Raw genomic sequence first — 105,000 nt, 5'->3', positions numbered from 1 at the left:
CATAGGCCTCGTACAGCTCGATCATCGTGAACTCCGGGTTATGGCGCGTGCTCATGCCTTCATTGCGGTAGACGCGGCCGATCTCGTAGACCTTCTCCAGTCCGCCGACGATGAGGCGCTTCAGATGCAGCTCGATCGCGATCCGCATGTACAGCTGCATGTCGAGCGCGTTGTGATGCGTGATGAACGGACGGGCCGCCGCGCCGCCTGCGATGGCATGGAGCGTCGGCGTCTCCACCTCCAGATAGCCGAGCGAGTCGAGATAGCGGCGCATCGACTGGATGATGCGGGAGCGCTGGATGAACGTCTGCTGGACGTCCGGATTCGTAATCAGGTCGACATAGCGCTGGCGATAGCGCTGCTCCACGTCCTTGAGGCCGTGGAACTTGTCCGGCAGAGGAAGCAGCGACTTGCTGAGCACGGTCACTTCCGCGGCCTTGACGGAAATCTCGCCCGTCTTGGTCTTGAACACGGTGCCGCTGACGCCCACGATGTCGCCGATGTCGAGCAGGTCGAACGCCTGGTACTGAGTCGCCTCGACCGTATCCTGGCGCACGTAGATCTGGATGCGTCCGGTCAAGTCCTGGATATGGGCAAATGCCGCCTTGCCCATGCCGCGCTTCTGCATGATGCGGCCCGCCAAGCTCACCTGAATCGCCTTCTCCTCCAGCTCCTCCTTGCTCAGATCGCCGTAGGCGGAGGCGATTCCGCCCGCGGTCGCGCTGCGCTCGAACTTCGCGCCGAACGGATCGACCCCCAGATCGCGCAGCTCGTCGAGCTTCGCGCGCCGAATGCGCAGCAGCTCGCTGAGGTCCTGCTCCTGTGTTTCCACCGTGCCGTTTTCCTGATTCAATTCCATTCATCTCCTTGTCGTTGCCCTTATCCATAAAAAAGCTCCCTAACATTTAGGAAGCTTGTGCTTGCCGATCGGTTGTAGGAGCCGCTTATTTCTTGATGTCTACGATACGGTACTGAATGGCGCCAGCAGGAACGCTTACTTCCACGGTCGTACCCTTCTTCTTGCCGAGAATCGCCCTGCCGAGCGGGCTCTCGTTGGAGATCTTGTTCTGAAGCGGATCGGACTCGGCCGTGCCGACGATCGTGTACTCCATCGTGTCGCCGAGCTCCAGGTCCTCGACCGTCACGATCGAGCCGACGCTCACCGTGTCGACGCCGATATCCTCATTGTTGATGATGCGCGCGTTGCGAAGCATCTTTTCCAGCGTAATAATGCGGCCTTCAATGAAAGCTTGCTCGTTTTTGGCATCTTCATACTCGGAGTTCTCGCTGATATCGCCATATCCAATCGCGACTTTGATCCGCTCGGCCACTTCACGGCGTTTGACCGATTTGAGATTCTCCAGTTCCTCTTCAAGCCTCTTGAGTCCGTCCTGAGTCAGAATCACTTCTTTGTCGCTCATTGCCGATTCTCCTGTCGTGGCGTATTTGCTTGGCACCCTGCTGATGGATCACGCAGATCATGAAAGAGGTAGCCGGGCCGCAAACGCGCGCCGGACGGCCCCAAGAACAGTCGGTGCAGGATTATATTGCAAGATTATATGCAATTGCTCCCGGCGTGTCAATGCGAGCGCATGGCGTCCTTGCCCTGCGCCTGTCCAAGCAAAAAGCACCCGTGGCGCCTCTGAAGCTCGGAGGACTGGCGGATGCCGGAACGGACTCCGAGTCCGAAGCGGCGGCGCTAGACCGCCGCCGACGCTTCTTCCTGACGGAGAGATTCGATATAGCTCTCGAGGATCCGGACCATGACGTCCCGGCTCGTTTCTTCCATGATGTGGTCCTTGATGCGGGCCGCGCCCTTGAGACCCTTGAGGTACCAGGCCAGATGCTTGCGCATCTCGCGGACGGCGACCGCTTCGCCCTTGAGCGCAATGAGCCTGTCCATATGAAGAATGGCGATCTCCATCTTCTCCTGGGCGTTGGGCTCTGGAAGCAGCTCGTCATGCGTGAGGTAATGGATCGTACGATACAGCATCCACGGGTTGCCGAGCGCCGCGCGTCCGATCATGACGCCGTCGCAGCCGGTCTCGGCGATCATGCGCTTGGCATCCTCCGGCGAGTTCACGTCGCCGTTGCCGATGACCGGGATGCCGACCGCTTCCTTGACCTGGCGGATATAGCTCCAGTCCGCATGTCCGGTGTAGAGCTGCTCGCGCGTCCGGCCGTGAACGCTGACCGCCTTGCCGCCTGCACGCTCGACCGCGAGCGCGTTGTCCACGACGAAGATATGCTCGCTGTCCCAGCCGATGCGCATCTTGACCGTGACCGGCTTCTGGACGGCGTCGACGACGGCGCTGACCATGTCGTAGATCTTGTTCGGATCGAGCAGCCAGCGCGCGCCGGCGTCGCATTTGGTCACTTTAGGGACCGGGCAGCCCATGTTGATGTCGATGATGTCGGCGTTGGTCTCCTTGTCGACGACTTTGGCCGCTTGCACGAGCGAGTCGCGGTCGCCTCCGAAAATCTGCAGGCTGAGCGGCTTTTCGCGCTCATCCACGAACAGCATCTCGCGCGTGCGCTTGTTGCCGTGCACGATCGCCTTGTCGCTCACCATCTCCGCGCAGACGAGCCCGGTTCCGAACTCCTTGGCGATCAGGCGGAACGCCGGATTGCAGACGCCGGCCATCGGCGCGAGCACGACATTGTTCTTCATTTGGATATCGCCTATCTTAAGCATGTTGCCTACCTCTTTTCTATCGCAGACCGCCGCTGGCCGCGGCCGTCAACTCTTCATAATCGATGCCGAGCGTGTCGGCGATGCGCGCCAGCAGCTTCGGCTCCGGCCTGCGCGTGCCGCGCTCGAGCGAGCCGAGCACGGCGACCGAGACGTCCAGCTTGTCGGCGAGCTCCTGCTGCGTGTAGCCTTTCAGCTTCCGGAAGGCGCGGACCCGCTGCGCCAGTTGATCGTGTTCCATCGGGCAATGCCTTCCTTTCCTTCCCGTAATGCCGCCTCGGCCATCGCCTCGGCCCGTTCCAGAAGGGGATGATCCTTCTCCAGCACGTCCGCCAGCGGCGTCATCACGAACGCCCGCTCCAGCATCCGCGGATGGGGAAGCTCGAGCTCCGGCGTATCGATGCGGGCATCGGCGTGCAGCAGCAGGTCGAGGTCGATGACGCGCGGGCCGTTGCGGAACTCCCGCACCCGTCCGAGCGCCAGCTCCAGCTCCAGCATCCGCCGCAGCAGCGCCAGCGGATCGAGCGTCGTCGACAGGCGGGCCGCCATGTTGAGAAACGCCGGCTGATCGGCATATCCGACCGGGTCGGTCTCGTAGGCGCAGGAGACGTCGGCGACGGAAATGCCGTCCGAGGCGTCGAGCAGCTGCAGCGCGCGCGCCAGCATCCCGCTGCGGTCTCCGAGATTGGAGCCGAGCGCGATGTAGGCGGAGCAAGCCGCTGCGCGCGGAGCTTCGGCGGCCGGCCCGCTAGGCGGGAACGATTTGTCCATGCTCATCCCGCTTTCGGACCAGTTCGACGACGACTCCGTCGAAGAAGATCTCGAACGGAGGATTAGGCTTGGTGACGCGAACGGTCAATTCGTTAATGCCAGTATAAGTGTCCAGCAGCACCGTTGCAATACGCCCGGCCAGCGCCTCGATCAGCTTGAACGGCGGCCCTTCCACGATCTGCTTGGTCCGCGCATGCAGCTCGGCGTAGTTGATCGAGTGCTCCAGCTCGTCGGTGCGGGCGGCCATTTCCAGGTCCAGCTTGAGGCTGAGATCGACGCGGAACTGCTGGCCGAGCTTGTTCTCCTCCGGGAAAACGCCGTGATAGCCGTAGAAGCGCATGCCAGTAAGTGTCATTGTATCCATTCGATTACCGTCCCATCCTTTCGTAGACCATGGCGTCCATCATTGCGGCCGTGCGCTTGATCGCGCCGACATCATGCACGCGCACGATCTGGCAGCCTTGGGCGATGCCGAGCGCGACCGTCGCCGCCGTGCCTTCGGCAAGCTCGTCCACAGGCAGGCCGAGCGTATCGCGGATGAACCGCTTGCGCGACGTGCCGAGCAGCACCGGATAGCCGAGCTCCGACAGCTCCGACAGCCGGCCCATAAGCTCGAGGTTGTCTTCATGCGTCTTGGCGAAGCCGATGCCCGGATCGAGCCAGATGTCCCGCTCCCGCACGCCTGCGGCCAGCGCGATCTCCACGCTGCGCTGCAGATCGGCGATGACGTCCGGCACCAGGTCGCGGTAGTCGCGCGCCGCGCGGTTGTGGCTGAGGATGACCGGACAGCCGAACTCGGCCGCCACCCGCGCCATTTCGGGATCGTCGCGCAGCCCCCAGATGTCGTTGATGATATGGGCGCCGGCCTCGAGCGCGGCGCGCGCCGTCGCCGGCTTGTACGTATCGATCGAGAGGGGCAGCTCCGGCAGCTCCGTCCGCAGGCGCCGGATGAGCGGCACGACGCGGCGGATCTCCTCCTCAAGCGGCACCGGCGTGAAGCCCGGCCGCGTCGACTCGCCGCCGACGTCGATTAGGTCCGCGCCTTGCTCCGCCATGAGCCGGGCATGCTCCAGCGCCGCGTCTCCCTCGTGATGCCGGCCGCCGTCCGAGAACGAATCCGGCGTCGCGTTGAGGATGCCCATGACGAGCGTCCGCCTCCCGACGGCAAGCTTCGTCCCGTCCGCCCATTCGTAGCTTCGTTCGGGAACGGCATGCTCCGGTTGTCTTCTATACATAGGCTTGCCTCCTCGCCGCCGACGGCGGCTTCATTTGCAGCTCTTTCAGGTGTCCGCAGAGGGCCGCGAGCCGGCGTCCTCCTGATACTGCGCCAGCAGCTCGCGGACGACCGGACCGGCGGCGCGGCCGGCGCGCGGATGTGCGGGCTCTCCGTCCAATCCGGCCAGCGTCGTGACCGGCACGAGCTCCTGCACCGAGTTCGTCGTCCACACCTCGTCGGCTTCCAGCAGCTCCTCCCAGCTCCAGCGTCCCTCGCGGACGGGATGACCGGCGGCTTGCGCCAGCTCGAGCACCCGCTCCCGCGTGATGCCGGACAGGATGCCCGTGTCGAGCGAGGGCGTGCGGACTTCGCCGTCTGCGACAAAAAACAGATTGCTGACGATTCCTTCCGCGAGCCGGCCGTCCGCGGTCAGCATCAGGCCCTCGGCTCCCGGAGCCGCGTCCGTATCCGCCAGCTCCCGCTTGGCGGCGATGCAATTCATATAATGAAGCGACTTCAGCCGCGTGGCGAGCTCCGGCGTATTGCGCGGAGTCCGCAGCAGGCGCAGCTCCCGGCCCCGCTCGTACAAGCCGGGAGCCGCCGCCGGCAGCGGCTTGACCATGACGAGCTCCTGCGGCTCCTCGTAATCTCCCGCCGGCAGGCCGAGGCCGCCGTCTCCGGCGGAGACGGTCAGCCGCACGTACGCGTCGCCTGACAGCCCGTTCGCCTCCGCCGTCCGGCGGATCAGCGCCTCCAGCCGTTCCGCGTCCGGCTCGTACCGGATGCGCAGCTCCCGGCAGCCTTCGGCGAGCCGCCGCAGATGCCGCTCCAGCAAATACGGCCTGCCGCCGTAGGTGCGGAACGTCTCGAACAGGCCCATGCCATACAAAAAGCCGTGGTCGAATGCCGAGATGCGGGCATCTCCGGCGCTCACCACGGCTCCGTTATAGGCGATCTTCATTTCGAAGCCGGGGCCTTTTCCGCCAGGAAGCTGCGCAGCATGGAGAGGCCGTTCTCGGTGATGATCGACTCGGGATGGAACTGCACGCCCTCCACCGGGTAGCGCTTGTGGCGCAGTCCCATGATCTCTCCCTCGGCCGTCTCGGCCGTAATCTCCAGCTCGTCCGGCAGCGTCTCGCGGCGCACGATGAGGGAGTGGTAGCGGGTCGCCGTGAACGGGGACGGCAGGCCTTGGAACACGCCCCGGCCCGTATGGTGGATCGGAGAGGTCTTGCCGTGCATGAGCCGCTCCGCGCGCACGACCTCGCCGCCGAACGCCTGTCCGATCGCCTGATGGCCGAGGCAGACGCCCAGGATCGGAATCTCGCCCTTGAAGCGCTCGATCAGCGCGAGGCTGATGCCCGCCTCGTTGGGAGAGCACGGCCCCGGAGAGATGAGGATGTGGTCCGGAGCGAGCTCGGCGATCTCGTCCAGCGTGATCTCGTCATTGCGCTTGACGAGGATGTCTTGCTTGAGCTCTCCCAGATACTGCACCAGATTGTACGTAAAGGAGTCGTAGTTGTCGATGACCAGGATCATGCGTCCATCCCCCTGTCGATTGATGCCGAGCCGTGCAGCCCGGCGTAGTGGAAGGCGCGCCAGAGCGCCCTTGCCTTGCTGATCGATTCGCGGTATTCCCGCTCGGGATCGGAATCGATCACGATGCCGGCGCCCGCCTGGATGTGCGCGACGCGGTCCTTGACCGCCATCGTGCGGATAATAATATTAAATTCCATATCCCCGCTATAGTCAATCCAGCCCATCGAGCCCGTATACGGCCCCCGGCGCACCGGCTCGAGCTCCTCGATGATCTCCATCGTGCGGATTTTGGGCGCTCCGGTGATCGTGCCCCCGGGGAAGACGGCGCGCATGACGTCGAACGCGTCCCGGCCCGGCATGAGCTCCCCGTTCACCTGCGAGACGAGATGCATCACATGCGAGTAGCGCTCCACGACCATCAGCTCCTCGACCCGCACGGTGCCATAGCGGGACACCCGGCCGAGATCGTTGCGCTCCAGGTCGACCAGCATGATATGCTCGGCCGTTTCCTTTTCGTTCGTGCGCAGCTCGAGCTCCAGCTCGGCGTCCTCCTCCGGCGTGCGGCCGCGGCGGCGGGTGCCGGCGATCGGCCGCGTGTACAGCTTCCCGTCCGCGAGCTCGACGAGCAGCTCCGGCGAGGCGGAGACGAGCTGGAATTCCGGCGTCCGCAGCAGGCCCATGTACGGCGAAGGATTGATGAGGCGCAGCCATTCGTACAGCTCCTCCGGCGAGGCTTCCATGGCTTTTTGCTGCCGCAGCGAAAGGTTCACCTGGAACACGTCGCCTGCCGCGATGTAGCGCTGGATGGCGCGCACGGCGTCCTTGTACCGCTCGCGGGGAAAAGGACTGGTCGCATCCGCGGGAACGTCCGGGAACGGAAGCTCGCCGCCCGCTTCCGTCCGCTCCAGCAGCTCCCGGCGGGAGCCGGCATGATGCAGCGAAGCCGGCGACGAAGCCCAGGCGGCCCATTGCTCCAGCAGCTCGAGCGCGCGGGCGGCAGCCGCGTCGTAGGCTGATCTGAGGGCCGCCTCGCCAGCGGCGGCCTCCGAGCCTTCGCCCGCCAGGGCGGCCAGGGGAGCCTGCACGGCGGCGTAGACGCAGCGCTGCTCGCGGTCATGGATCCACAGCTCGTCCAGCTGCAGGAACAGCGCCTCGGGCAGCTCCAGGTCATCGGCCGCCAGCTCCGGCAGCCGCTCGATGGCGCGCGCCACGTCGTAGCTCCAGTAGCCGGCGATGCCGCCCGCGAACTTCGGACCGCCCGGCAGGCGCGGCGCCTTGCGCCCGTCCATCCAGCGGCGCACCGCCTCGAGCGGATCGGCGGCGATGGCCTGCGACGGCTCGTAGCCGCCGGCAGCGCGGCGCGTCCATACCTGCGCCTCGCCGCCCTTGGCCCGCAGCACGGCCGCCGGTTGCCGGCCCAGATACGTATAGCGGCCCGTCTTGCCGCTTTCGAGCAGGATCGAATACGGCTCCTGCTCGTGCCATGCCGGCTCCCATGAAGCCGGCAGCGCTTCTCCGTACGGCAGGTCCATTCGCGCCAGCACCGGCAGCGACGCGTAGCTCGTTCCGTCTCGCAGCCATTCCTGCCACTGCTCCCATGAGATGCAGATGTTCCCCTTCATTCGTTGCGCCTACCTCGCCTTCCGTGCTCGCTCTCTGTCTATCGCCTGATCGTATCGTGTCGTCGGTGCAAAATCAACCCCTTTGGCTAAAGGCCATGCAGGCCGGAAACCGATTGCCCGAAACCGTTGCCCGCTTCGCAGACGGGAACTCGTTCCGATCTCCCTGGATCATGCCGAAACCGTTGCCCGCTTCGCGGACGGGAACTCGTTCCGATCTCCCTGGAGCCCAGATTCCTGTGAATGTATTCTCCCAGAAAGGAAGGAATCCGGCCTCCAAGGGAACCGCTGCCGCTTCTCCACGAGCCCCCGTCCGCTTCGCTCTTCGGTTTAAACTATTGCCTATGGGCTGGCTTCCAGAAGGATCGGAGAAAGGCTCGGCTTGCGCAGCGAAATGGCTTGTCTGCAGGACGTCTTCTTTTCAATGAAAAAACCGCCGGTCCCCTCCCGAAGGAAAGGCCGGCGGCCGGAAATGAAGGATTAGTTCTCGAAGTTGAACAGCGCGGTGCTCAGGTAGCGCTCGCCGTTGGAAGGAACGACCGCGATGACGCGCTTGCCCGGTCCGAGCTTGGCTGCGACCTGCAGCGCGGCGGAGATGGCGGCGCCGGAGCTGATGCCGACGAGCAGGCCCTCTTCCTTGGCGGCGCGGCGAGCGTAGTCGAACGCTTCTTCATTTTCGACGGTGATGACTTCGTCGTAGATGTCGCGGTTCAGGATATCCGGGATGAAGTTGGCGCCGATGCCCTGGATCTTGTGGCCGCCCGGCTTGCCGCCCGACAGCAGCGGAGATGCCGAAGGCTCGACCGCGACGATCTTGATGTCCGGGAAGCTCTGGCGGAGCACTTCGCCGGTGCCGCTGATCGTGCCGCCCGTGCCGATGCCGGCGACGAACGCATCGAGCTTGCCGTCCAGCGAGTTGATCGCTTCCACGATCTCAGGTCCTGTCGTCTCGCGGTGAATTTTGACGTTCGCCGGGTTTTTGAACTGCTGCGGCAGGAAGTAGTCCTCGTTCTCGGCCGCGAGCTGCTCGGCCTTCTTGACCGCGCCGTTCATGCCCTCGGCTCCCGGCGTCAGCACGAGCTCCGCGCCATAGGCGCGCAGCAGGTTGCGCCGCTCAAGGCTCATCGTCTCCGGCATGACGAGGACGGCGCGATAGCCCTTGGCCGCTGCGACCATGGCCAGGCCGATGCCCGTGTTGCCGCTCGTCGGCTCGACGATCGTCGAGACGCCCGGCTTGATCAGGCCTTGCTCCTCGGCGACGTTGATCATGCTGATTGCGATGCGGTCCTTGACGCTGGATCCCGGATTCTGATACTCAAGCTTCACATATACTTCCGCGCTGCCTTCCGGCACCAAGCGGTTCAAACGGACAAGCGGAGTATCTCCGATCAGTTCGGTCACATTCTGCACAATTCTGGCCATCGTCCAACTGCCTCCTCATCTATATCCCGACTAAAATAGTAGGTTATTAGCTGTTTCTATCTTAACAAGGCCTTTCGGCCCTTGTCAAGCCTGCGATGAAGAGACCTTGGGCCAATGTAAAAGTCTAACGCAAAACCGCTATCCGCTGGCCGATGGGGCCGGCTGCGGGGAGGCGTCGGCGCCCGTCCGAGCGCCGTATTGACGCAGCAGCCGCTGCTCGCCTTCCTTCAGCGAGCCCGCCTCGTCGAGAGCGATGAGGCGCCGCACCTTGGAGCGCAGCACCTGCTCGTCCAGCGCCGGCGGCGACTCGCGCTCCAGCAGCTGCACGAGGGCGAATCCGCCCTCCACCTCCGCCGGCCCGCCGAGCTCGCCCTCCGCCAGCTCCGCCGCCGCGGCCGCCGCGCCCGGATCGAGGAACGGGTCGCCTTCCTCGACGACGCCGAGATCGCCGCCGAGCTCCGCCGTCGCTTCGTCGAGCGAGTGCCGGCGGGCCAGCTCGGCGAAATCCTCGCCGGCCTCCAGCCGGCCGAGCAGCGCCTCGGCTTCCGCGCGGGAAGCGCTGACGATCCAGCGCAGATGGGCGCGCGGAGCCGGCCGCAGCTCCGATTCATGCTCCTGCAAGTACGTGTCGACCCGGTCGTCGCTGACGGCGATGTCCTGGGTCATCCATTTCTCCATCAGGAGGCGGTACATCGCTTCCTCATATACCTCGTCCCGGTCCAGGCCGAACTGGCTCTCCATCTCGCGGTAGAAGCCCTCTTCGTCGCCGTAGCCTTCCATCTGCGCCTGCAGCTCCGCCTCGATCTCGGCTTCCGTCACGGCCAGGCCGGCCTTGGCGCTCTCCTGATCGAGCGCGGAGCGGATCATCATCGTCTGCAGCACGCTCTCCCCGTACTGATCGCGCAGCCGCGCCGCCAGCTCCGACTCCGCGATCACATCGCTGCCGACGACAGCGGCCGTACCGTCGCCTCCGTCCTCTCCGTTCTCCCCGACCTGCGCTCCGACAGGCACGAGGACCGGCTCGCCGCGCAGCTGCCCCGCCAGCACGAACGCGGCCAGCACGATCATGCAGGCCGCCTGAAGGCCGATGATTGTTTTCAACGCCTTGTCTCTGCCCATGCTCCGCTTCCCTCTATTTCCCGCTTTCCGAAGTCGCTTCCTGCAGCAGCCTCTCCAGCTTGGTGCGATCGAACACATACGCTTCATTGCAGAAATGACACTGAACCTCCGCCTCGCCGTCCTCCTCGATCAGCTGGCGCAGCTCGGCCTCGCCGAGGCTGACGAGCGTCTGCTCCACGCGCTCCTCGCTGCACGGGCAGGCAAAGCCGACCGGCAGCGTCTCATGCACCGTCAGCTCGTCGCCGACGACCCAGCGCAAAATCTCTTCCGGCGTCTCGCCCTGGTCCAGCAGCGCCGTCACATGCGGCAGATGGCCGAGCGCATGCTCGAGACGGGTGATCTCCGCGTCGCTGAGGCCCGGCAGCAGCTGGATGATGAAGCCGCCGGCATGCAGCACGCTGCCGTCCACGTCCACGAGCACGCCGACGCCGACCGCCGAGGGCGTCTGCTCCGAGGAGGCGAAGTAATAGGTGAAATCCTCGCCGAGCTCCCCCGAGATGATCGGCACGCTGCCGCGGTACGGCTCCTTGAGCCCGAGATCCTTGGTCACATGCACATAGCCGGTCGTGCCGACGACGCCGGCGACATCCAGCTTGCCCTGCGCGTTCGGAGGCAGATGCGCCTGCGGGTTGTCGACGTAGCCGCGCACTTCGCCGCGGGCGTTGGCGTCGACGACGATCGCGCCGATCGGTCCGTCGCCCTTGACCTGCAGCGTCAGCTTCTCCTCGCCTTTGAGCATGATGCCCATCATCGCGCCGACGGCCGCCGTGCGGCCGAGCGCGGCCGATGCGGTCGGAAGCGTGCCGTGGCGGCGCTGCAGCTCGCGCGTCAGCTCCGTCGTGCGCGCGGCGAAGACGCGAATCTTGCCGCCCCACGCCGTCCCGCGCACCAGATAGTCCTTCGTCGTGTCGCTCATGCGATCCCTCCTGTCCGGATTCGTCCCGGTAAAATGAATCGGCGCCCCGTCCAAGCCGGACAGGGGCGTCGATGGATGAAGTCAGTCCTGATTGCGCTCGTAGATGAGGCGCAGCCCCTCGAGCGTCAGCAAATGGTCGACCCGCTCGATCGTCTCCGACTCCGCGGCGATCAGATCGGCGAGCCCGCCGGTTGCGACGACGCGGGGATGGTTGTCGAACTCCTTGCAGATGCGCCGCACGATGCCGTCGACCTGGCCCGCATAGCCGAAAATGATGCCCGCCTGCATCGAGGTGACCGGATTGCGGCCGATGACGCTGCGCGGCTTGACGAGCTCGATGCGCGGCAGCTTCGCCGCCTTTTGGTACAGCGCCTCGGTCGAGATGCCGATGCCGGGGACGATCGCTCCGCCAAGGTACGCTCCGCTCTCGTCGATGTAGTCGAACGTCGTCGCCGTACCGAAGTCGACGACGATGAGCGGGGCGCCGTACTTCTCGATGCCGGCGACGGAATTGACGATGCGGTCGGCGCCGACCTCGCGCGGATTCTCGTAGCGGATGTTCAGCCCGGTCTTGATGCCGGGGCCGATGACGAGCGGCGCATGCTTGAGATAGGTCGTGGACAGCTGCTCCAGCGTCCGCATGAGCGGCGGCACGACCGACGAGACGACGACGCCGCGGATCTCGTCCAGCGAGATGCCCGCATAGTGGAACAGGTTGTACACCATCATTCCGTATTCGTCGCTCGTCGCCGAGCGGTTCGTGCTCATCCGCCAGTGATGGAGCAGCTCGCTGCCGCGATAGATGCCGAGCACGATGTTCGTGTTGCCTACGTCAATGACGACGATCACCGCTTACGCCCTCCCTTTTTTGCCGCCGAGGTCGAGGCTGATGTCGAGCGAGCGGAACGAGTAGGTGAGCCCGCCGACGGAAATGACGTCCACGCCCGTCTCCGCGATGCCTCGCACCGTCTCCAGCGAGACCCCGCCGGACGCCTCGACGATGACATGAGGGGCGCGGCCGCGAATAAGGGCGACCGCCTCGCGCATGAGCTCCGGCTCCATATTGTCGAGCATGATGATGTCCGCTCCGCTGTCGAGCGCCTGGCCGACCTCGCCCAGCGATTCGGTCTCGACCTCAATCTTCATCGTATGGGGGATGGCCGCGCGCGCGGCCGCTACGGCCGCCCCGATGCCTCCGGCTCCCTTGATATGGTTGTCCTTGATCATGACGGCGTCGTACAGGCCGAACCGGTGGTTCGAGCCGCCCCCGACGCGCACCGCGTACTTCTCCAGGCGGCGATGGCCCGGCGTCGTCTTGCGCGTGTCGACGAGGCGCGCCGGAAGGCCGCCGAGCGCATCGACGAACTGCCTCGTCTTCGTCGCGACGCCGGACAGCCGCTGCATCAGGTTGAGCGCCAGGCGCTCACCCGTCAGGATGCTGTGCGTGCGGCCCGAGACCTCGGCGATGACCGTGCCCTTGGCTACGGCATCGCCGTCGCTTACGAGCGCGGTGAAGACGAGCTCCGGATCGACGACGCCGAACACCGCCTGCGCGACCGGCAGTCCGGCGACGATGCCGTCTTCCTTGACGTGGATGACAGCCTTCATCACGCTGTCCGCCGGAATCGTCGAGCGCGTCGTGATGTCGCCGGTGCCGATGTCCTCGGCCAGCCAGGCGCGGATGCTCTCGCGCAGTCCCGTATCGTATCCTTCCAAGCCGAGTCCGTGCTCAGCGGATCGCTGCATCATCGATCTTCTCCTCCGTCTGGCCCTGCACTCGATGCAGCACCGTATGCTTGCGCCAACGCCCGTCGTCCCGCTGCGGGAAGTCCACGCGGTAGTGCGCGCCGCGGCTTTCCTCGCGCGCCGCGGCGGATTCCGCCGTCAGCAAGGCGTTCGTCAGCAGATTGGCAAATTCGAAATCTTCGCGCTTCGTCATCTCCGTCGTGAAAAACGGCAGCTGCCGCTTCAGCTCGCCCAGTCCTTTGGCGAGACTGTCCGCGCTGCGGCGCAGGCCGATATAGCGGACCATCACCTTCTGCAGCTTGAGCCGCTTCTCGACGACGGCCTGCCGCGACACGGCGTCATGGCCCGCGCGCTCCTCGCGCACGCGAACCTCGCCCTCCAGCGGAGGCAGCTCGTGGATGCGGTGGATGATGCGGCGGCCGAACACGATCGCCTCGGACAGCGAGTTGCTGGCCAGCCGGTTCGCGCCGTGCACGCCGGTCGAAGACACCTCGCCGCAGGCGAACAGGCGGCGGATGTTCGTTTCCCCGTTCAGATCGGTGCGTACGCCGCCCATCGTATAATGCGCGGCCGGAGCGACCGGGATCCAGTCCGTCGTCAGGTCGAGCCCGTACTGCAGGCAGGTCTCGTAGATCGTCGGGAAGCGGTGGCGCACCATCTCCTCGGATTCATGCGTGACGTCGAGATAGACAAATGTCGCGCCGGTCTGCTCCAGCTCGCTGACGATCGCGTTGGCGACGACGTCGCGCGGCGCGAGCTCCAGCTGCGGGTGGTACCGCTCCATGAAGCGCTCTCCGTGGATGTTGCGCAGCACCGCTCCCTCGCCGCGCACCGCCTCGGAGATGAGGAAGCGCGGCGCGCCCGGATAACAGAGCGTCGTCGGGTGGAACTGGATGAACTCCATGTCCCGGATGTAGGCGCCGGCCCGGTAGGCCATCGCCACGCCGTCGCCGGTCGCCACCTCGGGATTGGTCGTATAGCGGTACATCTGCCCGGTGCCGCCGGTGCAAAGGATCGTCGCCTTGCCGCGCACGAACACCCGGCTTCCGTCCGGCTTCTGCACGAGCGCGCCGCAGCATTCGCCGTCCCGCGTGATGAGGTCGATCGCGAAATGGTCGTCCCATACCTCGATGTCCTCGTTCGCCAGCGCGCGCTCGGACAGCGCGCGCACGATCTCGTAGCCGGTCGCGTCGCCGTTGGCGTGCAGGATGCGGCGCTGGCTGTGCGCGCCTTCCTTGGTCAGGGCGAACTCGCCGTTCTCGCGGTCGAACTGCGTGCCCATGTTGATGAGCGTGCGGATGCCCTTCGGCCCTTCATGGACGAGCACCCCGACGGCGTCCTCGTCGCATAGCCCGGCTCCGGCGACGAGCGTATCCTGAAGATGGAACTCCGGCTTGTCCTCGTCGGAGATGACGGCCGCGATGCCGCCCTGGGCGTAGCGGGTATTGCTGTCGAGGAGCGATTTTTTGGTGATCATGAGCACCGAGCCGCGCTCGCTCGCCCGCAGGGCGGTGAAAAGGCCGGCGATGCCGGCCCCGATGACGATGACGTCCTTCTCGACGACAGGCAGGGCGTCCAGGTCGAGCTCCACCAGATATCTAGGAATCATAGGTCGGTTCTCCTCCGAACATGGGAGTAGCGCATGGCTACTTGACCAGCAGCATGCGCTCCAGGGACAGACGGGCTTTGTCGGCAACCTGCGGCGGCACGTAGATCTGCGGAGACATGTTCTCCAGGCAGCGCACGAGCTTCTTCAGGTTGTTGACCTTCATGTTCGGGCAGACGAGATACTTCGTGGCGAAATGGAACGTCTTGTCCGGGCTGTCCAGGCGAAGCTGGTAGCCGGTGCCGTCCTCGGTGCCGACGATGAATTCCTTGTTCGGCGATTCCTTGCAGTATTTGATGATCGCAGTCGTGCTGCCGACAAAATCTCCGAGCGCGACGACTTCCGGACGGCATTCGGGATGGACGACAAACTCCGCGTTCGGATATTTGGCCTTCATCTCCTCGACGTCCTTGACGGTCAGCATGTCATGCGTATTGCAGTAGCCTTCCCAGATGATCATCTTTTTGTCCGTCTTCTGCTGGACGTAGTGGCCGAGGTTTTTGTCCGGCACCCAGATGATCTCGTCGCCTTCGACCGAGTTGACGACCTTGACGGCGTTCGCCGACGTGCAGCAGATGTCGGTCTCCGCCTTGATTTCGGCCGAGGAGTTGATGTACGTGACGACCTTGGCGTTCGGATGCTGGGCCTTCAGCTTGCGGAGCCCGTCGACGTTGACCATGTCGGCCATCGGGCAGCCGGCGCGCTCGTCGGGAATGATGACCGTCTTGTTCGGAGCGAGAATCTTGGCGCTCTCCCCCATGAAGTGCACGCCGCAGAATACGATCGTGTCCGCATCCGTCTCAGCGGCCTTTTGGGCGAGCAAAAAGGAATCTCCCCGGAAATCGGCCACTTCCTGAATTTCGTCCCGCTGGTAATAGTGGGCGAGAATGATCGCGTTGCGCTCCTTCTTGAGCTGCAGCAGCCTCTCCCGCAATTCCCGGTTTTGCTCTGCCTTGCGTTCCAGAGCCAGTGCTTCCACGGCGCTTCCTCTCCTTCGGTCCATCGAGTCGCCAGCCGCTTGTCATGCCGAGCCGACCCGTATAGTATGCGGCATTCGTCCCCGTCTCAATAGGGAACGGAAGCCGTTTCAAGCAAGTGAAATGATTCACATGTTACAAAGAAGTGACGAATCAGTACACCTAATTTACACTTCGCCGGGTACACTGTCAACCGACGGTTCAAGCGATTTCAAGACCATTTCCCAGGAAATTGAAACGGAAAGAAAAAAGCTCCCCGCAAGTGCGGGAAGCCGGGGAAAAGCCTGCTTCACTGGCTCTCCCGCAAGTGCGGGAAGCTGGGGAAAATCAGCGCTTGCTGGGATCGTAAGGCTCGCCGACTGCGGCCGGAGCCCGGCTCTTGCCTGCGGCGATCGCCAGCACGAGCAAAGTCAGCACGTACGGAAGCATGTACAGGAACTCGTTCGGAATCGACTTCGACCAGTCGAACAGGCCCGCCTGGAAGCGGAGCGCTTGCGTGAACCCGAAGAACAGCGCCGCTGCGGCCGCGCCGATCGGATGCCAGCGGCCGAAGATGACCGCCGCGATCGCGATGAAGCCTTGGCCGCTGATCGTCGTGTGCGAGAAGTCGTACGTCGTCGTCAGCGAGATCGTCGCGCCGCCGAGGCCGGAGAGCGCGCCGCTCAGCAGGACGCCGATGTAGCGGTACTTGGTGACGCTGATGCCGACCGTGTCGGCCGCGCCCGGATGCTCGCCGACCGAGCGCAGGCGCAGGCCGAAGCGCGTGCGGTAAAGCGCGTACCAGCTGACGAAAACGAGCAGGTAGCACAGGTACGTCGTCGGGTACGCCTTGAACAGCGCGTCGCCGATCAGCGGGATGTCCGACAGGAACGGCACGTTGTACTTGGTGAACGCGATGCCGGACAGGTTCTCCGTCTGGCCCGAACCATTGAACAAGCTCTTGACGAGGTAAACCGTCAGGCCGAGCGCCAGGATGTTGATGACGACGCCGATGATGACCTGATTGGCCTTGAACGTGATCGTCGCGACCGCATGCAGCAGCGAGAACGCCGCTCCGAGCACGATCGACATCAGCACGCCGAACCAGGCCGACGCGCCGCCGAGGCCCCACTCATGGCCGTAATAGGTGAAGACGGCGGAGCTGAAGGCGCCGATGATCATGAGGCCCTCGAGGCCGATGTTGACGACGCCCGAGCGCTCCGAGAAGATGCCGCCGAGCGCGACCAGAATGAGAGCGGTCGAGAAGACCAGCGTCGTATTGAGCAGAAGACCGATTGTATCCATCTAGGCCGCCTCCTTCCTTTCTTCGCGCCGTTTGCGGAAGAACGGCTTGAGGAACCATTTGACGATGCCGTGGCTGGCGACGAAGAAGATGACCGCCCCGATGACGATGCGGATGATCTCGTTCGGCACGTCGGCCTCGAAGCTCATGCCGGTGGAGCCGTAGCTGAGGAAGCCGAACAGCAAGCCGCCAAAGATGATTCCGAACGGATTGTTGCCGCCGAGCAGCGAGACGGCGATGCCGTCGAAGCCGTAGCCCGGCAAGGCGTTCATGACCGCCATCGACTTGAACACGCCGAGCGATTCGAACGCGCCGCCCAGGCCGGCGAGCGCGCCGGAGATCATCATCGCCTTGACGATGCTGCCCTTGACGTTGATGCCGGCATAGTGGGCCGCGTCCGGATTGAAGCCGGAGGCGCGCAGCTCATAGCCTTGGCGGGTGCGCCACAGGATATAGTAGAAGACGAACGCGCACAGCACCGCGACCAGCGTGCCCCAATGGACGCGGGCGTTGTCGAGGATGCTGACAAGCCAGTCCATCGAGGCCGAGGCCGTCTCCTGGATGTCCTTGGAGCGGTTCTGTCCCGACTCGACCATGACGACGCGCACCATGTAGTTGGCGAGGTAGTAGGCGATCCAGTTGAGCATGATCGTCGAGATGACCTCGTTGACGCCGCGCGAAGCCTTCAGCCAGCCGGCGATGCCGGCCCAGAGCGCGCCAGCGATGCCGCCGACGATGACGGCGAGCGGCATGTGGATGAACCACGGCAGGTCGAGGTTGATGCCGATCCACGTGGCGGCCGTCATGCCGGTGATGAACTGGCCCTCGGCGCCGATGTTGAACAGGCCGGCACGAAACGCGAAGGCGACCGCGAGACCGGTGAAGATGAGCGGCGTGACTTGGCGGATCGCTTCGCCGAAATCGTATTTCGAGCCGAAGATCTTGTTGAGCATCGCTCCGTACGCTTCCCACGGGTTGTAGCCGCCGAGCCACATGACGATGGCGCCGACGAGCAGGCCGAGCACGATCGCGACGAACGGCACATAGGTCTCCTGCTTGGTGAAGATCTTGTTGAACGCTTGCACTTAGCTTTCCCCCTGTCTAAGGGCGGTATCGGACGCGGCGCTGCCGAGAGCGTTGCCCGCCATCATGAGGCCGATCTGCTCTTCGTTCTTCTCGTCGGCATCCATCTGGCCCATGATGCGGCCCTCGTAGATGACGGCGAGACGGTCGGAGAGGCCGTACAGCTCCTCGAGCTCGAACGAGACAAGCAGCACCGCCTTGCCGGCGTTGCGGGCTTCGATCAGCTGCTTGTGCACAAACTCGATCGCGCCGACATCAAGGCCGCGGGTCGGCTGCACGGCGATGATCAGCTCCGGATCGCGCGTCAGCTCGCGGGCGATGATCGCCTTCTGCTGATTGCCGCCGGACAGCGACCGCGCCTCCGTATGGATGCTCGACATGCGCACGTCGAATTCAGCCGCGAGCTTCGTCGCGTTTTCGTCCATCGCCTTGTAGTTCAAAATGCCGCTGCGCGTGTAGGGAGCCCGGTAATAATTACCCAGGACCATGTTCTCGCTCACGGAGAAATCGAGCACGAGGCCGTGCTTGTGGCGATCCTCCGGGATATGCGAGACGCCTGCCTCGGTCACCTGACGCACCGACGAGCCGAGCAGCTCCTGCCCGTGGATGCGAACCGAGCCGCCGCTAGCTTTGCGCATGCCGGTGATCGCCTCGACAAGCTGCGTCTGGCCGCTGCCGTCGACGCCTGCGATGCCATAGATCTCGCCGGCGCGGATCTGGAAGCTGACGTTATCGACGACTGCCTTGCCGTGCTCGCCTTGGACCGTAAGGCCGCTCACCTCGAGAATCGCCTTGCCCGGCTTGGACTTCTCTTTGTTCACTTGGAAGTTGACCGAGCGTCCGACCATCATTTCGGCCAGCTGGCGCTCGCTCGAGTCCTTGACCGCGACCGAGCCGACGACCTTGCCGCGGCGAATGACCGTGCAGGTGTCGGCGATCGCCATGATCTCCTTGAGCTTATGGGTAATAAGGATGATTGACTTGCCCTCGCGAGCGAGGGCGCGCAGAATCTCGATCAGTTCCTCGATCTCCTGCACGGTCAGCACCGCCGTCGGCTCGTCGAAGATCAGGATGTCGGCGCCCCGGTACAGCGTCTTGAGAATCTCGACGCGCTGCTGCATGCCGACGGTGATGTCCTCGATGCGTACGTGCGGATCGACCTTCAGGCCGTACTGGTCCGACAGCTGACGCACGCGTTCGCCCGCGCCCTTGATGTCGACCTTGATGCCCTTGGTCGGCTCGTTGCCGAGGATGATGTTCTCCGCGACCGTGAACGGCTTGACCAGCTTGAAGTGCTGATGGACCATCCCGATGCGCAGCTCGATGGCCTTGCCGGCGCCGTCAATGACGACCGGCTTGCCGTCGATCTCGATATGGCCCTCGTCCGGCTGGTACAGGCCGAACAGGATATTCATCAGCGTCGACTTGCCCGCTCCGTTCTCGCCGAGCAGCGCATGGATTTCCCCTTTGCGCAGCTGGAGGCTGATGTTGTCATTCGCGACGATGCCCGGGAACCGCTTTGTAATCCCTTTCAACTCTGCCACGATAGGCTGCTGTCCCATGCCTCTCTCTCCTTTCCTTGCCCTCAAGCCCTTTACGCGAAAAAGAACAAGGCCGGCTCTGGGGCTGGCCTTGTCTGATTCCATTTGAAGCGTGTCTTATTTCGCAGGAACGGTGATTTCTCCGTTCACGATTTTCGTCTCGTATTCCTTGACTTTAGCCATGATGTCTTCGGATACGTTCGGGTTGTTCTCCGGCAGGCCGACAGCGCCGTCCTTCAGCGTCAGCGTACGGGTCGTGCCGCCTTTGAAGTTGCCGTCGATCAGTTCCTGGGATACGATTTGCACCGCTTGGTCGACGCGCTTGACCATCGACGTCAGCGTGATGTCGTTGCCGAACTCGATCGATTGGTCTTTGTCGACGCCGATGACCCATACTTTTTCGCCTTTGGAGACGCGGTCTTTGGCTTCCGTGAAGACGCCGTTGCCGCTGCCGCCTGCAGCATGGTAGATGATGTCGTTGCCGTCGTTGTAGAGCGTCGCAGCGGATGCTTTGCCAAGGTCAGGCTTGGTGAAGTCGCCGACGTATTGGACCGTTACTTTGGCATCCGGGTTGACGGCTGCGACGCCTGCCACGAAGCCCGCTTCGAACTTCTTGATCAGATCGCCTTCTACGCCGCCGACGAAGCCGACTTTGTTCGTCTTGGTCGTCAGGCCTGCGACGACGCCGACGAGGAAGGAGCCTTCGTTCTCAGCGAACATGACGGACTCGACGTTAGGAGCGCTCACTTCGCTGTCGATGCTCGCCAGCTTTGCTTCCGGGTTTTGCGTCGCGACCGTCGTGATCGCTTTGTTCATCATGAAGCCGATGCCCCACGTCAGGTTATAGCCCGCTTTGACCATCTGGTTCAGGTTCGGTTCGAAATCGCTCTCGCCCTTGCTCTCCAGATACTTGATCTCGGCGCCGGTGTCCTTTTCGAGCTGCTGCAGGCCTTCCCATGCGGATTGGTTGAACGATTTGTCGTTCACGCCGCCGCCGTCGGTAACCATGCCGATCTTGAAGTCCTTGCCGGCATCGCTGCCTGCGCCTGCATTTTCGGTGTTCGCTGCCGCGCCGCCATTGTTTGTCTCGGAGTTGTTGCTCTTCGAGCCGCAGCCGCTAACGACGAGCATCAGTGCCAGAGCGGAAACGCTGAGTACATGGAACGGTTTGCTTGTCCATTTCATCTTTGTCTTTCTCCCCTGTTCTTCACCATAGGTTATTGGTTGGATATAGATAGTATAGCCTATATTCATCAAGAGTCAACGAGAAAATGTAACTAATCCTGACATAATGAAAGCCATTACAAAATAAAATTCCGAATATAATGTCGGTTCATGACAACATTTCGGATGAACATGCATATTGCAGCATAAATATCTAACATCAACGTTACATATTCGTGCGCAATGCATGGTTTGGCTTCCATCAAGTTGATCTCATTATTCCCTGACCCTCGCTTATTATACCCGAACGCCTTGAACAGAAGCAACAGCCCCCATGCACAAATGTGCATGGGGGCTGCGCCGAATAGTTCGATTGTCACGCCTTGTCTGTCGGGCCCGGCTCGCCGCCGGCGGCCGAATCGGCAGGCGCGGCATCGGAGCCTTCGCGGATGCCTTCACCGCCTGGGGCATCGCCCGGCTCGCGGCCTTGAATGCGGACCTTGACGCCGCCGATGGAGTCGATCGTCGGCTCGCCGCCTGGCTCGGAGCCTTCGCCGCCCTCGCCGCCTACGCCGTTGCCTTCGACCGATCCGGTCTCCAGCAGGTTGCGGATCTGCTCGAGATCGAGCGTCTCTTGCTGCAGCAGCGTCTGTGCGATGAGGTGGACTTCCTTGCTCCGCTCGGTGAGCAGGTTTTTGGCGCGCTCGTAGCATTCGTTGATGAACGTCTGCATCTCCTGGTCGATCTCATAGGCGATCTTGTCGGAGTAGTTCTGCTCGTGGCCGATGTCGCGGCCGAGGAACACCTGTCCCTGCGAGCTGCCGAACTGCATCGGGCCGAGCTTGTCGCTCATGCCGTATTCCATGACCATGCTGCGCACGATGCTCGTCGCCTGCTTGAAGTCGCTGTAGGCGCCGGTGCCGATCTCGCCGATGAACAGCTCCTCGGCGACGCGGCCGCCGAGCAGGCCGGTAATCTTGTCGAGCATCTCTTGCTTGGTGATCAGCATGCGGTCTTCCTTCGGCAGCATGATGACGTAGCCGCCGGCGCGTCCGCGCGGGATGATCGTCACTTTATGCACCATGTCGGCGTTCTCGAGGAAGTAGCCGATGATCGTATGGCCCGCCTCGTGGTAAGCGACGATCCGCTTCTCGCGGTCGCTGATGACGCGGCTTTTCTTCTCGGTGCCGACGATGACGCGGTCGACTGCCTCGTCGATCTCGATCATGGCGATGTCCTTCTTGTTGCGGCGCGCCGCAAGCAGCGCGGCCTCGTTGAGCAGGTTCTCCAGATCGGCGCCGGTGAAGCCGGTCGTCCGCTTGGCGACGACGTCGAGCTTGACGTCCTTGTTGAGCGGCTTGTTGCGGGCATGCACCTTGAGCACGGCCTCGCGGCCCTTGACGTCGGGACGGTCGACCGTGATTTGGCGGTCGAAGCGGCCCGGACGGAGCAGCGCCGGATCGAGGATGTCGGGACGGTTCGTCGCGGCGACGATAATGATGCCCTCGTTGGCGCCGAAGCCGTCCATCTCGACGAGCAGCTGGTTGAGCGTCTGCTCGCGCTCGTCGTGGCCGCCGCCAAGGCCGGCGCCGCGCTGGCGTCCGACGGCGTCGATCTCATCGATGAAGATGATGCACGGCGCGTTTTTCTTGGCGTTCTCGAACAGGTCGCGGACACGGGAAGCGCCGACGCCGACGAACATCTCGACGAAGTCGGAGCCCGAGATGCTGAAGAACGGCACGCCTGCTTCGCCGGCGACCGCGCGGGCAAGCAGCGTCTTGCCTGTGCCCGGAGGTCCGTTCAGCAGGACGCCCTTCGGAATGCGGGCGCCTACGGCGGCGAACTTGCGCGGATCCTTGAGGAACTCGACGACCTCGACGAGCTCCTGCTTCTCCTCGTCGGCGCCGGCGACGTCCTCGAACGTCACGCGCTTTTTCTCTTCATTATACAAACGAGCCTTGCTCTTGCCGAAGTTCATGACTTTTCCGCCGCCGCCTTGAGCCTGATTGATCAGGAAGAAGAACAGGATGAAGATGATCACGAACGGAATGATGGAGGTCAGGAACGTGAGCCAGATGCTTTGACCTTTCATCGGCTTGTAATCGTAGTCGAATCCGTTCTGCTTCGCGGCGTCGTCGATCTCTTTGGCCGCGAACTCCTCGGCACTCGTGTAGGTGTAGAACTTCAGTGATTCGCTTTCAGCCCCCGCTGGCGCTTTTCTGTATTCACCGGTCACCAGATACGTGTAACTGTCGAATTGCACGGTCAGCTTGCTGATGTTGTCCGCCTGGAGCTCCTGGCGGAATTCGCTGTAGAAGATCTTTTCGGTGTTATCGTCCTGACCGCTGATGAACTGCACAATTCCGACGGTTACCAGGAAAATAAGCAGGTAAAATCCAGTGTTCCGGATGATTCGATTCATCCCCTACCTCCTCTCAAGACGCTTCAAATATTTTACCATAGCCGCTCCGGCGATCTCAACAGAACCCAAGCGGGCTCCGAGCCTCGCGGACTCTAGCTTATTTGCGGTAGACTTCCGGCTTGAGGATGCCGATGTACGGCAGGTTGCGGTAGTACTCGGCATAGTCCAGTCCATAGCCTACGACAAAAGCATGAGGAAGGGTGAATCCGGTATAGTCGGCGTTGAGGTCGACCGAGCGTCCGGACGGCTTGTCGAACAGCGTGACGACCGTCACCGACTTCGCGTTGCGGCGCTCCAGCACGTCGATCAGATAGCTGAGCGTCAGGCCGCTGTCGATGATGTCCTCGACGATGAGCACGTCCCGGCCTTCGACGGAGACGTCGAGATCCTTGATGATCTTGACGACGCCGGAGGATTTGGTGGAGGCTCCGTAGCTGGAGACGGCCATGAAGTCCATTTCCAGCGGCACGCGTATTTCTTTAACCAGATCGGCCATGAAAATAAACGCGCCCTTGAGGACGCAGATGACGAGCGGATTGCGGCCCTCGAAGTCCCGGGTCAGAATCTCTCCGAGCTCCTTGACCTTGTCGCGGATCTCCTCTTCGCTGTGCAGAATTTCTTGAATGTCATTATGCAATGATGGTTCCTCCCGAATCGTCTAATCCTATTCTTATGAGCGGAATAAGTCCGGTTATTCGCCGGCGGGCTCACTCGAGCCGCCGGCCGGCCGAACCTCGGCGCGCAGCAGCAGCCGCGTGCCCTCGTCCGCGAGCGCATGGCTCGAGCGGCGGAGGCCCGGAATCCAAAGGATGCGTCCGCCGCCGTCGCACAGCAGCGGAAGGAAGGGCCTCCTGGAAGGAGGCAGCTTCCCGTCAACGAACATATCTTGCACCTTTTTGGTGCCGTTTAGTCCCAGCGGACGCATCCGGTCGCCGCTGCGCCGAGGACGGAGAAGCAGCGGGAGCTCCAGCTTGTCCCAATCAAAAAAAGCGGTCCGCGCGTCCGCGTCCGAAGCCGCGAAGCGCGCCGTACCGTCCCTCGTGTGGCGATGGGCGCTGAACCGGATCTCCAGCCCCGCCTCCGCGATCGTCCAGACGCCATCCGGCTCCGGGATCTCGACCGCGTAGGGCAGCGGCTTCTCGTCCGCGCGGCGGGTCCAGGCAAGCCGGCCGTATTCCCGTCGGAACCGCAGTCCTCTCGACAGGTCGACCCGCCAGCTCGCAGGCGTGCCGGACAGCGCGCCGACACGGATCCGCTCCACTTCGTCAAAGCTGGAGGGCGCCATTTCCAGAGCAAGATAATCTAATATTAGTTTAATCAATCTTCTTTGTAAAGCGACGTGGAGGGCCGCAAAAGCCGCGCCGGACATCGTCAAACCGCCTCTTTCGGACACGACGCTCGAGGCGAAAACCTCCTTGGTCCTGGCATCGAGGTAGTCCGACTCGGCCGACGCCGATTCGGCCGTCCGGCAGAGCGATTCGGCGAGCCGTCCGTTGAACGTCTCCAGATAAGGCATCGCCTCCAGCCGAATCGCATTGCGCGTGTAGTCGGCCGAGCGATTGCTGGCGTCCTCCTCGTACGGAACGCCATGCCGCTCGCAGTAGGCCAGCAGGTCCGGCTTATGTATACGCAGCAGGGGGCGGATCAGTTCCGCCTTTCCTTCCTGCCGCCGCAGCGGAATGCCGGACAGCCCTGCCGACGAGCTGCCGCGCAGCAGCCGCATGAGCACCGTCTCCGCCTGATCGTCCGCATGATGGGCGAGCGCGATGCGCGGCGCCCCCGCCCGCTCGGCGGCCTCCAGCAGGAAGCGGTAGCGCAGCCTCCGGGCCTCCGCCTGCTTGTTGCCTCCATGCTCCGCCAGATGCGCGGGCACGTCCAGCTCGGCCGTATCGCAGGGCACGCCGAGCCGGGCGCAGAAGCCGCGCACCGTCTCGGCCTCGCGCGCGGAGGCTTGCGGGCGGAACCCGTGATCGGCATGCGCCGCGGCCACGGACACGCCGAGCTGCGGCGCCGCGGCATGCAGCGCATGCAGCAGCGCCATCGAGTCGGGCCCGCCGCTCACGGCGACGAGCACCGTGTCGCCCGGCTCCCAGAGCCGCTCGTCCGCTCCCATCCGCAGCAGCTCCCGACGCACGCGGTCCGGATCGCCGGCGCTTGCCGGCGGCCTCAGCGGCTCCGGGCGCGTACGATCCGGCTGGCCGGAATCGGTTGATGCCATGACGCTTCCTCCTTGTCGTCGAATCCTCTCGTTCTAGCCGAGCCCGCCGCCCAGCCAGAACGCCGAAGCCGCCAGCCCTGCGGCGGCGGCAAGAAACAGCGCTTTGGTCCACCAAGGCACCGGCTTCGCGGGACGGGAGACGCGGTGCATGACGGCTTTCCAGGCATGGGACGCCTCCGCCGCGTCGGCGAAGCCGCCCGCGAGCGCGCGCGCCAGCCAGCCGGAGAACGGCCGCAGCTGCGGCGCGTCCTGGGCGAGCTTCAGCACGTCGCCCGCGCTGCGGTTTTGCGGGAGCGTGCCGGAGGCGGCCCGATGAAGCTCCTTTTCGGCGAACAGCTGCACGCACAGCACCGCGAACGAGAACAGGTCGTATCCGGCATCCGAAGCGCGGGTGCCGGCGTTCCAATAGCCGCGATCGTAGATCTCGGTGAACTGGCGGATGCCCTTGCCGAAGGCGGTCACGCCGCCGTAATCGATCAGCTCGACGCGCCCGTACTCGGCCGCGAGCACGTTGTCGATCTTGAGATCGCCGAATGCCCAGCCGGAGGCATGAAGCTCGGCGAGCCGCAGCAGCAGGTTGTATCCGGCCAGCGGAAACCATTCGTCGCCGCTCGCGGCCAGAAAAGCCGGCAGCTTGGCCCCGCGCACGTAGCGCATGACGTAGAACGGGTACTCCTTGCCGGAGACGAGCTTCAGGTCGTCCACGTCCAGCAGGTACGGACTCGCCCCGCCGCCGCGCGGCTGCTGCTTCTCCAGCGCCTTGAGCACGTTGATCTCCGACTGCAGGTCCGCCGTGTCCATCCCGACCTTGAGCGCGAGCAGCCGGCCCTCTTGCTGGACCAGGTACACCTTGCCGTTGGCGCCTTCTCCGAGCATCCGCTCGACGCGGTACCGGCGGCGGCGCCACTTGCCCGTAATGACCATGCCCCGGTCCAGATCAAGCTTAGCCGACGTAGCCACTCCTCATCTCGTCCTCCTCGCCGCCCCTTCGCCGGTCGCCGGCGCTGTCGCGATAATACTGGATCACCTGGCGAAGCGCCGGTCCCGTCGGCGTCGTGCCCCGCATCTGCAGCTTGGGAAACAGCGCCTGCACGCCGCTCAGATCGCTCGTCCACTCGCGGTCGAGCGCCGCGTCGTCGCCGTGCCGGTCGCCCGGGAAATGGAATACCGCCAGCTCGCTTTCGCCCTGACGCGACTGCAGGCTCAGCATGAGGTCGCGGATCGCTTCCTCGACGGCGGCGATTTTGGGCTTCATGCTGGCGCTGGCGTCGATCAGCAGGGCGACGCGCAGCCGGCTCGTCTCGCCGAGCTCGTCGATGACGCGCACGACTTCCCCGCGCCGCTCCGGCGGCAGGTCCTCGAGCGCGCCGGTGCCGCCGAGCACCGACTTGAGCTCCTTCTGCACCGCCTGCTGGATCGTCTGCACGACCGTCTTGCGCGTCATCATCTGCACCGTCTGCGACAGCTGCCGCGTGCTGACCATGCGGCTCATGCCGCCGCCCGCATGGGCGATCTCCTGGATCTCCTTGGCCCCGTACTCGCCGAGGTCGCCTCCGTCGAGCACGCCGACCACGTTCACCGTTATTCCTTCCGCAAAGGCTTCCGCCGACGCCACGACCGGATTCAGGCCGACGTTCGAGCAGCCGTCCGTAATGAGCAGAATCTGCTTCATCGCAATCCCTCCCGCTGATAGATTGAACTCTATCATTCAGTGTTGCCCCATCGGGAGAGATCTAGACCTGCGGCTCGGCGGATCGGGGCCAGCGGGAGCGCCCGTGCGGCCGTCCGGCGGGGCGCTACTTCAGCGGGTAGCCGCGCTTGTAGGCCGGCTGCTCCGTGCGCAGCCCCTCGGTCTTGAGAAGCGCGTCGACCGCCCAGTACGGATTCCGCAGCAGCGCGCGCCCGATCCCGGCGAGATCGGCGTCGCCGCTTTGCACGACCGATTGCGCGAGCTCCGGCTCGTCCAGCATGCCGACCGCGATGACCGGGATGCCGGCCGCCTCGCGCACGGCGCGGGCCATCGGCACCTGGTAGCCCGGATAGTTGCCGGGCTGGCGCTTGCCGTTTGGCGGCGCCTCGCCGCCGCTCGACACATGCAGGATGTCGACGCCGGCTTCCTTGTAGCGGCGGGCGATTTCCAGGCCGTAGTCGAGCTCGTAGCCGCCTTCGATGTATTCGGTCGCCGAGAAGCGCAGGATGAGCGGCATGTCCGCCGGCATGACCTCGCGCACGGCCGCGATCACCTCGCAGCCGAAGCGGAGCTTGTCCTGGCCGTACTCGTCCGTACGGCGGTTCAGCGACGGCGAATGGAACTGATGGATGAGGTAGCCGTGCGCTCCGTGCAGCTCGATCGTGTCGAAGCCGGCCTCGACCGCGCGCCGGGCCGCCTCGCGGAACAGGCCGACCTGACCGCGCACCTCCGCGGTCGTCAGCTCGCGCGGCGTCTTCCAGCCGGTCGGCTCGACCGGGATCGGCGAGCTGCTGACCGGCTGCTCGGCGTCGGTCGCCTTGCGCCCGGCATGGGCGATCTGCACGCCGACGCGCGCGCCGTAGCGCTGGCATTCCCGCACGATGCGGGCATAGGCCGGAATCTGCGCGTCGTCCCACAGGCCGAGGCAACGGCTGGTGATGCGGCCGTCCGGCTCGACGTTGGTCATTTCCATGATGATGAGGCCGGTGCCGCCGACCGCGCGCGAGACATAATGGACGAAGTGCCAGTCGTTCGGCGTGCCGTCCTGCTCCTCGACGGAATATTGGCACATCGGCGCCATGACGATCCGGTTTTTCAGCTCCAGCCCTTTCAGGCGGAACGGTTCCGACAGCTTGGCCATGCTCTTTCGCGCTCCTTCCGGCGGGAGCCTGCGGGCTCCTCGTCGTTTCTTTTCCTCTATTATAAGCGAACCCGGTCGAGAAAAGAAAAAACCGCTCCCCGAAGGAAGCGGCAAAGGGAGGTCAGGCTCTCGCCGACGAGCGGCGCAGCATGAGCCAGGACAGCGTCGCGAACAGGACGGCCAGCGCGAGCAGCAGCAGGCAGACTCCCTGCAGGCTGATCTGGAGGCCGGAGATCCAGTCGAAGATCGGAACCCACCAGCCGCGCAGCGAGGCGATCGTGGTGAACGCGCCGCCGAGGATGAACGTGCCGCCGTACAAGAGGAAGTTGCCCCGCTTGCCATAGCGCCGGCTCAAGCTGCCGGACACGAAGCCGCCGTAGCCCGCGAAGAGCAGCACCGTGAAATAGACCGCGAACGTCTGCCAGAACGGACCGTCCGTCGTGTAGGGAATGACGAAGAAGTGCATGCCGAACCAGCCGCCGATCGCCTGCTCGATCGAGGTCGCGACCGTCAGAAGCGCGCCGTGGAACGCCGACATCGCGAGGAAGGCGATACCGCTCCCCGTAAAGTAGTCGCGCCGGCTGATGCATAGGCTGAGCGCGAAGTTGAAGGTCCAGTAGACGGATATCATGCCGACGATAAACATGTAGATGATGATCGACAGCAGTCCTCCGGTCGTGAACGACTCCTCCCCGCCGCCGCGGTTCATGGAGAAGGCGACGACCAGATTCACCGTGAAGCTGGAGAGCAGGATGAGCCAAGGCAGCAGCAGCCAGTTGAATTTGTCTCTCCGATACATCGTAAGGATGCTCTTCAGTCCTCGATTCATGCCGATTCCTCCTTGCCGCGGGCCGCATGGGCCGTCAGGTCGACGATCAGCTGCTGCAGCGGCAGCGGCTCCGCCTCCAGCCCAGCCTCAAGCGCCAGGGCGATGCCGTTCTCGCCCGGCTCGCCGGCCAGCACCGAGGCGACAGCCGAGCCGCCGATCGTCTCGCGGCGCAGCACTCTCCGGCCCGCCGTGACGGCGTCGACCTTGGCGGCCGAGCCGCTCACCCGGTAGGCGCGGGAGCGCAGCGACTCCGCATCCTCGCTCAGCAGCAGCCGGCCGCCGTCGATGACATGGATCGCCTCCAGCAGCCGGCTCACCTCGTCGATCAGATGAGTCGACAGCACGACCGTGCGCGGATGCTCGGCGTAATCCTCGATCAGGCGGTCATAGAACAGCGAGCGCGCGACGGCGTCGAGGCCGAGGTACGGCTCGTCGAACAGCGTCAGCTCCGCCCGGCTCGACAGCCCGACGACGATGCCGACCGAGGAGAGCATGCCGCGCGAGAAGCCTTTGATCTTCTTGCGGCGGGGAAGGCGGAACGACTCCACGAGCTCGCCGGCGAGCGCCTCGTCCCAGTTCGGATACAGCGCGCGGGCCGTCGCCAGCACGTCCTCGACATGGAACATATCCGGGTATCTCTGGCTTTCCTTGATGAAGCAGATCTTGCTGAGCGCCTCGCGGTTCTCGTACGGCTGCTGCCCGAAGATGCGGACCTCGCCGGACGTGGCGAACAGCTGCGCGGTCGCGATGCTCATGAGCGTCGTCTTGCCCGCGCCGTTGCGCCCGAGCAGGCCGTGGATGAGGCCGGCCTCCAGCTTCAGGCTCACGCCGTCCAGCGCCTTTTGGGCGCCGTAGCTCTTGGTCAGCCGGTCGGCCTCCAGCGCGTAGGCGGCCTGCGTCCGGTCCTTGACGGTCATCATATGCTCAGCCCCTCCCTTTCTCCTGAATGATGGCCGCCAGCCGGCCGCTGTCGATGCCGAGCTTCTCCGCCTCGCGCAGCAGCGGCACGACGTACTGCTCGTAGAACTGCTCCCTGCGTCTTTCCATCAAGCGCTCCCGCGCCCCTTCCGCCACGAACATGCCGATCCCTCTCTTCTTGTAGAGAATGCCTTGATCCACCAAAAGATTGACGCCCTTGGCCGCAGTCGCCGGATTGATGCCGTAGAACTGGGCGAAATGCGTCGTCGAAGGCGCCTGCCCTTCCTCCGGGAGCGATCCGTCTACGATGTCATCCTCGATCTTCTCCGCGATCTGCTGAAAGATCGGCCTCCCGTCATCCTTGAGAAAGCTCAACTTGCCTCACCACCACATTGGTTAATTACTCATGTAACTAACCATATAACCTATGCGGGAGAATGTCAAGGGATGCGGGCGTAACATTCATACAAGGAAATTAGATTAGTTTGTAATATTTGGATCTGCATGATATTTTCAATTCACATGCATAGAGGAGGTAAGAGATGACGATTTTAAAGGAAGACGCTCATTGGCATAGCATTTTAAAGGAGAGAATCGCTGATTTAGAACGTACCATTGAAAATATGGGACTAAAACGAGGAAAAATATTTTTGGAATGGATGGAAACTCAAAACAAGTACCTAAAGTGGGAAACAGGTTTTGAACCATCGAAGCTCCGAAAATATAATCGTGGAGAGATCATCTTTGTCAATTTTGGGTTTAATCCAGGATCGGAAATCGGGGGACTTCATTATGCAGTCGTAGTGGATGAAAATGAGAAATCAAATCCGGTCGTAAATGTCGTGCCTCTCGGATCTCTTGAGAATAGCCAACCTAGGAGTATCTTACATAAGCATGAAATATATATAGGAGTTTTGGAAGATCTTAATGGAAAAGAGGCTTTTGCTATTCCAAACCAATTACAACCGATTAGCAAACTACGGATCTACAAGCCAAGAAGAGCTGCTGATAAAGTGTTTAAATTGCCCGCACCATTTTTAGATTTAATCGATAATAAAATTTTGGAACTGTTTACACCCAGATATTCGTCGGCTATCAAACTAATGGAGCAGGCAACTAATACAGCAGCTGCAAGCCGAGAAAATGACTCACAATAAACTATTGCATTTATCTAAAGATATATGCTATACTGTCTGGAGCGCCTTAAACAATGCCCTTTGGACTTTGTCCACTGCGGTCCTAAAAAGATTAAACGTACTTTAAAAGAGAAGACCGTCCCCTTAGGGGACGGTCTTCTTCGTCCTAAATTCCGAAAAGTAGTTCTCATTAACTGTTAATAATTTTACCTGTTGGATAATGGAGTCATCGGGAAGTCCCTTCCTCTAGATTGTCTTCCATCACCTAAAAGATGCAGCTGCCTCCATTTCAGCACATGTGGATCAAAGGAAACTCTCATTGAACGCAATAAAACGAACCGCTCTTCGGAAAAATCCCGAGGAGCGGTTCGTTTTTACAGGGATGTCTATTCGAACGAAGCTTGGGCCAGCAGGCGCTGCAGGAGCGCGGCGCTCTCGGCGCGAGTCGCGCCGGCGAGCGGCTGGAAGCGGCCCTGGTCGTCGCCTTGGATGAGGCCGTAGCGGCTAAGCTCCGCCGCTGCTGCCTGGGCCCACGAGGCGATGCGGCCGCTGTCGGCGAAGGCGACGGCTTCCGCTTGCGGAGCGGAGGCCTGGCGCCCGGCCAGCTGCACGGCGCGCAGCGTCATGACCGCCATCTCTTGGCGGGTGATGCGCTGCTGCGGACGGAAGCTGCCGTCCTCGTAGCCGCCGATCAGGCCCGCCTCGGCAGCGGCGGCGATGCCGTCCGCGTACCAGGCTCCCGCCGCGATGTCGGTGAACGATGCGGCGGAGCCGGCGGTCAGGCCGAGCGTGCGGGCCAGCAGCACCGCAAACTCGGCGCGCGTCACGGCATCGCCCGGAGCGAACGCCGAAGCGGTCTTGCCAGCGACGATGCGCTTGCCGGCCAGCTCTTGCACCGCCGCGGCGGCCCAGTGGCCGTGCATGTCGGCGAAGGCGGCGGCTGCACCGCCCAGGGCGACATAGCTGCTGTTGCCGCGGCTGAAGAAGACGATCTGGCCGTCCTGCACGATGAACGGTACCGGCACGTAGGCCAGCTGGCCGGAGGCGTCGGAACTGAGGCGCACGATCGCCGTCACGGCTGCAGTGTCAGCGAGGCGGAGCGAGCGCGGAACGTAGGAGCCGAAGCGGTTCGGCTCGGACGTCTTGCCGTCGACCGTCAGCGCAAGCTCGTACTCGGCAGCGCCGATTGCCGGCAATCCCGCAGCCTTGGCGAGGTCGAGGCCTGCCTGGGCGCTGCCGATCTTGACGGTCAGCGCGGCGTTGGCGGCACCTTTAGCCAGCGACTCCAGCAGCGCGCGGGTAAGGACGTAGCTGCCCTGCGGCGAGGATACAGCTGCCTCGCGGAAGCTCGGCGCGCCCAGCAGGGCGGCGACCGTGCCGGAAGCGAGCGTCACCTCGGTCCGGTCGAAGGAACCGGCTGCGGATGCAGCGATGGTCAGCTTGCCGTCGGCTGCGGCTTGCAGCGCGGCAAGCGCCTGCTCCGCTCCGACGGTCGCGGTTCCGACGGTCAGGCCCGCCTGTTCGCTCAGCTGCAGCGGAGCGGTGATCGCCCCTGGCTTGGCCGTAGGCGCAGGCGTTGTCGAAGCCGTCGGCTGCGGCGTCGCCGTACCTGTCGGCGTTGCCGTCGATGTTGGCGCCGGCGTCGGCGTTGTTGTCGACGTTGGCGTTGGCGTCGGCGTTGTTGTCGACGTTGGCGTTGGCGTCGGCGTTGTTGTCGACGTCGGCGTTGGCGTCGGATCGACCGGCAGCGGGCTGCCTTTCAGGTCGATGATGCGGCCCGCCGGAGCCGTGCTCTCATCGATCGTTTTCTTTTCCTTCAGATAAGCTTCCATCACTTCATAGTCCGGCAGATAGAGCGGCACGACTCGGCCTTCATTGTAGGCCTTGGCCAGAGAGTCGTAGAAGTCGCCGCCGCGCGCGGTGAAGGCGTTGGTCGCGAGCTCGTAGGTCGCGTCCTCCTTCATGGCGACGTAGCTGCCGTCCGGCTGCAGCGTCTCGATCTTGACGACGCGCGAGCCGGCAGGCTTGAGCGAGTCGTAGTAGAAGCGCATGCCCGCCACATGCGGGAAGCGTCCATCGGAGGCCGGAAGCTTGGAAACGCCGTTTTCGAGCGCCTCGCGGATTTCCTTGCCGGTCAGCTTGACGGTGACGAGATCGTTGTTGAACGGAAGCACCGTCAGCACCTGGCCGAGCGTAATCGTGCCGGCCTCGATCGAGGCGCGGATGCCGCCGCCGTTCTGCAGCGCGAGCGTCGCGTTCGCGCCCGCTTTGCGGGCTGCGCTCAGCATGCCGTCGGCGATCAGGCGGCCGAGGTTCGTCTCCTTGGTGCGGACGTCATCGCGCACGCCGTTCAGCACGACGGTCGACTTCGCGACTTCCTCGCGTCCGAGCGCGTCGACGCCCGGCTTGTAGTCATTCTTCAGCAGCGCCTCCGCTTCGGGATCGTTCGCCAGCACATCGGCGCTGCCGTTTTTCTCCTCGATGGAGATGAGCTTGTCGGCGTATTCGGAGATGACCCCTTCCTTGTCGAAGGCGACATCGAGGCGGCCGAGGAACTGGCCCTTCTCTCCCGTCTGCACGATCAGCGTCGGCGCTTCAAACGTGCGGTCCACGACCGCTTGCTCGAGCTTGGTGTGCGAGTGGCCGCCGACGATGACGTCGATGCCTGCCACCGCTTGCGCCAGCTCAATGTCCTCCTCGTAGCCGAGATGGGACAGGGCGATGATCTTGTCGATGCCTTGCTCCTGCAGCTGCTTGACGGCGGCTGCGGCGCTAACGGCCGGATCGGCGAACGTCACCGCTCCCGGAGACGCGATGTTGGCCGTGTCCGGCGTCGTCAGGCCAATCAGGCCGATCTGCTCGCCGCCGATCTCCTTGATCATCGTCGGATAGATCTTGCCTGCTACCGCTTGTCCGGCTCCCGCCGCCGGGCGGACGAGCGCCTGCAGCGCCGCTTCGCCGGAGAAGTCCACGTTGGACGAGACGAACGGGAACGCCGCGCCTTGCACGAAACGGGCCAGCACATCGGCGTTTTTGTCGAACTCATGGTTGCCGAACGTCATGGCGTCGTATTTCATCAGGTTCATGAACGCCAGATCGGCCATGCCTTCGTACTTGTTGAAATACAGCGTGCCGGAGAACACGTCTCCCGCATCGACGAGCAGCGGATTGACCGCGCTCGCGCGCTGCTCCTTGACCGCCGTCACGCGGCGGGCGACGGACGACGGCGCGCTCGTCGTGTCGAGGTTGGCATGCGTATCGTTCGTATGCAGCAGCGTCATGCGGAAGTCCGGCTTCGGCGCCGGCGTCAGATCGATCTGCGCGAGCACCGGATCATGGTCGGAGACGCGTCCGCGCGATTCCGGGAAGTCGGCGTTCAGGTGAACGACGTCGACCTTGGAGCCGACCAGCAGGTTGCGGCTGACGAGAATATGGTCGAGCACCTGCGAGTTGCCGTCGTACGTGTACGTGTACTGCTCGCCTGCCGGCAGCGTGTCGATCAGGTTCGCCAGCTCGCCGCCTTTAAGCTTCTCAGCGGTCGGCGTGAACTGGAAGTCGTTGAGGTCGCCGGTGACGATGACGTTCGCTTCCGGATTCGCCTGGACGATGGTCTTCACGAAGCCGTTCACGAGAGTAGCGATCTCCCAGCGCGTTGTCTCGCTGGACAGGAACGGCGGCTGCGCCGCGCCGAACGGCCCCTGGTCGCCGGTCTTGGAGTTGAAATGGTTCGCGACGACGATCACCTTGCGGCCCTGGAACACGAACTGCGCGGCCAGCGGCTTGCGCGAAGAGGCGAACGCGGCGTTCGTCGGGTCGACGCGGCCCGGGTTGAGCGTCAGCGAGTCGGAAGCGGCATCGTAGGCCGTCGCTTCCGTGGAGCCGCCCTTGCGGCCCTGCACGCTGTCCGCCAGCTGCACGCGCTCGGCGTTGTATAGGAAGCCGACGCGGATGTTGCCGCCCGGCGCTCCGCCGTCCTCCTTGTTCACCGGAGCGATGTCGACGTACGTATACGTCGGTCCGCCCTTGGCGGCGATCGACTGGATCAGCGCGGTAGCGTCCGCTTCGACGATGCCGTTGTCGGTCTCGCCGTTGCGGTCCTGCATCTCGATGACGGTGATGATGTCCGGCGCCTTGAGGTTATGCGCGATGGAGTCGCCGAGCTTCTCGATCTTCTCCGCCTTGACGCCCGGGTAGAAGTTCTCGATGTTGTAGCTGGCGACGAGCAGCTTGTCGCCCTCCGGCTGCAGCGTCGTCGTCTCCTGGGCAAAGGAGCTCGTCTCAATTGCAGGCAGGCTGCCCGGCGCCGGGATCAGCTTGAAGTTGCCGGCATGGTAGCCGAGCGCGCCTACGACGTCGCCGGCGAAGCGGTCGCCGGTGCCGACCTCGAAGCCCGGATTGGACGAGAGGATCAGGACTCGCTGCGGATTGTAGTCCTTGTAAGCGCCGAGCGCCAGGCCGCCGGCCGGCGTCACGAGGTCGGCTCCGCCGTTGTCGATGCGCGTGGCGATCGTGTACAGGCCGCTGGTGATCCAGTACGGGCTCGTGATGACCGGAGCCGGAGCTTGGACGCGCATGCCCTCGAGCGACTCGAAGAAGTCGATCGCATCGTTCTCCGGATCAAAGACGGTCATGCTGTCGTCGTCGATCGTCGGCGTCGGAATGACGCGCCCTCCGGCGCCGAGCACGACCGGAGCCGGCAGCTCATGGCCGCTCTCCAGCACGGAGATGCTGGCCAGCGCGAGCTGCGTCGTCGTCAGGTTTGTCGCCAGCCCTTCGTTGTACTCGTCGATCTTGCCGCTGACTTCGACGACATCGCCGACAGCCGGCTTTTTGGATGCATCCGTGCTGTATACGAACAGTCCCTCGGAGGTGGCCGGGTCATTGTCCGGCTCCAGCGTCTGGATGTAGAAGCCCTTGTAGGACGGGGTCGCGCTCGCCAAATTGTAGCCGAGCTGCGTGACGACGCCCTTCACGCCCTGGATCGTCTGGCCGACGAACGGGGAAGCGTGGCCCTTGCCTTGAATGTCGCGGATGCCGACCTCTCCCGCCAGCTGGTAGGAGAAGGAAAGCGTCTCGGTGCGCTGCTCGCCGTCCGTGGCGAACGCCCGGATCGTCATCGCCCGGTCGACGAGGATCGACTCCTCGTAAAGGGGGCTGGATGCGGTCGGCTCGGAGCCGTCGGTCGTGTAGCGGATCGGCAGGTCGCCGGCCGGCACGCTCAGAGCCACGCGGGTTCCAGGAGCGACGATGCCGCCGGCTGGGCTCGCGAGCACGGTGAACAGCTGGTCGACCAGCATGCCGTCATGCAGCGGCACGAGCTGGTAGATGCCCTGGTACTGCTTGACGACGCCGATGACGCGGTCGAAGGCTGCATTTTCCTTGACCTTGGCCGAGCTGGAGAAGATGGCGAAGCTGGTGTCGGAGCCGGCCTGCTTGGCCGACCAGGTGCTGCCGGACTTCGCTCCGATCGTCACATTGTCGATGGAGATGAACTGCGCTTCCAGCGCCTCGCCGGCCGGAGCGGCCAGCTGCTCCGGCGTGACGGCGCGGATCGCCGGCACCGGCTGGTCGCGCTCCAGGATCTCGAGGCTCAGTCCGGCTGCAGGCTTCAGCTCCTGCAGGTTGTTGTAGTGGACCATCTCGCCCTGCACGCTGACCCGGTCGCCCGCGCGGAGCTGGTCCGGATAGTCATACAGCACGATGGCGGCGGTATTGTCTTGGAGATAGACTTCCCTGCCGTTTACGGCGGTAACGACGCCCTCCGTCCAGACGTTGCGTCCGACCGGAGCGAGGCGGGCGTCGGCGACCGACTGCTTGGCCAGCACATCATAGGCCAGGTCGCGGGAGATGCTTCCTTCTGCGCCTTCTTTGGCGGCATAGGTGTGGAAGGTGACGGACTCCGTCAGCACGATCGGGCTGGTGAAAGCGCGATACGTGGAATCGGCGGACGTCGAGTAGTAGACGGACGCGCCAGCCGTCGCCGTCGACAGCGTCACCGCCGTGCCGGCCGGCCATGCGTTCGGAGCCGGGCTCCCCGTCACGGGCTGGACCGTCACGACCGACGGCACGTCGGACGGGGAGGCGCTGTTGCGCGGAGCCGGGGCGGCGATGTCGAAGTCGGCGACGTTGTTGTCCGTATCCTGGCCGCGGTCGTTGCCGCCTGTGACGGATGCCTTGCGGATCGCGGCGGTCGTGGCGGACAGATTGCCCGTCGGGCCAGAGCCTTCGAACGGCGTAGCCGCCGTTCCGTAGCCGACCATGTCGACGATATTGCCGGAAGCATCGGACAGGCGGACCTTGCCGCTCGCGGCGGCAAGGGCCAGGGTTCCGGTCGCATCCGGCGCCGGCAGGGCCGCTCCGTTTGCACCTCCGGACTGCTTCGTCAGGAAATAGCCTCCTGGAGCGATGGAGCCCGAAAGCATCAGAATATTGCTGTTAGGGGCGGAGGCTGGGTAACTGCCTGCGGAACTGGCATAGTCGAGCTTCCAGTCCGCAAGGCTCACCGTCTCGCTTGTAGGATTGTACAACTCGATGAAGTCGGCGTTGTACAATGCGCCGCCGTTGCCGCCAGCTCCGAAGATCTGGCTGATGACGACATGACCGGCCGCCGCGGCGCGGACGGTCGTCGCCATGCCGGCTGGCAGCAGCAGCGTCGCCAGCAAGGCGAGCACCGTGAACAGGCTGATGTTTCGTTTGGAGCGAATCAAGAAGGATACGGGGTGAGAGGGCAAAGTCGTCAGCTCCTTGAGGATAATAGAGGATATTGCGTTTATTATAGCGGAAAATTTTAGCTTGCATAGATGAATATTCATCATGAATATCATTAGTTTTTTGTAAATGAGATGCAAATTGATTCAAAGATGAATGAAAACAGATGCAGAATGTTTTCAAATTCATATGAATTCAGGCTTCCGATGGTGAAATGTCAGGTTTTCAGCGGCCACTTCATTTTGAACAAAAATTTCGGCGAGGGCCGGGTTGTTCGCTTCGCGCAAGGGGCAAAGGGAAGCAAAGGCTGTCTTGGCCTTAGTTGAACCATAGGTCCCGAACGGCAGCGGACAGCCCGTTTGAGCGCTCGCCGCCCCTCTCCGTTCGACGCCTGACATGGGAAGGCAATGAAAAAAACCGGCAGCCCGAATGGGGGCTGCCGGTCGGCAAGGTCTGGCGCGTCGCCGCATGAGGCGCCGGCTAGGATGCTGGCTCTATGCGCCTTAAAAGGCGCTCGCTCGATGAGCGCTGGCTCGGGGCGCCGCATAAGGCGCCCGCTCGGTAGGGCGGACTCGGCGCCGGATGAGGCGCCGAGCGAGATATGGAATCGCGGAGCCTTGGCGCGGCGGGCGGACGGCTGACCGCTCCGGACCCGGCGAGGCTCGGCGTCGAATGGATAAGTTCGGGAAGCTATTCGGTTGTCGCTCCCGGCTCCGGCGCCGGGCTCAGCGGGGCTTGCCGCCGCGCGCCTCCTTTCCCGGAGGTCGCCCCGGCCTCACGAGCCGCAGGCGTCCTTCCTCGCCGCCGCATGGGCTGCGCACCGGTCCGCGCCGCCTTCGGAGCGCCTGGGCGGCGCGGCTTCGTCGCCGCCCGCTCCCCGCCGCCGCAAGCACGTCGGCGGCGAGCCGCTCCAGCTGGCCGGCAGACGCCCGGCCCAGCGGCAAGGCTCCCGGCGCGGCATCCCCCTGCCGCGCCTCCGCCGCGCCGCCCGTGCCCGGCGGCGCCATGCCTCCGGCGGCGCGGCCGCGCCCGCCGCCGTGCGGCTGCGCCGGCGGCTTCGCCACGAGCTCCAGCTGCGCGCGGGAGCTCGTCCGCTCCGCCGCCGCCGTCCTCGCGCCGCCCGCTCCGCCCGGGCGGCGCCCGCCGGCTGCGGCTGCCGCGGGCATCCAGCCCTCGGCATAGCCGGAGCGCTCGGCCTCGCGCTCCGCCTGCGCGGCCGCCGCCGTCTCCATGAGCGCCGCGGCGAACGCGCGCTGCGCCATCCGCTCCTCCGCGGTCCACAGCCGCTTGCCGCGCTTCTTGTCCGCCGCGAGCCGCATCCGTTCCATCTCGCGCATCAGCAGCTCCTCGAGGCGCAGCTCCTCGAGCCGGGCCTCCGCCTCGCGGCGCTTTTCCCGCTCCTGCTCCCGGCGGCGGCGCGCCGCCTCCAGCTGCTGCTGCTCCTGCAGACGCAGCTGCTCCTCGAGCCTCTGCTGCTGCTTCTGCTGCAGGCTTTCGCGCTTCTTGCGGGAACGGGCGCTGCCCGGGTTTCTGCGGATAAGAGTGGTCATGATCGAATTCCTCCTTTGATTGGTCGAGCGGTTGATCTATGCTCAAGGTTCCGGCGGACCGCCCTCTGCGGCTCTGCCGTACGCGATTCGCGCCATGCGGCCCGGCGCCGCCATGTCCGTCCCTAACGCCCGTCATCCACCAGATGTCCGTCCGTCCTTGCCTTGCATCGCCGATTACATGTCCGTCCCTAACGTCCGTCATCCCTCGGATGCCGGCCCTTCCCTGCCTCGCATCGGCCATCGCGGACCCGTCCCTAACGTCCGTCCTCCACCAGATGTCCGTCCCTGCCGGCCGATGCCGCGGGCGCTCCGTCCTGTCTTCGCTCTGCCTCGCCGCCTGCCTGCCGCCCTAGCTCACCGTGCGCGGCCGCTCCAGCTTGCTGAGGCCCGGCCAGCGGAACGTCGCCCACTCCGGCAGATGCTTGTCCACCTGGGCCACGACGACCGTCATGTCGTCCACGATCTCGCCCTTATACTGCCGCACGACGCGCTCGAGCAGCATGTCCGCGATCAGCTGCGGGTCGTCCGTCGCCATCTCCTGGATGATGCGCTTCATCCACAGCTCCTTGTTGACCGCATGGCCCGGAGCGTCGTAAATGCCGTCCGTCATCATGATGAGCGTGTCGCCCGGCTGCAGCTGCATGCGGATGAGGTCGACGTCGATGTCCTGCAGGATGCCGATTGGCAAGTTGTTGGCGGCCACCGGGATGACCTCGCTGCCGCGCTTGATGAAGCTCGGCGTCGAGCCGATCTTCATGAACGTCGTCTGCGCCGTGTACAGGTCGATCAGCGCCACGTCCACCGTGGCGAACATCTCGTCGGGCGAGCGCAGCATCAGCACCGAGTTGACCGACTTGATCGCGAGCTGCTCGTCCATGCCCGACTGCAGCAGCTGCTGCAGGATGCTGAGCGCCGTGCTGCTCTCCAGCCGCGCCCGCTCCCCGTTGCCCATGCCGTCGCTGATCGCGACCGCGAACTTGCCGTTGCCGAGCTCGACCGTGCTGAAGCTGTCTCCCGACAGCAGTCCGCCGCCCTTCGCCGCGCCGGCGATGCCGGTCGCGACCTCATACTCCTTGGCCGAGCCGAAGCGCAGCAGCCGGGGCTCGCCGTTTTTCAGCGGCTCCCGCTCCGCCTTCACCGCCACATGCTCGCCCAGAATGTCGCTGAGCAGCGGCGCAATAATTTTGCGGCCCTCGTCGTGTCCCTGCGGGAAAGTATGATAAACCTCAATCTCCACATTCCCCTCCTCGAGGCTGATGATGTCGATGCCGTGGATGGACAGCCCGAGCGCCTCCAGCGCGTCGCGGATCTGCTCCTCCTGCAGATGCAGCTGCTGCCCCTCGCGCTGGATCTCCCTCGCCAGATCCTCCATGATCTGCGAGACGCCGGCCAGCTGGTCGGCGACCAGTTGACGCGATTCGAAGATTTGCCGCTTCCAGTGCAGATCGTGCTTGTAGCGCTCATGCTGCTGCTGCAGGGCGTTCATGACCGGATGCGTCTTGCTGCAATGGCTCGTCCACGTCCTCGGCATGTCTTTTTTGCCGGTATACTCCCCCTCGTCGATCGTCGTCATCATCTCGGTCATCATCTTGTAGGTGTCCATGAACTTCGAGCTCCAGCACATGTCCTTGCGGTGGCAGCTGGCGCATACTTTGGAGGAGGCGGCATTCATGAAATGCTCGAGCTCCTCCTCGGCCGGCTTTTGCGGAGCGGCCGTATTGAGCTGCCCGAAGCTGCTCGCCAGCTGGCGGAACACTTCCGAGAACTGCGTCACCCGCTGCGCCGTCACTTCCCGGACGCGTTTCGCATACTCATGCTGCGACTTCACATGCTCGCTCGTGCCCGGCACGTAGCGGGAGATCGTCTTCACGACGAGCTTCGGCGTGAGCAGGAACAGCGCGGCGGCGACGACCGATTCCCAGGTGCTCGCCATGACGTCCATCCCTCCGCCTACATATAAGGAAAGGATCGACGTGCCGAGCAGCATGCCGAACGCGACGGCCATCCTTCCGCCTTCCTTCAGCAGCCCCGCAAGCAGTCCCGAGAAAGCCAGCAGGCTCATCTGCACGACCGCGTTCAGATTGGCGAGGCTGAGGATGAGGCCGGCGACAACGCCGACCGACGCCCCGAGCGGCGCGCCTCCCGCAAAGGCGAACAGCAGCAGCATGTAGCGGGAGAGGATATGCTCGAGCGACAGCCCTTGGATGCTCCACCCGACCGCCCCCGTCATGACCGACGCCATCAGGATCATGAGGCAGATGATCTCCTCGTTCTTGAGCGAGTTGCTCTTGCGCGTCATCGTCAGCACCGGGATCGCCTGCACGAACACCAGCGTCAGGACGAACGCGAGCGCCGACTCTACGCCGACCATCATCAGGTCGTACCAGCCGAGCGTCCCGTGCACGAACGCCCCGAACAACTTCACGACGAGCGTCGCCAGGAACACGAGGATCGGCGCCTGCGACAGCTCCGCCTTCTCGTACACCTCCAGTCCCTTCAGGAGCAGGAACAGCACCGCGATCTCCATCGCGATCGGAATCGCGCTCGGCGTCGCCGCCAGCAGGCTGCCGGCGACGAGCGACACGGCCGTCAGCTTGTACATGTCCCTGCGCAGGAAGTAGATGACCGCGAAGTACGCGGGAGCGAACGGCATCAGGTTTTCCAGGATGACCGCCCGACCGAGCAGGAAGCCGACGACAGCGAGCAGGATCGTCCAGCGCTTCGCGGCGATCAGCTGGAATACTCTCCACTGGGCCGCCCTTTCCCTCCCTCTGCGCAGCGCCTCCGCCGCGCGGCTTGTCCGAGGCTGGCCGGGGAACAAAACAACGTTGGCCTTTTCCTTCATTTCGGCACCACCATTTCCGCCTTAGTGTAGGTCTGATTATAGGGGCCGGTTTTTATGAAGTTTGTCAGAACAAGGCTTCTGCCCGAAAGTTTTTTCCGACACGCGGCGCGTCCGGGTCGAGCCGCCCGCGCCGCGCTGTCGGCTGGGGGCGCGAGCCCTTGCCCCGCAAGCGCTCCGGGTCGTTCGGAGAGCGGCCTGGCAGCCGCGGCGAAGCTCCCCTCGCGCGGATGATGCGGTGCTTCACCCCGTTTAGCTTCACTCGGGACGCGTCGAATCGCAGTGGGTTCGTGTCGGGATTGATGGGACGGAGGGGAAAAGTTTTTGGCATACGCGGGTATAAGGCGAATCGGGGGACGGCGGAGTCGAAGCCTCGGGGGCGGATGCTGTCCGCGCACGACGCCGGGCCGGGGCGGGCCAGCCGCGAGAAGCTCGAGGGCATGAGGCTTTGGGGGCAAAAAGAAAACCCCCAAGGCGGATGCCTTGGGGGTTTTTCGCTCGAACGAGCTCGTTTGAAATCATGTTTCGTTTTCCCGAACGGGAGCTATGTAGAACATTCGTATCCTATGATAGCGCGTCGGCTGTAGGCTGTCAATGCTTATGAAAGCTGTCCGACCGCCGCTTCGGCGGCCATCTGTCCGGTCTGCTTCAAGGCGAGGATGGCTTCCGCCTCGGCCTGCTGGAGCGGATCGCGCGAGAGCAGGCCGCGGACGAGCCTCCTCCGCTCCCCGAACGGCATCTCGATCGCCTGGAGCGGAATCGCCTTCATCGTCTTGCTCCAGGGGAGCTGGTAGAGGAGCAGGCTGTGGTGCAGGCCGTAGGCGACCGGGACCTCCAGATCGGAGCGGTTGTCGTCGCTGAGGCCGAACGGGATATGGCTGCCCAGCTCCTTTTCGATGACGCTTCTCAGCGTCGGCTGCTTCAGCAGCGTCTCATGGAACAAGGCCAGCACCTGCCGCTGCTGCCGGACGGTCAGCGACACGTTGACGAGCCGGCCCGCAGCGTTGCGCTTCTTGACCGGCTCGATGAGGCTCCGGCGCGACACGGTCGTCAGCTGGTTGATCATGATCGCCGTATCCTCGGCCGGCAGCGTGTCGACCGGACCGATGGCGAACTTCGGATGCTTCACCTTGCTGCTCAGGGGAAAAACGCTCAGGTTCGAGCTGTGCGCCGGCGCGTCCCACACGACGGCATAATGGGGCTCGTTCATGAGATGGCCGATGCCGATGAAGCTGACGAGCACGATATCGAATCGGTCGAGCGAAGGCTTGTAGACGGTCTTGCCGCGTTCATCCGTTCCTTGGGACAGCACTTTGGCTTCGGCGTTGATGAGGCGTTCGAACTGATCGACGAGCTTGTCCTGCAGCTCGCGGTCGAGGCGGCCGAATGTCTCATGGCCGTTCAGGCATTCATGCACGTTGGGGTCTCTCCTCCGGGGACTTAATCGGGCCGCTTGCTCAAGAGCCGATTAGATCCACTATTTTTGTAAAGACGAATCTCTCTTCCCTCCTTACCCGCTTTCGTCCGCGCGACGCGAAAAAAGCCCTCCGGCAAGGCGCGCTTCGCATCGAAGCGCTTCTTGCCGGAGGGCGGGAGAGGAGAATCATCGAGCCGCGCTCAGGAGCGCGGCGGAGGCGAAGCGACGGAGGACTCCGCATAAGGCAGCAGCGGCGTCTCGACCCGGTCGCGGTACGTCGGCTGGAAATAGGCGGCGAACGTCAGCGGCACGGTCAGCTCCTGCTCGCTGCCGCAGCCGCAGGAGCTGCGGCTCAGCTCCAGCGACTCCAGCGTCGTCAGGCGGGTCAGTCCGTGCAGGCTTTGCACGTACTTCAGCACGGCGTCGTACGTTCCCTTGACGACGGCCGACACCTGCAGGCGCAGCGGCCCTGCGGCCGCCGCCCCCGCCGGCTGCGGCTCCGAGGACGGGGAGCCGCCGGCCGCCAGGCCCAGCTCGTCGACGGCCGGGGCGGCATCGCCTTCGGCCGCGGGGGCGCCTTCTCCGGGAGCGGCGGAACGCTCGGCGGACGGATCGGAGCGGAGCGGACGGGAGGCGGCCAGATCGCCGCTGAAGGCGATCGACACATGCTCCACGCCGTTTTCGGCGCCGAGCTGCTCGAGATCGAGCACGAGCTGCTCCGTGTTGTCCCAGTACGGCAGCTCCGCCTGGACGCCTTCCACGGGGCGAATCTCCGCCTCCTCCCGGCGTTCCTGGAGCTTGGCGATCAGGATGTCGTTCAGCTTCTGCTGCGTGCCGAGCTCCGCCTCGAGCGAGGCGGCCTTTTCCTCCGCCGGCTTCAGCCCGTAGAGGAAGAACAGCAGCAGGCCGAGGAAGAGGATCGCGGACAGCAGCAAAATCCAGGAATTGCGTCTAGCTGCCATCGGCGGTCCCCTCCTTCGTAGGCTCGGTCGGCTTCAGGACGATCGTATAGGCCGCTGCATACGTCGGCGTCGCGTCGTTCTCGGCCCCTGTCTGCTCCTGCTTGATCGAAGTCAGCGTCGCCTGGTCCAGCCACTCGATCCGCCGGATATCGAACAGATAGCGGGAGGAATCCTTCATGCCGCCCAGCCGGACCGATACGCTCAGCTGCCCTCCGCTGCTGTAGGCGATGCTCTGCAGCTCCGCTCCCGTCGGCAAATAAAACTCGAGATCGCGCACGTAGCCGGCCGCATCCCGCCGCTGGGCCCGAATCTGCTCGGCCTGCTCGTACGGATCGGCTTCCGCTCCGCTGGCCTGCCGGTTCAGCCCGTCGAGCTGGCGCTGCAGCGCCAGCTGCTGCTGGCTCGCGTCCAGCAGCCGCTCCTGCGCGTCGGACGCCGCTTGCCGCTCGCCGGCATAGCTGTAGCCGAGCAGCGCGGCGCAGGCGATCCAGGCGACCGCGAGCATCGCCGCCGCCAGCGGCGCCAGCCGCTGCTCGCGGTCGACGCGCGGCAGCAGGTTCAGCCGGCGGATGCCGGATCCGCGGACGAGCAGCCCGGCCGGCACGACGTACGGCTCCGCGCGGCCGTCCAGGCTCTCGGCAGCGAGGCTGCCGGGCTCGGCGCCGCGGAACTCCACCTCCGGCAAAGCGGCGGCCAGCGACTGCCGCAGCGCCTCCGCCTGCTTGCCGGCACCGGTGATGACCGCCTGCCGGATGCGGGAGCGGCCTTCCTGCAAGCCGAATTCATAGAAGCTGAGCATGCGCGTGATCTCGGCGGTAAGCTCCCCGATGCGCAGGCCGCCCAGCTCCTGGTCCACGCCGTCCGCCTCGATGGAGCGCACGAACACCGGGTTGCCTTCGTGAAACATCGCGATTTCCGCCGCGGCTCCGCTTAGATGGACATGCATCCGCTCGCAGGGAGGCTCGTCGCCGAAGCCCGCCGCTCCTTGCAGCGCCGTCGCCACGATGCCCGTGCCGACGACGCGGATGCGCGCCTCCCGCAGCATCGCGACCAGCGGCTCGATCCAGCTGCGGGGCGCCGCGTAGACGAGCGCCTGCGCGCTTTCCCCGCCTTGCTCGAGCAGGACATAGTCATAGACCGGATGCTCGAACGGCAGATGCATGACCGTCTCGACTTCCAGATGGATCAGCTGGCGCAGCTCGCGGTCGCTCGCCGCCGGCAGCGCCATCCTGCGTACGATGACCTGGGAGGTCGGCACCGCCAGCACGGCGACCGCGCCTTGCAGCTTGCGCTCCCGCGCCCACTCCCGGATCGAGAGCCGCAGGCTTTCTTCGTTGACGATGGCGTCCTGCGCGATCAGTCCCGGAGGGAACGGAAAAAATCCGGCCTGCTCCGGATCCAGTCCCTTCTTGCCGAGCGGAGCGTAACGGATTCCGGCGGCGTCGATCGCGATGCCGATCCGCTTTCTGCCTAGTGCGGGCATCCTTATCACATCCTGCCTACTTGAATAATTGAAGGTAGCTGCCGATCAGCGCATCCCCGTACCCGTACGCGATCAGCGCGCCGAGCATGAGGAAAGGGCCGAACGGCATCGGCTGGCGCAGCTTGCTCCGCCGCCGCAGCAGCAGGACGAGTCCTGCCGCCGTTCCGGCGAAGCTGCCGAGGAGCAGCGTCAGAAGCGCGCCTTTCCAGCCGAGCGCGAGTCCGATCAGCGCCAGCAGCTTGACGTCGCCCATCCCCATGCCTCCCCGGCTCAGCAGCGCGACTAGCAGCAGCACGCCGCCTCCGGCGATCGCCCCGAGCGCGTACTCCGCATAGGAGCGTCCGTCCGGCTCGAGCAGGCGCAGGAGCAGCAGCGGCGGCAAGAACGCCAGCAGCACCGCGTTCGGAATCCGCATGTAGCGGATGTCCGACACGGTCACGATGACGGCCAGGCTGGCGAGCAGCAGGCCGATCAGGCCCTGCGCCGTCAGGCCAAACCGCAGGTACGCCCAGACGAACAGCAGCGCGGCGGCCAGCTCGCCTGCCGGGTACAGCGGCGAGACTGGCGCCGCGCAGCTGCGGCAGCGCCCCCGGCTGAGCGCGTAGCTCAGCACGGGGACGAGCTCGCGCGCCGCGAGCCGATGCCCGCAGTGCGGGCAGGCGGACGGCGGCCGCACGACCGATTGGCCGAGCGGCACGCGCAGCGCCACGACGTTGAAGAACGAGCCGCAGGCGAGTCCGAGCGCGAACAGGTAGAGGGAGATGAGGAGGGTCATGGGTTTTTATTTATTTTAGATCTGCTGCTTGGTAAACTTTATCTTCGGTTGTTGCGGCTTCATCTGTACTTATAGTTACCGAATCGAGAGTGCCATCAGCTTTAAACTTTACCTCCCCACCTGTAATCACTGCTTTGGTACTTGGAAGCCTGAGCCCTGCATCCAAATAATTTTTAGATACCAATGTGTCACCTGTACCACCGACAATTTTAATATCCTTACCTTTAAAATCACCATTCAATTCCGTCGACACGTACATCCTGGCTGCATCATAAATTTGTTGTGCTGTAGCGATGTCGGACTTGTCTCTCGATTTATTCATGATGTTGCTGATGACCGGAATCGCAATCGCAGCAATAATCCCCAAAATAACGATTACCGCCAGAAGCTCGATCAGTGTGAAGCCTTTCTCGTCCTTCTTCAACTTCTTCAAAATTGCTGTCATGTTTATTCCTCCTAAATGAATGATGACTTGAACCTCAGGGCATCCAGGGTTCACTGCATGCCCTGCAATATAGATTGAGCTCATACCTGTAACCCGATTTTTTCGGGTTACAGCGTCTTTCTTGCCACTTCGAGCACCTGCAACCTGATTTTTTCGGGTTACAGCGTCTATTCCGTGACTTCGAACACCTGCAACCCGATTTTCTCGGGTTGCAGCTTCTTTTCCATCACTTCGGACATCTGCAACACGATTTTTTCGGGTTGCAGCTCTGGTAACGCATCTCCAACTACCCGAGTTACTCGGTTTTTCCGCGCAACTGCCGCTCCGACGGCCTTCCAACTACCCCGTTACTCGGTTTTTTCGCGTAACTGCCGCTCCGACGGCCTTCCAACTACCCAGTTACTCGGTTTTTCCGCGCAACTGCCGCTCCGACGCGCCTCCAACTACCCCGTTACTCGGTTTTTCCGCGTAACTGCCACTCCGACGGCCTTCCAACTAACCAGTTACTCGGTTTTTCCGCGTAACTGCCACGCCGGCGCGCCTCTAACACCCGAGTTACTCGGTTTTTCCGCGCAACTGCCACTCCGACGGCCTTCCAACTACCCAGTTACTCGGTTTTTCCGCGCAGCTGCCACGCCGGCGCGCCTCCGACCAAGTTTTCCGCGCAACCGCCGCGCCGTCGCGCCTCAAAAGCCGCCTACCCCATCTGCCCGTACAGGCTGAACATCGGCAGCATGATCGCCGCGACGATGAGGCCGACGACGCCGGCGAGGAAGACGATGAGCAGCGGCTCGATGAGCGACTTCAGCCGGTCGACGGTGTTGTCGACGTCCATCTCGTAGAAGTCCGCGACCTTGGCCAGCATCTCGTCGAGCGCGCCCGTCTCCTCGCCGACCGCGATCATCTGCGTGACGAGCGGCGGGAATACCCACGACTGCTTGAGCGGCTCCGACAGCGGATTGCCCCGCCGCAGCGAGTCGGCGCTCAGCCGCAAGTAGCGGGCGATGACGCGGTTGCCGACCGCCTCCTCGACGATCTGCAGCGACTGCAGCATCGGCACGGCGCTCGCATACAGCGAAGACAGCGTGCGCGACACCTGGGCGATCGCGCCCTTTTGCTGCAGCTTGCCGAACACCGGCAGCTTCAGCTTCACGTAGTCGAGCGCATACGCGCCGCGCTGCGTCCGTTTGAACCCGAGCAGCAGCGCCAGCAGCAGCACCGCCGCTCCGAGCCACAGGTACCATTCGTTCTCGATGCTGGCGCTGAGCGCCATGACGACCTTGGTGATCGCCGGCAGCTCCGCGTTCATCGACTCGAACATGCTGACGAACTGCGGCACGATCGCCTTGAGCAGGTAGATGACGGCCGCGACGGCGAGCAGCCCGACGATGACCGGATAGGTGAGCGCCGACTTGATCTTCTCCCGCGTCACATGCCCCTTCTCGAAAAACGTCGCCAGCCGCTCGAGCGTCCCCTCCAGGTCGCCCGACTCCTCGCCCGCCCGGATCATGCTCGTAAACATGACGGGGAAGATGCGCCGATGCTCCATCGCCGCCTGCGAGAAGCTGCTGCCGCGCAGCAGCGAGGCATGGACGTCGCGCAGCGCCTTGCGCAGCGGCTTGCTCTCTGTTTGCTGGGAGAGGATGTCGGTCGCCTGCACGATCGGCACGCCGGCCCGGACGAGCGTGGCGAACTGCCGGCAGTAGACGATGAAGTGGGCCGGCTTGACGGGATTGCCGATGTAGATGTCCATCTGCAGCAGCGAGCTGCGATGCTCCTCCAGCGCCAGAACGACGAGCCCCCGGCGCCGCAGCTCCTCGACCGCCGACGACTTGTCCATCGCCGTCAGCATGCCCTTCAGCTGCTTGCCGGCGGAGCTTTTGACATGATAGTGAAACTGCGCCACGCGCTACTCCCCTCTCTCCTGCAGGTAAGCCCTCGCGTCGGCCGGATCGGCCGCGCCCTGGCGCAGCAGCTCCTGCACGCTGCTCTCCAGCGTGGCCATCCCCTGCTGCCGGCCCGTCTGCATGACGCCGCGCAGCTGATGGACCTTCTCGGTCCGGATCAGATTGGCGACGGCCGGCGTGTTGACGAGGATCTCCGCGGCGCAGACGCGCCCGCGTCCTCCCGCCCGGCGCAGCAGCCGCTGGGCGTGCACGCCGATCAGCAGCGAGGCGAGCTGCGCGCGGATCTGCCCCTGCCTGTCCGCTCCGAAAGCATCCACGATCCGGTCGACCGCCTGCGGCGCGTCCGCCGTATGGAGCGTGGACAGCACGAGATGCCCCGTCTCCGCCGCCGTCAAGGCGGCCGCCATCGTCTCCGCGTCGCGCATCTCGCCGACGAGGATGACGTCCGGCGCCTGCCGCAGCGCGGCCCGCAGGCCGCTGGCGAAGCTCGCCGTATCGCGGCCGATCTCCCGCTGGTCGATCAGCGAGCGCTCCTGCGGGTACACATGCTCGATCGGATCCTCCAGCGTGACGATGTGCAGGCTGCGCGTCCGGCTCAAGTGCCCGACGAGCGCCGCCAGCGTGGACGACTTGCCGCTGCCGGTCGGGCCGGTGACGAGCAGCAGCCCTTGCCGCCGCTGCGCCCAGTCCGTCAGCATGCGCGACAGGCCGAGCTCCTCCAGCGTCGGCGTCCCGTCCGGCAGCACGCGCGCCGCGAGCCCGAGGCCGCCGAGACGGCGGAATACGTTCAGCCGGTAGCGGCTGCCGTCCGCCTCGCAGGCGAGATCGGCCTCGCCCTCCGCGTCGAAGCGCTCCCTGCGGCTGCCGAGCAGCGGCAGCAGCAGCGCCTCCGCTTGCTCGCGTCCGAGCGGCGCGGCCAGCGAGACGGCAGGCGCCAGCGCCCCGTCGATCCGCAGCAGCGGCGGCGCTCCGGCCGCCAGATGCAGATCCGAGGCGCCCCGCTCGCGGGCCTCGCGCAGCAGCTCCCGCAGCAGTCCCTGCGGTTCGTTCATATCGGTCCAGCCTCCTTTTGCCCTTGCAGGCGCAGCCTGATGCGGTTCCCCGCGCGAGGCCGGCCGAGCCTGGCGCGCCGGCGCCCTGCTGCCGCCTCGGACGCTCCCTTTTCCAGCCTCAGCGCAGCGCCGCCTCGCGCATCACTTCCTGCACGGTCGTCTGTCCCTGCAGCACCTTGTCCATGCCGTCCTGCAGCAGGCCGGCCAGGCCGGCCCGCTCCGCCGCTTCCCGCAGCTCGAGCACCGAGGCGTCGTCGCCGATCATCCGGCGCAGCTCGTCCGTCACGGCCAGCACCTCGTGGATCGCGATCCGGCCGCGGTAGCCGGTCTTGCTGCAGCTGCCGCAGCCGGCGCCGCGGTACAAGCGATCCGTCTCGATGCCGTAGCTGCGCAGCAGGATCCGCTCCTGCTCGGTCGGCTCATGCGCCTGGCGGCAGTCCGGGCAGATTCGCCGGACGAGCCGCTGCGCGACGACGCCGACGAGGGAGCTGGCGATCAGATAGCTGGCGATGCCCATGTCGCGGAACCGGGTCACCGTGCTGACCGCGTCGTTCGTATGCAGCGTCGACAGCACGAGATGGCCGGTCAGCGACGCCCGGATGGCGATCTCCGCCGTCTCCGAGTCGCGGATCTCGCCGACCATGACGATGTTCGGGTCCTGGCGCAGGATCGAGCGCAGCCCGGCGGCGAACGTCAGCCCGATCGCCGGGTTCACATGCACCTGGTTGATGCCTTCCAGCTGGTATTCCACCGGATCCTCGACGGTGATGATGTTCTCGCTGTCGCGGTTGAGATGCTGCAGCGCCGAGTACAGCGTCGTTGTCTTGCCGCTGCCCGTCGGGCCGGTGAGGAGAACGATGCCGTAAGGCGACTCGACCATTCCTTTGAACAGCCGGTAGTTGTCCGGGCTGAAGCCGAGCTGCTCGATGCCTTTGACGCCGACGCTCAGATCGAGGATCCGCAGCACCAGCTTCTCGCCATGGATCGTCGGCAGCGAGGAGATCCGGATGTCCACCGTGCGGAAGTCGACCTGCATCTTGATCCGGCCGTCCTGCGGCAGCCGCCGCTCGGCGATGTTGAGCTTGGCCATGATCTTGAGCCGCGCCGTAATGTAGCCCTGCATCGCCTTGGGAATGACCCGCTCCGTGCGCAGCTCGCCGTCGATCCGGTACCGGATGAGCACCTGCGTCTCGCCCGGATCGACATGGATGTCGGACACCTGCAGCTGCACCGCCTGCTGGATCATGCCGTTCACCAGCCGCACGACCGGCGAGTCCTCGTCGGTGATCTCCATCTCGCCGATCTCGTCCTGCGTCGGCAGCTCGCCCAAGATCTGGCTCATGGAGTCCTGCAGGCCGTAGAAGCGGGCGATGGCGCGCTGCAGCTCCTCTTTGGTGGAGATCGCCGGCTCGATCCGGAAGCCGGTGCTCATCCGCAGCTCCTCGATCGCGAAGTAGTCGAGCGGATCGGCCATCGCCACCATCAGCTTGCCGCCCTCTTTGTGAAGCGGGATGACCTGATAGCGGCGCGCCAGGCTCTCCGGGATGATCTGGGCGATGGAAGGATCGATCTGGTACTTGAACAGGCTCACATGCGGAATGCCCAACTGGAATTCCAGCACCTCGATGAGCTGCTGCTCGGTCATGTAGCCTTGGGCGATGAGCAGATCGCCCAGCTTCTGCTTCGTCCGTCCCTGCTCGCGCAGCGCCTCCTGCAGCTCCGTCTCCGTAATGACGCCGCTCTCGACCAGCAGGTCGCCGAGCCTTTTCCTCACCCTGTTCATCTCGCTTCGCCGCCTTCCTCTCTTCCCGCCGTCGCGGCTTGTCCTCCTAATTATCGAAAGGAAATATCGATAAGTTTAGGCCTTTAGTCTCAACATCAGAAATTAATGAACGTTTTCTCATAAAACGAATCATAATTATCGTTTAATCAATAAATATCGTCTTTTTATTTCAATATGTGAATAAAACCAGGTCTTTAACTTCCAATATGTGTTTTTTCGATGTCGAATCGATTATAATCAAACTATCCAAAATTAGTCTATATGAACTATGACCTTTTTCCGTATTCCACCATTCCATTCTGGAGGTAGATGCTCCCCATGGCCGCCCGTCTCCGCTCCGCGCTCTGCGCCCCTTTGGCGATCCTGCTGCTGCTGGCATCGCTGCTGTCGCTCTGGCCGCCATCCGTTCCTTCGGCGTCGGCGGCATCCGCCGCCAAGATCCGGCTGCTCGAACTGACGGACGCCGGCACGTCCGATCTGAAGCCGCTGCTCGGCTCCGCCGACTACGAGATCACGACGATGAAGATGAAGACGTTTGTCGCCTCCCGCGTCGACATCGACGGCCTGTACGACGCCGTCTACATCGGCAAGGGCAAGTACAATCCCGAGTCGATGTCCTATCTGTCCACGTCCGACGCACGCAATGCGGCGCATGACACGTCCAAGAAGCTCAACGACATCACGAACCTCAAGGCGCAGGAGCTGATCGACGGCTACGTCAACCGCGGCCTGCTCGTGCTTCTCTACAGCGACAAAGCGACGTCCGACGGCCTGCTGTATCAGCCGGCCCTCCCGAACGGAGAGTCAGGCGTGCTGAAAAAAAGATTTTCCATCTACCAGGAGAGCGGCAAGCAGCGGGAAAACGTGCTGTTCCTCGACAAGCAGGGGCTGAGCGCGATCGCCTCCACCTTGAAGCAGAACAAGTACGCGCGCCTGCTCTCGCTGAGACCGGAGCTGAACGTGACGGAGGCGCCGACCGACTATGTGACGAATCCGTCCCATTTCTACCGCGCGGGCGACACGCTCGTCTTCCGCTACGAACAGCCGGCCGAATCCCGCCTGCGCGCGAACCTGTACCTCAACCTGGACGCGTCGCTGCGCTTCCAGGCGGAGCAGGTCGTGGCGACTTCCGACGCCTCCGGGCCGTCCGGCGAGCTGCGGTACCGCATGCCGCGAGGCTACTCCGGGCTGTACTATTGGAAGCTGGAGCTGGTCGAGCTCGAGACCGGGCTGAAAAGCTACGCCTCCGGCGCCGTCCGCTTCCGCGACCGCCAGACGGAAATCAGCGTCCTCCAGGTGCTGCCGGGCAACGCCAACAGCGACTTGACGAAGGACACGGTGCTGAAGCAGAGCTACCTGAGCACCGAGGACTACCGGATCGCGCTGAAGACGGCCACGATCCAGGCGTTCAACACCAAGGGCGGCCCGTACGGGTACGACTCCATCGGCGGCAAGTACGACATGCTGATCTTCGGCTTCAAGGACTCGTACAACGGCAGCGCCCCGATCAGCGAGACGGCCGCCAAGGCCGTCAAAGACTTCATCGAGACCGGGCAAAGCGTCCTGTTCACTCACGATACCGTGTTCATCTCCGACGGCACGACCGACAACGTCTGGACGCGGAACTTCAAGCCCGTCACCGGACAGACCGGCCTCCACACGAACATCGGGCTGGGAGCGCCCAAAACATCCTCGACCGTCGCCAAAGTCAACGACGGCCTGCTGACGAAGTTCCCGTTCAACCTGGATGCCGGCACGCCGTCCGTCGCGACGACGCATGACCAGTACTTCATGCTCGATCTGGAGGATCCGACGCTCGTGCCGTGGTACAACATCACCGGCGGCACGCGGGACAACAGCGACAGCTGGAATCATTACTACACCTATTCCAAAGGCAACGTCACCTACTCCGGCACCGGCCACCAGGGCGACAGCGGCACGTTCCCCGATTGGGAGCAGCGCCTGTTCGTCAACACGATGTACCGCGCCTTCATGGGCTCCAACCATAAGCCGGAGCTGGCCGTCCACGCTCCCGCCGCCTACTCGGCCCAAGCAGGCAACTACATCCCGCACTACCAGCAGATCCCGGTCAGCTTCACCGCGGAGGATCCCGACTACAAGGACCGCCGGATCAGCGCCAAGGTGGAGTTCCTGTACACGGGCACGGACGGCAAGCCGGTCGTCCGCACGATGTCCGAAAACGCCTCGCTGCTGTCGGGCACGCTCGTATCCGAGTCGTATCCGAATCCGCTGCCTCAGGGCGGAGAGCTGACGGTACGCATCACCGCGACCGACCGGCAAGGCGCCTTCTCGACCGAGTCGGTGCGCGTCGTCGTGCGGCCCGTGACGGCCGGCCTGCAGGTCGACCGCTCCGTGACCGGCACGTTCAAGGAAGCCTATGTCGAAAAGGGCAAGGACTTCACGCTGAGCTACGTCGTCCGACCGCAGCCGGTGACGGCGGCCAAAGGCCAGTCGGATCTCGTCATCGCCGCTCCGGCGTTTCAGGAAAAGCTGCCGCCGAATCTCGAGCCGGTCTCGCTGCCGCCCGGATTCCAAAAGAGCGGCACGCTCGCAAGCGGCTACACGGTGACGGGCACGCTGCCCGACATCCGCTACGCCGCCGATCCGTCCGGAGACGGCACGCGCTACGTGGCGGATCAGGTCCCGTTCTCGATTACGGCCAAAGCCGCCGCGATCGGCAGGCTGCCGCTCGACCAGGCGACGCTGACGTACCGCAATCTCGGCCAGATCGCAGGCACGTCGCTCCGCTTCAACGCCCTCACGCTCGAGGCGATCGTCAAGCCGACCGCGCTGTCGCTGCCGGCGGAGGTCGACATCGCGTTCGGCCAGAGCTTCAAGCTGCTGCTGACGATGGATCCCGCGGAAGCGTCGGTCATCGGCTTGAAATGGACGACGAGCCAGCCGGCCCATGTATCCATCGAGGAGAGCGTCATCGGCGGCATCATGGTGAAAGGCTTGAAAATCGGCCAGTCCTCCGTCGTCCAGGTGACGGACGAGCTGACCGGCCTCAGCGCCAGCACGAAGGTGAATGTGATTCAGCCGGGCTTGTCGCTGAGCACCGCGGACGGAGCCTCCGTCTACACGCTCGGCAGCCGGATCGGACTGAAGTCGGTGCTCACCAAGGTGACGAGCGACGTGGTGCCGAGCGGCGCGCAGGTCGAATGGTCCGTCAGCCCGCAGCAGGCGGGTGCGGAAAGCATTCGAGAAAGGCAGCGTACGCCGGGCGTCTGGGAGTGGACGTCAGGCTTCTATCCCTCGAGCCCCGGAACGTACACGCTCCGAGCCCGGCTGACCGTGCAAGGGCTGAACGACAAAGGCGAGCTCGTCTCCCGGACGTACGAATCGCCTGAGCCTGAGCTGAAGCTGGACATCGTCGCCCCCGACCTGCAGGTGAGCGGTCCGGCCGTCATCGTCGCCGGCGACAGCGCGGCGTCATGGACCCGTAACTGGGGCGATAGGCGGCCGGTCGGCACCGATGTCCCAGGCCGGGCTCTGACGTACGCCTGGAGCTGGGAGCCGTCCGCAGGCCCATCGAAGAGTCTGCCCGCCGACAGCGGCTATCAGAGCGTTCGCATGGATCCATCCCTGACAGGGAGCGGCCATGTAGCGCTCAAAGTCACTCAGCCGCTGCAAGCCGGCCAGACGCCGATCGAGCTGGCCAAGGCGGCCCAGCCGGTGCGCATCATTGCCAAGCCGGCTCTTGCCGCCGGCAAGAGCGAGCTGCTGCCGGGCGAGCAGACGCAGCTGTCGCTCCGCTGGGACGGCGTCGCCGCGGCCGACATCCCCGAGCATACGGTCAGTTGGACCGTCAGCGGCTCCGGCACGCTCCAGGGCGATGCCGCGAACAGCCGCACGCTGACCGCCTCGAAGCCCGCGGGAAGCAGCGGCAAGGCGAAGGCAGCGGCCATCGTGACGATGGCGACGGGCTATTCCTTCACGGTAGAGCGGGAGCTGGGCGTGTTCGCGCCGGAGCTGGCGCTGTCCGCGCTGCCGGAGAGGCTTGCGGCGGGCCAGCAGCTGACGGTATCCGCGAGCTGGAGCCCGGCCTATAGCGGCAGCCTGTCCGCTCTGATCTGGAGCCTCGGCGGCGCTCCGGCCGATCGGGCGACGCTGGCGCCGATCGCCGGCAACCCCGCCAAGGCGCTGCTGTCCGCGGTCAGCCCCGGCAGCGCGACCGTGACCGGCTCGATCGAGCTGGGCTCCGGCTATCGCTCCAGCGTCTCCAAGTCCGTTCTGATCGGGGACTTCTCCCTGCCTGCCGCCCTGACGCTCGAGCAGGGCGCGCAGCTGCCGCTGCGGACGAGCGGCCTGCAGGCGCAGCCGTCCTCGCTCGCAAGCGAGATCCTAGGCGCCCTGCGCTGGGGCAGCAGCTCCCCGGCCGTCGTCTCGGTCGACGCAAGCGGCCGGCTGACCGCCAAAAAGCCGGGCTCCGCCGTCATCAGCGCTGTCTGGCGGGCGAACGGACTGCCGGGCGGCTCGCTGCAGCGGACGATTGCAGTGACGGTGAAGGCGCCGTCCGGCGAACGCCTGGGCGATCGCTATTGAAGGATGGCAAATGAAAAAACGGGACCAAGCGGAGATTTTCTCCGCTTGGTCCCGTTTTTTCATTTGCCAGGAGCGGGCCGGCCCTCGGCCGCCCGATCCGTTCAGCCGTCCTGCGGCAGGAGCCGCAGCGGTCCGGTCGTCAAGCGGACCTTGCTCACCCGCGGCAGCGCCGCTTCCTGGCTGGCGAACACCGAGCTGTTGTAGTCGATGATGAAGCGGGCCTTTTCCTTGCCGAGGCTGCTCTGCTCCTGAAAGCTCAGCCGCTGCCGCGCCTCGTCCTCGACCGTGGACCCGAGCACGGCGTTCAGCGTCAGATCGCCCTTGGCGAAGAAGCCGCCGCGCATCCAGAAGGCGCTGCCGACGCCGTACAGGCTGGCCGAGCTCTCCGTGTAAAGGAACGCGTCCAGCACCTGTCCGTCCGCCTCGGCTCCGCTGCCGAATCCGGCTCCGACGGGCTGGAACGAGCTCACCCGGTACAAGTCGATCGGCCCTCCGCCGATCAGCACGAGCTCCTTGCGCGGGGCCGCGCCGCCCGGCTGCAGCCCGCGGATCGCCCCGTCGCGGATGTCCGTCCGGCCGAGCACGTAGACGGTGGCGTCGACATCGACTTGACCGGACAGCGTCATGCTGCCGGTGACGAGCACGTTGCCGCGCAGCCGCAGCGGGCTTGCGCCGCTGCCCGAAGCGCCATCCGCTCCGCCGCCGGAGCCGCTCCCGCCGGGCTCCGCTCCTGGATCGGCGGCTTCATCGGCGCCGATGGCCGGACCGCGCAGCTCCAGATCGCCGTCCACGATCAGCCAGTTATGCTTGCCCTTGGAGGCAAAGTCGATCGCCGGAACGCTGGCGTCGAGCACGAGCGGTCCCGTCACGACAGCCGATCCGGCCAAGCCGGGAGCGCCGATCGAGGTCAGCCCCGCGCGGAATTCGGCCAGCTGCCGTTCGTGCTCGGCCACGGCGAGCTCATACTCGGTGACGGCCTGCTCATACTCGAGCCGAGCCTGCTCGTAAGCCTCGGGATCCGGACCCGCGCCAGGCGCCGCCGGGTCCGCCGGGCTCCCGCCCGGATCGGAAGGCTCCGGTCCGAGCAGGATGTCCGGCACCGCCGGCTCCTCCGCCGTCAGAGCCGGCTGCGCGCCCAGCCGCTCGTAGCGGGAGGCGTAGCTGGATTCCAGCAGGTCGACCAGCGCTGCAGCACCGCCCGACGCGTAGACGTTTTCGATGACGGTCCGATCCTGCTTGCCCGCCCCCTCGCCGAGCGAATCCCGCACCTTGTCCAGGAAGCTCGAACGGACATCGATCGAGACGAACTTTTGCGGAGGCTCGACGCGGATGCGCTGGCCGAGGCCATGCGTCTTGTCCCGGTCCACGCCGTCCGCTCCGGCCAGGCTCCGGTCGTACACCGCCATGTAGCGGTCTACGCCATCGGGATACGAGACGCCGTAGCCATAATGCAGCCTGCCGCCGTCGCCGGCGATGATCCAGCCGCTGTCGTCCAGCGGCCGGCCGTCCGCCCCGAGCATCGGGTCGAGAAAGAGGAACTGGGAAACCTGCGTCCGCCGCTTCCCGGCATAGACGTAGTCGGCCGTGTCGCTCAGCTGCAGCGCATCTCCGGCGTACAGATTGCCGCGAAAATAAGGAGCGCCCCCGATCGTCACGACGCCTTCGGAGCCGAAGGCGTACTTGAGGAAATCCGGGTACGTGTCGAGCATGACCTCCTGCTGAAGCCGGCGCTTCGCCCCGTCCACCTCGGCCTCCGCGGTCACGACGAGCGAGTATTGGTAAGCCGCGCTGCCGGCGCTGCCCCGCGAGAGGCATTCGCCGTCGTCCGCGCAGCGGACGCTGACGACCTGATAGAACGGACGCGCCGCATCGAGCCGGCTGCCGCCGCTTCCTCCCTGAGCCAGCTGCTCGTTGAACGCATCCGTGAAGCCGGCCAGCTGCGAGCCGAGCGATTCCGGGTCGATGAAGCGGCCGTTGAACCGGTCATAGATGGCGGCGATCGCCTCGTCGAGCCCCTTTTGGGCGAGATGCACGCTCTGCACGTTCTCCTCGCTGCGCTCGGTCCGCATCGCGCCCCCGAGGCTCGCTCCGAGCACGGCGACGCCGAGCAGCGACAGCAGCAGGATGAGGAATACGACGAGCAGCAGCGAGGAGCCTTTGTCCTCCTTCATGGCCGAAGCCTCCTAAAAGCCGAATTTGCTTGCCAGATCGAGCGAGTACACCCGCCCGCCCGCTTCCCGCAGCAGGCGGAGCCGAATTTCCAGCAGACCGCTCGAGCACTCCCCGCCGCCGTCCGGACAGCGCAGCTCGATCGCCGAGCGGCCCTCGCCCTCCGTCGCCAGCTCCGAGCCAAGCTCCACGGGCATGTCCCCGATATACAAGCGGCCCTTGCCCTCGGCATCGCGGCGGATCGCCACCTGCTCGGATCGCGCCTGGCCGCTTCCGTCCGCGGCCGCCTGCATGACGATGCCGCTGCCCGCGGCTGCCTCCGCCTGTCCGATCCGCTCGGCGCCGAACGCGTACAGCCGCGCCATGACGGCGCTCATCGCCGAATCCGCATCCTCGCGCAGCCCGTTCTGCGCCTGCACGCGTCCGTAGGCGTCCGTGCCGAAGGAAATCGTGGCGTAGATGACGCCAAGCACGAGCGACAGCAGGCTGAGCGCGGCGATGAGCTCGATGAGCGTGTAGCCGTCCTCGCTGCGGCGCAGCCGTTCAACGAATCGTTTCATCGGTCAGATATCCCTCCACTCGCACCGAATCGCTGCGGCCGCCCGTCTCGGCGGCGACCTCCACCTGGACCGGCAGCAGATAGGCGGACAAAGCCTCCGCGCCGCCGGCCGCCGCGGATCGGCCCTCGTCCTCCGCATCGGGACCGATGTCCAAATACGGCGTCAGCTCCGGCTGATAAGAGATGCGCACGACATAGGCGACTCCATTCACTTCCGGACGCAGCACATGGAGCAGCACGGCCGGGTCGCGCACCAGCTCCGCGTAGTCGGCGCAGTCCGACTCGCAGCGGGAGCCGTCAAGCACGGCGTAGCTGCCGCCTGCGTCCGGCACGGCCAGATAGTCGCGCAATGGAACGAAAGGCTCCTTTTGAATGGAAGCCAGCGCGTTGCGCGCCAGATGGACGGCGATCGTCTTGCTCTGATTCTGCTTGCTGTAGCTCATGGCTTGGACGAAAAAGCCGCTGAGCGTCAGCGCCACGACCGACAGGATGACGATCGAGGCCATGATTTCCAGCAGGGTGAAGCCCTGTTCCTCGTTCACTCGCCGAAGCATGCCGTACCTCCCGATTCCCGGATAACCCGCATCCCTTGAATATCGACCGGGAAAGGCTCGTTCATTAGGCCGAAGGTCTTAGGAAAGGAGGTCCTAAGGCCTTTTTTTATCGCCTTGCGGATACGTTCTGGACGAACAGCAAAAAGAGCAGCATCCGGTTAGGGATGCTGCTCTCTGCGTCGTCCTGTCGAAACCTATACGCGTTTGGCGCCGCGGCCGCCGCGCTTGCCTTCCGTGTTCTTCTTCAGGGACGAAATCCGTTCTTCGCTGTCTTTTAGGAAACGGGACATCTTATCCTCGAAAGAGGGCTTGCCGAACGCTGGACGACCGCCGCCGCCCTTGTTGAACGGCCGGCCGCCGCCACCGCCGCCGCCAGGGCGTCCGCCGCCGAAGCCGCCGGGGCCGCGAGGAGCGCCGCCGCCGGGACCGCCAGGGCCGCGTCCGCCGCCGAAGCTGCCACCGCCGCCGCCTTCACGGTTGAAGCGCTCGCGCGCAGGAGGCGCGCTCCCTTCTGGACGGTCGATCGCCTGCTTGATGGACAGACCGATCTTGCCGCTCGGATCGATGTTGATGACCTTGACGGTCACGACATCCTCCAGCTTCAGATGATCCTTGACGTCCTTCACATAATTGTCGGCAATCTCGGAAATGTGCACGAGGCCGGTGACACCCCCCGACAGATCGACGAATGCCCCAAAATGTGTAATGCCTGTCACTTTTCCCTGTAGTTTGGCGCCCACTTCTATTGCCATAAAATAAAATGTTCCTCCCTAAAAGTTGTGCGAAGCATGTTAACTGCCGCTACCATGCACTTCCCTGCATTAGAGGGCACGCTTGGTCTCAATTATACCGTAAGGCCAAAAGCAAGGTCAACAGACGGATGTCCCGGTCTGTCCCCGCCGAGAGCCCGTCATTCCGGGGCTGTAAGCAGCTCCTCGCCAGGCTTGACCCATCCCTGCTGCTTGCTCGCGAGCTGGGAAATATATTCCGGATCGTTGAGCTGCTTGATCTTGGCCTGCAGCTCATCGGTTTGCTGATGCAGTTGCTCCAATCGGTCCTTGGCGAGCGACAGCCGTTCCGCGGTCTCCGCCTGGCGCTGCGTTTGAGAGAACAGGGCATACCCTGCCCACGCTAGAATAACCGTCATCGCCACCAGCCACAGCTTGAACCTTCTGCGCGCACCCGTCGTTTTCGGACTTTCCATCACGTGAATCCTCCCGTCTCTTCCAAGGGTTCGGCTTGTAGGACCGGAGCGAATCCAATCACCTGCGGAAAAGCCGCTTCCAAGCCTGCTTGAATCCATTCGACACTCGGGCCGCCTTTTCCTTCAGTTCCCAGCGGACCATGAGCTGCCCCAGCTGCCTGCTGATCGGACGCAGCAGCGGACCCAGCATCCAGAGGATCAGAATTCCTGCAGGACGAACCAATTGTAGCATAATGCGGAACAGGAACATAGAAAAGGCGAGCAAAAAACCTGTCAAAACGCGAACTAAGCGGTAGATTCCTATCAAGGGACGAATAACCAGCATGTCCGTCAGACGGACAAGCCAGCCGATGACCGCCTTCGCCGCCGCGATCATCCATTTGGTGAGCCCGACCACCAATCCGCTGAACAGCAGATAATGAAGGCAAAGCCCGATGCCGAGTCCGAGATACACGTACGCCCGCACCTCGCCGTCGTTGCTGGCGTACAGCACCCGGAATACAGCCAGCGCCGCGATCATCCAGTAGGCGACGTCCAGCGGCGGCAGCATCCAGCGGGGGAAGCGCAGCTCGCGGGACACGACGCGGTAGCCGTCGAACGCCGTGCCCATGAGCACGCCCGACAGCAGCATCAGCGCCATCGTGAGGCCTTGGGTCTCCAGCGTCACTTGAAGATCTTCCCGAACAGACTCTTGGACTTGGCCTGCTGCGTGCCGTCCAGATAGGCGAGCGTATGGATCAGACCCTCGATGGCGACCAGGCCCTGCTCCAGGCTGAGATGCTTCATATGCAAATTCTGGCCGCGGATGGCCAGAAATCCGAGCTCGGTCTCCAGCAGGAACTCCTCGTTGTCGAAGCTCTCGACGTTCAACACGCCCGTTATCTCCAGCAGCTTGCGGTTCAGCATCTTCACTTCCTGCCGCTTCTGCCCTTTCATCGGTTCACTCATGCCTCGTCCCCTCCTTATAAGCCTATGCTTATTAGGAGGGGACGAGGTTTAGAACCTATAGGAGTGGGGGGTAAGCTTCATTACCCGCGGCTCCGGCGGGCCAAACAGGCCGCGAAATTTTTTTTAAGATCAGGCGTCATGCCCCTTCTACGGATCGGCCCCGAGGGCAGGTACAATGAAAAAAGACCCCTCGCAAGGGGTCTTCAAAAGGCAATGGCTGGAAGCTGCGGCGCCGGACTAGAAGCCCAGGCCGTCGTCCTCGCGCTCGCGCGCTTCTTCCTTGAGCAGCGTATAGAGCGTAGCCGCTTCATCCTTGCGGGTCGTCTCCGCCGTGCGCTCGACGCGCACGGTGATGTACTTTTGCCCGTACTGGATGCGCAGCTCGTCGCCGGCTTTGACGGAGCTGCTCGGCTTGGCCTCGCGGCCGTTGATCCATACGCGGCCCTGCTCCGACACATCCTTGGCGACGGTGCGCCGCTTGATGAGCCGGGAGACCTTAAGGAATTTATCGAGCCTCAATTACTTGATGGCTTCTTTCAGCTTGTTGCCGGCTTTGAATGCAGGAACCTTCGATTCCGGAATCGTGATTTCTTGGCCCGTTTGCGGGTTGCGGCCCGTACGGCCGGAGCGGGTGCGGGTCTCGAACGTGCCGAAGCCGATCAGTTGAACCTTGTCGCCGGAAGCGAGCGCTTCGGTGACTTCGCCGAGGAAGCCGTTCAGGACGGACTCGACGTCGCGCTTGGTCAGGCCGCTTTTCGTTGCGATGCTGTTGATCAGGTCGTTCTTGTTCATGATTGTTTCCTCCCGGAATAAGTAATGGATTCGGTTGAAGTGCATGTGCGCTGCCTCTCGGCAGCATCAGGGTCGAAACAAGAAGGCTCGGCCGCAGCGCGCGGGAAGCGTCCCGGACGGAAGCCGGCGGCGCCGCTTTTTTTCGAGGGATACGTAATTCGTGCCCCCGATGAAAAAATCCTGCTGCATTCGGAATTTTTTTTGCAGAATTCCGTCGAGAACGGGCGAACGATGGCGCAAAGGAGGCCGAATTCCAAGCGGGCGAATCTATAACCCTCTCTTCTTGGCTTCCTCCCACCAGCGGTCCATCTCTAGTAGATCAGTCTGGTCAAAAGATTTGCCGTTTATACGAAGCTGCTCCTCGACGTAGAGAAAGCGCCTCTTGAACTTGGCGTTCGTCCGCGCCAGCGCCTCCTCCGGGTCGGCGCCCAGGAAACGCGCGGCGTTGACGACGGCGAACAGCAGGTCGCCGACCTCTCCGGCGCTCGCCTCGGCGTCGCCAAGCCCGGCCGCCTCGCGCACCTCGCGCAGCTCCTCCTCGATCTTGGCCAGCATCGGCTCCAGCTCGTTCCAGTCGAAGCCGACCTTGGACGCCTTCTTCTGGAGCTTGTAAGCGGCCAGCAGCGCCGGCAGATCCTTGGGCACGCCGTCGAGCACGGAGCTGCGGTCCGCGTCGCGGCCCTTGATGCGCTTCTCCTCCGCCTTCATCCGCTCCCAGCTGGCGAGCGCCTCGCCCGCATCGGATGCGCCGTCCGCGCCGAACACATGCGGATGGCGGAAGATCAGCTTCTCGTTCAGCTCCTGGATGACGTCGTAGACGGTGAAGGCGCCCGTCTCCTCCTCCATCTGGCTGTGCAGCATCACCTGCAGGATGACGTCGCCGAACTCCTCGCGCATGCCGTCCGGATCGTCCGCGTCGATCGCCTCGAGCGCCTCGTACAGCTCCTCGATGAAGTTTTTGCGGATCGACTGATGCGTCTGCTCGCGGTCCCACGGGCAGCCGTCCGGACTGCGCAGGATGGAGACGATCTCGTGCAGCCGGTCGAAGCTGCGGCTGCGCAGCCGCTCGTCGTTGCTGGCGGGCACGTAGACGAGGCTGAGGTTGCCGTAGTCCTGTCCCCGGTCAAGCTCGTAGAGCGGCACCGTGACGATGCGCTCCTCCCCGGCGACGCCGAGCGCGTGCCCGATCGTCACCGGATGCTCCTCGGGATAGCGCTCCATGAGCGTCAGCTTGACGTCCGAGGCGGTGAAGCCGTCGTACACCTGGCCGATCAGCGTATGCAGCTGAGGCTGCAGCAGATGCGGCTGCAGTCCGGCCGCGTCGAGCAGCTGGAAGCCCTCGATCGGGTCGAAGCCGAGCCGCGTGAAGGCGATCTCGAGGAAGCTCTCGCCTCCGAGCACGGTCAGCTCGACGCCTTCGCGGGGGCAGCGCTCCCGCAGCAGCTGCACGGTGCGCTCGGCCACCATCGGATGGCCGGGCACGGCGTAAAGCACGGCTCGGCCCGAAGCGGCGGAGTGCGCCGAAGCGGCGGAAGCCGCAGGCGTAGCGGCGGCGTTCGGCGGCACGGCAGCGGCGGCAGCCGGTGGCGCAGCGGCGGCGTTAGGCGGCACAGCGGCGGCGTTCGGCGGTACGGCAGCGGCGTCAGGCGGCGCCGAGCCCTTGGCGAGTCGGATCAGCTCGTCCGCGATCGCGTCGTACACCTCGGGGAACGACTCCGACTGCTCGTACAGCCGGTCAAAGGAATGGATCGGCACGCCGGTCTCGCGCAGCATGTCCATCATCGGATGCTTCGCGGTGCGGACATAGATCGCGTCCGCGGCTTGCAGCCGCCGCCAGATGCCCAGCGTCAGCTGGTCCGGATCGCCGGTGCCGAGGCCGGCTACCGCGATCGACGGCACGGCTCCGCCGGAGCGGTTGAGGCTCGAATCGGATGTCATGGCGCGGTTCCTCCCTGTGGCAGGCGCGGCCCTTGCTCGCGCCCTGCGGCATAAGCCCCGGAAACCCTTCCGGGGCCGCCTCCTTTAAGACTTTACTTGGCTTGAAGCCAGGAATCAAGCGGCATCGTTCTCATTAAGGAAATATATGTAAGAAATAGGGCGGGACGAGCCGGCGCAGGGGCTTAGGACTCCCTCGCGGGGCCGGGGGCGCCGAGATCGGCGGGTCAAGGCACTTTCGGCTCCCCCGCGGGGCCGGGGGCGCCAAGCTCGGCGGATCAAGGCACTCTCGACTCCCTCACGGGGGCGGAGGCGTCGAGTTCGGCGGGCCAAGGCACTTTCGGCTCCCTCGCGGGGGCGGAGGCGCCAAGCTCGGCAGTTCAAGGCACTTTCGGCTCCCTCGCGGTGACGGAAGCGCCGAGTTCGGCGGGTCAAGGCACTCTCGACTCCCTCGCGGGGCCGGGGGCGTCGAGATCGGCGGGTCAAGGCACTCTCGACTCCCTCGCGGGGCCGGGGGCGCCGAGATCGGCGGGTCAAGGCACTTTCGGCTCCCCCGCGGGGCCGGGGGCGCCGAGATCGGCGGGTCAAGGCACTCTCGGCTCCCTCGCGGGGCCGGAGGCGCCAAATTCGGCGGGTCAAGGCACTCTCGGCTCCCTCGCGGGGACGGATGGGGCAAGTTCGGCGGGTCAAGGCACTTTCGGCTCCCTCGCGGGGGCGGAGGCGTCGAGTTCGGCGGGCCAAGGCACTTTCGGCTCCCTCGCGGGGGCGGAGGCGTCGAGTTCGGCGGGCCAAGGCACTTTCGGCTCCCTCGCGGGGACGGGGGCGTCGAGTTCGGCGGGCCAAGGCACTTTCGGCTCCCTCGCGGGGACGGATGGGGCAAGTTCGGCGGGTCAAGGCACTTTCGGCTCCCTCGCGGGGGCGGAGGCGTCGAGTTCGGCGGGTCAAGGCACTTTCGGCTCCCTCGCGGGGGCGGAGGCGCTGAGCTCGGCGGATGCCCAATTGGGTCCGCCTTACGGCATCAGCCGCCAGCGGCGCAGGCGGGCGGCCATCCGCTCGCCGCCCGGCAGCAGGCGCAACTCGGCGGCGCTTACGGCGCCGAGCCCCAGCAGCGCGGCGCCGTAGACGGCGGCGCCGAGCAGCACGCCGCCAAGCGTCTGCGCGGCGGCGGAGGCGCGCGGCGCCAGCGAGGCCGCGGCGGCGGCGAGCTCGGCGAGGCGCGCGCCGGCAAGCGCAGCCGCGGCAAGCGCCGCGAGCGCGAGCGCGCCGGCGGCGAGGCGGCGTAGCCGCGCGGCCGCGAGGCGCGCGGCGGGCGGCGCCGGAGCGAGCGCCGCCGCGGTGCGCGCCGCCGCGAGCGCGCCGAGGCCGGCGGCGAGCGCCGTGGCGGCGATGCCGGCGGCAGCCGCGCCGGCGATGCCGAGCGGCGGCACGAGCGCGGCGTTGAGCGCGGCCTTGGCGAGCGCGGCGAGCCCCAGCAGCGCGGCCGGCAGGCGCAGCGCGCCGAGGCCCTGCAGCAGCGGCACGGCGACCGCGCTGACGGCGGCGGCGAGCGCCGTGCTGCCGACGAGCGCAAGCGTGCCGGTGGCCTGCGCGTCGGCGTAGAACATTACGTTGAGCGGACGCGCCAGCAGCGCGAGTCCGAGCGCGGACGCCGCGCCGACGAGCGCAGACGCGCGCAGCCACAGCCGGGCGAGCGCCGCCGCCTGCGCCGGATCCGAGCGACGATGCCGCACGAGCTGCGGCACGAGCGCTCCGGCGGCCGCGCCGGCGACCATCGCCACGAGCTGGATGAGCGGCTGGCCCCGGCTGTACAGGCCGAAGGCCGCCATCGCCTCGGCCGCGTCCATGCCGCCTCGCAGCAGCCGCGGCACGGTGAACGCGTCGATCGCCCCCAGCACCGGCGCGACGATCGCTCCGAGCGCCGCCGGCAGCGCGAGCGCACCGAGAGCGCCCATCTCGCGGGCCAGCGGACGGAGCCGCGAGAGCCCAAAGACCCGAGAGGCCCGTAACGCCGGCTCTCTGCCCCCTTCCTCGCTCGCCGTCCGCACCGGAGCCGCGTCCGAGTCGGATCGCCGCCCGAAGCCAGTCAGCCGGCCCACTCCACGAACGCTATCCGCATCCAGAGGAGGCGAAGCTCCCGTTGCAGCGCCTGTCGCCGACGCCCCGCGCCGCAGGAACACGGCCAGCAGCGCCAGTCCCGCCGCGCCGCCGAAAAACGACCCCCACATCGCGCCGGCGGCGAGCCGGTCGTCGCCCCAGCCGGCCGACCAGCCGATGCGCAGCAGCAGCAGCATGGCGGCGACGCGCACGACCTGCTCGACGAGCTGCGACCAGGCGGTCGGCCGCATGTCGCCAAGCCCCTGCGTATAGCCCCGCAGCGCGGCCAGCGCCGGGGCAAACCAGAGCGCCGACGCCACCGCGCGGATCGACAGCTCCGCAGCCGGGTCGCCGACGAGCGCGGCGAGGCGATCGGCAAGCAGCCACAGCGCGGCGAAGCCGGCCGCCCCAAGCAGCGAGAGCAGCGTCACTCCGGCCGCGGCCGCGCGCCGCGCGCCGAGCCGATCGCCCTGCTCGAGCAGCGCCGCCGTGCGGATCGAGACCGCCACCGGCAGGCCGGCGGTCGCCAGCACGAGAATGAGCTGGTAGAACGGATAAACCGCGTTGTAGATGCCGAACACGCGGTCTCCGGCGACGTTCTGCAGCGGAATTTTCTGCAGCGTCCCGATCAGCTTGGAGAGCAGGGCCGCGCCGGCCAGCAGCGCCGCGCCCCCGAGCGCCCCGCGGCCCCGCCCCGCCTGTTGCTCCTTGTCGTCCATCGTCCCGTTCCTTTCGACTCGTTCGTTCTCCTCATTATAGCGGCGGGCGTCCGTATGAGCCATGCTTCGGGCGCATAGGCTGGGAAAGGACGTTTTTCGGCATCATTCCGCAATGCAAGGAGGCAGCAGCCAATGGAAATGGAACGGCATCCCGTCTGGACGGAATGGCAAAAAGCCAGCCTTTACCGCATGCTGGCCGACTATCACCGCGACTCCGAGTCCGCCGCGGCGGGCTTCTACGAAGGTCTCTACCGGGAAGCCGTGCAGCGGCTCGCCGGGCTCGTCCGGCTATACGGCAATCCGTTTGGACAGCCGCCGCTCCCTGGCCTCGGCGCCGCCGCGCCGGGCTGGCCGCCGGAGGCGGCGTTCTCCGGCATGTCGGGCGGCTTGCCGCCCTATGCGGCGCCAGCGGCGGCGTACCCGTCCGGCGCTTATGCCGCGCCGGCCGATTTCCCGCCCTATCCCGCGCCAGCGGCGTACCCGCCGCCGGAAGCCTACTCCGCGGCGGCCGCTCCGCCCGGGTCGGCCTGGCCGTCCTACGCCTCCGGAGCTCCGTCGCCCTGGCCGGGCTATGGCGGCCCTTTGCCGACCTCGCCTTGGCAGCCGCTGTCCGGCAGCGGACTGCCGGGGCTCGCGCCGCCGCTGCCCGGCGGCTATGGACCGCCTCTCTCGCAGCAGCCGGCCATCCCGGAGCCGTATGGCTGGAGCTTGGCGCCCGGATCGGGGGCCGCGGCCGGCCATCCCGGCTGGCCGGGCATGCAAACGCCGGCCTCCAGCGCCGGCGCCGCCCCGTCAGCAGCGGGCTGGACCGCGCCTCCACCGGCCGCCGCGCCCGCTTCGCCGGCTCCGCAGCCGGCAGCGTCCGCTCCCGACCCGCCGGACGCGGCTGACGATTCCGGCTCCTCCGCGGAATTCGCCGGCCCGGGCATCCGCCCGCTTGCGGCCGAATCCGCTTCGACGCAGGCGCTGCCCCGGCCGATCTCCTACGCGCGGCTGCGGCTGATCCACGCCGCTCCCGGACAGCCGCCGCTGGCGCTGCAGGCCGGCGAAGCCTTTGCGCAGGCCGGCTATCTCTCCGCCTCCTCCTACGCGGATGTGCCTGCCGGTCCGCTGAGCGTCCGGCTGTCTCCCGCCGCTTCCGCGACGCCGCAGCAGGCGGACGACGGCGACGTCTTCGAGCTGTCGCTCGAGGCGGGCCGAAGCTATACGGCGGCGGCTTGCCCCGATCCGCAGGGAGACGGACTGCGGCTGCTCGTTTTTTTCGACGGCAAAGAGCTTCGCGACGACTGCGTCAAGCTGCGCCTGCTCCATCTCGCCCGCACCGGCCCCGTCGACCTGATGGTCCGCGACGGCGGCACGCTGTTCCGCAAGGTCGCGCCGGGAAGCGCTTCGTCCTACATCACGCTGGCTCCGTCCGAGCCGGAGCTTGAGCTGACCGAGGCGGGCTCGCTGCGTCTGCTTCATGCCGCGCCCCCGCTGCCGCTGCCGGGAGCGACAGCGCTCACGCTGCTGCTGGCCGGCGAACCGCCGCAGCTGACGGCCTTCGAGGACGGCTGAGCTGACGCGGGCCGCGCGGACTCTGCCGCTTCCCGTTCGACGGCAAACAAGCTTCCGCTCGGGATTCCACCGAAAAGGAAGCTTGCCTGAAGGGCGGTATTCCGCCTACTGCTCCATCTGCTTGGCGAGGAAGCCCGCGGCCGTCTCGGCCATCTTGATTTCCATCTGCGCCATCTTGGTCGAATCTTCCTTGCTCGCCAGCACGACCGTGCCGATCGGATCGCCGCCGGCGATGATCGGAGCCGCGACAAAGGAGGTGTAGGTTTCCGGAGCGTTCTTGATGATCTCATGCTCGCCGCTGGCGGTTTCGGTGGCGGTCTTGCGGCTGTCCATCGCCTGCTCCAGCAGCTGGCCGACCGGCTTGTCCATATAATCCTTCTTGGAGGCGCCGGCGACGGCGATGACCGTATCTCGGTCGGAGATGAGCGTAATGTGGCCGGTGCTCTCGCTCAGCGATTCGGCATATTCCTTTGCGAAGTCTCCGAGCTCGCCGATTGGGGAATACTTCTTGAGGATGACCTCGCCGTCGCGGTCGACGAAGATTTCAAGCGGATCTCCCTCGCGGATGCGAAGCGTACGGCGGATTTCTTTCGGGATGACGACGCGGCCGAGATCGTCGATTCGACGCACAATTCCAGTTGCTTTCATTGTCATGTTGCCCCACTTTCCTCGAAGAATGGTAAGTCCACTGGATGCCTAGCTCCGACTGATTTATTTCGTGAGTTGGGATTGGATCGTTCAGGCGTTCACCTTCGAATCTGACCATAGTATTCATCCGCTCCCAGTTTCTTATGCACCGCGCCAGCCCGCGCCGGCAGAGGCCGGAAAGGCGATTTCCGCCTTTTACGGCGCGGGTTTCCGCCCTTCCTGCACAGGCTGGGAATTGCACCCACAACGGCTGATGGGCGCGCGGATTTTACTTGAGGACAGGCATCAAATCGGCTATACTGGGTATAAGCTATGCAGAGACGATGCTTCTCGTCGTCGTCGGAGACCGGCAGCCTCCGATGCCCTCCCGGGGGGCTTGACAATATCCGTGTGGTGGAGCTTTGACGCTGCCGACCTTGAAACAGACGCTCCGATGGATTTCAATCCATCGGAGCTTTTTTCATGCGAAGACAAGGAGACTCCCTCAGATGCTCGGTTCGGCGGCTCCCATTTCGAGACGCTCTCCATGCGGAAAATCATTTACTTCTACACGCTGCCGCAGCTGCTTGCCTCTTCGACCGCCATGGTGCGCTACGTGCCGATCCCGTCAAGCCGGCTCGCCTGCGAGCTTATTCTGTTTGACCGGTACGACCGCTCCTGGGTGCATCTCGGACTGGAAAAGGACCCTGCCGTTCCTTCCTATTATCCGCGCTCCTTCTTTGTTGAACGAGCCCCTTCATCGGCCCCGAGCCGCTTCATCGATGGACAGCCCTTTTTTTATGCCGTGTTATGGAGGCATCGCTACGACCGCCAGCCCAAGCGGGACGCGAACAAGCCAAGACCGCGCGGCTTCCGCTGATGCGCGCGATCCTGGCTTGCCTGGCCGGGACAAAGGAAACGTCCGCAGCCTCTTCTTTCCTGCCTAATCATCCCGTTCCTATACCGTCAAATACCGGCGTACCGTCTCGTCGTCCAGCGCCTCGAGTTCCCCTTGCCAGGCGATCGCGCCTTTTTCGAGGATATAGACGTAATCGGCGACGCTCCGCACGAACTCGAGGCTCTGCTCCACGAGCAGGATCGCGGTCCGTCCGTCCGACTTGATCGAGCGGATCACGTCGCGGATGTCGTCGACGATCGACGGCTGGATGCCCTCGCACGGCTCGTCGAGCAGCAGCAGCTCCGGCTCGGCCGCCAGCACGCGCGCGAACGCCAGCTGCTGCTGCTGGCCGCCGCTCAGGTCGCCGCCGCGACGGCCGTACATCGTCGGCAGCACGGGGAAGCGCTCGACCGCCGCCGGCGGGATGTCGTCGCCGCGGCGCTTGCCGCGCGCGGCCTCCAGCCCGATCAGGATGTTCTCGCGCACGGACAGCTGCCCGAAAATCTCGCGGCCCTGCGGCACGTAGCCGATGCCGCTGCGCGCCCGCTCGCCGGGCGCCTTGCGCGTCAGGTCGCGGCCGCCGTAGCTGACCGTGCCGCCGCGCGCCTTGAGCACGCCCATGACGCTCTTGACGAACGTCGACTTGCCCGTGCCGTTGCGGCCGAGCAGGCAGACGACCTGGCCGGGACGCACCTGGAGCGTCACGCCGCGCAGCACGGCGCTCTCGCCGTAGCCGGATTCCAGCTTTTCCACCGTCAGCATGCCGCTTCCCTCCTTTTGCCCAAGTACACCTCGGCGACCCGGTCGTCGGCCTGCACCTGGTCCATCGTACCCTCCATGAGCAGCCGCCCCTCGTGCATCACCGTCACCAGGCTGGCGAAATTCCGCACGAACTCCATGTCATGCTCGACGACGACGACCGCGCGGTCCTTGGCGATCTCCTGCAGCAGCTCGCCGGTCTTCTCCGTCTCGCGGTCGGTCATGCCCGCCGCCGGCTCGTCGAGCAGCAGCAGCGACGGCTCCTGCAGCAGCAGCATGCCGATCTCGAGCCATTGCTTCTCGCCATGCGACAGGCTGCCGGCTCGAGCCCGCTGCCTGCCGGCGAGTCCGACCGTCTCAAGCTGCTCGGCGAGCCGCTCCCGCTCGGCCGCGGCGAGCTTCGCCCGCAGCGTCGCCAGGATGCCGCGCTTCTGCTTCATCGCCAGCTCCAGGTTCTCCTCGACCGTCAGCGTCGGAAAGATCGACGGCGCCTGGAACTTGCGGCCGATGCCGAGCTCGGCGATCTGATGCTCCTTGCGCCGGGCGAGGTCGATCCCGTCCCGGTAGAGGATGCTGCCGCCGGACGGCTTCACCTTGCCGCAGATGGCGTCGAGCAGCGTCGTCTTGCCCGCGCCGTTCGGTCCGATCAGGAACCGCAGGCCGCTCGCCTCGAGCGAGAGGTTCATGCCCTGCACCGCCTTGAAGCCGTCGAACGACACCGTCACGTCCTCACACTGCAGAATAGCCTTTTCGCTCATGCTCGGGCACCTCCTTCCGCCTGCGGACGATCCGCCTCGCCTTGCGCCAGCCGTCTACCGCCAGCCCGGCGATGCCGCGCGGCAGGAACACGGTCGTGACGATGAACAGCGCGCCCATGAAGAACAGCCAGATGTCGGGATACGATTCGCTGAACGCGCTCTTGGCTCCGTTCAGCAGCAGCGCGCCGAGAGCGGCTCCGATCAGCGTGCCGCGGCCGCCGATGGCGACCCACAGCACCATTTCGATCGACGGCACGATGCCCATCATCGACGGCGAGATGATGCCGACATGCAGCACGAACAGCATGCCCGCGATGCCGGACAGCGTCGCCGACAGGACGAACACCCCCATCTGGTAGCGGGCCGGATCGTACCCGAGGAAGCGGACGCGGTTCTCGCCGTCCCGGATGGCGCGCAGCACCTTGCCGAAGCGGCTCTTGACGACAATCCGCGCCACCACGAACGTCGCCAGCAGGACGCCGGCCGTCACATAGTAGAGCGCCAGCTTCGTCTCCGGCGCGGCCAGCGAATGGCCGAGGATCTGGCCATACCCGGTAATGCCGTTGGTGCCGCCCGTAAACGCCTGCTGCCCGGTGATCAGCGTGACGCTGATGATGACGAGCGCCTGCGTCAAAATCGTGAAGTAGACCCCCCGGATGCGGTTGCGGAACGTGAAGAAGCCGAGGAACAGCGCCACCGCCGCCGGTATGGCCATACCGAGCAATACCGCTCCTCCGAAGCTCTGGAAAGGCGTCCAGAACCACGGCAGCTTGGTGAGGCCGCTCCAGTCCATAAAGTCCGGCAGCCGTCCCCCGCTCGCCTGCAGCTTCAGGTGCATCGCCATCGCATAGCCGCCGAGGCCGAAGAACACGCCATGTCCGAGGCTCAGGATGCCGGTATAGCCCCACAGCAGGTCGAGGCCGACCGCGGCGATCGCGAACGCCAGGAACTTGGCCAGCAGGTTCAGGCGGAAGTCGCTCGTGAACAGCGGCGCGGCCAGCAGCAGCGCGGCGGCCAGGAAATACCACATCGCCAGCCCATACCGGGAGGCGCCCGTCTTGATCATCCACTGCGTCATGTCTATCGCCTCCTTAGTCCAGCGACCGGGTGCGCATGGCGACGAATCCCTTCGGCTTCCATTGCAGGAAAGCCACGATGCACAGGAATACGAGCACCTTGCCCAGCGATGCGGTCGTCCAGTATTCGAACAGCGTGTTCGTCATGCCGATGCCGAGCGCGCCGAACACGGTGCCGACCAGCTTGCCGACGCCGCCGAGTACGACGACCATGAAGGCGTCGACGATGTAATAGGTGCCGATCGTCGGCCCGATCGGACCGATCAGCGTCAGCGCGCAGCCGGCGATGCCCGCGAGGCCGGAGCCGATCGCGAACGTCAGGCTGTCGACGCGCCGCGTCGAGATGCCGAGGCAGGCCGCCATGTCGCGGTTCTGCATGACCGCCCGCATGCGCCGTCCCGCCGTCGTGCGGTAGATGTACAGGAACATCGCCAGCAGGCAGACGGCTACGAGCGCGAGGATGAACAGCCGCTTGTACGGCAGCACGAGCCCTTGCGTGACGGATAGGCCGCCCTCCAGCCACGACGGGCTTTTGACGCCGACGTTCGGCGCGCCGAAGATGGAGCGGGCGAGCTGCTGCAGCACGAGGCCGACGCCCCAGGTCGCCAGCAGGCTGTCGAGCGGGCGGCCGTACAGGAAGCGGATGAGCGTCTTTTCCAGCAGCAGGCCGATCAGGAATGCGGCCGCGAAGCTGGCCGCGATCGACAGCAGAAAATACTGGCTGAACCAGGAAGCGGGCAAATAGGATTGGAACAGCTTCTGCGTCATGTAGGTCGCGTAGGCGCCGACCATGATCAGTTCTCCGTGGGCCATGTTGATGACGTTCATCTGGCCGAACGTGACCGCCAGGCCGAGCGCGATCAGCAGCAGGATGGAGCTGACGCTGATGCCGTTGAACAATTGCAGCCAAAATACGTCCATGCGCGGCTCTCCTCTCTCGCGCCGGGGCCAGCAGGACCGCCGCCCTCTCGGGACGGCGGCGCGGCTGGCCCCGACGCTTGGGTGCAGGATGAAATCGATGCGGCTCGGCCGGCGGCGATGCTTCGCTGCCGACTGGCGGCGTTTAGCCGCCGGAGCTCAGGCCCGAAGCCCAGGCGTATGTCTTGAGGTAAGGGTCCGGCTTGACCGGCTCGCCGGAGCTCCACACTTCCTTGAACTGGCCGTCCGCCTGCACCTCGCCGATGCGCACCGTCTTGTACAGATGCTGCGTCTCGCCGTCGATCTTGACCTTGCCCTCCGGAGCGTCCCACTCCAGCTCCTTGGCCGCTTCCTTCACGGCCGCCACGTCGGTGGAGCCGGCCTTTTCGACCGCAGCCGCCCACAGGTATACTGCATCATAGCCGGCCTCGATCGGGTCGGCCGTCACGCGGTCCGCGCCGTATTTGGCCTTGTAGGCTTCGACGAACGTCTTGTTCTCCGGCGTATCCGTCGTCTGGTAGTAGTTCCAGGCGGCCAGATGCCCCTCCAGCACATCCGCGCCGATGCCGCGGATCTCCTCTTCGGCGACCGAGACCGACAGCGTCGTCAGGTCGGCGGCGCTGATGCCGGCGTCCTTGAGCTGCTTGAAGAACGCGACGTTGCTGTCGCCGTTCAGCGTGTTGAACACGATGTCCGGCTTGGCGGCCTTGATCTTGCTGATGATCGTCGTATAGTCGGTATGGCCGAGCGGCGTGTACTCCTCGCCGGCCAGCTCTCCGCCTTCCGCCGCGAGCTGCGCCTTGATGATCTTGTTGGCCGTGCGCGGGAACACGTAGTCGGAGCCGAGCAGGTACATCTTCTTGCCGCGGTTCTCCAGCAGCCAGCTGACGGCCGGCACGATCTGCTGGTTCGTCGTCGCTCCGGTATAGAAAATGTTCGGCGAGGACTCCAGTCCTTCGTATTGGACCGGATACCAGAGCAGCCCGTTCAGCTCCTCGAACACCGGCAGCATCGCCTTGCGGCTGGCCGACGTCCAGCCGCCGAATACGGTCGCGACCTTGTCCTCGGACAGCAGCTTGCGCGCCTTCTCCGCAAAGGTCGGCCAGTCGGAGGCTCCGTCCTCGACGACCGGAATCAGCTTTTTGCCAAGCACGCCGCCTTTGGCGTTGATCTCGTCGATCGCCATCATCTCGGCGTCCTTGACCGATACCTCGCTGATCGCCATCGTGCCGCTGAGCGAGTGGAGGATGCCGACCTTGATCCCATCGCCGCTTTCCCCCGATGAAGCGACAGCCGCCGGAGAAGCTGCCGGAGACGCGCTTCCCGCAGCCGGTTCATTCTGGCCGCAGCCGCCCAGCACGAGCGCCAGCGATACCGCCGCCAGCAAGCCCTTCCCCATATGCCTCTTCTTGATCTTCGTTCCCGTCTGTCTCATCTCTTTCCACTCCCCTTCGCGAATCCGAACGTTATGTATGGGCTTCGTTCTATCGTTCGTGATTGTAGTATAGGCGGAGGACAAATTCGATGTCAATATATCTTACATAAAAATATGGAAATGAGGACTTTAGGCCTTGTTTTCGACAATTCGATTCCAAATCCGGACGAAAAACGAATCGAACCTGCCTTGAAAGCATCGGTTTGATTATCAAACGTGTTTAACCGTCTCATTCACGTCAGATTATCTAACGCATAAACAAAAACGAATCATCCTTTTGCTCGCGAGCGTCATGAAGCTGGGGGTTTCAATCATGGCGACGGCCTAATCCTGCTCGATGCTGCGGCAATTGTTGCGCGGCCTGCGCCACCGGCTGCACCATGAAAAAAGCGCCTTTTCGGGGCCAGGGGCCGCGAAAAGACGCTTCTAGCTTGCATGGATCAGGTTTTGCGCGCGATTGCCGGATCGCCGGCGGGCCAGACGCATAGCGCGCCGCCCGCCATCCATCCGCTTAGCTGCCGGTATTGCTCGCCGCATCGGGCGCGGCATTTTCCGCGCCGGCATCGTTCGACGGCGCTTCGGCGTTTTCTCCCGCTCCGCCGCTGGCGGCCGGGCTCGGCTCCGGATCCTTGAACTCTTCCTTTTTGGTGATGAGTCCCGGAACCTCGTTCTGCATGTAGTCGTTCAGCTGCGTCTGGGCGAGCGTCTGCTTGATCTCTTCCTTGGACGCCTCGAACGTCGGCAGCTCGCGCTTCTCGACCTGGATGACGTGGTAGCCGTACTCGGTCTCGACCGGCTCGCCGACGACGCCGATCTCCTGGGCGATCGCCGCCTTCTTGAAGTTCTCCACCCAGCCGCCGGCCGCCTGGTCGGCGTACTGGCCGCCATTCTCGGCCGAGCCCGGATCCTCGGAGTATTCCTTGGCGAGAGCGTTCCAATCGGCCCCGTCCGCCTCCAGCTTCGCTTTGGCTTCCTTGGCGCGGGCGAGAGCGTCTTCCTTGCTGCGCTCCTTGCCTTCCGGATCGGTGAAGCCGACGAGGACGTGGCGGAGCGTGACCTTGGTCAGCCCTTCCTTGTTCTCGTCATAGTATTTTTGCGCGTCGGCATCGGTCACCTTGGCCGCCATCGCGTCGGACACGCCGATCGACAGCCTGATGAAGTCCTTGATGTCCTGCGCGGTAATGTTGTTGTCCTTCATGTTCGTTTCGAGCGTTTCTTTCGTGTAGGCTTCCTCGATCTGCTTGTACTGCTCGTCCGCCTCCGCGGCGGCCTTGTCCTTCACTTCCTTGGAAGCGTCCTTGTACACGAGCTGGTAGCCGATGTACTGGTCGAGGATCATGTTTTTGTAGGCGGCCATGTCGAGGTAGGCGGCTACTTGCGGATTCACGACGCGCAGCACGCTCGTGAATGTCGTGAAGTCCTTCTCGCTCACCGTCCCGCCCTTGTACTCGGCGATCGTCTTGCTGTCGTCTCCGCCCGCGGAGCCGTCCTCTTTTTTGCCGCACGCGGCTAAAGTGAACGCCAGCACCGCCGCCAGCGCAAGCAGAAGCATGCGGCTCGCGGCCGGGCGCTTGATGGAAATCTTCATAATGGTCTCCTCTCGGTTCGTTCAGGCATGGGTCCAGTTTACCAGATGTGGACCAGCCGCGCATTAACGTCGCCTTAAAGACGCCGCGAAAAAGCCGGAGCCCGGCTTCGGGCCCGGCTCCGGCTCCTCTGTCCTGCGGCGGCTACTTGCCCGCCGCCTGCGCCGCTCCGGCCGGGAGCAGCGCTTCGCCCCAGCGGCGCAGCAGGCGCAGCGTCAGCTCGAGCCGCTCGGCGCTGCCGAGGCCCTTGCCGCGCAGCGTCAGCTCCATCGGCTCGCCCTTGCCGCCTCCGCCGATGCGGCGGAAGCGGTTTTCGAACTCAAGGCACAGCCCGTCGATCGTTCGCGTTTCGGCGCTGCGGGACGCGGCCTCGCTGAATTTGAGCGTCCACTCGTCGTTTTTGTTCGCGCTGATCGACGCGATGCCGTAGCGGGCGCCGTACACCTTGAGCCGGCCGACGTCGAGCAGCGTCGCGACCGCGTCCGGCAGGTCGCCGAAGCGGTCGGTCAGCTCGTCGAACAGATCGTCCGTCTCCTCCAGTGAGGAGAGCGCCGCCACTTTTTTGTAGATCTCGATCTTCTGGATGCTGTCGTAGATGTAGTCCGACGGCAGATAGGCGTCGAGGCTGAGGTCGATGACGGTGTTGACCGGCTTCTCCTCCGCTTCCTCCTCGCCGTACATCTCCTTCTTGCGCCGTGCGATCTCGTCGGCCAGCATCTGCGAGTACAGGTCGAATCCGACCGAGGCGATGAAGCCGTGCTGCTCCGCCCCGAGCAGATTGCCTGCGCCGCGGATGGCCAGGTCCCGCATGGCGATCTTGAAGCCGGAGCCGAGCTCGGTGAACTCCTTGATCGACTGCAGCCGCTTCTCGGCGACCTCGGTCAGCACTTTGTCGCGCTGGTAGGTGAAGTAGGCGTAGGCGATCCGGTTGGACCGGCCGACGCGCCCGCGCAGCTGGTACAGCTGGGAGAGGCCCATCTTGTCCGCGTCATGCACGATCAGCGTGTTGACGTTCGGGATGTCCACGCCCGTCTCGATGATGCTCGTGCTCACGAGCACGTCGGATTCGCCGTCGAGGAAGTCGAGGATCGTCTTCTCCAGCTCCTGCTCGGACATCTGGCCGTGGCCGACCGCTACCTTGGCCTCCGGCACGAGCGAGCCGAGCAGCTCGGCCATCTGGTAGATGCCCTGCACGCGGTTGTACAGGTAGTACACCTGGCCGCCGCGCGCCAGCTCGCGCTCGATCGCCTCGCGCACGAGCGCGGTGTTGTACTCCACGACGTACGTCTGCACGGGGAACCGGTTCTCCGGCGGCGTCTCGATGACCGACAGGTCGCGCACGCCGAGCATCGACATATGGAGCGTGCGCGGGATCGGCGTCGCCGTCAGCGTCAGCACGTCGACGTTCGTCTTGAGCCGCTTGAGCTTCTCCTTGTGGGAGACGCCGAAGCGCTGCTCCTCGTCGACGATGAGCAGGCCGAGGTCCTTGAACACGATGTCCTGGCTGAGCAGCCGGTGCGTGCCGATGACGACGTCGACGGCGCCGCTCTTGAGCCCCTTCATCGTCTCGGTCTGCTCCTTGCGCGAGCGGAAGCGGCTCAGCACCTGCACCTTGAACGGGAAGTCGGCGAAGCGCTCCCGGAACGTCTCGTAGTGCTGCTGGGCGAGGATCGTCGTCGGTACGAGGATGGCGACCTGCTTGCCCTCGATCGCCGCCTTGAACGCCGCCCGCACGGCGACCTCCGTCTTGCCGTAGCCGACGTCGCCGCAGAGCAGCCGGTCCATCGGACGCTGGGTCTCCATGTCCTTCTTGATCTCGCGGATCGCCCGCAGCTGGTCCGGCGTCTCGTCGTACGGGAACATCGCCTCGAACTCGTTCTGGTACGCGGTGTCCGGCCCGAAGCCGAAGCCCTTGGCCTCCTGGCGCTGGGCGTACAGCTTGACGAGGTCGTCGGCGATGTCCTTGACGGAGCTGCGCACCTTGTTCTTGACGCGCGTCCACTCGTTGCCGCCGAGCTTGTAGACCTTGGGCTCCTTCTCCTCCGACCCGACGTACTTCTGGATGAGGTCGATCTGGTCGATCGGCACGGACAGCTTGTCGCCGCCGGCGTACAGGATATGCATGTAGTCCTTGTGGATGCCGCCGATCTCCAGCGTGCCGATGCCCATGTACTTGCCGATGCCGTGGTTCTGGTGGACGACGTAGTCGCCGACCTTGAGCTCGGTGTAGCTCTTGATGCGCTCGGCGTTGTCCATGTTCTTGTCGACGCGGCGCGTCTTGCGCTGCTTCTGCGTGAACAGCTCGCCCTCGGTGATGACGACCAGATGCGAGCCGGGCAGCTCGAAGCCGCTGCCGAGGCTGCCCTCGAGCAGCTGCGGCGGCTCGATGTCATAGTCGCCGAGTACGCGGCGCAGCCGGTCCATCCGCTCGCCGCTGCCGGCCAGCATGAGCACCTGGGCTCCCGCCTTCTTCCAGCGCTCCATCTCCGCCCCCAGCACGTTCATCTGGCCGTGGAAGTTCTGCATGCCGCGGCACATGAAGTTCAGGATGTTCTGCGGCTGCGAATGCGGCACCTGGCGCAGGAACAGCGACAGCAGCAGCGTCGGGAACGGACGGTGATGCAGCACGTCGTCGCTCTCGCGCGCGAGCTTGAAGCTCGGCAGCGACTTGCCCGTGCCGAGCAGATGCGCCTGCCACTCCGCCTCGTCGCGCTCGAGCTGGCGGGCCGTCTCGATGAGGCGCGTCGGCTCGTCGAGGACGAGCAGCGTGTCCTTCGGCATGTAGTCGTAGAGCGTCTGGCGCTCCGGGTAGAGCAGGGCGATGTATTTATAAAGTTCGGGGAAATAGATCTGCTGCCGCAGCCGCTCCAGCTCCGCGCCGAGCTCGGAGCGCAGCCGGTCCTTGGCGGTGCGGTCGGTCATCCGCTCGAGCTGCTGCTCCAGCAGCTCGGAGGCATGCTGCGCGGCCGCGGCGAAGCGCCGCCCGTCCGCGATCAGCTCCTGGCACGGCGTCACCGTATACGCTTCCAGCTTGGCGTTGGAGCGCTGCCCCTCGGGATCGAACGTGCGGATCGAATCGATCTCGTCGTCGAACCACTCGACGCGCACGGCCGATTCGGCCGTCAGCGGGTAGAAGTCGACGATGCCGCCGCGCACGCTCAGCTCGCCCCTGTTTTCGACGCGGTCGGCGCGCACGTAGCCGAGCGCGTTCATCCGCTGCAGAAACGCCTCCATCGGCAGCTCGGCCCCGACCTGCAGGTCGATCTTGGCCTCCGCCATCACGTCCCGCAGCGGCAGGAAGCGGCGCACCCCGGAAAAAGGCGCGACAACGATCCCGCGGAAGCCGCGGGACAGGCGGATCAGCGCCTCCATGCGCTGGGCGAGCATCTCCGGGCTGGAGACGGCCGACTCGGCCGCGACCAGCTCGTTCGCCGGATAGAGCAGCACGTCCTCGCCGCCGCTCAGCTCCTGCAGATCCTCCACGATCTTCTGCGCGGAGAACATATTGTGGGTGACGACCAGCATCGGCTGATCCAGATCCCGCTGGAGCGCCGCCATGAGCACCTGGCGGGACGAGCCGGCCAGGCCCGAGACCATCTGCTCCTTCATGCCCTTGCGGAAGCCGGCGAAGACGGACTGGTAGTCGCGGTCGGCGGCGAATGCCTCGATTAACGCTTTCAAATGGAGCACCTCTCTTTCGCTTGAGCCCGCTTCCCGCCGATCCCCCGGACGCCGCTCCTGCCGGAGAGCGTCCGGAGCCGGAGACGGCAACAAAGGCCTCCTGATCCGCGAGGGGCCTTGGGGCGACAACGGGCAGCAGCACGCAAAGAAGCCTCAGCTACCCGCCAAGGCTCTTGCCTATGTTGTCGTACTTGTGTACTTGTTGTCGAAGGGAATCGAATCCGCTACTGCAGCGGGCTGGATACGAGAAGCAGCTCCGGATGCCGCAGCGCCGCCTCGCTGCAATAGTCGCAGACGAGCTTGACGACCATGTCGCCTTGCGGATTATACGCTATTATATCGCTGCGTTCCTCGAGGGTCAAGAAATGCAGGCCGAGCCGGTTCTCCGGAATGCCGTGCAGGCTGGAGATCGTGCCGAGCGGCGTCCGGCAATGTCGGCACTCGTAATGAATCGCCATGAAAGGGGCCTCCTGTCCAAGGGTTTGGCTCCAGTATGCCCACTTTCTGGCTCTTTTAACGCAGTCCGCTAGCCGTTGAACTTGCCCATCGTGTCGTCGAACGGGTGGACCAGCGCATGCTCCGCCGCGTCGCAGGCCCGTTCGGTCATCGACAGCACCGCCTCGCGCTCGCTTTTGGGAAAGTTGGAGAGCACGTAGTCGGCGATGACCATGCCGTTCGTCGGCCGCGAGACGCCCATGCGGATGCGGTTGAAGCTCTGCGTGCCCATATGCTGGATGATCGACTTGATGCCGTTATGGCCGCCCGGGCCGCCCTGATAGCGCAGCCGGATCTTGCCCGTCTCCGTGTCCATGTCGTCGTAGACGACGATGACATCCTCGAGCTTCGCGTCGAAATACTTCATGAACGCCTTCATCGACTCGCCGGACAGGTTCATGTACGTCATCGGCTTGACGAGCCACACCTTCTCGCTCCCGACGCGGCCGTCGCCGATCAGCGCGCGGCACTTGGCCTGCGTCACCTTGATGTCCCATCGCTCGGCAAGCGCGTCGACCACCTTGAAGCCGATGTTGTGGCGGGTATCCGCGTATTGCGGCCCGGGATTGCCGAGCCCTACGATCCATTTCATTTGTCGCTGCACCTTTCTGTTCGTCGTCTACGAACCACTGTACCATATCCGCGGCCGCTTCGCCCACTGCGGACCGCCGAGCCTCTCCGGCAGGAACGGCCGGTCCGGCAGGCCGCTGCCGCCCTTTCCGTCCGCACAAAAAAGCGCGCCCCGTGCGGGGCGCGCCGTGCGGCCAAGCTCTATTCTTCGTCGACCGCGTTCGCATCCTCGGAACGGGCCGCCGCCTTCTCGTCTTCCTTCGCCGATTCCTCGGCCTCGTCCTCGGAAACTTCCTTCTGCGGCGCCAGCACGCCGGCGATGATCTGCTCCGGATCGGTGACGAGCTGCACCTTGTCCGGCAGCTTCAGCTCGCCTGCGGACAGGTTCTCGCCGACCCCGAGGCCGGAGATGTCCGCTTCAAGCGACTCCGGAATATGGTTCGGGAGGCATTGCACCTCGACCTCGTGCAGCGTCACCGACAGCACGCCGCCTTCGCGGACGCCTGTGGAGTCGCCGGTCAGATCGACGCGGACCGAAGCCTTGATCTCCTCGTTCATATTGATCTGATGCAGATCGACGTGGATCAGCCTGCGCGAGAGCGCGTCGCGCTGCACGTCCGTAATCATGACCGGCTGCTTGCCGGCCTCCGGAATCGAGAGCTCGATGATGGCATTGGGCTGGGAGCGAAGCAGATGAAGCACTGCCTTCTCCTCCAGGGAAATAACCGACGAAGATTCGAGCTTTTTGCCGTACACGACTGCCGGAACCCGGCCCTCCTGGCGGAGCTTGCGAAGGCTTCCCTTCGACGCGTTGCTGCGGGCTTCGGCTTGCATGGTAATCGCCATGATTGTCTTCCTCCTCTTTAGGTCCCTTGCACCTGTGGACAGGATGTCCAGCTTTCCCTAACTATACCCATGCGCGGCGAGCTTTAAACACGGAGGCTGCGGGACCGCGGCTCGAAAAAGGCCGATTCGGGCCGTCCGCCAGCCTTTTTGAATCCGATTCAACGTACGCCAAGCAGCCGTCCCGGCCGGGACGGCTGCTTGGGCTTTCTGTCTGGCGGCGCTGTTCCTGGGAGCGCCGCCGCCAAGCTCTAGCGGGCCCTTCGCTCAGCTTTTGCCGCGCTCCTTTTTCGCCTTGGCGCGGGCGCGGATCTTGTCCGCGTAGCCCGGCTTGTTGACCTGGCGCTCGCGCGCGATGGCCAGGTCTCCGCCCGGCACGTCATGCGTGACGGTGGAGCCGGCGACGACGTACGCGCCGTCGCCGATCGTGACCGGCGCAATCAGGTTGACGTTGCTGCCGATGAAGGCGTCGTCGCCGATGATCGTCTTGGACTTGTTGAAGCCGTCGTAGTTGACCGTAATCGCGCCGCAGCCGATGTTCACGCCGCTGCCGACCTCGGCGTCGCCGACATAGCTCAGATGCGACACCTTGCTCTCGTCGCCGAGCACCGCGTTTTTGAGCTCGACGAAATCGCCGATCTTGCACGCCTTGCCGAGCTTGGAGCCCGGGCGCAGGTTCGCATATGGACCGATGGAGCTGCCCTCGCCCGCCTCCGACTGGTCGACGGTGCTGTAGCGCACCGTGACGCCGCTCGCGAGGGTCGAGTCCTTGATGTCGGCTTGCGGTCCGATGACGCAGTCCTCGCCAATGACCGTGCGGCCGCGCAGCACCGTTCCCGGATAGATGACCGTATCCGCGCCGATCTCTACGCCGTCCTCGATATAGGCCGCCGTCGTGTCGATGAACGTCACGCCGTTCACCTGGTGGCGTCGCACGATGCGGGCCTGCATGAGGCGCTCCGCCTCGCCGAGCGCGATCCGGTCGTTGACCCCGATCGCCTCCGCCAGATCGGACGTGCAGTACGCCTGTACCGTCTCGCCGCCGGAGACGAAGATGCCGACGACGTCGGTCAGGTAGTATTCGCCCTGGGCGTTGTCGTTGGTGACGCGGGCGAGCGCCTCGAACAGCTTGCGGTTGTCGAAGCAGTACGTGCCGGTGTTGATCTCCTTGACCGCCGCTTCCGCCGGCGAGCAGTCCTTCTGCTCCACGATGCGCGTCACCGCGCCCTCGTCGCCGCGGATGACGCGGCCGTAGCCGGTCGGATCGGCGAATTCCGCCGTCAGCACCGTCGCCGCCGCGCCGCTCGCCTCATGCAGCTCCAGCATCGCCTCGATCGTCTCGGCCGTGACGAGCGGCGTGTCGCCGCAGATGACGATCGTCGTGCCTTCCTTGCCGGCCAGCAGCGTCTCGGCCTGGCGCACGGCGTGGCCGGTGCCCAGCTGCTGCTCCTGCAGCGCGAACCGAGCCCGTCCCTCGAGGTAGCTCTGCACCTGGGCCGCTCCATGTCCCGTCACGACGACGATTTCCTGACAAGCCGCCTTTTCCACCGTATCGACGACATGCCCTACCATCGGCTTCCCGCATACGGGATGCAGCACCTTGTACAGCTTCGACTTCATGCGCTTGCCTTGTCCTGCAGCAAGCACGACCGCCATCCGATTCACAGCTGACCGACCTCCCTGATTTCCGTTGTTCTCGTTTGACTAGCATTCCTATATATATATCCCATCCCACGCAAAAAAGAAAGGGAGCCCGAAGGCCCCCCAACCATGCTGAACTGTTCCGGCCCCGATGGGATCAGGCGCCTTCTTCGATTGCAACTTCCTCTTCCGTTGCGGCTCGCTCGTACTCGGCGAGCACAGCGGCTTGAATTTTCTCCCGGGTGGTGGAAGAGATGGGGTGGGCGATATCCCGGAATTCCCCGTCAGGCGTACGCTTGCTCGGCATCGCGACAAACATGCCATTGTTCCCGTCGATGACGCGAATGTCATGAACGACAAATTCATTATCGATGGTGATGGATGCGATAGCCTTCATACGACCTTCGGAATTAACGCGGCGGAGTCTGACATCAGTAATCTGCACTTGTGTTCACCACCTTTGCCTATCGAAGACTTGGTGTATTATTCCACAAATCCGTACCGATTCCTTCTTGATTCTGCCAATTCAGAGCCGTTTTATAAAATAAATTTTGGAAATAAACGAAGTTCGGGATCATTCGACATCTGTCGATGCGATCAGCTCGATTTCGACAAGGACATCCTTCGGCAGACGCGCCACTTCCACGGCCGAGCGGGCCGGCTTGTGGTCGCCGAAGAAGGAAGCGTACACCTCGTTGACCGCCGCGAACTGGTTCATGTCCTTGAGGAAGACGGTCGCCTTGACGACCTGCGCGAGCGAGGAGCCGCCTGCGGCCAGCACGGCCTCCAGGTTGCGGAACACCTGCCGCGCCTGCTCCTCGATGCCGCCCTCGACCAGCGTGCCGTCCGGCAGCAGCGGGATCTGGCCGGAGGTGAACAGCAGTCCGCCGAGCTTCACGGCGTGGGAATACGGTCCGATCGCGGCCGGAGCGCCGGCGGCGATGATCGGTTCAAGCTTGGACATGGAGAGCAGCCCCCTATTCGGTATCGAAATAATTGCCCGGCACGATCGTCGTCTGCTTCGTCTTGAGGTCGACGGCCGTCAGCTTGGCGAGCGACACATAGTCCTCGAGCAGCCGGTCCTCGGTCCCGACCTCGCCGGACTCGACGAACACGCCGACGCCCGCGACCGTCGCATTGAATTCATGCAGCAGGTCCATCATGCCCTGAACGGTGCCGCCGGCCTTCATGAAGTCGTCGATGATGAGCACGCGCGACTGCTCCTTGAGCGCGCGCCGGGCGAGCGACATCGTCTGGATGCGCTTGTTGGAGCCGGAGACGTAATTGATGCTCACGGCCGAGCCCTCGGTCACCTTGTTGTCGCGGCGCACGATGACGACCGGCAGGTTGAGGCAGGAGGCCGTCGCGTAGGCGAGCGGGATGCCCTTGGTCTCCACCGTCATGATGACGTCGATCGGCCGATCGGCGAAAGCGGTCGCAAAAATGCGGCCCACGTCGTTCAGCAGATTCGGCTGGCCGAGCATGTCCGTCATGTACAGGTAGCCGCCCGGAAGCACCCGCTCCGGCTGCTCCAGCTCCCGGCATACCCGCCGGACGATGTCCAGCGACGCCTCGGCGGCCATCCGCGGGATGAACTTGACGCCGCCCGCCGCGCCGGCGAGCGTCTGCAGCTGGCCGATGCCTTCTTCCTCGAATACTTCCTTGATGATGGCCAGATCCTCGCTGATCGAGGACTTGGCCGACTGGTAACGATCCGCGAATGCGGTCAGAGAAATCAACGTATGGGGACGATTGAGCAAATACTGGGTCATCTCGACCAATCGCGCGCTGCGCTTAAGCTTCTTCACCTTGGGGTCCCCCTGGCTAAATCCGAATATTGTAAAGACAATATACCATCTTTATACGGATTTAATCAAGATTGGACTCCTGGAGATGTGAGCATTCTTACCACGTACACTTCCTTGCAGAAGCCGCGCAGCCCGTTGTAGATGCGCGCCAGCTTGGCCTCCTTGGAGACAAGGCCGAATACGGTCGGCCCGCTGCCCGACATGAGCACGCCGTCCGCGCCGAGCCGCAGCATGCTTTCCTTGAGCATCCGCACCTCCGGGTACAGGCGCAGCGTCACATCCTCCAGCACGTTGCCGAGCTCCTCGCAGACGCCGGTGAACGATCCTCCGCGGATCGCGTCCAGCATGCGCGGCACCGACGGATGGCGGTCGATCGCGCTCACCCGGAAGCGGCCGTATACGTCCGCTGTCGAGACGTTGATCGGCGGCTTGGCCAGCACGACCCAGCAGGACGGCGGATTCTCGATCGGCTCCAGCTTCTCTCCCCGGCCCGTCGCCAGCGCCGTCCCGCCCGTCACGCAAAAGGGCACGTCCGAGCCGAGCTCCGCCCCGAGGACCGCGAGCTCCTCGTCCGGAATGCCGAGCCGCCACAGCCGGTTCAGGCCGCGCAGCGCCGCCGCCGCATCGCTGCTCCCGCCGGCCAGGCCGGCCGCGACGGGAATCTTCTTGTCCAGATGGATGTAGACGCCCTTCTTGACGTCATAGCGCTCCTTGATCAGCCTGGCCGCCTGGAAGGCGAGGTTCTTTTCGTCAAGCGGTATGTACCCGGCTTGGCTGGAAATGATGATGGCATCCCGCTGCAGCTCTTCCATCTCGAGCCGGTCGGAAAGGTCCACCATCGTCATGATCATCTCCACCTCGTGGAAGCCGTCCTCGCGCTTGCGCAGGACGTCCAGCAGCAGATTGATCTTGGCCGGCGCCTTCTCGTAGATTTTCATGTCGTCCGATCCACCCGTTCGTTAGATAAACTGCATCTATTATAGCATCCGACCGGGAGAAAAGCGAAAAGGCGGCCCGCCGCTGGACGCGTCCGGATCCGCCTCGTTCCTGCTATCGCTGCTGGCGCGAAGCGGCCTGCTCCGCCATTTGGATGGCCCGCTTCACCATGTTGCCGGCATCCTTCGCCTTGATGCCGCCCCAGCCTTCCTGCTGGACCGTATCGTAGAAGCCCAGATCCTTGGCCAGCTCCACCTTCAGCTGCTCCGACATCGTGCTGCGCCTTCTGCGGCTCATGCTGCATGCCTCCTTTTCGCTCTCAGGTGCGGACGGCAAGCTCTTGCCGCTATCGCCCTCCGTAGTATGAGGGAACGCCCAGCCGAGTATGCGGAGGAAAAACAGCCAAAAAAAACGCGCTGGCAGCGGCCGCGCGCGAAGGTTTCCCCGTGAAACCTGATCTATTCGTCAATGCAGCGGGTTGATCCGCACCTGACCTTCGTCATTGCAGACGGTAACCTCGACCGAGTCCGTCAAAATATCCGCATAGCTGTAGGATACCCGCTTGAATGCGTGCTGATCCTGGTCAAGCTTCACGATGAAAACAGATGGGTAGGTTTCTTCCAAAACACCAGAACGTTCAACCGTCTTGCGCCGGCCTCCATTGGCCCGCAACATGATCTTGGCTCCAATATGAGCTTCCATGCTGCGCTTGATTTCCGACAAAGCATTTCTAGCCATTGGCACTACCACCTCTTTCCTTGTCCATTATAGCCCAAGAAGGATGGCAATGTCAAATAAACGAAAATTATATCATCGTACCAACTTTAGTGTCAATGAATATTTTTCGACTTTCTCAAGGCGCAAGAGCGGGCTTTCACCCTCCCATATAATAAGGATTCGGCTTGACCTGCTTGACCTCGATCGGCTTCGGCAAGCCGACCCGATAGCGTCCCATCGTCTCGATGCCGCCGACGCCATCGATGCCCGAAATCGTGCCGTGGATGACATCCGGCAGGTTCACGCATTCGCGGATCGACGTGTAGCTCGCCTTGATCGCGATGTAGACCGGATCGAGCGCATGGATCAGGATGCGGCCGGGCGAGCTGGCGAAGTTCGCTCCGGACTGCAGCAGCGCCTCGTAATAGGACTGGCAGGCGCCGGCCACGACGACGAGGTTGTCGCGGTTCTTGTCATATTCGCGGGCGACGTGCACCGCGTTGACGAAGTTCTGCGAGTTCTTGTAGCTGCCGATGCTGTACAGCTCGCTGCGGCCCGGCGTCTTGAGCAGCCCGTCATGGCCCGTGATGACGACGATGTCCGGCTTGACCTGCGGGAGCAGACGATAGAGCAGGTCCGCCATCTGGTTCTCCGCCACGTGCAGCCCTTGAGCAGGCACGTTCATCTGATTGTACAGCTGCATGCTCTTGCGCATGTAGTTCGCATCTCCATCGAGATGCAGCACCTTGCCCGGCAGGTCGAAATACGCATGCTTCTCTTCCGGTCGGTAGTCGAGCTCGCTGGCGAAGGCATGGTCGATGAGTTCCGCGCTCATGCGCCGGTTCGAAGCCTTCACCTTGCTTCTCAGCGATTTCGTGACGCCCAGCTCCTCCGGGTTCGCTACCTTCTCCAGGTCGGCGAGCGGCGCGTCCGCGAGCAGACGGTAATCCGATCCTTTAAGTATGGCCGTATCCCCATAAACCGCCTCCACCCGGAAAAGCACGTCTCCTCCATAGGATCGCCGAACGACAAAATCCCCAGTTTCCACTGTGCCATCACCTCTAGCCTCAGCCTATGGGCAATGAGGGCGAATGGTGACAGCCGGATCGGAAACCGGGGGGTTCAAATCATCAGGTCAGGCTTGCTTCAGGCCTTCCCGCTCGAGGGCCGCCGCGAGCGCGGCATACTCCGGCAGCGAGAGCGTCTCGCCGCGGCGCACCGGGTCGATGCCCGTCTCCTGCAGGACGCGGGTCAGCTCCTCGCGCCGGTTTTTGCCGAGCCAGGACGACAGGTTGTTGTGGATCGTCTTGCGCCGCTGCGCGAAGCACGCCTGCACCGTGCGGAAGAAGAAGTCCTCGTCGGCCACCTCGACCGCAGGCTTGTCCCGCATCGCCAGCTTGATGACCGCCGAGTCGACGTTCGGCTGCGGGATGAACACCGTATGCGGCACGATGCAGACCAGCTCCGGCACCGCGTAGTACTGCACCGCCACGCTGAGGCTGCCGTAGGCTTTGGTGCCCGGCTTTGCCGCCATCCGCTCGGCGACCTCCTTCTGGATCATGACGACGATGTTCTCCAGCGGCAGCCGCTGCTCGAGCAGCTTCATCAGAATCGGCGTCGTCACGTAATAGGGCAGGTTGGCGACGACGCTGACCGCGCTCGTCTCCGCGAACTTGTCGCGGAACAGCTGCTGCAGGTCGAGCTCCAGCACGTCGGCATGCACGACCGAGACATGCTCCTCCGCTCCGAGCACCTCCTGCAGGATCGGGATGAGGCGCTGGTCGATCTCAACCGCGGCGACCGCTTTCGCCTGGCGGGCGAGCTGCTCGGTCAGGGCGCCGATGCCGGGACCGATCTCGAGCGCGCCTTTCGTCTTGTCGAGCCCTGCGGCCGACACGATCTTGTTCAGGATGTTCGGGTCGATCAGGAAGTTCTGGCCCAGGCTCTTCTTGAAGGAGAATCCGTGCCGCTCGATGATTTCCTTCGTCCTTCTCGGTGTCGCTACATCGGTCATGATCCGATTTCCTCCTTCATCTGCTCCAGCGCCTCGCGGAATTCCTTCCGGCTGATCCGGAAGCTTGCGCAGCGCTTCATGAACTGCTTGCCGTTGCAATAGCCGATGCCGAGCCGATTGCCCATGAGCAGCCGGCGCCGCGCGGCATCCGGATGGACGAGCAGCCCCGCCTCCATCAGATCGGCATGGGTGATTTCCGCCTCGCCCGCCGCTCCTTCCGTGCGCACGGTCGCAAGCGCGCGCCGCACCGCCTCCGGCGAAGCGTTCTCGACGCCGATGTCGCCGCGGTAGAGGGCGTCCTCCTGGGGCAGGAACGCATGCTTGCAGCCCGGGATCCGCTGCGAGACGATTTTGCGGATGCGCTCGCCGGCATGGTCGGGGTCGGTGAAGATGATGACGCCCCTCCGCTCCATCGCCAGCTCGATCCGGCGCAGCACCTCCTCGCCGATGGCCGAGCCGTTCGTCTCGATCGTATCGGCCTCGACGGCCCGCTTGATCGCCGCCGTATCGTCCTTGCCCTCCACCACGATGATTTCCTTGATCACTGGCTTGTCTCCTTTGATTCCGCTTGCTTGCGACAGGGTAAAAGATTACGACTAGCTTTAACCCTTTCGATGCCGCTTACTCCTCGCATATCCCTTATAAACGCCCAAAACGGGCCGCTGAAAGACAGCGGGCCCGCTCGCAAAAGATCAGCTCAGCTTCGGCTTGGTCGGTCCAAGGACATAGACCGTATAGCCGCGCTTCTTGCCGAATTTCTTCACGTAGGATTCACTTTCGTAGAACACATCGATTTTTTTGCCGTTGATCGCTCCGCCCGTATCTTCGGCGCGGCGGAAGCCGATCCCTTCTATATACACCCACCATCCCATCGGGATGACATCCGGGTCGACTGCAATGGTGCGCCCTTCGGAAACTTTGGCTCCGGAGGCGGTGATGCCGTAACCGGGATCGCCCTTGGATTTGCCTGTCGAGGCGAATCCGGCGGTATACGCGGTCAGGGTAACGTTAGTGAGCACTTTCTTGGCTTTGAGATTGAGACCGGATTTGGTCAGAGCAGTAGTTGGAGATGAGGATGCCGCGGTCAGGACCGCCGGCTTCGGTTTAGGCTTTTCCTTGGTTCCCACCGCCACGATTTTGCTGACGGCTGGTTTTTCCATGGATTTGGCGAGCAGAGTCTGTGTGACCAGTTTGCCGTCCTGGTACACCTTTTCGAAGGTTTTGACGAGTTGGCCGTTCTGGCCGGCCTTCACCATTTTGAGCTGCCCCTTTTCCAAGGTAGCGTCCTGCTTGCGGACAACGGTGAACGGAATGTCGTGCGTGGTCTTGACTTGCTGCTTGTCGATTCTCATGACGCGGATCGTCATGTTGGCTTTCAGCTTGCTTTCGGAGCTTGGGAATACTTTATCCTGCTCCCGTACGGCAATATTGGATTCCCCGATCGCCGCTTCCACGGTCTTTTTGGTGGTATTGACCTGCAAGGTCTTGCCGTCGGCAAGAATCGTCACCGGCACCGCCTGGTCGATCACGATGCGGTCGCCTTCCTGGAGCGCGGCGCCGAGCGGGATGGACAGCTCGTCATACGGTCCGACCGCGATCGCCTGCTCCTCCAGCAGCTGCTGGAGCGAGGAATGGCTCGTGCTTATGATTTTTTCTTGCCCGTTCAACACCAGAGAGACGCTTTTTTCCGACGTCCCTTTCAGCAATACCAAAAACATGAAAGTCATTGCGAGTGAGATCGTTATGCTAAGGACAATCAAACGCAGGTTGTCATGCTTCCATCGCCATTGGAAAGACTTGCTGGATGATCGTTGTACATGGGTTTCCTTTAAAGGGATAGCGCCCACTTCTTCGGTCCTCCTTACATAGCCCCGCCGCCTCGTGTTACGCATGATAATTCAAGACGCGACTATTTGGTTTTGTACGTGCCGAGCAGCACGCCGCTGGCCGCCTCGCCTCACCTCCACCGTTAACCCTATGTCGACGTATAATTCATTATTCAAACAAAAAGAAGCCGTCGACAGAGGATCTGTTTCGTGGCTTCCCGGGTTGGTCACGATCAGGTGGAAGTGGAGCACGAGGTTGATCTCTCTTATATGCGCTTACGAGGTTAGCTGACGGGTTCGGGCAAGAGAGCTGCCCTATCGGCTCAAGGACCCTGCTCGTGGTCCCGGCGAATTCACCCCTGGAAAAGCACAGCTTGTCTGGCGGTCAAGCGTCAACCCTTCGGTATGTACGGCTTGCGTCCCTTCTGCTGCGATGGTTCCCCCGCTCTCCCCGTCCGGGGAGATTAAGCGAATGATGAAAATCCTGCATCACTCAAAGCTCTGTGTTGAATCATACCGTTTCCTTCAAGCGATTGTAAAGACACGATAAAATCCTTTGAGACCCAAAATCGAGGGTTTTCTGGCGATGGCAGGCGTTTTCACCAAGGAAAGATCAATTTCTCTCGTCTGGAAGCCTTTTTTCAGCCGAAATCACGTCGTTTTAAGAAATTTGGAAACATTTTCTTGCATTTGCAGAGGTGATGGAAACGATTTCTTCAACAGTTCTTCCTTTTATTTCCGCCGCCGTTTCGGCTACGAGCGTGACGAACGAGGACTCGTTTCGCTTGCCCCGATGGGGGTGCGGAGCGAGGTATGGAGAGTCCGTTTCAAGGAGCAATCGATCCAGCGGCACTTGCGCGAGCACCTCTTTGGGAACCCTTGCATTTTTGAAGGTGACCGGCCCGCCGAAGGAAATGTAGAAGTTCATGTCGAGGCATTGCTTCGCCGTTTCCCAGCTGCCGGAGTAGCAGTGCATGATGCCTCCGACCTCGGCCGCCTTCTCCTCCCGCAGGATGCGGACGACATCCTCATGGGCGTCTCGATTATGGATGACGATCGGCTTGCGGCATCGCTTGGCGATCGCGATCTGGTCGCGGAACGCCTGCTGCTGAACCTCCTTCGGAGAGGTGTCCCAATAATAGTCGAGCCCGATCTCTCCGAGCGCGACGACCTTCGGATGGCTCATCAGCGACTCGACCCAGGCGAGATCGCCCTCGCGCAGATCGGCCGTGTCGGTCGGATGCCAGCCGACGATGGCATACACGAACGGATACGTTTCGGCAAGCTCCAGCGTCGTCGGGATCGTTTCCCGATTGAAGCCGACATTGAACATCAGCTCCACGCCTGCTTCCCGCGCGCGCTGGATCGCCTCGGCGCGGTCGTTGTCGAATTTAGGTGAGTCCATATGGGTGTGCGTGTCGATGATTCCTTTCATGGTTCGACTCCTTTCATGCCTCGCCGCCTCGCTCCAAGCCCAGCCGGGCCCGCGTCCGCGGCTGCAGCTTCTGCCGGATCCGTCCGGCTGCTTCTTCATCATAATAAAGACGGTAATGGCCCCGGTGCATGCCTGTAATGGAAGGAACGACATCGGAACGCAGCGAGATCTCCGTCACCGCTCCGCTCGGCTCGAGCAGCAGGATCGGAGGCTTGCCTCTTCCGCCTTCGGTCAAGCCCTCGGCCGCCGAACGATACACATGATAAGGAAGATCGTAAGGAAAATCAATTTCGAGCTCATACCCCGGGTCCATTCCGGCCGCCGCCAGCTCCTCGAAGCAGAGCTGCGCCTCTGATTCATGCTCTTTTTCGAAGGTTATATATTTGTACAATCTGCGATGTAGAAACCGGGAGCACAGCTGCGCCAGCAGCTTGTCCTCCTCCTCCGTCCATGCCGCGAACGCCGTCTGCACGAGCGCCTCGTCGAGCTTCAAGTAGGAGACGACGTCGAGCCTTCCTTGGAACAGCTTGACGATCGGATCCGGGATCCACCTGAACGGATAGCCCGAGCGGCACAGCTCCTGCGCACGGAGCAGGATCTTGCGGAGGATGATCTCCGAGCTGCGGGTCACCGGATGGAAATACACCTGCCAGTACATCTGATACCGGCTCATGAGATAATCCTCCACGGCATGCATCCCGCTGCCCTTGACGACAATCCGGCCCTGATGAGGCCGCAGCACGCGCAGAATCCGATCCAGATCGAACATGCCGTAGTTCGCGCCGGTAAAGTAAGCGTCCCTCAGCAGATAATCCATCCGATCCGCATCCATCTGGCTCGAGACGAGATTGACGACGATCGGCTTTTCGTAATTCTTGCGGATCACAGAAGCGACCTTGCGCGGAAAATCGGGCTCCACCGTGCTCAGAAGACGGTTCACTTCCGTCTTTCCCTCTATTATATGGCAGCTCCATTCCTCATGGTCGAACTCCATGACTTCTTCGATCGAGTGGGAGAACGGTCCATGGCCGAGATCATGCAGCAAAGCCGCGCACAGGCAGAGCAGCTTCTCCTCCCTCGGCCAGTCCGGGTACTCGCTCCGTTCGAATTGCGAGATGATGCGGCGGGTGATCTCGTACACGCCGAGGGAATGGCTGAACCGGCTATGCTCCGCTCCGTGAAAGGTCAGGTAGGTCGTGCCGAGCTGGCGGATTCTCCGCAGCCGCTGAAACTCCGGCGTATCGATCAGGTCCCAGATCAGTTGATCTTGCACGTAGATGTATTTATGGACAGGATCCTTGAATACTTTTTCCTCTTCCAGCCTCGTCATTGTCCCCACCCTGCTTTCTGTTCATAGTTTCGACAAAAAACCCAGGTTTTTGTCGAATAATGTCGCAAATATATTTCCAATTGAATCTTGCTTATAGTAAGATTACCTAGGTTAGAACCCCTTGTAGCGCCTGTCATGCCTTATTACACCGCGAATCGCGGCCAAAATGGCAGGTTGACTGTTTTGGGAATGGTTGGTATGATAGGGATCATAAAAAGTAGCTTTTTGTCGAATCATGACGATACATGAAACTTAGAAAGGGGTTAAGTTGCCCTATGATGAAGTCTACCGGAATTGTACGTAAAGTCGATGAGCTTGGACGCGTCGTCATCCCGATCGAACTGCGCCGCACCCTCGGAATCGGAGAAAAGGACGCCCTGGAGATCTACGTGGATGGAGAGCGCATCATGCTCAAGAAATACGAGCCTGCCTGCATCTTCTGCGGCAATGCGGAAAACGTCGCTTATTTCAAAGGAAAGATCGTCTGCAATTCCTGCCTGTCTGAAATGCCTTCCCCTGTGACAAAATAGAATAAATCAGGTATACTAGGTTTTAGCAACTTAACCCAAGGTATTTCTAACCTTTTTATACTCCTTCCTTGCCTTCCTGAACCGTTCGCGGTTCAGGAAGGTCCTTTTTTATTTACGCATGACTTCATTATAGACCTCGCGCTTGGACAGGCCCCGATCGGCGGCCGCCAGCTTGATGGCCTCCTTGCGGTCCTGGCCGAGACGCTCGTAATGCTCGACATGCCGCTCCAGCTCGAGCGCCTGCCACCATGGCGTACCGGCTACCGCTTCTACCGGCTCCCCTTCGGCGATGACGAGGCAGTATTCGCCCAGCGGCTCATGCTCCTCCAGATGCGCGATCAGCTCGGACAGCCTGCCCCGCGCCGCCTCCTCATGGCGCTTGGTCAGCTCGCGGATCATCGCGGCCTCCCGGTCGCCGAGACGCTCAAGCAGCACGGGCAGCGTCTTGCGGATGCGATGAGGCGATTCGTACAGCAGCAGCGTGCCCGGCAGCGCCTTCAGCGGCTCCAGCCATTTCTCCAGCGACTTCTTGTCCCGCGGTGGAAATCCGGCGAAGGTGAAGCGCTCCGTAGGCAAGCCCGACATGACGAGCGCCGACAAGGCAGCGTTCGCTCCCGGCACCGGCACGACCGGGATGCCCCGGGCAGCCGCGTCGCGGGCGAGATCGGCCCCCGGATCGGATATGGCCGGCATGCCGGCATCGCTGACCAGCGCGATGCTGCTCCCTTCCTCCAACAGCCGCAGCAGCTCCGGGCCGCTGCTGGCCTTGTTGTGCTCGTGATAGCTGACCAGGCGGTTTTCGATCTCGAAGCGGCTGAGCAGCTTTCGCGTCTGCCTCGTATCCTCCGCCGCGATCAGCGCGGCTTCCTTGAGGATGCGGATCGCCCGCATCGTCATGTCCTCCAGATTGCCGATCGGCGTCGCCACCAGGTACAGCGTTCCTTTATCCGTCGGTTCGAAGCTCTTCTGCAGCTGCATCCGGCTTTCCCCTTCCTTGTTGAAAATAAATCTCCATGATCTCCTCGCTGTAACTCCCGTCGTCCTTGTACACGATCAACGGCGGAAGCAGGCGCACGGACGGGCGCCCGCCGCGCACCGCCTCGATCAGCACCATATTGGCCTCCGAGCCGGCATGGGGATGGACGAAGCGGAGCCGCTTCGGCTCCAGCTTATGACGGGTCATGGCGGAGACGATCTCGATCAGCCGTCCCGGACGATGCACCATCGAGACTCGGCCGCCGGTCCGCAGCAGCCGCGCGCATTGCTCGACGATTTCTTCCAGCGTGCCGTTCATCTCATGGCGTGCCGCCGCCACATGCGGATTTTCGTTGCGGTCGCCGCTGGCCGGAGGCAGATAGGGCGGGTTGATCGTCACCGCGTCGTAGCTGCCGTAGCCGAGCGGCTTGGCCAGCTGCCGCAGATCGCCTTCGACGATGCGGATCCGCTTTTCGAGCCCGTTGAGGGCGACGCTCCGCCGCGCCATATCCGCAAGGCGCGGCTGGATCTCTACCGCGTCGATGCCGGCCTCGGTGCGAGTCGAGAGCAGCAGCGGCACGACGCCGTTGCCGGTGCATAGATCGACGATGCGGCCGCGCTTCGGGACGCCGGCGAAGCGGGCCAGCAGCACCGCGTCCATCGAGAAGCTGAACACCTCCCGGCTTTGGATGATGCGGAGCCGGTGGGTCAGCAGATCATCCAGCCTTTCGCTGGGCAAAAGATCAGGCTCCATGATGCATAGCTTCTCCTTTCGGGAATGGAATGAAACGTCGCCCCATGACGACAAACAGGACCCGCATGCGGGTCCTGAGAGGGTTATTTGTTCAGGAAGGAGAGGCAGAACAAGCAATCTCCTTCGGTGCGCAGATGACCGTAGTTCACGTTGCAGATGTGGAAGCCCTCATGATAGAGGCGGGCCAGATTGTCATGCCCTTCCCCGACTGCCGGAACGTCCTCGCGATGGGCTTCATCCGGCAGGACGGCTGCCGTCGTAGCGGCTTGCGCCGCCCCGCCCGGACCGGCCTTGCGCCGTTCCCCGTGCGGATTGGTCTCTTTTTTGAGCACCTTGCGCAGCTGGCGGTTCTCGATCGTCAGCTGCTGGTTCGCTTCGAGCAGCTGCTTGACGCTGAGCTTCAGCTCCCCCAGCTCGCGATGGAATTCGCCAACCGTCGCTTCAAGCTCCTCCAAATGCAGGAAAAGATCCTTATTGTCCAAGAACTCACACCCCAGAGCTTTGCTGCAAATCATTCAAGCCCGGCTGGAGCCGGCCTTACTTGACTACAACCTCGTCGATCGGCATTTCCTTCGGACGTCCGCCTTGATCGAAGAGCTGAACGAACACCTTCTTGGACGAGGCATTGATGCCGGTGACGCGCCCCTCTCCGTGCGAAGTGACGACCGTCTTTCCGACGGAGGGCATTTCTTCCCGGATGCTCTCGTAGTTATCATGCTCAAATTTCAAGCAGCACATCAGCCTGCCGCACAAACCGGAAATCTTGGTCGGATTGAGCGAGAGGCTCTGATCCTTGGCCATCTTGATGGACACCGGATCGAAGTCGCCCAGCCAGGACGAGCAGCAGAGCACGCGTCCGCAAGGCCCGATGCCGCCCAGCATCTTGGCCTCGTCGCGGACTCCGATCTGCCTCAGCTCGATCCGGGTCCGGAACACGCTGGCCAGATCCTTGACGAGCTCGCGGAAGTCGATCCGGCCTTCGGCCGTGAAGTAAAAAATGATCTTGTTGCGATCGAACGTAAATTCGACATCGACCAGCTTCATCTTGAGGCCGTGCGCGCGGATCTTGTCCAAGCAAGTCGCGAAGGCGTTCTGGGCGGCGCCACGGTTCTCTTCCACGACTTTGGCGTCCTGCTCGCTGGCGATGCGAATGACTTTTTTAAGCGGGAGAACTACGTCTGATTCGTCTACTTGTTTCTGTCCGACTACGACTTTGCCGTATTCCACACCCCGGGCCGTTTCCACAATGACATGATGGTCCGTTCCTACGGGATGATCGACGGGATCAAAGTAATAGATCTTGCCCGCTTTTTTGAAGCGGACACCGACGACATTATACAAGGATTAACCCTCCTGTAGACGTACCATTAATTGCTCGAGGGCAAGCTGGGGAGCGACATTCGCCTTGATCATCCCCGCTGCCCGCATCGTATGCTCCATGCACGACACCCAGTAGGCTGCCGGCTTCGTGAAGGCATGGGCGCTTATCCAATCCAGCTGATCTATGAAAACCATCTTGTCAGACCGTCCGGCCTGAAAATGAATCATGTCTCTATACCATAACACCAATAAGGACAAAAGCAGCTGCGGATCGGCACCCAGGTCTGTCTTGGACAGGCGCTGCTGAACGGTGACCAGAGCCGCAGTGAATCGAGACAAGCTCTCCTTGCCTAATTGTATCACTACATTTCGGATTTCTGCAAACCCAACTTGCGCCGCCAAAGCCCTTGAAGCGTCCTTGCCGGAGGCCAGATGGACGGCCGCTCGAGCGAGCAGCGGAGGCTCTCCTGCGGCGATCAGCTGCTCCAGCATCTCCTCCGTGGAATAGGGGAGGAACGGCACCGGCTGGCTGCGGGAAGCGATCGTCGGAAGCACCGAGCCGGGATGCGTCGCCAGCAGGATCGCCACCGTCGGCGAGACCGGCTCCTCCAGAAACTTCAGCAGGCTGTTGGCGGCCTGCGGCGTCATGGCATCGGCTTTTTCGATGAGGTAGACCTTGCGGCTGCCGGCATCGGCCGTCCGATAGGACATCTCCCGCTGAAGCTCCTGGATCTGGCCAAGCTTGACCGACTGGCCGTCCGGCGCGATGCGGTGCAGATCCGGCTGGTTGCCATGCTCGAACTTGCGGCATTCGAGGCACTCCCCGCAGGCGTCGTCGCCGCCGGAAGAGCAAAAAAGCGCCTGCGCGAACGCGAGCGCCGTCTGCAGCTTGCCGGTGCCGTTCGGCCCGGCGAACAAATACGCATGGGACACCTTGCCGGTGCGCAGCGCATGCTGAAGAATCTGCTTGGCCTTGCCCTGGCCGGGGATATCGGAAAGTTTCACGGATCGAATCCTTTCTATTAAAAGAGCAGATTGATAAGCAGGCCGCGGATGTCGCCTACGCTCTGCAGCAGCTGCATGCGTCCCTGCTCCGTCTGCAGCAGCTCCTCCGCCATCGCGAGCAGGCTGTCGTCGACCTCGTCGAGCAGCTTATGCCGCTTGATCCGGCCTCTGCGGTCCATGCTGCGCACGTCCTTGATGCCGACGCCGCGCCGCACCGTCAGCTCGAGGAACTGCTTGACCATCGCCTTGTACGTCTGCAGCTCGCGCACGGTCATGGAGCGGGCGAGCCGATCGCCCTGCGCCTGGATGTCCTGCAGCTTCTGCTGCAGCTCCTCGCGCGTCCGGCTGCCGTTCTGCTGCTGCATGACATCGGCGAACGACTTCGGCTGCACCGCCCGGCCCGCTCCACCGCCCGACACGCGGTCCTGTCCGAGCGCGCGGTATCCTGGATCGATCTTCATGGCCTACCGTCTCCTGTCAGAAGTGTTCGAAGCGCTCGACCGGAAGCACGAACACCGCCGCGCCCCCCACCTGGACCTCGACGGGGAAAGGAATATACGAATCCGTCGTGCCGCCCATCGGCGACACCGGAGTGACGAGCTGGTCGCGCACCTTGCAGTTGGAGCGGATGCAATGAAGCACCTCATGCACCCGTTCATCCTCGATTCCGATCATGAACGTCGTGTTGCCGGCCTTGAGGAAGCCTCCTGTGCTGGCCAGCTTGGTCGCCCGGAAGCCTGCGCTTACCAAGGCGTTGGAAAGGCGGTTGCTGTCTTTATCCTGTACGACGGCGATGACGAGCTTCATCCTCATCCCTCCAGATCATATTTGGGTTAAAAATTCGACATGCTTCCCAAGGATTCCTGCTGTCGGGGCCAAAGGACCCGCATCGCCTCATCCCGAATCGAATCGGGCGTCAAAGAGGCGTCCAGCCGGAAAATGCGGCGCGGCTCCTGCTCGAAGAGCAGCCGATAGCCCTCTCGGACGCGGCGGTGGAACGACTCCGCCTCGAGGTCAAGCCGATTGACCTCCCGCTCGCTCGAAGCCGCGATCCGCGCAAGGCCGAGCTCGGGCGGCAAGTCGAGCCATAGCGTCGCGTCGGGCATCCACTCGCCGATCGCATAACGGTTGATTCCGCGGACCTCCTCGATGCCGAGCCCCCGGGCATAGCCTTGATACGCGAGGCTGCTGTCGATGAAGCGGTCGCAGATGACCCATTGCCCCGCTTCAAGCGCAGGCACGACCTTTTCGACGAGATGCTGCCTGCGGGCGGCCGCGTACAGCAGCGCCTCCGTGCGGGCATCCATGCTCGTATGGGCCTTGTCGAGGATGACCGAACGGATCCTCTCCGCGATCGGAATTCCTCCCGGCTCGCGGGTCGTCAGCACGGACTGCCCTTTCGCCTGCAGCTCCGCCGCGAGGGAGCGGATCAGCGTCGTCTTGCCCGCTCCTTCTCCGCCCTCTATTGTAATGAAGGTTCCTTTAGACACGTTCATGCTCCCTGCATCTGGTTTCCCTTTATCATACCATAGATCGGGCGCGAAACCGCGCGGCTCCGCCGAAAGGCTTATTGTCGCCTTACCCGGATCCAGCCTCGTTCAGACGCATTTTTACCCTGAAACCTCGCTTCTTTCAGCCGCTGCATGCTTGCGATTGCCCGATCCGTAAGCGGCTCTCCCTCCAGCACGAGCGGTATTCCCGGCGGGTAGGGAATGATCGTCTCGGCGCTGATGCGGCCAGCTGCCTCCAGCAGCGGCACCAGCTCGGTTTCCCTTTCCTCCGGCGGGAAGCGTTCCAGCCTGGTCGGCTTGGAGAAAAGAAAGGCAGGCTCGTTCGAGCCGGCCTCGGCATCATCTCCGGAGGCCGCTTCTGCGCCATGCGCCTGTTCGCTATCCGTATCCGATTCGTCATCCCGCGCCTCTGCGCGGCCGAAGGCTCTTTCCACCGCGGACAATCCCTCGTCTACGAGCGCTTCCAGCTCCGCAAGAGCGGCCAGGAGCCGCTCCGCTTCCTCGATGCCGGTACGCGCGCCGACGAGCAGCACGACATAGGACTCGTCGGCCATCTCCGCCCAGATGCCCCGTTCCTCCAGCTGCCGCAGCAGCTCGAAGCCTTGGATTCCGCCCAGCCGGTCATGAACGATTAGTCGCAGCGGGTCCGTGCGAATCTCCCCGTCCTCAAGAAGATCCTCCGCAAGCCCCCATCGCGCGCTTCGGCGAATGCCGCTGCGGATCGCCGCCGCAGCCTCCAGGCCGGGAGCGAACCACTCTTCCCCGTGCTCATCGAGCAGTCCGCGCGCGAGATCGAGCGAAGCCATAATCGGGTACGATGGAGAGGAGCTCTGCAGCGCGGCGAGCATCGCCTTCACCTTCCGTCGATCCAGCCTCTCTCCCTGCATGTGCAGCATCGCCCCCATCGTCATCGCGTGAAGCGTCTTGTGCGTCGACTGGACGACGGCATCCGCGCCGGCCTGCAGCGCTCCTGACGGCAAGCTCGGGTGAAGGCCATAATGCGCGCCATGGGCCTCGTCTACGAGCAGCAAGCATCCGGTCCGATGAACGAGCTCCGCATAAGGATGCAGGTCGCGCGACCAGCCGTAATAGCTCGGGGTGCTGAGAAAAAGCGCCTTGGCCTGAGGCCAGCTGCGAAGCGCTTGTTCGACCGCTGCCAGCTCGGGCAGCTCCATCAGGCCGCTTGCCGTCTCGATGCGCGGCTCCAGAAAGACGGCTTCCGCGCCGCTCAGCCGGATGCCGTTCAAGACAGATTTATGGACATTGCGCTGGACCAGCACGATATCCCCTGGCCCCGTGCAGCCGAGCAGAAGAGCGAGATTGCCGGCCGTGCTTCCTCCGACGAGGAACGCCGTCTCCTCGGCTCCGAAGCGGCGGGCAGCAAGCTGCTGCCCCTGCTCGATGGCTCCGGACGGATCATGCAGGTCGTCCGTATCGCTCAGCTCCGTCACATCCATAGGCAGCAGTCCGCCTAGGGCGGCTAGGAACGATGGCGCTCCGTCGTCGCTCTCGTCGTTCCAGCGTTCCGATGCCGCCAGCGATCTCGCGATTCCTTTGTGGCCAGGGACATGAAAAGACAAGGGCCGGGCAGCGGCGTGCCGCTGCAGCATGTCTACGATCGGCATCATTCTCTTCAAAGAAACGGCTTCCTTTCCCGCTCAACGGATCTTTTTCTTCATTGTAGCGGTCCGCCCGTCCAAAAAAAAGCTCCCGCCGTTCATGGCGGAAGCTCAAGCATTTTTATGGATCCAGATCTGTCTCATCTGATGGACGTAGAACGGATATTTCTCATCCAGCACATCGGTTTGCACCATTTCCCTCTCGCAGCTCCCGCATATGAATTCAGTCACGATTCGCAATCCTTGGTCATGGGGTTTCAGCTCGCCGCATACGATGCAGTTGCACATGGCTTCCTCATGCATCACCCATCCGCCTTTCTTTCCTTGCAATGATAGTAGCATTATGCCCTTCATTCTAGCAATTCATACCTGCGCTTCGCTATAATAAGCAGGAAGATGACATCAGCCCATCCGCGCTTCTATAAGATATGCCGCTCCTCGCCAAGGGTGATTGGCGCATCGGGTCCACGGCTGGCGCCGTTCCGAGCAGACGGGCTTCATTCCAAGGAGGATTCCATGTTCCAGCCTCTATCCGAGCAGAAGGAAGCGACCATCTATCAATATAAGCTTGTCCGCAAGCTAGCCTTCGAGCAAGGCTTTCAGCGGTTCTACTACATCTCCGGCGCGACCCTTGCGCTCGCGCTGCTTATCGCCGACCCTTGGCCGTCGCTGCTCGGCCTGATGACGGGCTTTATGTTGATTCCCGCCATGCATGCGGCCATTATCCGCATGGCTCTCCTACGCAGGCATTCGCTGGAGTCCACTTCCCGCCGCTGGCAATGGAGATGGAAGCTTCCCTTTCCCGGCTATATGCCGGTGCTGCCGATGGAACTGTCCGTTTTCCAGCGGCTTCAGCTCCACAAGCTTTGGATCGGAGCCTGCGCCATCGGAGCTTTCTACCCGTGGCTGTCTCCATGGCTGCTCTCCGCTTATCTGCTGCTGCATCTATGGCTGCTGGCTCCGCTCGTCTATGCCATCGTCCGCCTCCATAAGGAGAACAGGGACGGCGTCATCAAGCTCCCCTTCGAGGAGCCGTTCTTCTCTTACTATCATCGTTAGATCAGGCCGATGCCTGGTCTTCTTTTATATAACCTGAAGAAGATCGAATGAAGCCTGGTCCATGCAAAGGCCGCCGCATCCGAAGATGCGGCGGCTCGTGGTTGCAAGTGCTTGGCGACGTCCTACTCTCCCAGGACCCTGCGGTCCAAGTACCATCGGCGCTGGAAGGCTTAACGGTCGTGTTCGGGATGGGTACGCGTGGTTCCCTTCCGCCATCGCCACCAAACGTCCTGCTTGCTCAAGGCGTAGGCTTGCGCCCTGAAAACTGGATCGAACGAAATGCCGTGCTGACCGGCTGTTTCTTGCTGGAGTAGGATAAGCCCTCGACCGATTAGTACTCGTCAGCTGCACACGTTGCCGCGCTTCCACCTCGAGCCTATCGACCTGGTCGTCTTCCAGGGGTCTTACATACTGGGAAATCTCATCTTGAGGGGGGCTTCGCGCTTAGATGCTTTCAGCGCTTATCCCGTCCGTACGTAGCTACCCAGCGGTGCTCCTGGCGGAACAACTGGTACACCAGCGGTACGTCCATCCCGGTCCTCTCGTACTAAGGACAGCTCCTCTCAAATTTCCTACGCCCACGACAGATAGGGACCGAACTGTCTCACGACGTTCTGAACCCAGCTCGCGTACCGCTTTAATGGGCGAACAGCCCAACCCTTGGGACCTACTTCAGCCCCAGGATGCGATGAGCCGACATCGAGGTGCCAAACCTCCCCGTCGATGTGGACTCTTGGGGGAGATAAGCCTGTTATCCCCAGGGTAGCTTTTATCCGTTGAGCGATGGCCCTTCCATTCGGTACCACCGGATCACTAAGCCCGACTTTCGTCCCTGCTCGACTTGTTGGTCTCGCAGTCAAGCTCCCTTATGCCTTTGCACGCTTCGAATGATTTCCAACCATTCTGAGGGAACCTTTGGGCGCCTCCGTTACATTTTAGGAGGCGACCGCCCCAGTCAAACTGCCCGCCTGACACGGTCCCTTCACCGGCTTCACGGTGACAGGTTAGAACTCCGATACGATCAGGGTGGTATCCCAACGGCGCCTCCTCCGAAGCTGGCGCTCCGGCTTCCTAGGCTCCCACCTATCCTGTACAGATCGTACCAAAGTCCAATATCAAGCTGCAGTAAAGCTCCATGGGGTCTTTCCGTCTTGTCGCGGGTAACCTGCATCTTCACAGGTAGTAAAATTTCACCGGATCTCTCGTTGAGACAGCGCCCAAGTCGTTACGCCATTCGTGCGGGTCAGAATTTACCTGACAAGGAATTTCGCTACCTTAGGACCGTTATAGTTACGGCCGCCGTTTACTGGGGCTTCGGTTCACAGCTTCGGGTTGCCCCTAACCGCTCCCCTTAACCTTCCAGCACCGGGCAGGCGTCAGCCCGTATACTTCGCCTTACGGCTTCGCACAGACCTGTGTTTTTTGCTAAACAGTCGCTTGGGCCTTTTCACTGCGGCCCCCTCGGGCTATTCACCCTACCGAGGCACCCCTTCTCCCGAAGTTACGGGGTCATGTTGCCGAGTTCCTTAACGAGAGTTACTCCGCGCGCCTTAGCATGCTCTGCTCGCCTACCTGTGTCGGTTTGCGGTACGGGCACCTTCGCCTGGCTAGAAGCTTTTCTTGGCAGCTGGAGATCATGACCTTCGGTACTGTAAGTTTCCCTCCCCATCACAGCCCAGCCTTACGGTTTGCGGATTTGCCAACAAACCAGCCTCACTGCTTGGACGGACACATCCATCGGTCCGCGTCACTACCCTTCTGCGTCACTCCATCGCTCATAACGGCTTACGGTGGTACAGGAATATC

92 protein-coding genes, 2 rRNA genes and 1 riboswitch (2 of these 95 cut by a window edge) are annotated in these 105,000 nt (G+C 63.7%); of the genes, 6 read left to right on the top strand and 88 right to left on the bottom strand.

Annotated features, from left to right (window positions below; genetic code table 11):
- The 30 genes from lysS to GE073_RS00380 all read right to left on the bottom strand — a co-directional run.
- Positions 1-853, bottom strand: the 5' portion of a protein-coding gene (gene lysS, locus GE073_RS00525; RefSeq protein ID WP_416362081.1) for a lysine--tRNA ligase. The gene continues 659 nt to the left of window position 1, outside the view; the window shows 853 of its 1,512 coding nt (coding positions 1-853); the start codon lies at positions 851-853; the stop codon falls past the left edge of the window.
- Positions 854-944: 91 nt separating this feature from the next.
- Entirely contained in the window at positions 945-1,421 is a 477-nt protein-coding gene (gene greA, locus GE073_RS00520; RefSeq protein ID WP_028598315.1) for a transcription elongation factor GreA, read from the bottom strand.
- A 278-nt stretch (positions 1,422-1,699) separates the two neighbouring features.
- Positions 1,700-2,695 carry a tRNA dihydrouridine synthase DusB gene (dusB, locus tag GE073_RS00515; protein ID WP_028598314.1) on the bottom strand — a complete coding sequence of 332 codons (996 nt, stop codon included), beginning with the start codon at positions 2,693-2,695 and terminating at the stop codon, positions 1,700-1,702.
- Between the two features lie 16 nt (positions 2,696-2,711).
- On the bottom strand, positions 2,712-2,933 hold the full coding sequence (locus GE073_RS00510) for a helix-turn-helix domain-containing protein (RefSeq protein ID WP_028598313.1): 222 nt from the start codon (positions 2,931-2,933) through the stop codon (positions 2,712-2,714).
- Positions 2,885-3,463 carry a 2-amino-4-hydroxy-6-hydroxymethyldihydropteridine diphosphokinase gene (folK, locus tag GE073_RS00505; RefSeq protein WP_028598312.1) on the bottom strand — a complete coding sequence of 193 codons (579 nt, stop codon included), beginning with the start codon at positions 3,461-3,463 and terminating at the stop codon, positions 2,885-2,887. Before folK ends, GE073_RS00510 begins: the two co-directional genes overlap by 49 nt.
- The gene (gene folB, locus GE073_RS00500) at positions 3,441-3,827 is read right to left on the bottom strand and encodes a dihydroneopterin aldolase (protein WP_028598311.1); all 387 of its coding nucleotides are present in this window, start codon (positions 3,825-3,827) and stop codon (positions 3,441-3,443) included. Before folB ends, folK begins: the two co-directional genes overlap by 23 nt.
- Positions 3,828-3,831: 4 nt before the next feature.
- Positions 3,832-4,698 carry a dihydropteroate synthase gene (gene folP / locus GE073_RS00495; protein ID WP_028598310.1) on the bottom strand — a complete coding sequence of 289 codons (867 nt, stop codon included), beginning with the start codon at positions 4,696-4,698 and terminating at the stop codon, positions 3,832-3,834.
- Between the two features lie 45 nt (positions 4,699-4,743).
- On the bottom strand, positions 4,744-5,640 hold the full coding sequence (locus GE073_RS00490) for an aminotransferase class IV (RefSeq protein ID WP_153782536.1): 897 nt from the start codon (positions 5,638-5,640) through the stop codon (positions 4,744-4,746).
- Positions 5,637-6,218 carry an aminodeoxychorismate/anthranilate synthase component II gene (gene pabA, locus GE073_RS00485; RefSeq protein ID WP_153782535.1) on the bottom strand — a complete coding sequence of 194 codons (582 nt, stop codon included), beginning with the start codon at positions 6,216-6,218 and terminating at the stop codon, positions 5,637-5,639. Before pabA ends, GE073_RS00490 begins: the two co-directional genes overlap by 4 nt.
- Complete coding sequence (locus GE073_RS00480) at positions 6,215-7,840, bottom strand: anthranilate synthase component I family protein (protein WP_228551217.1); 1,626 nt, start codon at positions 7,838-7,840, stop codon at positions 6,215-6,217. The genes pabA and GE073_RS00480 overlap by 4 nt, the downstream gene beginning before the upstream one ends.
- Positions 7,841-8,317: 477 nt before the next feature.
- On the bottom strand, positions 8,318-9,259 hold the full coding sequence (gene cysK, locus GE073_RS00475) for a cysteine synthase A (RefSeq protein ID WP_028598307.1): 942 nt from the start codon (positions 9,257-9,259) through the stop codon (positions 8,318-8,320).
- Between the two features lie 138 nt (positions 9,260-9,397).
- Positions 9,398-10,378 carry a peptidylprolyl isomerase gene (locus GE073_RS00470; RefSeq protein ID WP_194843229.1) on the bottom strand — a complete coding sequence of 327 codons (981 nt, stop codon included), beginning with the start codon at positions 10,376-10,378 and terminating at the stop codon, positions 9,398-9,400.
- Positions 10,379-10,391: 13 nt separating this feature from the next.
- Entirely contained in the window at positions 10,392-11,294 is a 903-nt protein-coding gene (hslO, locus tag GE073_RS00465; RefSeq protein WP_153782533.1) for an Hsp33 family molecular chaperone HslO, read from the bottom strand.
- Positions 11,295-11,375: 81 nt separating this feature from the next.
- The gene (locus GE073_RS00460; RefSeq protein WP_153782532.1) at positions 11,376-12,143 is read right to left on the bottom strand and encodes a type III pantothenate kinase; all 768 of its coding nucleotides are present in this window, start codon (positions 12,141-12,143) and stop codon (positions 11,376-11,378) included.
- A 3-nt stretch (positions 12,144-12,146) separates the two neighbouring features.
- Positions 12,147-13,043, bottom strand: a complete 897-nt coding sequence (gene nadC, locus GE073_RS00455; RefSeq protein ID WP_228551216.1) for a carboxylating nicotinate-nucleotide diphosphorylase — start codon at positions 13,041-13,043, stop codon at positions 12,147-12,149.
- Positions 13,024-14,649, bottom strand: a complete 1,626-nt coding sequence (gene nadB, locus GE073_RS00450; protein ID WP_028598303.1) for an L-aspartate oxidase — start codon at positions 14,647-14,649, stop codon at positions 13,024-13,026. The genes nadC and nadB overlap by 20 nt, the downstream gene beginning before the upstream one ends.
- A 37-nt stretch (positions 14,650-14,686) precedes the next feature.
- Complete coding sequence (gene nadA / locus GE073_RS00445) at positions 14,687-15,625, bottom strand: quinolinate synthase NadA (protein ID WP_028598302.1); 939 nt, start codon at positions 15,623-15,625, stop codon at positions 14,687-14,689.
- Between the two features lie 325 nt (positions 15,626-15,950).
- Positions 15,951-16,907, bottom strand: a complete 957-nt coding sequence (locus tag GE073_RS00440) for an ABC transporter permease (protein ID WP_028598301.1) — start codon at positions 16,905-16,907, stop codon at positions 15,951-15,953.
- Entirely contained in the window at positions 16,908-17,990 is a 1,083-nt protein-coding gene (locus tag GE073_RS00435) for an ABC transporter permease (RefSeq protein WP_052333094.1), read from the bottom strand.
- A complete protein-coding gene (locus GE073_RS00430) occupies positions 17,991-19,550 on the bottom strand; it encodes an ABC transporter ATP-binding protein (RefSeq protein ID WP_153782531.1) in 1,560 nt (519 codons plus the stop codon).
- Positions 19,551-19,646: 96 nt separating this feature from the next.
- Positions 19,647-20,714 carry a BMP family lipoprotein gene (locus tag GE073_RS00425; RefSeq protein ID WP_028598298.1) on the bottom strand — a complete coding sequence of 356 codons (1,068 nt, stop codon included), beginning with the start codon at positions 20,712-20,714 and terminating at the stop codon, positions 19,647-19,649.
- 355 nt (positions 20,715-21,069) lie between these two features.
- Positions 21,070-23,115, bottom strand: coding sequence for an ATP-dependent zinc metalloprotease FtsH (ftsH, locus tag GE073_RS00420; RefSeq protein WP_153782530.1), 2,046 nt, complete (start codon positions 23,113-23,115; stop codon positions 21,070-21,072).
- Between the two features lie 97 nt (positions 23,116-23,212).
- Positions 23,213-23,752, bottom strand: coding sequence for a hypoxanthine phosphoribosyltransferase (hpt, locus tag GE073_RS00415; RefSeq protein ID WP_028598296.1), 540 nt, complete (start codon positions 23,750-23,752; stop codon positions 23,213-23,215).
- A 54-nt stretch (positions 23,753-23,806) separates the two neighbouring features.
- Complete coding sequence (gene tilS, locus GE073_RS00410; RefSeq protein WP_153782529.1) at positions 23,807-25,333, bottom strand: tRNA lysidine(34) synthetase TilS; 1,527 nt, start codon at positions 25,331-25,333, stop codon at positions 23,807-23,809.
- 33 nt (positions 25,334-25,366) lie between these two features.
- Positions 25,367-26,293 carry a protein kinase domain-containing protein gene (locus GE073_RS00405; RefSeq protein WP_028598295.1) on the bottom strand — a complete coding sequence of 309 codons (927 nt, stop codon included), beginning with the start codon at positions 26,291-26,293 and terminating at the stop codon, positions 25,367-25,369.
- The gene (locus GE073_RS00400; protein WP_028598294.1) at positions 26,277-27,005 is read right to left on the bottom strand and encodes a vWA domain-containing protein; all 729 of its coding nucleotides are present in this window, start codon (positions 27,003-27,005) and stop codon (positions 26,277-26,279) included. Before GE073_RS00400 ends, GE073_RS00405 begins: the two co-directional genes overlap by 17 nt.
- Positions 27,006-27,129: 124 nt before the next feature.
- Positions 27,130-28,164 carry an NADH:flavin oxidoreductase/NADH oxidase gene (locus GE073_RS00395; protein WP_153782528.1) on the bottom strand — a complete coding sequence of 345 codons (1,035 nt, stop codon included), beginning with the start codon at positions 28,162-28,164 and terminating at the stop codon, positions 27,130-27,132.
- Positions 28,165-28,285: 121 nt separating this feature from the next.
- Positions 28,286-28,993, bottom strand: coding sequence for a hypothetical protein (locus GE073_RS00390; protein WP_153782527.1), 708 nt, complete (start codon positions 28,991-28,993; stop codon positions 28,286-28,288).
- Positions 28,990-29,913 (bottom strand): ABC transporter ATP-binding protein, encoded by a 924-nt coding sequence (locus GE073_RS00385; RefSeq protein ID WP_228551215.1) that lies wholly within the window; start codon positions 29,911-29,913, stop codon positions 28,990-28,992. The genes GE073_RS00390 and GE073_RS00385 overlap by 4 nt, the downstream gene beginning before the upstream one ends.
- Positions 29,914-29,917: 4 nt before the next feature.
- Entirely contained in the window at positions 29,918-30,286 is a 369-nt protein-coding gene (locus GE073_RS00380) for a GntR family transcriptional regulator (RefSeq protein WP_028598290.1), read from the bottom strand.
- A gap of 167 nt (positions 30,287-30,453) precedes the next feature.
- On the opposite strand from GE073_RS00380, the gene GE073_RS00375 reads away from it, so the two are divergent.
- Positions 30,454-31,068 (top strand): type II toxin-antitoxin system PemK/MazF family toxin, encoded by a 615-nt coding sequence (locus GE073_RS00375; RefSeq protein ID WP_127464516.1) that lies wholly within the window; start codon positions 30,454-30,456, stop codon positions 31,066-31,068.
- A 365-nt stretch (positions 31,069-31,433) separates the two neighbouring features.
- Here the strand turns inward: GE073_RS00375 and GE073_RS00370 are convergent, their stop codons facing one another.
- From GE073_RS00370 to GE073_RS00320, 11 genes are all read right to left on the bottom strand, one after another.
- Entirely contained in the window at positions 31,434-37,778 is a 6,345-nt protein-coding gene (locus GE073_RS00370) for a 5'-nucleotidase C-terminal domain-containing protein (protein WP_228551214.1), read from the bottom strand.
- A gap of 702 nt (positions 37,779-38,480) precedes the next feature.
- A complete protein-coding gene (locus tag GE073_RS00365; protein WP_153782525.1) occupies positions 38,481-39,305 on the bottom strand; it encodes a hypothetical protein in 825 nt (274 codons plus the stop codon).
- A 349-nt stretch (positions 39,306-39,654) separates the two neighbouring features.
- Positions 39,655-42,150: a stage II sporulation protein E gene (gene spoIIE, locus GE073_RS00360; protein WP_028598288.1), complete on the bottom strand. Its 2,496-nt coding sequence runs from the start codon at positions 42,148-42,150 to the stop codon at positions 39,655-39,657.
- 595 nt (positions 42,151-42,745) lie between these two features.
- Positions 42,746-43,564, bottom strand: coding sequence for a type II toxin-antitoxin system PemK/MazF family toxin (locus GE073_RS00355; RefSeq protein WP_101808277.1), 819 nt, complete (start codon positions 43,562-43,564; stop codon positions 42,746-42,748).
- A gap of 200 nt (positions 43,565-43,764) precedes the next feature.
- Positions 43,765-44,526: a hypothetical protein gene (locus GE073_RS00350; protein ID WP_153782524.1), complete on the bottom strand. Its 762-nt coding sequence runs from the start codon at positions 44,524-44,526 to the stop codon at positions 43,765-43,767.
- Positions 44,516-46,009, bottom strand: coding sequence for a pilus assembly protein PilM (gene pilM, locus GE073_RS00345; protein ID WP_153782523.1), 1,494 nt, complete (start codon positions 46,007-46,009; stop codon positions 44,516-44,518). Before pilM ends, GE073_RS00350 begins: the two co-directional genes overlap by 11 nt.
- Positions 46,010-46,025: 16 nt before the next feature.
- A complete protein-coding gene (locus GE073_RS00340) occupies positions 46,026-46,784 on the bottom strand; it encodes a prepilin peptidase (RefSeq protein ID WP_028598286.1) in 759 nt (252 codons plus the stop codon).
- Between the two features lie 10 nt (positions 46,785-46,794).
- Positions 46,795-47,229, bottom strand: a complete 435-nt coding sequence (locus tag GE073_RS00335) for a prepilin-type N-terminal cleavage/methylation domain-containing protein (RefSeq protein WP_101808275.1) — start codon at positions 47,227-47,229, stop codon at positions 46,795-46,797.
- A gap of 697 nt (positions 47,230-47,926) precedes the next feature.
- Positions 47,927-49,135, bottom strand: coding sequence for a type II secretion system F family protein (locus tag GE073_RS00330; protein ID WP_028598235.1), 1,209 nt, complete (start codon positions 49,133-49,135; stop codon positions 47,927-47,929).
- 3 nt (positions 49,136-49,138) lie between these two features.
- Positions 49,139-50,188, bottom strand: coding sequence for a type IV pilus twitching motility protein PilT (locus tag GE073_RS00325; RefSeq protein WP_153782522.1), 1,050 nt, complete (start codon positions 50,186-50,188; stop codon positions 49,139-49,141).
- A gap of 118 nt (positions 50,189-50,306) precedes the next feature.
- On the bottom strand, positions 50,307-51,971 hold the full coding sequence (locus GE073_RS00320) for a GspE/PulE family protein (RefSeq protein WP_153782521.1): 1,665 nt from the start codon (positions 51,969-51,971) through the stop codon (positions 50,307-50,309).
- 318 nt (positions 51,972-52,289) lie between these two features.
- Between GE073_RS00320 and GE073_RS00315 the strand changes: the two genes are divergently transcribed.
- Positions 52,290-56,537, top strand: coding sequence for an Ig-like domain-containing protein (locus GE073_RS00315; protein WP_194843227.1), 4,248 nt, complete (start codon positions 52,290-52,292; stop codon positions 56,535-56,537).
- Between the two features lie 101 nt (positions 56,538-56,638).
- Here the strand turns inward: GE073_RS00315 and GE073_RS00310 are convergent, their stop codons facing one another.
- The 11 genes from GE073_RS00310 to GE073_RS00260 all read right to left on the bottom strand — a co-directional run bounded on the left by GE073_RS00310 (position 56,639) and on the right by GE073_RS00260 (position 67,511).
- A complete protein-coding gene (locus GE073_RS00310) occupies positions 56,639-58,708 on the bottom strand; it encodes a hypothetical protein (protein WP_153782519.1) in 2,070 nt (689 codons plus the stop codon).
- A 12-nt stretch (positions 58,709-58,720) separates the two neighbouring features.
- Positions 58,721-59,266: a prepilin-type N-terminal cleavage/methylation domain-containing protein gene (locus GE073_RS00305; protein ID WP_101808271.1), complete on the bottom strand. Its 546-nt coding sequence runs from the start codon at positions 59,264-59,266 to the stop codon at positions 58,721-58,723.
- Positions 59,250-59,819: a type IV pilus modification PilV family protein gene (locus tag GE073_RS00300; RefSeq protein ID WP_101808270.1), complete on the bottom strand. Its 570-nt coding sequence runs from the start codon at positions 59,817-59,819 to the stop codon at positions 59,250-59,252. Before GE073_RS00300 ends, GE073_RS00305 begins: the two co-directional genes overlap by 17 nt.
- A 194-nt stretch (positions 59,820-60,013) precedes the next feature.
- The gene (locus GE073_RS00295) at positions 60,014-60,571 is read right to left on the bottom strand and encodes a S1 domain-containing RNA-binding protein (protein WP_101808269.1); all 558 of its coding nucleotides are present in this window, start codon (positions 60,569-60,571) and stop codon (positions 60,014-60,016) included.
- A 158-nt stretch (positions 60,572-60,729) separates the two neighbouring features.
- Positions 60,730-61,023 carry an FtsB family cell division protein gene (locus tag GE073_RS00290; RefSeq protein WP_043111124.1) on the bottom strand — a complete coding sequence of 98 codons (294 nt, stop codon included), beginning with the start codon at positions 61,021-61,023 and terminating at the stop codon, positions 60,730-60,732.
- Positions 61,024-61,081: 58 nt separating this feature from the next.
- Positions 61,082-61,690, bottom strand: a complete 609-nt coding sequence (gene yabQ, locus GE073_RS00285) for a spore cortex biosynthesis protein YabQ (protein ID WP_228551213.1) — start codon at positions 61,688-61,690, stop codon at positions 61,082-61,084.
- The gene (yabP, locus tag GE073_RS00280; protein WP_028598245.1) at positions 61,687-61,971 is read right to left on the bottom strand and encodes a sporulation protein YabP; all 285 of its coding nucleotides are present in this window, start codon (positions 61,969-61,971) and stop codon (positions 61,687-61,689) included. Before yabP ends, yabQ begins: the two co-directional genes overlap by 4 nt.
- A gap of 237 nt (positions 61,972-62,208) precedes the next feature.
- A complete protein-coding gene (locus GE073_RS00275) occupies positions 62,209-62,490 on the bottom strand; it encodes an RNA-binding S4 domain-containing protein (RefSeq protein WP_028598246.1) in 282 nt (93 codons plus the stop codon).
- A complete protein-coding gene (locus tag GE073_RS00270) occupies positions 62,491-62,763 on the bottom strand; it encodes an HU family DNA-binding protein (protein WP_028598247.1) in 273 nt (90 codons plus the stop codon). It abuts the gene before it with no gap.
- Between the two features lie 267 nt (positions 62,764-63,030).
- On the bottom strand, positions 63,031-64,701 hold the full coding sequence (mazG, locus tag GE073_RS00265; RefSeq protein WP_153782518.1) for a bifunctional methyltransferase/pyrophosphohydrolase YabN: 1,671 nt from the start codon (positions 64,699-64,701) through the stop codon (positions 63,031-63,033).
- Positions 64,702-65,708: 1,007 nt separating this feature from the next.
- Positions 65,709-67,511: an oligosaccharide flippase family protein gene (locus tag GE073_RS00260; RefSeq protein ID WP_228551212.1), complete on the bottom strand. Its 1,803-nt coding sequence runs from the start codon at positions 67,509-67,511 to the stop codon at positions 65,709-65,711.
- Positions 67,512-67,643: 132 nt separating this feature from the next.
- On the opposite strand from GE073_RS00260, the gene GE073_RS00255 reads away from it, so the two are divergent.
- Entirely contained in the window at positions 67,644-69,068 is a 1,425-nt protein-coding gene (locus tag GE073_RS00255; protein WP_153782516.1) for a DUF4397 domain-containing protein, read from the top strand.
- 105 nt (positions 69,069-69,173) lie between these two features.
- On the opposite strand, the gene spoVT is transcribed toward GE073_RS00255, so the two are convergent.
- A complete protein-coding gene (gene spoVT, locus GE073_RS00250) occupies positions 69,174-69,716 on the bottom strand; it encodes a stage V sporulation protein T (protein WP_028598250.1) in 543 nt (180 codons plus the stop codon).
- Positions 69,717-70,242: 526 nt separating this feature from the next.
- Between spoVT and GE073_RS25205 the strand changes: the two genes are divergently transcribed.
- Positions 70,243-70,575 carry a hypothetical protein gene (locus tag GE073_RS25205; RefSeq protein ID WP_153782515.1) on the top strand — a complete coding sequence of 111 codons (333 nt, stop codon included), beginning with the start codon at positions 70,243-70,245 and terminating at the stop codon, positions 70,573-70,575.
- 78 nt (positions 70,576-70,653) lie between these two features.
- Here GE073_RS25205 and urtE read toward each other — a convergent pair whose 3' ends face one another.
- The 23 genes from urtE to GE073_RS00130 all read right to left on the bottom strand — a co-directional run bounded on the left by urtE (position 70,654) and on the right by GE073_RS00130 (position 94,421).
- Positions 70,654-71,355 carry an urea ABC transporter ATP-binding subunit UrtE gene (gene urtE, locus GE073_RS00240; protein ID WP_028598251.1) on the bottom strand — a complete coding sequence of 234 codons (702 nt, stop codon included), beginning with the start codon at positions 71,353-71,355 and terminating at the stop codon, positions 70,654-70,656.
- Positions 71,349-72,110 carry an urea ABC transporter ATP-binding protein UrtD gene (urtD, locus tag GE073_RS00235; protein ID WP_153782514.1) on the bottom strand — a complete coding sequence of 254 codons (762 nt, stop codon included), beginning with the start codon at positions 72,108-72,110 and terminating at the stop codon, positions 71,349-71,351. Before urtD ends, urtE begins: the two co-directional genes overlap by 7 nt.
- A complete protein-coding gene (urtC, locus tag GE073_RS00230; protein WP_153784622.1) occupies positions 72,082-73,176 on the bottom strand; it encodes an urea ABC transporter permease subunit UrtC in 1,095 nt (364 codons plus the stop codon). The genes urtD and urtC overlap by 29 nt, the downstream gene beginning before the upstream one ends.
- 25 nt (positions 73,177-73,201) lie before the next feature.
- Entirely contained in the window at positions 73,202-74,107 is a 906-nt protein-coding gene (gene urtB, locus GE073_RS00225) for an urea ABC transporter permease subunit UrtB (protein WP_028598253.1), read from the bottom strand.
- A 142-nt stretch (positions 74,108-74,249) separates the two neighbouring features.
- Positions 74,250-75,518, bottom strand: a complete 1,269-nt coding sequence (gene urtA / locus GE073_RS00220; RefSeq protein ID WP_153784621.1) for an urea ABC transporter substrate-binding protein — start codon at positions 75,516-75,518, stop codon at positions 74,250-74,252.
- Positions 75,519-76,050: 532 nt separating this feature from the next.
- The gene (locus GE073_RS00215) at positions 76,051-77,127 is read right to left on the bottom strand and encodes a peptidylprolyl isomerase (protein ID WP_028598255.1); all 1,077 of its coding nucleotides are present in this window, start codon (positions 77,125-77,127) and stop codon (positions 76,051-76,053) included.
- A 142-nt stretch (positions 77,128-77,269) separates the two neighbouring features.
- The gene (gene mfd, locus GE073_RS00210) at positions 77,270-80,806 is read right to left on the bottom strand and encodes a transcription-repair coupling factor (RefSeq protein WP_028598256.1); all 3,537 of its coding nucleotides are present in this window, start codon (positions 80,804-80,806) and stop codon (positions 77,270-77,272) included.
- 224 nt (positions 80,807-81,030) lie between these two features.
- Entirely contained in the window at positions 81,031-81,264 is a 234-nt protein-coding gene (locus tag GE073_RS00205) for an anti-sigma-F factor Fin family protein (protein ID WP_028598257.1), read from the bottom strand.
- 68 nt (positions 81,265-81,332) lie between these two features.
- A complete protein-coding gene (gene pth / locus GE073_RS00200) occupies positions 81,333-81,893 on the bottom strand; it encodes an aminoacyl-tRNA hydrolase (protein ID WP_153782513.1) in 561 nt (186 codons plus the stop codon).
- A 179-nt stretch (positions 81,894-82,072) separates the two neighbouring features.
- Positions 82,073-82,717, bottom strand: coding sequence for a 50S ribosomal protein L25 (locus tag GE073_RS00195; RefSeq protein WP_153782512.1), 645 nt, complete (start codon positions 82,715-82,717; stop codon positions 82,073-82,075).
- A gap of 264 nt (positions 82,718-82,981) precedes the next feature.
- Positions 82,982-84,379 carry a bifunctional UDP-N-acetylglucosamine diphosphorylase/glucosamine-1-phosphate N-acetyltransferase GlmU gene (gene glmU, locus GE073_RS00190; RefSeq protein ID WP_028598261.1) on the bottom strand — a complete coding sequence of 466 codons (1,398 nt, stop codon included), beginning with the start codon at positions 84,377-84,379 and terminating at the stop codon, positions 82,982-82,984.
- A gap of 133 nt (positions 84,380-84,512) precedes the next feature.
- Positions 84,513-84,800 carry a septation regulator SpoVG gene (gene spoVG / locus GE073_RS00185; RefSeq protein ID WP_020620824.1) on the bottom strand — a complete coding sequence of 96 codons (288 nt, stop codon included), beginning with the start codon at positions 84,798-84,800 and terminating at the stop codon, positions 84,513-84,515.
- Positions 84,801-84,929: 129 nt separating this feature from the next.
- Positions 84,930-85,319: a RidA family protein gene (locus tag GE073_RS00180; RefSeq protein WP_028598262.1), complete on the bottom strand. Its 390-nt coding sequence runs from the start codon at positions 85,317-85,319 to the stop codon at positions 84,930-84,932.
- A 13-nt stretch (positions 85,320-85,332) separates the two neighbouring features.
- Positions 85,333-86,163 (bottom strand): pur operon repressor, encoded by an 831-nt coding sequence (gene purR / locus GE073_RS00175; RefSeq protein WP_028598263.1) that lies wholly within the window; start codon positions 86,161-86,163, stop codon positions 85,333-85,335.
- 65 nt (positions 86,164-86,228) lie between these two features.
- On the bottom strand, positions 86,229-87,101 hold the full coding sequence (gene ispE / locus GE073_RS00170) for a 4-(cytidine 5'-diphospho)-2-C-methyl-D-erythritol kinase (protein WP_101807356.1): 873 nt from the start codon (positions 87,099-87,101) through the stop codon (positions 86,229-86,231).
- Between the two features lie 112 nt (positions 87,102-87,213).
- Complete coding sequence (locus GE073_RS00165; protein WP_028598265.1) at positions 87,214-87,396, bottom strand: small, acid-soluble spore protein, alpha/beta type; 183 nt, start codon at positions 87,394-87,396, stop codon at positions 87,214-87,216.
- A gap of 168 nt (positions 87,397-87,564) precedes the next feature.
- Positions 87,565-87,837, bottom strand: a complete 273-nt coding sequence (gene veg, locus GE073_RS00160; protein ID WP_028598266.1) for a biofilm formation stimulator Veg — start codon at positions 87,835-87,837, stop codon at positions 87,565-87,567.
- A 136-nt stretch (positions 87,838-87,973) separates the two neighbouring features.
- Positions 87,974-88,864, bottom strand: a complete 891-nt coding sequence (gene yabG, locus GE073_RS00155) for a sporulation peptidase YabG (RefSeq protein WP_028598267.1) — start codon at positions 88,862-88,864, stop codon at positions 87,974-87,976.
- A gap of 87 nt (positions 88,865-88,951) precedes the next feature.
- Positions 88,952-89,830, bottom strand: a complete 879-nt coding sequence (gene rsmA, locus GE073_RS00150; RefSeq protein ID WP_028598268.1) for a 16S rRNA (adenine(1518)-N(6)/adenine(1519)-N(6))-dimethyltransferase RsmA — start codon at positions 89,828-89,830, stop codon at positions 88,952-88,954.
- A complete protein-coding gene (gene rnmV, locus GE073_RS00145; RefSeq protein WP_153782511.1) occupies positions 89,827-90,375 on the bottom strand; it encodes a ribonuclease M5 in 549 nt (182 codons plus the stop codon). Before rnmV ends, rsmA begins: the two co-directional genes overlap by 4 nt.
- Positions 90,376-90,522: 147 nt before the next feature.
- Complete coding sequence (locus GE073_RS00140) at positions 90,523-91,677, bottom strand: resuscitation-promoting factor (RefSeq protein WP_228551210.1); 1,155 nt, start codon at positions 91,675-91,677, stop codon at positions 90,523-90,525.
- Positions 91,678-91,914: 237 nt separating this feature from the next.
- Positions 91,915-92,137: riboswitch (cyclic di-AMP (ydaO/yuaA leader) on the bottom strand.
- A gap of 180 nt (positions 92,138-92,317) precedes the next feature.
- Complete coding sequence (locus GE073_RS00135) at positions 92,318-93,091, bottom strand: TatD family hydrolase (RefSeq protein ID WP_153782509.1); 774 nt, start codon at positions 93,089-93,091, stop codon at positions 92,318-92,320.
- A 13-nt stretch (positions 93,092-93,104) separates the two neighbouring features.
- On the bottom strand, positions 93,105-94,421 hold the full coding sequence (locus GE073_RS00130) for an HD domain-containing protein (protein ID WP_153782508.1): 1,317 nt from the start codon (positions 94,419-94,421) through the stop codon (positions 93,105-93,107).
- 275 nt (positions 94,422-94,696) lie between these two features.
- Between GE073_RS00130 and GE073_RS00125 the strand changes: the two genes are divergently transcribed.
- The gene (locus GE073_RS00125; protein ID WP_028598273.1) at positions 94,697-94,951 is read left to right on the top strand and encodes an AbrB/MazE/SpoVT family DNA-binding domain-containing protein; all 255 of its coding nucleotides are present in this window, start codon (positions 94,697-94,699) and stop codon (positions 94,949-94,951) included.
- A gap of 108 nt (positions 94,952-95,059) precedes the next feature.
- Here GE073_RS00125 and rsmI read toward each other — a convergent pair whose 3' ends face one another.
- The 10 genes from rsmI to GE073_RS00075 all read right to left on the bottom strand — a co-directional run bounded on the left by rsmI (position 95,060) and on the right by GE073_RS00075 (position 102,423).
- Positions 95,060-95,929 carry a 16S rRNA (cytidine(1402)-2'-O)-methyltransferase gene (rsmI, locus tag GE073_RS00120; protein ID WP_153782507.1) on the bottom strand — a complete coding sequence of 290 codons (870 nt, stop codon included), beginning with the start codon at positions 95,927-95,929 and terminating at the stop codon, positions 95,060-95,062.
- A complete protein-coding gene (locus GE073_RS00115) occupies positions 95,895-96,680 on the bottom strand; it encodes a tRNA1(Val) (adenine(37)-N6)-methyltransferase (protein ID WP_153782506.1) in 786 nt (261 codons plus the stop codon). Before GE073_RS00115 ends, rsmI begins: the two co-directional genes overlap by 35 nt.
- Positions 96,681-96,763: 83 nt before the next feature.
- Positions 96,764-97,162 (bottom strand): initiation-control protein YabA, encoded by a 399-nt coding sequence (locus GE073_RS00110; protein WP_153782505.1) that lies wholly within the window; start codon positions 97,160-97,162, stop codon positions 96,764-96,766.
- 55 nt (positions 97,163-97,217) lie between these two features.
- Positions 97,218-98,021, bottom strand: coding sequence for a PSP1 domain-containing protein (locus tag GE073_RS00105; RefSeq protein WP_028598277.1), 804 nt, complete (start codon positions 98,019-98,021; stop codon positions 97,218-97,220).
- Between the two features lie 3 nt (positions 98,022-98,024).
- Positions 98,025-99,005, bottom strand: coding sequence for a DNA polymerase III subunit delta' (gene holB, locus GE073_RS00100; RefSeq protein ID WP_101807358.1), 981 nt, complete (start codon positions 99,003-99,005; stop codon positions 98,025-98,027).
- Between the two features lie 17 nt (positions 99,006-99,022).
- The gene (locus GE073_RS00095) at positions 99,023-99,466 is read right to left on the bottom strand and encodes a YaaR family protein (protein WP_101807359.1); all 444 of its coding nucleotides are present in this window, start codon (positions 99,464-99,466) and stop codon (positions 99,023-99,025) included.
- A 16-nt stretch (positions 99,467-99,482) separates the two neighbouring features.
- A complete protein-coding gene (locus GE073_RS00090) occupies positions 99,483-99,812 on the bottom strand; it encodes a cyclic-di-AMP receptor (RefSeq protein WP_028598280.1) in 330 nt (109 codons plus the stop codon).
- A 26-nt stretch (positions 99,813-99,838) separates the two neighbouring features.
- Entirely contained in the window at positions 99,839-100,495 is a 657-nt protein-coding gene (gene tmk / locus GE073_RS00085; RefSeq protein ID WP_101807672.1) for a dTMP kinase, read from the bottom strand.
- A gap of 77 nt (positions 100,496-100,572) precedes the next feature.
- Positions 100,573-102,144, bottom strand: coding sequence for an aminotransferase class I/II-fold pyridoxal phosphate-dependent enzyme (locus GE073_RS00080; protein ID WP_153784620.1), 1,572 nt, complete (start codon positions 102,142-102,144; stop codon positions 100,573-100,575).
- Between the two features lie 102 nt (positions 102,145-102,246).
- Positions 102,247-102,423 carry a sigma factor G inhibitor Gin gene (locus GE073_RS00075; protein WP_323744212.1) on the bottom strand — a complete coding sequence of 59 codons (177 nt, stop codon included), beginning with the start codon at positions 102,421-102,423 and terminating at the stop codon, positions 102,247-102,249.
- Positions 102,424-102,651: 228 nt separating this feature from the next.
- Here GE073_RS00075 and GE073_RS00070 point away from each other — a divergent pair, with 228 nt between their 5' ends.
- A complete protein-coding gene (locus GE073_RS00070; RefSeq protein WP_101807360.1) occupies positions 102,652-103,194 on the top strand; it encodes a hypothetical protein in 543 nt (180 codons plus the stop codon).
- Between the two features lie 109 nt (positions 103,195-103,303).
- On the opposite strand, the gene rrf is transcribed toward GE073_RS00070, so the two are convergent.
- Positions 103,304-103,420: ribosomal RNA gene (gene rrf / locus GE073_RS00065) — 5S ribosomal RNA — on the bottom strand.
- 85 nt (positions 103,421-103,505) lie between these two features.
- Positions 103,506-105,000: ribosomal RNA gene (locus tag GE073_RS00060) — 23S ribosomal RNA — on the bottom strand (it continues 1,445 nt past the right edge of the window).

The sequence above is a fragment of the Paenibacillus sp. B01 genome, assembly GCF_009649995.1.
Classification (GTDB): domain Bacteria; phylum Bacillota; class Bacilli; order Paenibacillales; family Paenibacillaceae; genus Paenibacillus_O; species Paenibacillus_O pasadenensis.
The sequence above is the reverse complement of the archived record's forward strand: the minus strand, read 5'-3'. Positions and strand labels throughout refer to the sequence as shown.

Excerpts from the sequence above, each read along its gene's own strand:
- greA (WP_028598315.1), bottom strand. The coding sequence starts at position 1,421 with ATGAGCGACAAAGAAGTGATTCTGACTCAGGACGGACTCAAGAGGCTT.
- dusB (WP_028598314.1), bottom strand. The coding sequence starts at position 2,695 with ATGCTTAAGATAGGCGATATCCAAATGAAGAACAATGTCGTGCTCGCG.
- GE073_RS00510 (WP_028598313.1), bottom strand. The coding sequence starts at position 2,933 with ATGGAACACGATCAACTGGCGCAGCGGGTCCGCGCCTTCCGGAAGCTG.
- folK (WP_028598312.1), bottom strand. The coding sequence starts at position 3,463 with ATGGACAAATCGTTCCCGCCTAGCGGGCCGGCCGCCGAAGCTCCGCGC.
- folB (WP_028598311.1), bottom strand. The coding sequence starts at position 3,827 with ATGGATACAATGACACTTACTGGCATGCGCTTCTACGGCTATCACGGC.
- folP (WP_028598310.1), bottom strand. The coding sequence starts at position 4,698 with ATGTATAGAAGACAACCGGAGCATGCCGTTCCCGAACGAAGCTACGAA.
- GE073_RS00490 (WP_153782536.1), bottom strand. The coding sequence starts at position 5,640 with ATGAAGATCGCCTATAACGGAGCCGTGGTGAGCGCCGGAGATGCCCGC.
- pabA (WP_153782535.1), bottom strand. The coding sequence starts at position 6,218 with ATGATCCTGGTCATCGACAACTACGACTCCTTTACGTACAATCTGGTG.
- GE073_RS00480 (WP_228551217.1), bottom strand. The coding sequence starts at position 7,840 with ATGAAGGGGAACATCTGCATCTCATGGGAGCAGTGGCAGGAATGGCTG.
- cysK (WP_028598307.1), bottom strand. The coding sequence starts at position 9,259 with ATGGCCAGAATTGTGCAGAATGTGACCGAACTGATCGGAGATACTCCG.
- GE073_RS00470 (WP_194843229.1), bottom strand. The coding sequence starts at position 10,378 with ATGGGCAGAGACAAGGCGTTGAAAACAATCATCGGCCTTCAGGCGGCC.
- hslO (WP_153782533.1), bottom strand. The coding sequence starts at position 11,294 with ATGAGCGACACGACGAAGGACTATCTGGTGCGCGGGACGGCGTGGGGC.
- nadC (WP_228551216.1), bottom strand. The coding sequence starts at position 13,043 with ATGATGCAGCGATCCGCTGAGCACGGACTCGGCTTGGAAGGATACGAT.
- nadB (WP_028598303.1), bottom strand. The coding sequence starts at position 14,649 with ATGATTCCTAGATATCTGGTGGAGCTCGACCTGGACGCCCTGCCTGTC.
- GE073_RS00440 (WP_028598301.1), bottom strand. The coding sequence starts at position 16,907 with ATGGATACAATCGGTCTTCTGCTCAATACGACGCTGGTCTTCTCGACC.
- GE073_RS00430 (WP_153782531.1), bottom strand. The coding sequence starts at position 19,550 with ATGGGACAGCAGCCTATCGTGGCAGAGTTGAAAGGGATTACAAAGCGG.
- GE073_RS00425 (WP_028598298.1), bottom strand. The coding sequence starts at position 20,714 with ATGAAATGGACAAGCAAACCGTTCCATGTACTCAGCGTTTCCGCTCTG.
- ftsH (WP_153782530.1), bottom strand. The coding sequence starts at position 23,115 with ATGAATCGAATCATCCGGAACACTGGATTTTACCTGCTTATTTTCCTG.
- tilS (WP_153782529.1), bottom strand. The coding sequence starts at position 25,333 with ATGGCATCAACCGATTCCGGCCAGCCGGATCGTACGCGCCCGGAGCCG.
- GE073_RS00400 (WP_028598294.1), bottom strand. The coding sequence starts at position 27,005 with ATGAAGCAGATTCTGCTCATTACGGACGGCTGCTCGAACGTCGGCCTG.
- GE073_RS00395 (WP_153782528.1), bottom strand. The coding sequence starts at position 28,164 with ATGGCCAAGCTGTCGGAACCGTTCCGCCTGAAAGGGCTGGAGCTGAAA.
- GE073_RS00390 (WP_153782527.1), bottom strand. The coding sequence starts at position 28,993 with ATGAATCGAGGACTGAAGAGCATCCTTACGATGTATCGGAGAGACAAA.
- GE073_RS00385 (WP_228551215.1), bottom strand. The coding sequence starts at position 29,913 with ATGATGACCGTCAAGGACCGGACGCAGGCCGCCTACGCGCTGGAGGCC.
- GE073_RS00375 (WP_127464516.1), top strand. The coding sequence starts at position 30,454 with ATGACGATTTTAAAGGAAGACGCTCATTGGCATAGCATTTTAAAGGAG.
- GE073_RS00365 (WP_153782525.1), bottom strand. The coding sequence starts at position 39,305 with ATGACCACTCTTATCCGCAGAAACCCGGGCAGCGCCCGTTCCCGCAAG.
- spoIIE (WP_028598288.1), bottom strand. The coding sequence starts at position 42,150 with ATGAAGGAAAAGGCCAACGTTGTTTTGTTCCCCGGCCAGCCTCGGACA.
- GE073_RS00350 (WP_153782524.1), bottom strand. The coding sequence starts at position 44,526 with ATGGCAGCTAGACGCAATTCCTGGATTTTGCTGCTGTCCGCGATCCTC.
- pilM (WP_153782523.1), bottom strand. The coding sequence starts at position 46,009 with ATGCCCGCACTAGGCAGAAAGCGGATCGGCATCGCGATCGACGCCGCC.
- GE073_RS00340 (WP_028598286.1), bottom strand. The coding sequence starts at position 46,784 with ATGACCCTCCTCATCTCCCTCTACCTGTTCGCGCTCGGACTCGCCTGC.
- GE073_RS00335 (WP_101808275.1), bottom strand. The coding sequence starts at position 47,229 with ATGACAGCAATTTTGAAGAAGTTGAAGAAGGACGAGAAAGGCTTCACA.
- GE073_RS00325 (WP_153782522.1), bottom strand. The coding sequence starts at position 50,188 with ATGAACGAACCGCAGGGACTGCTGCGGGAGCTGCTGCGCGAGGCCCGC.
- GE073_RS00320 (WP_153782521.1), bottom strand. The coding sequence starts at position 51,971 with ATGAACAGGGTGAGGAAAAGGCTCGGCGACCTGCTGGTCGAGAGCGGC.
- GE073_RS00315 (WP_194843227.1), top strand. The coding sequence starts at position 52,290 with ATGGCCGCCCGTCTCCGCTCCGCGCTCTGCGCCCCTTTGGCGATCCTG.
- GE073_RS00310 (WP_153782519.1), bottom strand. The coding sequence starts at position 58,708 with ATGAAGGAGGACAAAGGCTCCTCGCTGCTGCTCGTCGTATTCCTCATC.
- GE073_RS00305 (WP_101808271.1), bottom strand. The coding sequence starts at position 59,266 with ATGAAACGATTCGTTGAACGGCTGCGCCGCAGCGAGGACGGCTACACG.
- GE073_RS00300 (WP_101808270.1), bottom strand. The coding sequence starts at position 59,819 with ATGCTTCGGCGAGTGAACGAGGAACAGGGCTTCACCCTGCTGGAAATC.
- GE073_RS00295 (WP_101808269.1), bottom strand. The coding sequence starts at position 60,571 with ATGGCAATAGAAGTGGGCGCCAAACTACAGGGAAAAGTGACAGGCATT.
- GE073_RS00290 (WP_043111124.1), bottom strand. The coding sequence starts at position 61,023 with ATGGAAAGTCCGAAAACGACGGGTGCGCGCAGAAGGTTCAAGCTGTGG.
- yabP (WP_028598245.1), bottom strand. The coding sequence starts at position 61,971 with ATGAGTGAACCGATGAAAGGGCAGAAGCGGCAGGAAGTGAAGATGCTG.
- GE073_RS00270 (WP_028598247.1), bottom strand. The coding sequence starts at position 62,763 with ATGAACAAGAACGACCTGATCAACAGCATCGCAACGAAAAGCGGCCTG.
- mazG (WP_153782518.1), bottom strand. The coding sequence starts at position 64,701 with ATGACATCCGATTCGAGCCTCAACCGCTCCGGCGGAGCCGTGCCGTCG.
- GE073_RS00260 (WP_228551212.1), bottom strand. The coding sequence starts at position 67,511 with ATGGACGACAAGGAGCAACAGGCGGGGCGGGGCCGCGGGGCGCTCGGG.
- GE073_RS00255 (WP_153782516.1), top strand. The coding sequence starts at position 67,644 with ATGGAAATGGAACGGCATCCCGTCTGGACGGAATGGCAAAAAGCCAGC.
- spoVT (WP_028598250.1), bottom strand. The coding sequence starts at position 69,716 with ATGAAAGCAACTGGAATTGTGCGTCGAATCGACGATCTCGGCCGCGTC.
- GE073_RS25205 (WP_153782515.1), top strand. The coding sequence starts at position 70,243 with ATGCGGAAAATCATTTACTTCTACACGCTGCCGCAGCTGCTTGCCTCT.
- urtE (WP_028598251.1), bottom strand. The coding sequence starts at position 71,355 with ATGCTGACGGTGGAAAAGCTGGAATCCGGCTACGGCGAGAGCGCCGTG.
- urtD (WP_153782514.1), bottom strand. The coding sequence starts at position 72,110 with ATGAGCGAAAAGGCTATTCTGCAGTGTGAGGACGTGACGGTGTCGTTC.
- urtC (WP_153784622.1), bottom strand. The coding sequence starts at position 73,176 with ATGATCAAGACGGGCGCCTCCCGGTATGGGCTGGCGATGTGGTATTTC.
- urtB (WP_028598253.1), bottom strand. The coding sequence starts at position 74,107 with ATGGACGTATTTTGGCTGCAATTGTTCAACGGCATCAGCGTCAGCTCC.
- GE073_RS00215 (WP_028598255.1), bottom strand. The coding sequence starts at position 77,127 with ATGAAGATTTCCATCAAGCGCCCGGCCGCGAGCCGCATGCTTCTGCTT.
- GE073_RS00205 (WP_028598257.1), bottom strand. The coding sequence starts at position 81,264 with ATGGCGATTCATTACGAGTGCCGACATTGCCGGACGCCGCTCGGCACG.
- pth (WP_153782513.1), bottom strand. The coding sequence starts at position 81,893 with ATGAAATGGATCGTAGGGCTCGGCAATCCCGGGCCGCAATACGCGGAT.
- GE073_RS00195 (WP_153782512.1), bottom strand. The coding sequence starts at position 82,717 with ATGGCGATTACCATGCAAGCCGAAGCCCGCAGCAACGCGTCGAAGGGA.
- GE073_RS00180 (WP_028598262.1), bottom strand. The coding sequence starts at position 85,319 with ATGTCCAAGCTTGAACCGATCATCGCCGCCGGCGCTCCGGCCGCGATC.
- ispE (WP_101807356.1), bottom strand. The coding sequence starts at position 87,101 with ATGAAAATCTACGAGAAGGCGCCGGCCAAGATCAATCTGCTGCTGGAC.
- GE073_RS00165 (WP_028598265.1), bottom strand. The coding sequence starts at position 87,396 with ATGAGCCGCAGAAGGCGCAGCACGATGTCGGAGCAGCTGAAGGTGGAG.
- veg (WP_028598266.1), bottom strand. The coding sequence starts at position 87,837 with ATGGCTAGAAATGCTTTGTCGGAAATCAAGCGCAGCATGGAAGCTCAT.
- rsmA (WP_028598268.1), bottom strand. The coding sequence starts at position 89,830 with ATGACCGATGTAGCGACACCGAGAAGGACGAAGGAAATCATCGAGCGG.
- GE073_RS00135 (WP_153782509.1), bottom strand. The coding sequence starts at position 93,091 with ATGAAAGGAATCATCGACACGCACACCCATATGGACTCACCTAAATTC.
- GE073_RS00130 (WP_153782508.1), bottom strand. The coding sequence starts at position 94,421 with ATGACGAGGCTGGAAGAGGAAAAAGTATTCAAGGATCCTGTCCATAAA.
- GE073_RS00125 (WP_028598273.1), top strand. The coding sequence starts at position 94,697 with ATGATGAAGTCTACCGGAATTGTACGTAAAGTCGATGAGCTTGGACGC.
- rsmI (WP_153782507.1), bottom strand. The coding sequence starts at position 95,929 with ATGCAGCTGCAGAAGAGCTTCGAACCGACGGATAAAGGAACGCTGTAC.
- GE073_RS00115 (WP_153782506.1), bottom strand. The coding sequence starts at position 96,680 with ATGGAGCCTGATCTTTTGCCCAGCGAAAGGCTGGATGATCTGCTGACC.
- GE073_RS00095 (WP_101807359.1), bottom strand. The coding sequence starts at position 99,466 with ATGAAGATCGATCCAGGATACCGCGCGCTCGGACAGGACCGCGTGTCG.
- GE073_RS00090 (WP_028598280.1), bottom strand. The coding sequence starts at position 99,812 with ATGAAGCTCGTCATCGCCGTCGTACAGGATAAAGACAGCAACCGCCTT.
- GE073_RS00080 (WP_153784620.1), bottom strand. The coding sequence starts at position 102,144 with ATGATGCCGATCGTAGACATGCTGCAGCGGCACGCCGCTGCCCGGCCC.
- GE073_RS00075 (WP_323744212.1), bottom strand. The coding sequence starts at position 102,423 with ATGTGCAACTGCATCGTATGCGGCGAGCTGAAACCCCATGACCAAGGA.
- GE073_RS00070 (WP_101807360.1), top strand. The coding sequence starts at position 102,652 with ATGTTCCAGCCTCTATCCGAGCAGAAGGAAGCGACCATCTATCAATAT.